This window comes from Coriobacteriia bacterium (assembly GCA_003149935.1).
Taxonomy (GTDB): Bacteria; Actinomycetota; Coriobacteriia; order Coriobacteriales; family QAMH01; genus QAMH01.
Genome location: QAMH01000005.1, coordinates 1 through 115,343 on the forward strand (window position 1 = coordinate 1; position 115,343 = coordinate 115,343).

Genomic DNA, 115,343 nt, shown 5'->3' on the forward strand with positions numbered 1-115,343 from the left:
CTTTGCATCTTTGTAAGCGTAGTTTGACTTGAATCCACTGGTATATGTATCTCCGCCGACCTTTACAGTTGCCTTTACCATGTAGTTGCGACTAATACCTGCTTTACGCCCAATTTCGGAATATACAATGGTGTCTGTTTGCCCTCCATTGTAGTACAAATCTCCACCCGCTACATCAATAGCCCACGCTGTAAGTGGAGCGCCGACAACCATAACTGCTGCTACAAGACCAACTACTTTCGTTCTCAACTTCTTTGCTCTCATTCGATAAACCTCCTTTCTCTTTTTTGCTTTTTGATAGTTTTATGTCACGTACTGTTTTTGCTAACCTCAACATAACATATATTTATGTTAAATATCAATTTGCCATAAGCATGTACCGAATTTGCCGTCGGCTTTAATAGGTGCATTTCCTATCTGGCGAGTGCTCGCTTTCCCCTGAACTGCATCATTAGCAAACGCTGGTATAAGGGGCAAAAAAAGAAGTGTTATAAAAAGGGCAGCGAATAAAATCAAGACGAAGGGCACGGTTGCTTTCCCGATAATAATGCCCGGTTTAGGTGATGCCTCCATGCTGGCGACCTCCATCAAATCAAATGGACGATGGATGCCGCTTGTGCTTCAGGTAATGAAAGGCATCCACCCGAATGTCGCCAAACATCTAAGCTGCGCAAGAAAACACAACTAGGGGCAGATGCCCTTCAGCACATGTTTTCTTGCGATGCGTTTGGTCGCACCTTAGATGTTTGGCGATGGGAATTTTATCATCTTGATGCAGGGTAATGTATGCACATCAGATATCCGTTATCCAGAAGGCGCTAGTATTAGAGTCACGTGTTTGACTGCTGCATATCCCCTTTGCTTTGCTGTGCTTCTCGACCCTGTGGCTACTACAAGTTGCTGCAATCCACGTGACTTTCTGCTTGTCCTCCGTCCGCAACTGCCGGGACACATTGCTTGGCGCAAAGTCTCTCTATTGCCTCGAAATGTGATGTGGTGGTTTCCTGCATGGCCATAGGGGCGCATTACTTGGCGTGGAGCCTCTCATCTTCTTTTCTTTAATTTTTTGTGAAGGGGCCCTTTGTTGGGGTATCGTTTCATTCGGAACGAAACGCATGCCAAACGCGTCCATTCCCATAGAGAGGGTAGGACCCCGTGTCTCAATTGGATTTCGTCCGGGTCGACAAGGATCCGGAGCGCATTGCCGAGCTCGCGATATTCGCGGAGGGCATCTTCAGGGAGTATTTCTCGACACTTCACGAACCTGCGAAGGTCGATTATCTGGTAAATCACACCTTGTCGCTCGAAACGCTTACCACCGCCATCGCCGATGAGGGCTATGAGTACTACTTCGTCGATGACGCGCAGACGGAGGAGCACCTCGGTTTCGTCGGCATCAGACCCGACGACGGCTTCCTTTACCTCAGCAAGCTCTATCTCATCAAGGGCGCGCGCGGCAAAGGTCTTGGCCGCGCCGAGTTCGAGTTCGTGAAGCAGCGCGCGCGAGAGCACGGTCTCGGACGCATCAGACTCACGTGCGCACGCGACAACATCGCGAGCCTCGATCGCTACGATCACATGGGGTTCAAGAGAATCGCCTGCGTCAACAATGACGTTGGCGGCGGCTTTGAGATGAACGACTACCTGATGGAGTACACGCTCGAGGACGCTTCCTAGTCCTCGTCAACCTCGATGGCGCCGAGCGGGCACTCTTCCATGCACTCGCCGCAACCGTCGCAGCTATCCTCGTTTACAACAGAAGCGACGCTTCCGACAATGTCGAGCACGCCATTGGGGCAGGTATCAACGCAGATACCACATCCTGAACATTCGTCGATGTCTATCGTGGGCTGGGGCATGTGCAAGCCTTTCGTCTCGGTAACATCACGTATGCAAAATAGCGGTAACCCCTCCATAAGGCAACATGTTTTTTCTTCGATTCCAAGAAGGTTGGTTGTTGACCGCTTGTTCACGAATGATGCCAAGAAACAAATAAGAAGCCCACGGTCAAACTGAGAATATCTAAGTGTTACATATTGGTAACAGGTGTTATAAATAGCTTATAAAACTTGACAATAGGACACTTAGATTTCATAATGCTCAATGTAAATATATACGTAATTCCACATGAAGGAAGGCATAGATATGAGCAAGATTATTGGTATTGACCTTGGCACGACTAACTCGGCCATGGCGGTTCTCGAGGGCGGCGAGCCCACGATTATCGTCAACGCGGAAGGTGACCGCACCACTCCGTCCGTTGTCGGTTTCCGCAAGGATGGCGAGCGCGTCGTCGGCAAGGCAGCAAAGAACCAGGCTGTTACCAACCCCGAGAACACCGTTGCGTCTATCAAGCGCTTCATCGGTCGCAATTATGATGAGACCGAGTCCGAGCGTGCGACTGTCGCCTACAACGTCGTCAAGGGTAAGGACGGCCGTAACATGGTGCAGATCGACGGGCATGACTACACGCCCGAGGAGATTTCGGCCATGGTGCTCCAGAAGCTCAAGGCTGACGCTGAGAAGTACCTGGGCGAGCCGGTGACCGAGGCTGTCATCACCGTTCCGGCTTACTTCAACGACGCACAGCGTCAGGCAACCAAGGATGCTGGCAAGATCGCCGGCCTCGAGGTCAAGCGTATCATCAACGAGCCTACCGCAGCAGCGCTGGCTTACGGCCTCGACAAGAAGGGCGTCGACGAGAAGATCCTCGTCTTCGACCTCGGCGGCGGCACCTTTGACGTTTCCATCCTCGAGATGGGCGATGGCGTCTTCGAGGTCCTCGCGACCGCAGGCGACAACCACCTGGGTGGCGATGACTGGGATCAGCGCATCATCGATTGGCTGGCCGACAAGTTCCAGGCAGATCATGGTATTGACCTGCGCAAGGACAAGATGGCTCTGCAGCGCCTCAAGGAAGCTGCCGAGAAGGCCAAGATGGAGCTCTCCAACACGCAGCAGGCGGCTATCAACCTGCCGTTCATCACGGCTGTCGATGGCAACCCGGTCCACCTGGACTACTCGCTGACACGTGCCGAGTTCGAGCGCATCACTGCAGACCTGCTCGAGCGTTGCAAGACGCCGGTCGAGACCGCGATGAAGGACGCTGGCCTTTCCAGCGGAGAGATCGACGAGGTTATCCTCGTTGGTGGCTCCACCCGTATGCCGGCTGTCCAAGAGGAAGTCAAGAAGATCACGGGCAAGGATCCGCACATGGGCGTCAACCCGGACGAGGTCGTTGCCATTGGCGCGGCTATCCAGGGCGGCGTGCTCGGCGGTGACGTCGAGGGCATCCTCTTGCTCGATGTGACCCCGCTTTCGCTGGGCGTCGAGACCATGGGTGGCGTCATGACCAAGATGATCGATCGCAACACGACGATCCCGACGCGCAAGACCGAGGTGTATTCCACGGCGGCCGATAACCAGACCTCCGTCGAGATTCACGTCCTGCAGGGCGAGCGCGAGTTCGCACGCGACAACAAGACGCTGGGTCGCTTCCAGCTGACGGGCATCCCCGCGGCACCGCGTGGCATCCCGCAGATCGAGGTCACGTTCGACATCGACGCCAACGGCATCGTCAACGTGTCCGCCAAGGATCTGGGCACGGGTCAGGAGCAGAAGATCACGATCTCCGGTTCCACGGCTCTGTCCGACGAGGAAGTCGACCGCATGGTGGCCGACGCCCAGGATCACGCGGCCGAGGACGAGGCCCGCAAGGCCGAGGTCGAGACCCGCAACCAGGCCGACTCGATCGTCTACGCGACCGAGAAGACCCTCAAGGATCTGGGCGACAAGGTTCCGCAGGCGTCCAAGGATGAGGTCGAGGCAGCCATCGCGGCCGTCAAGACGGCTCTCGAGGGCAGCGATGTCGACGACATCAAGGCCAAGACCGAGGCCCTGCAGCAGGCAAGCTACAAGCTCGCCGAGATCGCGTACGGCAATGGCCAGCAGGCTGACGGTCAGCCGGGCAACACCGCAAGCGGTTCGTACGACACCAACGCCGGTGGCGACGAGGTCGTCGATGCCGACTACGAGGTCGTTGATGACGAGAAGGACAACTAATCATGTCCGCCGCGCAGAAAGACGATACGCTCAAAGGGGCTGCCACTGGCAGCCCCGAGGGCGCTAGCCCCGTAGACGAGAACGTCGAAGAGGCCATCGAGGCCGAGGTCATCGAGGAGCAAGACGAGGTCCAGGAGGACACTCCCAATCTCTTCGAGGCCATCACTGCCGAGGTGACCGAGCTACGCGATCGCTACGCGAGGCTGCAAGCAGAGTGGGATAACTACCGCAAGCGCACGCAGGCAGAGCGTGAGTCCGAGCGTGTGCGTGCCTCGGAGAATCTCGTCATGGATTTGCTCCCCCTGCTCGATGACCTCGAGCGTGCCATCAAGCATGCGAGGGAGACGGGCGAAGGCGGCACCCTGACGGATGGCGTCGAGGCAATCCAGAACAAGTTCCTGCAGATTCTGGAGAAACACAAAGTCACGCAAATCGCCGCGCTGGGCGAGCCGTTTGATGCGATGCAGCATCAGGCAGTTGGCACCGAGGAGGACGCAAGCGTCCCCGAGGAGACGGTCGTCAATGTGTTCCAGCAAGGCTACAAGATGGGCGAGCGTGTCATACGCCCCGCAATGGTCGTGACGAGCACCGGAGGCCCCGCACGGGAGCCGCAAGGAGCTAACGAGTAATAGTCGGGGAAACGCGTTCGTAAGGGCGCGTTTCTTCTTGTAGATAGAAAGGTGGAAGACGCATGTCAAAGAACTACTACGACATACTCGGCGTGAAGAAGTCCGCTTCCGCCGATGAGATAAAGAAGGCATTTCGCAAGCTTGCCCAGAAGCATCATCCCGATGCGGGCGGCGATGAGGAGACCTTCAAGGAGATTAACGAGGCGTACGAAGTCCTCTCCGATCCCGAGAAGAAGGAGCAGTACGACACCTACGGAACCGTGGGCAACTTCGCCGACCAGGCTGGCGCCTGGGGCGGTGCGGGCCAGGGATGGCCCGGCGGTGGCGGTCGTACCTACACCTACACTTCTAGCGGTGATGGCGCGGGCTTTGACTGGGCCGATATCTTCAGCAACATTCGCGGTGGCGATGGGGCGTTCGGCAGCGATTGGGATTTCAACGTCAATCGGGCGCATAAGGGCCAGGACCTCCAGACCTCCATCGAGCTCACGTTTGACGAGGCGTTCAAGGGCACGACGAAGAAGGTCTCGATCAGGATTCCGAGCACGGGCGATACCGAGACGGTCACGGTCAAGGTGCCGGAGGGCGCCGTTGACGGCGGCAGGTTGCGGTTCCGTGGCAAGGGCGAGCACGGCACCAACGGCGGCGAGCGAGGTGACTTGCTCATCGTTACGAAGATTGCCGAGCACCCCGTGTACAAGCGCGAGAAGGCGGATGTCGTGATGGAGCTCCCCGTCAGCATCGACGAGGCGATACTCGGCGCGAGCATCGTCATTCCCGCCCCAGACGGCACGCGCGTCAAGCTGCGCGTCCCCGCAGGCACGCAAGACGGCAAGGTCCTGCGCGTCAAGGGCAAGGGCGCCAAGGACGTGAAGGGCAAGAAGGGCACGGGCGACCTGCGCATCAAGGTGAAGGTCGAGACACCCAAGAACCTCAACGCCGAGCAGAAGAAGGCTATCGAGGAGTTTCGTGCTGCATCTCCCTCGCCGGATACGCTGCGAAGCGCCTTGAACGATCAGATGAAGGCCGTCAAGGCATAGGACAAGGAGCGTGTTATGGCACAGACAGATAGGAACAAGCCGCTCTACATGATTAGCGTCGCAGCCGATCTTGCCGGGCTTCATCCGCAGACCCTGCGCATCTACGAGGCAAAGGGTCTCGTGTCGCCCCAGCGCACGAGCGGCAACACACGCATGTACTCGCAAGCCGACGTTGATCGTCTGGAGCTCATCGGCAGGCTTACGGACGAAGGCATCAATCTGGCCGGTGTCATGCGCATCCTCGACCAGAGGGAGCGCATGCGCGAGATCCAGGCGGAGGCCGATAAGCTGCGCGAGGAGGTCGAGCGCCTGCATGATGCCATGCACGAGCTCGAGATGCGCCAGACAATCGCGACGCTCATGAACAAGCCAGACCATTCCAGGCTCCTGAGCGAGGGATTCTCCGGCTTGTAATGCACATCGTTTGCATTACTGCATTACGTAAATTGAAAAGAAGTGGTCGCGTGGTTTCCTTCGAGGGACTTCGCGGCGTGCATATATAACTGAATAGTGGAGGAATAAAAATGAGAATAGACAAATTGGCGGTCACCGCGCAGGAGGCTTTGCAAAACGCAATCTCCATAGCGGCAGACATGGAGGCGGCGGCAGTCGAGCCAGAGCACTTGCTCAAGGCGCTGCTCGACTCCAACGAGGGAAACCTGACCGCAATCATCGAGAGGATCGGCGCAGACCCGCGTGCGATCGACATGGCGATAACTGAAGATTTGGAGAAACAGCCCAAGGTTTCGGGCACGATGCCCAATGTGAGCCAGCGTTTGGCAACCGTCGTCGATGACGCTGTCAAAATCGCAGGCAAGATGGGCGATGCCTTTGCGACTACCGAGCATTTGCTCATAGCCCTAACCGAGGACAAAGGCGAGGCAGGCAAGGAGCTTTCGCTTGCCGGTGTGACGCGCAGTCGCGTCGAGCAGGTCTATGAGGAGCTGCGCGGCGATACGCGCGTGACCGATCGCGACTCGAAGACGCAGTTCGAGGCACTTGAGCAATATGGCAAAAACCTTACGCAAGAGGCTCGTGACGGCAAGCTCGACCCTGTCATCGGTCGTAACGACGAGATTCGTCACACCATTCAGGTTCTGGCGCGTCGTACCAAGAACAATCCGTGCCTCATTGGCGAGCCGGGCGTCGGCAAGACGGCCATCGTCGAGGGTCTCGCCCAGCGCATCGTTGCGGGTGACGTCCCTTCGACGCTGCTCAACAAGGAGATCGTGGCGCTCGACCTGGGCTCCATGGTCGCGGGTGCCAAGTATCGCGGCGAGTTCGAGGATCGTCTTAAGGCGGTGCTGCGCGAGGTCGAGCAGTCCGATGGCAACATCATCCTGTTCATCGACGAGCTGCATACCATCGTGGGCGCTGGCGCGAGCGAGGGTTCGCTCGACGCGGGCAACATGCTCAAGCCTGCCCTGGCACGTGGCGAACTGCACGCCATCGGTGCGACCACGCTCAACGAGTACCGTAAGTACATCGAGAAGGACTCTGCACTCGAGCGTAGGTTCCAGCCCGTCATGGTAAGTGAGCCCTCCGTCGAGGAGACGGTCTCGATTCTGCGTGGCATCAAGGAGAAGTACGAGATCCATCACGGCGTGCGCATCCAGGACTCGGCCATCGTGGCCGCAGCCCAGCTGTCCAACCGCTACATCACGGATCGCTTCCTGCCAGACAAGGCCATCGACCTCGTAGATGAGGCTGGTAGTCGCCTGCGCATGGAGATCGACTCGTCCCCGATGGAGATTGACCTGCTCGATCGCATGCTCACGCAGATGCAGATTGAGGAGCAGGCGCTCATGAAGGAGGATGACGAGCTTTCCAAGCAGAGACTCGAGGAGCTCCGTGGCCAGATTGCCGAGCAGCAGCAAGAGCTCGACAAGCTGCGCGCCGAGTGGTCCAACCAGAAAGACGCCATCAACCGCGTGCGCGAGATCAAGGCGGAGATAGACCAGGCGCAAAATGACGAGGACCGTTGCACGCGCGAGGGCGACCTCGTGGCGGCATCCGAGATTCGTTTTGGCAGGATTCCGCAACTCAAGGCAGAGCTCGAGGAGGCAACGGCCGTGCTCGAGGCGTCTCAGGACGATGACGGCATCCTCAAGGAGGAGGTTACCGCCGAGGATATCGCCGATGTCGTGAGCAGCTGGACGGGCGTGCCCGTGAGCAAGATGATGGAAGGCGAGATGGCCAAGCTCGTTGGCCTCGAGGACACCCTGCATGGGCGCGTCATCGGCCAGGAGGAGGCCGTGCATGCGGTTGCCGGCGCCATCAGGCGCAGCCGCAGCGGTCTTTCCGATCCGGACAGGCCCATCGGCAGCTTCCTGTTCCTCGGCCCCACGGGCGTGGGCAAGACCGAGCTCACCAAGGCGCTTGCGGAGGCACTCTTCGATGACGAGCGTGCGATGGTGCGTATCGACATGTCCGAGTACATGGAGAAGTTCAGCGTGCAGCGTCTTATCGGCGCGCCCCCGGGATATGTCGGCTACGAGGAAGGTGGCCAACTCACCGAGGCCGTGCGCAGGCACCCGTATTCGGTCATCCTGCTCGACGAGATCGAGAAGGCGCATCCGGACGTGTTCAACGTGCTTCTGCAGGTGCTTGACGATGGTCGTCTGACCGATGGCCAGGGTCGTGTCGTGAGCTTCAAGAACTCGATCATCATCATGACGAGTAACCTTGGCTCGCAGTTCATCCAGGAGTTCATGGAGACGGGTGACAAGGACGCGATGGATGCCGCCATCCAGAACGCCCTGCGTCAGTCCTTCAGGCCCGAGTTCCTCAATCGTATCGACGAGATCATCACGTTCACCTCGCTCGATATGGAGCACCTCGAGAAGATCGTCGACCTGCAGCTCGAGAAGGTGCGCGAGCGTCTGGCCGAGCGTCGCATCACGCTCGAGCTCACGCCCGCCGTGCTGGAGCGCCTGTCGCTTGACGGTTTCGATCCGCTCTTCGGTGCGCGTCCGCTCAAGCGCCTCATCCAGCACGAGGTCGTCGATCGCGTCGCCAACGAGATGGTCTCCGGCCACCTGCAGGAGGGCGATACGATTACCATCGACCTCGACGAGGACGGCGACTACACCGTGACGATCGGGGAGTAACGACGGCTCGAAGATGTGAGCAAACTATGTAGAAAGGGAGTCAGTTTTTGAAGCTGGCTCCCTTTTTTCATGTGGGGACAATCTTTACTGTTATCATCGAGCGTATGGAAGAGACGCAGCAACACATGCAGCCTATACAGGGACTGAGCACGGCAGAAGTCAACGAGCGTATCGCCGCCGGCAAAGTCAACGAGAACGCCGATGTGCATACACGCAGCATCCCGCGCATCGTGCGTGACAACATCTGCACGCTCTTCAACCTCGTCAACATCATCCTTGCCATTGCCATCTTCTGGACGGGTTCGTATCGCAACCTCCTGTTCATGGCGATCATCATCTGCAACATCGTCATCGGCATCTACCAGGAGGTACGCTCCAAGCTCACCATCGACCGCCTCTCGGTCATCACCTCATCCAAGGCGCACGTCATTCGTGATGGCAAGCAGCTGAGCATCGGCCTTGACCAGATCGTGCTCGACGACGTCATCATGCTCGAACGTGGCGACCAGGTGCCCTCGGACTGCGAGGTCATCGAAGGCTCGTGCAGCGCCAACGAGAGCCTGCTCACGGGCGAGGCGGACCTCGTGCCAAAGAAGGTGGGCGACGAGCTGTACTCCGGGAGCTTTATCAGTTCTGGTTCCTGCATCGCGCGCGTCACCGCCGTGGGTGTGGACAACTACGCGACAAAGATCAACAACGAGGCCAAGGTCTATCGCAAGGTACGCTCCGACATCATGGAATCGCTGCGCAAGATCATCAAGTTTGTCACCGTGCTCATCGTGCCTCTCGGTGCCGCGCTCGTCATCAAGGAGTGCTGGCTCGGCGGCGGCACGATCGATTCCGCGATCCTGCACACCTCGGCTGCGCTCGTCGGAATGATTCCGCAGGGGCTAATCCTGTTGACCTCGGCCGTGCTCGCCGTGAGCGTCATTCGCCTCGCGCAGCATAAGGTGCTCGTCCAGGAGCTGTACTGCGTCGAGACGCTCGCCCGCGTTGACGTCGTCTGCCTCGACAAGACGGGCACCATCACCACGGGCGAGATGGACGTCGACGAGGTCATCCCCTTCGATGGCGTGCCCTATGACGAGGCCCTGCACGCGCTCGTCGCGCTTGATGCGCTCTCGAAGGACGATAACGAGACCGCCAAGGCCATCAAGGCCTACATCACCGGGCTCGAAGAGCGCCCCGATGCGCCCAAGGCCGTGCAGGGCGAGACGCGTTACGTGCCGTTTTCTTCCGAGCGCAAGTATTCGGGTGTTTGCTACGGCAGCGATGCTGGCAACTATGCCATGGGTGCGGCCGAATTCGTCTTGAAAGGGTCTGACGAGTTACCCGAGGTACTCGAGAAGATCGAACGGCTTGCGGGCGTGCGTCGCGTGCTCGTGCTCGCCAAGGTCGCCGACTTCGACAAGGAAGACGAGATCGTCGGGCCGGTCGAGCCGCTCGTGCTCATCTTCATCCGCGATCGCGTGCGTCCCACGGCAGCCCAGACGCTCGACTACTTCAAGCAGCAGGGCGTGCGTATCAACATCATCAGCGGTGATGCGGTCGAGACGGTATCGAACATCGCCGCCTCCGTGGGCGTGCCCGATGCCGACAAGTGCATCGACATGAGCACGGTGACCACCGAGGAGGAGCTGCGCGAGGCGGCGCGCACCTGCCGCGTCTTCGGGCGCGTGAGTCCCGCGCAGAAGAAGCAGCTCGTCGTGGCGCTGCAGGACCAGGGCCATACCGTCGCCATGACCGGCGATGGCGTGAACGACGTCCTCGCGCTGCATGCGGCGGATTGCTCGGTCGCCATGGGCACGGGATCGGATGCCGCGCGCAGCATCGCCCAGCTCATACTGCTCGACGATGACTTCGCCTCGATGCCGCCCGTCGTCGCCGAGGGTCGTCGCTCCATCAACAACCTGCAGCGGTCGGGCTCGCTGTTTCTCGTCAAGACGATCTTCTCCGTCGTCATGTCGCTCATGTTCATCTTTATCGTCGCGTACAACTATCCCTTCGTCACCATTCAGCTCACGCTCATCGATGCTTTCACTGTCGGTTTGCCGTCCTTCGTTCTTGCGCTCGAACCCAATCGAGATCTCATTCGCGGCGAGTTTCTGCGCAACGTCATCACGCGCGCCATTCCCGGCGCCATCTGCGTCATAACCTCGGTCGTCATTGCCGTCATATTCTGCTTCGTGACTGGTCATTCCCAGGATCAGTTCTCGACGATGTGCGTCGTCTTGACCTGCGTCTCGGGCGTCAACCTTGTCATACGCCTTTCGATTCCCTTCAATTACATACGTACAGCGTTGCTTGTCGTCATTCTCGCGGGACTGGTGCTCGGCATATTCGTCTTTGGCCCCGTCTTCATGCTCGTGCCGCTCACGGGCGAGATGGCCATTGCCACCCTCGTCGCTGCGCTGTTCATCACGGTTCTCTTCAACGTCCTCTTTAACGTTGCGCTCGATCGGGAACGCGCCTATCTCGATTCGCTTGCGGGCGAGTAGCAGCGTGACGGGGGTTCCGTGACAGGAGGAGACGGGGAGGTGACAAGGGGGACGGGGGTTCTGTCACGCAGCAGGTGACGCAGGACGGGGCGGATTCTAGCGGTCATTGCACGCATGGAAAGGATGTGGTGCAATGGCTAAATACTCTATCGATGATTGGACGGCGGTCAAAGAGAGGCTTCGCGCGGGTGATTCGATCAGGGAGTGCGCAAGGCGGACCGGAATCGGACGTGGTGCCGTTTTCAAGTGGAGCCGAATGGACCGCCCTCCGGATCGGATGGTGCTTACAATGGACGCCGCGAGCTGCCCGACCCCGAGCGCAAGAACATCGCCCAAGCAGCGCCTGACATACGAGGACCGCTGCTTTATCGCGGCCCTTCTCGATGTCGGGCGCACCAACCAAGAGATTGCCGATAAAATGAACATCAGCAGGACGACCGTCGCTCGCGAGCTTTCCCGGGTGCAAGGACCCTACGATCCGAGGCACGCCCAGCTTGATGCGAGGAAGAAGGCGAAAAGGCCAAAACCCCGCAAGCTCGATGCCCGAGGCCCCCTTAGGGCCTATGTGCTGCAGATGCTTGCCAGCAGATGGTCGCCCGAGCAGGTCTCCAAGCGGATCGAAGAAGACTTCCCGGATGACGAGGAGATGCGCATAAGCCACGAGACGATATACCAGTCCCTTTATGTGCAAGGCTACGGGACGCTGCGCCATGAGCTCGGCGTCGAGTACGCCTTGCGCACCAAGCGCCGCGGTCGCAAACCGGCATCCAAGCTCCCCGCAAAGAACAGGCCCTGGCTTAAGGATGCGCATATATCCAAGAGGCCCCCGGAGGCGGGTGACCGCTCCATCCCCGGGCATTGGGAAGGGGACCTGATCATTGGAAGCGACCTGTCGAGCTGCCTCATAACCCTCGTGGAGAGAAGGTCGCGCTTCCTTTTGATGTCGAGGCTGGCCTGCCATGACGCGGACACGGTCGCAGAGCGCATGGCGCAGATGGCCGAGGGGATCCCCGAGGAGCTCAGGCGCACGCTCACCTGGGATCAGGGGTCGGAGATGGCATGCGTGGACAGGTTCAAGCTCTCCTCTGGCTTCGAGGTGTATTTCTGCGATCCGCACTCTCCTTGGCAGCGGCCCACCAATGAGAATGTGAACGGGCTGATCAGGGAGTTCTTCCCCAAAGAGACTGACTTCACGGAGGTGTCGGACGAAGAGGTGGGCAAGGTGCGGTGGCTGCTCAACAACCGTCCGAGGAAGGTCCTGGGCTGGAAGTTCCCTTCCGAGGCTATGCAGGAAGTGTTGGCGGAAGGTGCAATGATCGCCTGAACCCGCCCGGGGATAATGTCACCGTTTACAGGTGACATTATCCCCGTCCTGCGTCACCTGCTCTGCGTCACCTGCTTGCGTCTCCCCGTCATGCCCCCATTCCCCCCGTCACGCTGCGTGCCATATGCCATCTGAACGGCTATAATCCGCGTATTATGTTGCCCCGATTTCACTGGTCCGATATCACGACCGTCGGTCACTACCTTGGCGTGCTCATCCTGATGACGGGCGCGGCTATGTGCGTGCCCGCCGTCATCGCCCTTGTTTTCGGGGAGTTTCGTCAACTTGGGGCTTTCATCGTCGGCATCGGCGTATGCCTGACCGTCGGATCAGCGCTGCGCTTCTTCAAGGCGCGTGGACTCGATCGACGTCGGGCGCTGCTTCTCGTGGGTTTTGGCTGGATTGTCATCGGCATCGTCTGCGCGGTGCCGCTGCTTTTGTCTGGCTCGTTCAGCTCGTGGTTCGATGCGCTCTTCGATTCCGTTTCGGCGCTTACCACGACGGGTGTGACGCTCGTGAACGACGTGGACTCCCTGAGCTACTCGCAGATTACCTGGCGTGTGATCATGTCGTTTGGTGGCGCGTTGACGGTTGTCGTCATTGCCATGTACTCCGGATTCTTTGGCGAAGGTTCGCGCGTCTTCATGATGAACGAGCGCCGCGATGGGGAGCGCACGCGGGCGCGCATCAGCGAGACCTGCCTTTCGGTCCTGCGCGTATACGGGAGCTTTGCCCTTGTCGGGGCACTTGCCGCGACGGTGATTTGCCTGTTTTTGGGGCTGCATCCCGTCGATGCGATCATGAACGGCTTCTGGCTTGCCCTGACCGCCATCGGCACGGGTGGTTTCGTGCCCCATACCTCCGACCTCATCTATTACCATTCGCTTCCCTTGCAGTTTGTGCTGAGCGCCCTCATGATTGCCGGGGCGATCAGCTTTGCCGTGTACGCATACGCACGCGCTGGACGTTTCAAGCACATCAAGCGCAACGCAGAGCTACGCGTATATGCCCTGTGGATCGTGGTGCTCGTCGCCTTCGTGACATGGATCATGACGCGCGAGGACATCTTCACGAGCTTGGGTGGCCTCATGCAAAACGGCCTCTCCACGGTTATCTCCGCTGCGACCACCTGCGGCATGCAAGCGGTCTATCCCGAGCAGATCGGCGGCACCATCACGGATGGCGTGGTCATTCTCGTCATCGTTGCGATCCTCTTTGGCGCCTGCGCGTATTCCTCGGGCGGCGGTATCAAGTTCGTGCGCATTCTGCAGGTGCTGCGCTGGATCAAGTACTCGATTCTCGTGCGCCTGGCTCCCGATAACGCACGCGTGCGTATCAAGTACGAGCACTTCGGATCGCAGACGTTGAGCTCCGAGGACGCGATGATCGCGATGACGGTCTTCATCCTGTATCTGGGTACGGCGGCACTTGGCTCCATGGCCTTCATCGCCTTTGGCAACGATGCTCTCAACTCGGTTTTCGAGGCCATCAGCTACGTGACCAACTGCGGTATGACGACCGAAATCACGCAGGCCGGCCTACCCTTTGGACTCAAGATCGTCGCCTTGCTCCTCATGTGGGCCGGGCGCGTCGAGTTCATTGCGCTCATCGGCGCCATTGTCGGTATCCTCATTTCGTTGCATCCCGACAACCTCTTCAGTAACGACAGGTCACGTGACCTGCGCATATTCAAGCGCAAGAATAGCGGTGGATTGGCCTGGCGTAGTCGCAAGCACCAGGAATCAAAACAGCGTGGAAAGACGCTTGTCGTGGCGGGGATGCTCGTCCTCAGTCTCGGCTGCCTTGGCGTGGGCGCACCGGCGGCAAGCGCCGTCTCGAACGGTGCGCAGGTTCCCGTGCACGAGGTGGAGTCGCTGAGCAACCCCTCGACCTACAGCTCGGTGGACATCCATGCGCTGCTTTCCGCGGGCACGCGCCAGAACGACAGGGAGGTCGTCTTCACGGGCGAGGCAACGGGATCTCCCATCATTGCCGATGCCAATCATGTGTGGGTAAACGTGAAGAATGGCGGCGCGATGGTCGGTGTCTACATGGACGCACAGCTTGCCGAGCAGATCACGCATTACGCACGCTACGAGCATACGGGTGACATGATTACCGTACAGGGCGTGTATCACCTGGCTTGCGCCGACCATAACGGCGAGCTCGAAGTGCATGCCGAGAACATCGAGGTTAATGCCCAAGGTGAGAGCTGGACTAGTACCGTCAGTCCCGCGATGTATGTCTTTGGCATCATTTTCATCGTGCTTGGATTTGCCCTGACGCTTTTGCGTCAGACCTTGCACGGAAGGATGCGGCTCAGGAATCTGTTCAAGTGGGAGAGAAACTGACGAAGCGCCGATAGGCGATTCGTTCATGGCTATAATAGGCACGGCAAGGAGGAGAGGCATGAAAGCGGTATTTCAGAGGCACGTGCAAAAAAAAGGCAGTCCGGTCATCGGCATGCTTGTCGTGCTCGCCTCGATATGCGCCTTCCTCGCCTTCCTCGCCGTTGTCACGGTTATCGTGCATCTTATCGTGATGTAGGCGGCCATCTTGATTACTCGGCTTCATCTGGAGGACTGGCGTATCATCGGCCATTACCTTGGCGTGCTGATCCTGCTTGTCGCGATTGCCATGATACCGCCCTTCATCATGTCCCTTTGCCTCTCCGAGTTCTCGACGGCAGTCGACTTCCTGCTCTCCATCGGCATCACGGGCATCGTGGGAAGCGTCTTGCTTTTCTCGAAGGTCGAGCTTGCCACGCTCGATTGGCGTCAGTCCCTCGTCATCACCGGCTTGTGCTGGGTGGTTCTTTCCGTGTTCGGCGCTTTGCCGCTTTGGATGTCGGGCCATTATGATGGGTATCTTGACGCGTTCTTCGAGTCGGTCTCGGCATTCACCACGACGGGCATGTCGCTTTGTGTCGATGTGGATCACATGGCCCTGTCGCTTTCCGTTTGGCGCTGCCTCATGCATCTCATCGGCGGCATTGGCGTTGTCGTCATCGCGCTTGCGCTCGGTGTCTTTGGCACGGGGTCGGCGGCTGCGTCGTTGTACCATGCCGAGGCGCGCATGGGGCAAGTCATGCCCGGCATCAAGCAAACCTCGCAGTTCATTTTGAAGCTAGCCGCGGTCGTCGTCGTGGCAGGTACTCTCGTCTGCATCATTCCGTTGCTCGCTGTTGGCACGGAGCCCCTGCGCGCGGTGATTAACGGCTTTCTCGTGACGGCGGCCGCCTTCTCGACGGGAGGCATGACGAGCAGCGCTTCGGGCATCATCGCGTTCCATAGCTGGCCGCTCGAGGTTTGCGCTCTCGTGCTTGCCGCCTTTGGGTGCATTAACTTCGTGCTCTACGGTGACATATGGAAGGGCATATTCCGCAACTTCTTCAAGGACATCGAGATTCGCACGATCTTCGTCTGGGTTACGCTGCTCGCGGTGCTCATGGCCTTTGCCCTGGCGGGCTCGTATTTCACCACGACGGGGGGAGTCGTGCGGCGTGGCTTGTTCGAGGTGCTCTCGGGCGGCTTCAACCTCGGCTTCTCGACGCTCCAGGGTGGCCAGATTCTCTTTGCCATGGGTTCGGGAGCGCTCTTCGTCATCATCTTGTCGATGACGATCTGCGGCTCCTCGTCCTCGGCATCGGGTGGCATCAAGGCGCTGCGCATCGGCATTATCGCGCGCTCCGTCGTGCAGGCCATCCGTGAGGCGCTCGCTCCCGACCGCGCGCGTCCCCGCACCTTCTACTTCCAGAAGGGCCGACATCGCCTCACGCCAGAGCTCGTGTCCTCGGCTATGATCATTTTCCTGCTCTACATGGTCACCTACGCCGTTGGCGCCATCGCCGGCATTGCCTATGGCTACGAAGCGCTGCCCGCGATTTTCGACTCCGTCTCGGCGGCATCGAACACGGGGCTTTCGTTGGGCGTCGCCGCACCCGGCATGCCCAATGGTCTCGAGATTATCTACATTTTCGAGATGTGGCTCGGTCGTCTCGAGTTCATCGCGATTCTGGCGATGGTCGTCGAGATGCTTGCCTTCCTCGTCCCGCGTCGACGCTCGAAGTGGGTACGGAGGAAAAAATGACAGGGCGCATGACATGCGGTTTCGTTCTTGCATGCGTCCTGGCGCTCGCGGGCATGATGCTGCCCGCGTATGCCGCGCCGTCGGATATCCAAAATGTCGGCGGTGGCAACCTCGAGATCGGCTCTCTCTCGGATCGCTTCGAGTCTCTCGACAAGCTCGGGAACTCCCTGACCGACGAGGAAAACGTCGTCATCGAGACGCGCGTAGGCGTCCTGGTCTCGACGAATCGCGCCCTCAACAACAGCGAGGTGAGCTTCACGGGCGAGGCCGTGGGAGGCGTCGTCAACGCGGGCGAAGGCTACAAGTGGGCCAACATCAGCGGTACCTCAAACGCTGTCATCAGCGTCTACCTGTCCGATGACCTTGCCAAGCTCATCCAAAACGTGGGCGACTACCATACGACGGGCACCACGCTCAAGATTACGGGCACCTATCACATCGCCTGTCCGGAGCACGAGGGCGAGCTCGACGTGCATGCATCTGCCGCCGAGGTCACAGACAACGGCGGCCCGGTGACGCACATGGTCGTGCCGGGGCGCCTTGAGGCGGCGCTGGCGCTCTGCGCGGTGGCGGGCCTGTTCCTCATGCTCTACTTGCTCGCACGGCGGTATTTCCAGAGAAAGGCGCAGACATGATGTCCTTTGACCGCCTCGCCTATCGCGAGTCAGCGCGCGAGGCATTCGAGGAGGCAAACGCCAAGCTCACGCGCGAGGGCAAGCCCTGCGAGCCAGGCTGCGTCATATCGCTTGACCGGGGATATCCGCTCGTGTGCACGCCGCGCATAACCGAACGTGCCGAGCTCACGACCTCCATCAAGAAGAGCGACGACAGCATCGTGGCGGTGGGGGATTGGGTGGCGCTGCATCGTCCGCACGGCCATGAGAAAGCCGTCATCGAGTGCGTGCTGCCCCGTCGCAACGAAATCGCGCGCGTCAAACGCATCGGACGTGAGCGACAGCCGCGTCGTCAGGTGCTGGCTGCCAATGTCGACATCGTGCTCATCTGCCAGTCCCTTACGGGCGAGGGAATCGACGAGGGGCTGCTCGTTCGGCAGATGGTGGCCGTCGCGGGGTGCAAGGCGACGCCTGTCTTCGTGCTTACGAAGGGGGACATGGCGAGTGATGCCAGCATCGCGGCGACCTGCGAGCGCATTCGCCTCATCGCCCCGGAGGTGCCGCTTTTTGTGGTGTCCGTTGATGATGAGGCGTCCATCGATGAGTTGCGCGGCGTGTTCTCGCCGTTTACCACGGGGCTGCTGTTGGGTGAGAGCGGCGTCGGCAAATCGTCGCTCGTCAACGCGCTTTTGGGCGAGGAGGCCTTGGCGACAGGCGATGTGCGCGCATCGGACGACAAGGGGCGCCACACCACGGTGGCGCGGCGCATGATACCGCTGCCGCAGGGCGGTCTCATCATCGATGCGCCCGGTCTGCGCACGTTGCAGATTCTCGACATGGAGACGAGTCTCAAGCTCGCCTTCGACGACATTGCGGAGGCGGCTCTGGGCTGTCGCTTTCGCGACTGCACCCATGGCGACGAGCCGGGCTGTGCCGTACGCGACGCCGTTGCACCGGAACGTCTTGAAGCGTATCGACGGCTTCTTTCGAGCGGGCGTTAGTGTTACATTATGCAAACACGTCTCGACGCGGCCTACGCGTGGCAAGTTGAGCGGAGGGCTCATGAGCAAAAGCGGTAACCTGACCATCGTCTTGCAGGCAGGCGGCGAATCACGGCGCATGGGCCGCAGCAAGGCCACTGTTCCCTTCTTGGGAGAGCCGCTCATCTGGCGCGGCATCAATCGTCTGCTTCCGCTGGCAGACGAATTCATCATCACCACCAACGAGCCCGAAAACCTCGATTTCCTCGACGATCTGGTCGAACTTGGAAAGATTCGCCTCGTCACCGATGAGTACGACCAGCGAGGTGCCCTGCGCGGCGTCTACACGGCTGTCAACGCGGCATCCAACGAGTACGTGGCGCTTGTCGCATGCGACATGATCTTCCCCTCGCGCAATCTCATAAGTGCCGAGCTCGAGGCCCTGATGGAGGAGGGTGCCGATGCGGCCGTCCCCAAGACGAAGCATGGCTACGAGCCCTTCCATGGCGTTTACCGGCGCTCGAGCTGCCTGCCCGTCATCCACGAGGCGACGGAGGCGGGCGAGGCCAAAGCAAATGCCTGGCTCGACAAGATCGACGTCGTGGAGTTCGACGGACAGCGCGTTGCTGAAGCCGAGCCGCGTGGCGGATGCTTCATCAACGTGAACACACCCGAGGAGCTTGCCGATGCCCAGGAGCGCATTCTCTCAGGCAAGATAGCCGAGCGCGAAGAGTTCGAGTAGGGACGAGACACATTGGACAGGTACATCTGTCTCACTGCATGCAGTGAGACAGATGTACCTGTCCAATGTGTCTCGTCCCTACAACTGTCATTTCGAGCGAAGCGCAGCGGAGTCGAGAAATCTCTCACTGTCCTATTGAGCAAATTTGCGCTACTATTGAGCAAAATTGCTCAATAGGAGGTCCAATGACTCTGCCATCCTATCAACGGCCCATCGTGAAGACGCTCGTCAAACGTATGGGGGAGCCACGTCGGTTCATCCAGATGCTCATCGGGCCCCGCCAGACGGGCAAGAGCACCGCGATTCGCCAGGCCCTCGCGCACATCGACATTCCGGTGCACACGGCGCTTGCAAGTGTTGACTTCTCGAGCCGCGATTGGCTCCGTGCGCAGTGGCAACAGGCTCGGGCCCTAATCAACGAGAGGAATCCGTCAGCCCTGCTCGTCATAGACGAGATCCAAATCGTCGACCAGTGGTCGTCCGTCGTCAAGGAGCTATGGGACGAGGATGCCTGGAGCGGGGTGGACCTGCGCGTGGTGCTGAGCGGGTCATCCTCGCTGTTGATCCAACATGGTCTCAAAGAGGGACTTACGGGACGTTTCGAGATCATCCGAAGCACGCACTGGAGCTTTTCCGAATGCGAGACCGCCTTTGGATATACCTTGGACGAGTTCCTGTTCTTTGGCGGTTACCCCGGCAGCGCTCCGTTAAAGGATGACAGGGAGCGCTGGCTTAATTACATGAACGATTCCGTCATAGAGCCGAGCATATCGAAGGACGTCGTGGCGCTGGAGGAGGTGCGCAAACCGGCCCTCATGCAGCGTCTGTTCAGGCTCGGGGCCGCAAGCTCGGCCCAGGAGCTATCCTACAGAAAGATCATGGGACAGCTCGACGATGCAGGAAACACCACCACGCTGGCCCGTTACCTGGACCTACTCAATGACGCAGGACTGCTCTGCGGTCTGAGCAAGTTCGATCCCAAGCTCATCCGCGAAAAGGCGAGCTCGCCTCGCTTCATGGTCTACGACACGTCCCTGATGACGGCATCCTATGGCATGTACCGGGACTTCCTCCTGAGCGATGCCGAGCGCCGCGGCCATCTGGTGGAAAGCGCCGTCGGGGCGTTTCTTCTCGCGCGCTCGAAGGCCGAGCATTTCGAGGTCCATTGGTGGAGGGATGGCGCAAACGAGGTGGACTTCGTGCTTTCGCAAGGCGGGTCGACGATGGCCATAGAGGTGAAGAGCGGACGTATTAAATCGCTCAAGGGACTGACGGCTTTCGTGAACAGGTTTCCCGAGGCACGTACGCTGGTCATCGGTTCTGCCGATTGCCCTGTCGAGTCGTTCCTTCGCGGTGAGGTGCCCCTCTTTGCCTAGCTGGGACGAGACACATTGGACAGGTACATCTGTCTCACTGCATGCAGTGAGACAGATGTACCTGTCCAATGTGTCTCGTCCCTACAACTGTCATTTCGAGCGAAGCGAAGCGGAGTCGAGAAATCTCTCCCGCGAGATTCCTCCGCTTCGGGGCTTGCGGCCCCTTCGGTCGGAATGACAGTTTCTCCCTTCAATCTTCGTTCAAGCTTCGGGTCGTATCATCGCGCGTGGAGACGACGCGCCCCTTTGTTACGGTTTCGTGTTAATGCACCACTGCGTGGGGCGATTCTTCTCCACAAAGGCTACTATGACAACACGCAGGTTTATTCGCTCGAAAGTGAGGGCTTGACATGAATCAAAGCGGCTCCGATAGGCCGGTTCCCCCCGAGGGCGCGCAAAGCGCACCTCCCGTCACACCGTCATCCACACCCCCTGTCACCAATCAGAGTGCTCCCAAGGCAAAGCAGGCCAAGCCCAAGGACTCCAAGGGCGGCCTCAGGTCGTTCCTCTACGGATTGCTCGGCGGCGTTGTCTCCTTCGCGCTCGTCCTGTGCCTAGGCAGTTTCACCCCCGTGCTCGACGCCTTCAAGGGCGCGACGGTGACCTCCAGCAATGGCAACGTCGTCATTAGCCCCGACGAGGACGATGTGACCCTTGCCGAGGCCGTGGCGGCCAAGTGCCTCGGTTCGGTCGCGACCATCTACGTGTACTCCGACAGCGGCACGTCCAACCCGTTCTTCGGGACGAGCAGTTCCTCGAGCCAGCCTTCTTCCCTTGGCAGCGGCGTCGTCATCTCGAACCAGGGCGACACCTACTACATCGTCACCAACAGTCACGTCGTCAACGGTGCCTCGCGCGTGACGGTCACGATCGGTGATGCCAGCTACGAAGCGCAGGTCATCGGCCAAGACGAGAAGAGCGATCTCGCGGTCGTCAGCATCAAGGCCACGGGCCTGGTTCCCATGGAGTGGGGCGATTCGGCCGACCTCAGCGTTGGCGAGTGGGTCATGGCCATCGGCGCGCCCTATGGCTACGAGCAGACGGTCACCACCGGCATCGTCTCGGCGATGTATCGCTCCGACGTGCTGCAAAGCGGCACGGGCTCGAGCTCCGTCTACACCGACATGATTCAGACCGATGCGGCCATCAACCCGGGTAATTCCGGTGGCGCCCTCGTCAACGACAGGGGCGAACTCATCGGCATCAACACCTACATCTCCTCGACCTCGCAGTCGAGCGCGGGCCTGGGCTTTGCCATCCCGTCCAACACCGTGAAGCGCGTCGCCGAGCAGATTATCGCCGGTCAGCCGGTCACCCATGCCTTCCTGGGCATCACCATGGCGGCCTCGACCGATCCCGCGGGCGTGGCTGTGACGAGTGTCTACAAGGATACGGCTGCCGCGGCTGCTGGCCTTCGTACCGGTGACGTGATTACGAAGATCGATGGCGAGGCCATGGCTAGCCCCAATGACGTGAGCATCGCGGTGAGCTCCAAGAACGCCGGTGACACGATCCAGATCACCTACGTGCGCAACGGCCAGGAGACGACCACCACGGCAACGCTGGGTGCCGACGACATGAACCCCAGCGAGTACGCCGATGGTGGCGCTCCGGTGCAGAACAACAGTGGCAACGGCGGGAATGGCGGCAACGGGTTCGGGTTCAACTTCAATCCGTTCGGACGCTAAGCGCCAACGAACAATCAAGCGGCATGCAAGGACCGGTCCTCAGGGGCCGGTCCTTTTTTTTGTGCGCGCGAATAGATTGTTGATTCTTCGCATATATCCCGCCCGGCATGCGTCCCATCGCGTTTGACGAAACGGTACCGCCCTGATGGGTGGCTTTCCCGCAGCCATCCTCGACCTTGCCGACGTCGACTCCATGTCCGGCGAGCAGCTCTGCAAGACGGCCGAGGACAACGGCATAAACCTGCACGACTTCGTCATCGAGTAACGCGCTGGTCTGCCAATGTCCTCGCTCTTTCCTCTCGTATCGGATACACTAAGCCCATCCGCCGACGATGGACTGCGAGGCTGTCATGCCGAGTTACGGACTAAGAGAAGACGTCCTGAGCTTCATAAGGGACAGTGCCCAGCAAAACGACATGGAAGAGGTCATCCTCTTTGGGTCTCGTGCGCGCGGAGACTTCTCCGAAAAGAGCGATATCGACCTTGCCGTCAGAGGCAATGGCGTTCATCGTTACGAAGAAGCCCTCGACGAGTGGTGCCCCACGCTTCTGCGCTTCGATTTCGTAAACCTGGCAAGCAATCCAAGCGAGGCTCTGACGACGCGCATACAAGAAGAGGGCGTGACGCTCTATGGCTAAATACGCGGAGCTTCTCCTTACGTTTTAAGACCATTCTCCCCACGCAAAAAGCGGGCAGGCGCATCGCGCCCACCCGCTCTCGCCGTAGCGTATCTTCCCGCACCGCTACTTGTTCTTGAAGTCCTTCACGAACCGGTAGCCATAGCCGCGCACGGTCTCGATGACGTTGGGATCCAGCCCGACGCTTGCCAGCTTGTCGCGCAGACGCTTGATATGCGTGTCCACCGTCTTGGTCTCGACGACGTACTGCCAATCCCACGCCTCGCGCAGCAGCTGCTCGCGGCCCAGCACGGTACCCGCGTGGCTCATGAGCGTGACCAGCAGCTCGAACTCGCGCGGCGTGAGCTCGATGTCCTTGCCCTCGAAGGTGGCATGATGCCCTGCCTCATCCAGATGGATGCCGCTAATGTCGAGGACGCGCACGCCGTCGGCGCTTGTGTCGGCCTCTTGCGGGGCACGGCGCAGCAACGCGTGCACGCGGGCAAGTAGCTCGCGGATGCCAAAGGGCTTGGCCAGGTAGTCATCGCCGCCGAGCTCGAGCCCCACGACCTTGTCGAGCTCCGTATCGCGTGCTGATAGAAACAGCACGGGCACGTTGCTCTTGGTGCGGATGCGGCGGCACACCTCGTAGCCGTCGATACCGGGCAACATGACGTCGAGAATCACGAGGTCATAATCGTTAGCGTTGGCCATATCGACGGCCTCGTTACCGTTATGGGCGACATCGACCTTGTAGTTCTCCTTCGAGAGGTTAAAGCTGACGAAATCGGTTATTGCCTGCTCGTCGTCAACGACGAGTATTCTCTGTTCGCTTTTTTCATCCATGGTAAGCTCCACTCAACCATTACCTGTTACGATTACGTTCTATTGTATGCGCTGAAGGAGAGCTCGCGCTACGCTGTAATGAAACTGTTTTGAGAGATGGAGAATGCATGCTTCTGACCGTGGACATCGGAAACACGCAAACCGCCATGGGCCTCTTCGAGGGCGAGGAGCTCGTAGCCCACTGGGTCTTCACGACGCGCGCGCAAGATACCGCCGATGAGGTGAGGCTTTCGCTCATCGGGCAATTCAAACTCAACGATATCGACATCTCATCTTGCGATGACGTGGTTATCGCCTCGGTCGTGCCGGCGCTTACCGAGTGCTGGGCGAGCGTCGCGCGAAGTATCACCGGGCGCGAGCCCATCATCGTGGGGCCCGGTATCAAGACGGGGCTCGCGATGCGCTACGACAACCCGGCCGAGATCGGCGCCGACCGCGTGGCTGACGCCATTGCCGCCATCAAGCTCGAGGGCGCGCCTGTCGTGGTCGTCGACCTGGGCACCACGACCAACATCGAGGTTATTGACGAGAAGGGTCGCTTCATGGGTGGCATCATCGCGCCTGGCATGGGCACGGGTGCAGACGCCATGTTCACCCATGCGGCTCGCCTGCCGCAGGTCGACATCGTCGAGCCCGCCCATGCGATTGGCACCAACACGATAGACGCCATGCGCTCGGGCATCATCTTCGGCGAGGTGGCGCGTATCGACGGCCTTGTCCGCGCCATCTTCGACGAGCTCGGTTACGAGGCGCCCGTCATTGCAACGGGCGGCTTCTCGGGCATGATCACCGAGCTTTCCCAGACCATCACCCGTCGTGAGCCGCGTCTGACCTTGCATGGCCTGCGGCTCGTTTACGAGAAGAACCGATAGAACCGAGGAGGCTGCCGTGGTTGCAGGCGATACGGGCAACAGGATCGATTCGCAGGACATGTTCGGTGGGGAGGTTCCGCCCGAGGTCCTGCGCTTCTTCGAGCAGGCGGATCCGCCGCCCGAGGTCCGCGCGTTCATACGCGAGACCATCAACGAGATGCGCAGCGAGGAGGCCCGCCAGGCGCAATTCGTGAGTGACGTAAGTCACGAGATCCGCACGCCGCTCACCGCCATTCGCGGCGCGGCCGAGACCTTGCTCGAGGGGGATGTTCCCGAGCAGATGCAGCAGCGCTTCCTCGACCAGATCATCAAGGAGTGCGACCGCCTCACGCGCCTGGCAAATGACCTGCTTACCTTGCAACGGGCCGAGGGTGAGAACATGGAGCTCACGCGCATCAACCTGCGTGCCATTGCCGATAACTGCGCCCTGCTCATGCAAGGCCTCGTCGAGGAACGCGGCGTGAACCTCACCGTGGTGGGCGAGGCTCCGGACGTCATGGGCAATGCAGACGCGCTCAACCAGATCCTCGTGAACCTCATCGAGAACGCGAGTCGCTTTGCGGGCGAGGGTGGCCACGTGCGCGTCGAGATTGCCTGCAACGAGGGCCATTCGGTCATCGCCGTCAAGGATGATGGACCAGGCTTCGGCGACGAGTCCCCCGAGCATCTCTTCGATCGCTTCTATCGTGCCGACCAGAGTCGTGCACGCTTCAAGGGTAGCGGCAACAGCGGCCTGGGGCTTGCCATCGTCAAGGCGCTTGCCGAGGCGATGGGCGGCACCGTGCAAGCGGCCAATCTGGCTGGTCACGGCGCGGTCTTCATCGTCGCCATCCCCAGCCTGCCTCCCGAGAACTGGAAGGACACCGCGCCTTGCGCGCATCTGAGCGAGTCGCTCCGGGAGTCGATTCTCAACGTCGGCGAGTAGCGCCTTCCGTGGGCGAAAACCCCTCTCCATATGCGAATGCGTGGGTGGCGCATACGAGCATTTGCGGTACCATGTGCGTTACGAAAATCTGAAGGGAACAAGATGACTCCAACGAGAACCGTCGTGACCGTCCTGGGCAAGGATCGCAGCCGCATTGTCGCGACCATTGCCACGACGCTTGCCGATTGCGGCGCCAACATCGACGACATCCAGCAAAATGTCCTCAACGACATCTTCTCGATGACCATGCTCGTCACGCTCGACGAGGACGTTGCAAGCTTCAACAAGGTGCAAGAGCTGCTCGCCCGCGATGGCGAGGCGCTCAACCTGCAGGTCGTCATCCAGCGCGAGGACGTCTTCGAGTTCATGTACAACGTCTAGCGTAGAAACTGGGCAGAGGCTGTTTCAGGTATGGCAACGAGCGTACAAAGCGATATGACGCGCAGCGAGTTCAAGAAGAACTGGGGCGTGCTCTCTGCCCTCGTCTCCAAGGACTTCAAGCGCAAGTACCGCCGCAGCGTCCTGGGCATCCTGTGGTCCGTGCTCAACCCGCTGCTCATGATGGTCATCATGACGGCGGTGTTCTCCTACATGTTCAAGTTCAACATCGAGCATTTCCCGCTGTACCTCATTCTGGGAAACATCCTGTTCGGCCTCATGAGCACGGCCACGTGCACGGCCATGACCTCCATCGTCGATTCCTCGTCGCTCATCAAGAAGATCCGCATCGAGAAGGCGATCTTCCCCATCGAGAAGGTCATCTTTGCCCTGGTCAATTTCGTCTTCTCGCTTATCGCGGCCGTCTGCGTCATGATCTACCTCCAGGTCTTTCCCTCCTGGCAGATCATCTTGCTGCCCGTCCTCCTGCTGTTCGTCGTGCTCTTCAGCATGGGATTGGGCCTCTTGCTCTCGGCCCTCGGTGTGTTCTTTCGCGATGTCTTCCATATCTGGGAGGTCTTCATCACGGCCTGGACCTACGCCACTCCGCTGTTTTACCCCATGGACCTGCTCGAGCCGTGGATGCAGCAGGTCATGCTCTTCAATCCCATGTACCATTACGTGACCTACTTCCGCGACATCATGATGTACGGCGTCCTCCCCAGCGGCACGGAGCATCTCATTTGCCTGGGTATGGCTGTCATCACCTTTGCCGTCGGCCTTCTCGTCTTCCGTAAGACCGAGAAGAAGTTCATCCTGTACGTGTAGGGGAGTCCATGGCCGAGGAATTGCAAAAGACCGAGACGTGGGTCGAGAAGGACCCAGACGCGAAGAGCGATGACCCGGTCATCGTTTTCGATCATGTCGACATGATCTTCAACATCGCGAGCGAGCAGCTCAACAACCTCAAGGAGTACTTCATCAAGCTCGTGCGCCGCGAGCTCTTCTTCGAGGAGTTCAAGGCTCTCAAGGACATCTCCTTCACCATCAACCGCGGCGAGGTCTACGGCGTCGTCGGCAGCAACGGTTCCGGCAAGTCCACGCTTCTCAAGCTCGTCGCCGGCGTGCTCGAGCCATCCAATGGCACGGTCACCGTCAACGGCACCATCGCGCCCATCATCGAGCTGGGTGCCGGTTTCGACTTCGAGCTCACGGCCCGCGAGAACGTCTACCTCAACGGCGCGCTGCTGGGCTATAGCAAGAAGTTCATGGACGAGAAATACGAGAGCATCATCGACTTCGCCGAGATTCGCGATTTCCAGGACATGCCCATCAAGAACTACTCGTCGGGTATGGTCGCGCGCATCGCCTTCGCCATCGCAACCGTTACCACGCCCGACATCCTCGTTGTCGACGAGGCGCTCTCCGTCGGTGACTTTCGCTTTCAGGAGAAGTGCGAGAACCGCATCAAGGAGCTCGTCTCGCATGGGACGACGCTGCTCTTCGTCTCGCATTCCATCGAGCAGGTCGAGCGCGTGTGCGAACGCGCCCTTTGGATCGAGAAGGGCGTTGGTCGCATGCAGGGTGACGTCATGGAAGTCTGCGAGGCCTACCGCCAGGGCATCTAGCGGCGGCTGGGGTGAGACACATTGGACAGGTACATCTGTCTCATTGCAGCTCTGCAATGAGACAGATGTACCTGTCCAATGTGTCTCACCCCAGCAGGTCGTTGACCAGCTCCACAATCGCGCGATAGGCGACGGGGCGATCGAACTGCGCCTCGGCAATCTTGCGGCCGCGCATGCCCATCTCGTCGCAGGCGTCTTCGTCTTGTGCGAGTGCGATGATGGCGCCTGCAAGCTCGGCTACATTCTCCGGCTCGACGTTTACGCCAAAGCCGTCCTGCGTGCACTTGTCCTTGAATTCCTGGCTTTCGCCCGTGTTGATGATGGGACGTCCCGCACATAGATAGTCGGCAATCTTGGAGACGATCGACTGGGGGGCGCCTTTGATGAGCGAGTTGACGAGGATGTCGCTTGCCTTGAGGTATGCGGCCATGATCTGGTAATCCACATAGCCCGTGAACACGGCGGGTGCATCGATGTCTTCGGCAAGCTTCTCGAGGCCTGGGCGGTTGGGGCCGTCACCGAGGATGTAGAGGCTGAGTCGCTTGCCGAGCTCCTCGGCAATGACGGGCTCTGCAAGCTCGCAGGCACGGATGAGCGTCGCCACGTCATAGCTGCGGGCAAGCGAACCGGCGTAGATGACCCAGAACTCGTCATCGCCTTTGGTAATGGAGGGGGTGTGGCGCTCAACGCCCTCGTCGAAATAGGCGATGTCGCCACCCACATATACGGTGAGGTGCGGGATATCCTGCAGGCAATGGTGCGTGTACTCGTGCGAGGTACCGACGGCAGCCGAGGCGGAGGCGTAGGCGATGGCCGCATCGCGCTGGAATCCGCTGAAGGCGAAGTCGCTCAACACCGGAATGTCCGCAACCATCTTCATGGCCTCGGGCCATAGGTCATTGATATCGACGACGAAGGGGATGTCGTGCTCGCGTGCAAAGCTGCCTGCATCGGCTGCGATGTTGTTGGGCGGAATCTGACACCAGACAAGGTCGTAATCCGTCCCGTAGCGCTCGAGATAACGGCGCAGGTTCTTGCTGAAGACGCCCTGGCTGTATATGCGTGCGGGATTGATGTTAGAGCTATAGCCGGGCTCCTCGATGAAGATGACCTCGTAGGGCAGCTCATGGTACTTGGGGTCAACGATGTTGCGGCGCTTCTTCTCCCAATGCTGGAAGGTCGAGGTGAGTAAGTCGACCTCATAGCCCTCCTTGGCGAGCAGCTCGGCGATATAGGAGGTGCGGTTGAGGCCGGCGGTCTCGTCGGCAAGCTTCACGGCTTGCGTCACGACGGCGATCTTTGCGTTGCTCACTCGTGTCTCCTTGGGGTCTACAGATATTCTCTAGTGCAGCGGATGGCGTAGTCGAGGCCGTTGGAGCGCACGCGGTAGGCGAACTCGCTCGCAAGGCCCATGCCAAAGCGCAGACGCGAGTTCTTGATTGGTATGCCGCGGTACTCGGCGAATTGCGCTTTGAGGGCAGGGTTGATCTTGGGCTCGCTTGCCACGAGCGCGGGGTCCATGCGGTCGAACATGGCATGTGCCGCTTCGAGGACTTGAGGGTCATCGCCATTGGAGCGGTATTGGCCGTTGAAGTAGGTGAAGCCCTTGCTGATATGGCTTTTGAGCACCCCCTCGTCGGTAATGCCGAGGTGCTCGATGATGTCGGCCATCAGTTGCCAACGATCGAAGGGCAGCGTCTTGTTCTTGCGCGCGAAGGCATCCTCCTCCTGACGCGTTTCCTCGCGGTACACGTAGAACGGCTCGTCTATGTAGACGATGTGCCCGCGCAAAAGCGTGTCGTAGAAGAACTCGTTATCGGCCCAGCCCGCTCCCGGATACTCGTGGAACTTGATGTCGTTTTCCTCGAGGAAGCCCTTGCGATAGATGGCAGACCAAATGGAGGGATGGTGACGCAGCATGTGAACCACGCCTGGGTCGGTGATGGTGAACACCTCGGTCCGGGGGTTGATGCGATGGCGATAGCTGCACTGCAGGTGCTCCTTGGGGGCATCTCCGCGTAGCGTACCGTGCTCGCGCACCTCGCGGATATAGGGTGTCTTCACGATATCGCAATCATGGTGCACGGCCGCATCCATGAGCTTGGTGGCCATGCCGGGCAGGATGTAATCGTCTGGTTCCAGGATGCCGATCCACTCCCCGCGGGCGGTGGCGATGCCGTCGTTCATGGCGGCTCCGTAGCCCGCGTTCTCGCGATGCGAGACGATCATGACGCGGGGATCGCGGGCAAAGCGCTCGACGATCTCGCGGCTGTCATCAGTCGAGCCATCGTCCACGCAGACGATCTCGACGTTGCCATCGCAGTTTTGCGCAAAGAGCGATCCGAGTGCCCACTCGAGGGTGTAGGCGGCGTTGTAGATGGGGACCACGAACGAAAGCTTCGCGTCGAAGTCCTGGTAGTACACATCGCATATGCGGCCGTTAAGCTCACGTGTCTCGTGTATTTGTTTGGTGGGTGAAGCCACGGAACCTCTCCTATGATTACCGTTCGCTTGTAGGCCTATTCTATGACACGCCGCCCTTTTATTGAAACTGGATACAATATATATCCATGAATACCTATCTAAGAGAGCTCACCGTCCAGTTTGCCAAGTTCGGCATTGTCGGTGTCATTGCCTTTTGCATCGACTACGGGCTATTCCTGCTCATGGACTATGTCTTCGGGGTCAATTATCTCGTTGCCTCTGCCATTTCGTTCACCATTTCGACCGTCTTCAACTACATGGCGAGCATGCGCTATGTGTTTGCAGGCAAGCAGGGCCAGACCCGCACGCAGCAGTTCGTGATCTTTTTCGTACTCAGCGTTGTCGGCCTCGGTCTCAATCAACTCATACTCTGGTTATGCTCGGGCGTCTTTGTCGTGCCTGCATGGGCTGGCAAGCTCGTGGCGACCGTCCTCGTCATGGTGTTCAACTTCGTGACGCGCAAGATATTCCTCGAGGATCGCGTTTCGCATCGGGGATAATCTGCGCTATGCTTGAACGCGTGCACTTTCGAGAAGGAGACTGTTCATGGCTCAATATGATTATCTGATCGTCGGCGCTGGCCTCACGGGTGCCGTGTTCGCGCATGAGGCGAAAAAGGCGGGCAAGAGCTGCCTCGTCATCGACAAGCGCGACCATATCGCCGGCAATGTGTACACGCGCAAGGTCAATGGTATCAACGTTCACGAGTACGGAGCGCATATTTTCCACACCTCCGACAAACGCGTCTGGGATTACGTGAACCAGTTCGCGGAGTTCAACAACTACATCAATGCGCCCGTAGCCAACTATCATGGCGAACTGTACAACCTGCCCTTCAACATGAACACCTTCTCCAAGATGTGGGGCGTGACCACGCCTGCCGAGGCGCGCGCCAAGATCGACGAGCAAGTCGCGGCCGAGCACATCACCGACCCCTCCAACCTCGAGGAGCAGGCGCTCTCGCTCGTGGGCCGCGATATCTTCGAGAAGCTCGTGAAGGAGTACACGGAGAAGCAGTGGGGGCGTGATTGCAAGGATTTGCCCGCCTTCATCATCAAGCGCCTGCCGGTGCGCCTCGTCTTCGATAACAACTACTTCAACGACCGCTACCAGGGCATTCCCATCGGCGGTTACACCAAGATGGTCGAGCGCATGCTCGAGGGCACCGACGTGCGCTTGAGCTGCGACTACAAGGATCTCATCGCGCAAGAGCCCGACGTAGCCGATCGCGTCATCTACTGCGGTCCCATCGACGAGTTCTACGACTACGAGCTCGGCACGCTCGAGTACCGCAGCCTGCGCTTCGAAAGCGAGCTGCTCGAGGGCGAGGAGAACTGGCAGGGCAATGCCGTCATCAACTACACGAGCCATGACGAGCCCTTTACGCGCATCATCGAGCACAAGCACTTCGAGTTCATGAAGGACGAGGAGGGCAATATCCTGCCCGACACGGTCATCACACGCGAGTATCCGGCCGACTGGAAGCCGGGCGACGAGCCGTACTATCCCATGAACGACGAGAAGAACAACGCCCTGTACGAGCAATATGCGGAGCTCGCGCGCAAGGAGGACCGCGTGGTCTTCGCAGGCCGTCTCGGCGCGTACAAGTACTACGACATGGCACCTTGCATTGCCGCGGCGCTTGACCTGTGCGAAGCGGAGCTTGGCTAACGCGCGCATGACGCAGCAGCAAGACGACACCCGCTTCATGCGCCTTGCCATCGAGCAGGCGCTCGAGGCCCAGGAGCTAGGAGAGGTGCCCATCGGTGCCGTTGTCACATACGAGGGCGAGGCCATCGCCCAAGCCCATAATCGGCGCGAGATCGACCATGACCCGGCAGGGCATGCGGAGTTTCTCGCCCTCAAGCAGGCTGCACGCGAACTTGATCGCTGGCGACTCTCCGGCTGCACCGTGTACGTGACGCTCGAGCCCTGCCTCATGTGCGCCGGCCTCATGCAACAGTCGCGTATTGATCGTTGTGTGTACGGCGCGTGTGATTCCAAAGGAGGCGCACTGGGCACTTTGTATCAAATACATGACGATACTCGCCTGAACCATCGCTTCGCGGTAGTATCAGGCGTCCTCGAAAACGAATGCGCCGCGCTGTTGAGCGATTTCTTCGCGCGGCTAAGGGAGAAGAAGTGAACCCAAAGGTCAGCGTCATACTGTCCTTCTATAACGCGCAGGCTACGCTCGAGCGCGCGATTCGTGGCATTCTCGAGCAGACCTACCGCAACATCGAGGTCATCCTCATCGACGATGGCAGCACCGACCGTTCCGCCGCTATCGCCGAAGAGCACGTTGCCGTCGATTCGCGCATCCATCTTATCTGCAAGCCCAATACGGGCGTCTCCGATTCACGCAACATCGGCCTCGACGTGGCCACGGGCGACTGGGTGTATTTCGTCGATGCCGACGATTGGATCGAGCCAGATGCCATCGAGGCCTTTATGCAAGCCGCGACGAGCCCCTCGTGTGACTTGGTCGTTTGCGATTTCTATCGCGTGCAGGGCGATGTGATGTCGTACAAGCACGGCCCGGCAGTCGGGTTGGTCTCACGCGAGAAGTATGCGACCTTCATGGCGCATCGTCCGTCAAATTTCTATTACACCTCGTTGTGGAACAAGGTCTTCAAGCGTGCCATCATCGAGGAGCATTCCATGCGCTTCGATACGCGTATGCAGTTTGGCGAGGACCACGTCTTCATCCTCGATTACGTGCGTCTGGTCGACCGCGTTTCCCTGCTCGATCGTGCGCTCTACTACTATGTGGACAATGCCGGGAGCCTCGTGCACCAGGGGCTCAATCCGGTTGGTGTCGTCAAGATGAAGTGGAACACCTACCTGCCGTATCTGCGTCTCTATCGTGATCTCGAGCTTTTCGAGCGCTTTTACCAGCGGCCATCGCTCTACAAATTCATCTTCATGCCGGCAACGGACGCCTTCGCCAAGAAGGACGCAGAACCCATCGATCCCACGACGCTTCCGCCTGGCATCACGCTTGACTAAAATGACGAGGAAATTGCTTCGGGCAAATTTCTCATTTCGCCGTTAGGGAGGCTCATAATGCCGCGCGAATCCAAAGCCAAGAAACGTGAGCGAGCCATCGAGTTCTGCGCACGCATGAACGAACTCTATCCGCAGCCCACGCCCGCGCTCAATTTTGCCAACCCCTTCCAGTGCGTGATAGCCGTCGCGCTTTCCGCTCAGACGACCGATGCCAACGTCAATAAGGTTACGCCCGAGCTTTTCGAACGCTGGCCAACACCCGAGGTGATGGCGCAGGCCGATGTCGACGAGCTCGAGAAGGTTATCTGGACCATCGGCTTTCATCACAACAAGGCGCGCAATTGCGTTAACTGTGCCCGCATGATCATGTCCGATTTCGACGGCGAGGTCCCGCAGGGAATGGACGAGCTCCAGAAGCTTCCCGGCGTGGGGCGCAAGACCGCCAACATCGTCATGAACGAATGCTTCGACAAGGTTGAGGGAATTGCCGTCGACACACATGTTTTTCGCATCGCGCATCGCCTCAAGTTCTCAAACAAGAAGACACCTGGCGATGTCGAGAAGGACTTGCTGTCTCTTTTGCCGAGCGAGCTGTGGAAGAACGTAAACAGCCAATGGATACGCTTCGGGAGGGAATATTGCATCGCGCGCAAGCCGCGTTGTGACGAGTGTCCCTGCGTTGACCTGTGCCCTACGCAAATCAGCCTGAAATAGCCAGAGAAACCGCTGGTACCGTGCAAACCTAATGCGTTTAGTATGGGGTCGTACCAGATTCATTATTATATTCTAAATAGGATAAAGATTCTCATCATTCACTCAGGCTTTTTATACGATTGCTGGTATTATTTTGGAGCGCTAGGTCATTTGCGTTTTCGATGCCCCAGACACCATCGCAAACAAGAGCGTCCTGGCACACATTACCCAATCACATTCGTGAAGGGAGGGTTGACTAGAGGCATTACCCTCTAAAATCCAACCCAAGGTTCGCCTGAGCTGTTTAAGCTCATCCGTGTTCTTGGAGGCAAGTAGTTGCCTTGCTGTTGTTGGTTATGCGGAGTGAATGTGAAGTGTGATTCTTTACAAATCACACCACATATATGTGCCAAGAGTTTAAATCTGGCTTCAGGCGCATAAGAGGGCTTCAAGTTTTCCCAAAAGGTAATTGAGGAAAAGGAGTAACACTATGGCTGGAACTTACAGCAAAGAGTGGCGAGTTACACGCGAGGATGGCACTGTAGCTACCCGCAGCAACACCTGGTCTCCCCCGGGATCTCACCCGGTAGGATATGGCGTTAAGGTTATCACCGATGGCGGCCGTCTCATCCGCATCGAGGGTGACGACGACAACCCCATTACGCAGGGTCGCGTTAACGCTCTGAACCTTGCTCTTCGTGAGTACACCTACAGCCCCGACCGCGTCATCTATCCCATGAAGCGCGCCTATGAGGACCGCGGCAAGATGAAGTGGGAGCGCACCACGTGGGACGAGGCTCTCGACACGATTTGCGAGAAGGTCCGCTACTACCAGACCACGTATGGTCCCGAGTCCATCGTCTGCTTTGGTGGCACCGGTCGTGAGGCTTGCATCTTCTACTATGCTCTGACGTTCTCCGTCCTGCAGTCGCCCAACTGCTGCTACACGCAGTCTGGCTGGTCCTGCTATGGCCCGCGCTGCTCGATCGCTGACTACGTCCTGGGTGCTGGCTATCCCGAGCTCGACTATGCAGGCCATCTGCCTGGTCGTTTCGAGGATCCCGCGTACAAGCTCTCCAAGTGGGTTGTCGTTTGGGGTAAGGAGCCGCTGCCCTCCAATGGTGACGGTTTCTTCGGTCACGTCCTCGTTGACATGATGAAGCTTGGCACGCACCTGATTTCCATTGACCCCCGCATCACCTGGCCGGGTTCGCGCAATGGCAACATCAACGTCCAGCTCCGTCCGCAGACCGACACCTGCATGGCTCTCGGCATCATGAACCTCATGTTCCAGAACGATGAGTACGATCATGAGTTCGCGGAGCAGTGGATCTACGGCCTCGACGAGCTCAAGGCTCGCGCCGCCGAGTATCCCGTCGAGAAGGTCGCCGAGATCACCACGGTCGATGTCGCCACGATTGAGCGCGTTGCTCACATCCTCGGCACCGAGCGTCCCATCGGCTGGGCTTGGGGTCTGGCATTCGACCAGAACAAGAACGGCGTTCAGCTGTCCCAGGCGATGATTCTTCTCGCTGCCATGACCGGTTCCATCGATACCCCGGGTGGTCTGACCCTCGGTCCCCCGTCCGCTCTCCTCGGCAAGTGGCGTATGGAGCAGCGCGGCGCTATGACCGACGAGGTCTGGTCGCTTCGTATCGGTGCTGCCGAGTGGCCTGGTCTGTCCACTGGTATGGCTACCACTCAGCCGGACGAGACCCTGAACACCATGGAGTCGCACAAGCCGTATCAGCTCCGCATGGCTTGGTTCAACAGCTCCAACTTCCTGGCGCCCACCTGCTCGGCTCAGCCGAAGCGTTGGCATGACGCTCTGTGCGAGAGCATCGAGTTCTGCGTCATCCAGGACCTCTTCCTGACCCCGACCGCTATGGCCGTGGGTGATTACTTCCTGCCGATGTCCACCTGGGCTGAGCATGATGGTATCTGCCTCACGCACTATGGCCGCAACACCGTCTTCATGGGCCCGATGAACAAGGCCCTGCAGGTTGGCGAGTGCATGTCCGACGTCGAGATCTGCCTCGTCTTCGGCCAGCGCCTCAACCCGACGTGGTGGCCGTGGTACAAGCCGGCCGGCGACACGCTCGACGTCTCCACGCTCGAGCACAGCGAGTACGCTCCTATGCTGCTTGGCAAGGATCGTGGCCTGCTCGATCGCGACGCTCTGGAGAAGGCAGTCGTCCAGTTCTACAGCGATCAGCTGGCAGAGCTCGGCATGACCTTCGACCAGTTCCGCGAGGAGGGCATCTATCAGCCGGGCGCCCATGGCTTCGAGTACGAGAAGTACGCCAAGGGTATGCTCCGCTTCGACGGCGAGCCTGGCTTCAACACCATTACCGGTCAGATCGAGGCCTACTCGATTCTGTACGAGTCCTGGGGCGAGGATCCGCTGCCGTACTACGAGGAGCCCAACTACTCGCAGGTCAGCAAGCCTGAGTTCGCTGGTCAGTATCCGCTGATCTCCACCTCTGGTTCGCGCCGCTACAGCTCCTTCCATTCGGAGCATCGTCAGGTTCCTTCCCTGCGCCAGATCGATCCGTGGCCGTGGGTCCAGATCAACCCCGAGACTGCTGCCGAGTATGGCATCACCAAGGGCGACTGGGTCGAGGTCTACAACATGTTCGGTGCTGCTCGCTTCAAGGCTGAGATCACCTTCTGCATGAAGCCCGGTATCATCAACTGCGCTCATGGCTGGTGGTTCCCCGAGCAGGACGGCGAGGAGCCCAACCTGTTTGGCGTCTGGAAGTCCAACTTCAACAGCCTCGTTCCGCATATGAACATCGGTAAGCTCGGCTTCGGTGCTCCGTACAAGGGCGTCATGTGCAACATGAGGCGTGTCCGCGGCCTGAACCAGGACTAATAAGAAAGGAAGTTACTTAAATGGCAGATCAGAAGTACGCACTGCTGGTTGACTACACCTTCTTCTCTGGCAACCACGCCGCTGAAATCGCCTGCAAGGAAGAGCTTGGTCTTCCCCTTGATCAGTTTGCCATCAAGGAAGTCGAAGTCGGCCCGTTCAAGGTCGGCGAGGGCAATGACGGTGACGACTGGGAGTGGATCTACCTTCCCATTCCGACCTGCATCTTCTCGCAGCATTGGGGCACCGGCGGCGACAAGGCCGGTCAGCGTCCCCTGGCGGTCCAGGTGGAAGAGTCTCACTCCATGTATTACGGCACTCTTGATGACATGATTGCCAAGATGAAGGAGTTTGACCGCCCGATGTGTCTGTTCCAGCTCTAATTAGAGCCTGGATAAGCTAGAATAGGCCTGGCCGGCCACCATGGTTGGTCAGGCCTAGAATGCAGACGATTAGGAGGAAACCAGTATGACACCTGAAGAGTTTTTGGCTCTCGATGCTCCCGAGGCCGCTGACATCCTCAACAAGCTCGTTGCCGAGGGCAAGAGCAAGGACGAGGCAATGGCGGAAGAGGGCGTTACCCAGGCTGACCTCATGAAGGCTCAGATCTTCTGGGTAAAGGATAAGTTCATCGCCCGTGCTTGGGGTGGCTACACCTCCACGAAGCGCACCGGCAATGAGGCTGGCGACAGCATCGAAGGCGTTGGCGGCAGCGATCCTTCCAAGGGTTACGCTGGCATCTAGCATTTCGCCATCAAACCTGTAAGGGCCCGATATCTAACCGTATCGGGCCCTTTCAGTATTTAATGGACGCATGCCACGCTATACTATCGGCATCGTGCCAATTCTAGGAGGATTTACATGTCAACTGAAGCAGAGATCATCGCAGAGATCGAGGAGCTTGGTCGCCTGACCGAGGAGCAGGAGGACATCCTGTATAACATCGCGCTGCGCCAAGAGGAGCTGGGTCGCCAGCCAACCATCATGCTACGCGAGAAAGTGGACGGCGATCCCATCTATCAGCCCATGATCGATCGTGAGGTTCTCACGTACCAGCTGTACAATCATGGCGGTGCTGGTTCTCACGAGGTCGTGAACCTCATTGTTACGCTCAAGGGCATGCGCTACGTCATTCTTCATTCCGATGAGCTTTCCCTGCGCAGGAAGGTCGATCCTGCGGGCAATTACCGCGACTAACTCGCGCTGTTCCATATACGTTTGGGGAGACAAGTTGGAAATCACAGATATCACACGCGAGTCCGATGATGCGGTGCAGGAGATGGTCGTGACCATGACCGCAAGTGCGGACGAGGTCAACACCTACATCGACAAGGCGTTCAAGGAGCTTGCCAAGAACGAAATCCCGGGATTTCGCAAGGGAAAGGCTCCGCGCGAGGTCATCGAGCGTGAAGCAGGCGGCCACGATATGGTATTCGCCCGCATTGCCGAGGACATCGTTAACGGCGAGGCGCCCGCCTTGCTCGATGACGCTGACGTGCTTTTCATCGGTGATCCGCAGTTCAATCTCGAGAAGATTCCCGCCGAGAATCAGCCCTTTACCTTCACGGTATCAGGTCCGGTTCCGCCAGAGGGCACGCTCTCGAGTTACGACGAGGTCTCGATCGAGATGCCGCCCAACGAGGCGACCGAAGAGGAGATCCAGACTCAGATCGACGAGCTGCTGAGCGTCTACTATAACTACGATGTCATCGATGACCCGGACTACGAGGTAGAAGACGGAGACTACGTCACAGTCAGAATGACCATCATGAACGATGGCGCTGTCATCCCGGGCCTCAACGATGTCGAGCGCATGCTCAGCATCGGCGGCGGCTCCATGCCCGAGAGCTTCGATGAGCACGTTATCGGTAGCAAGATTGGCTACACGCTCGACTTCGATTTTGATGCGAAGGGCCAAGAGGAGCGCCCAGAACTTGGCGATGGCAACTTGCATGCCAATGTTGAGGTCAAGCAGATTCGCAAACGCGTTCTGCCGGAGCTTGATGAGGAATTTCTCGCCAAGATTGGTGTCACGAGCCTTGATGACCTGCACGATCAGATGAAGATGACCATCAACATGCAGAAGGATCGTGAGCTGCCCAAGCTGCTCGAGCAGAAGGTCGTAGACGCCCTCATCGAACGCTTCGAGGGTGAGGTTCCCGAGTACTACGTCGATTTCATGCGCGACAACGTGAGTCGCGAACTCATGCAGCGGCTTCAGAAGGAGGGCACCGGTCTGCAGGACTGGATGCTCAAGAACAACGTCGAGGCAGAGAAGATGCAGGAAGAGGTCAACCAGGAGTCCATTGACCGCGCAAAGCGCGACATGGCACTCGAGGCCCTCTTCAAGGAGAAGGGCTGGGAGGTTACCGACGAGGACATCGCTCGGGAGCTTTCCGGGGTCGATGACGCAGAGGCGCAGATTGCCGAGCTCAAGGAGGCTCATCGCATGGCGGACCTGCGCAAGATGTGCCGCCAGTCTATGGCTGCCCGCTGGCTTGCCAAGACGGCCGACATTACGGTTGTCGAATAGCTTTTCGCCGCTTGCCATCTACGCAAAAAGGGGAGCCCGCATTTGCGGGCTCCCCTTTGCATTTCGAGTGAGGTGATGCACCCATTGTCATTTCGAGCGAAGAGACGTCCCCATTGTCATTTCGAGCGGAGCGAACGAAGTGAGCGTAGTCGAGAAATCTCACCGACTCTGGGAGATCTCTCCACTCCGGCGCTGCGCGCCTTCGGTCGAGATGACAATGAAAAGGTGCTGCACCTTCGGTCGAGATGGCAAGATGCTACAGCGAGATGAAGTTGTCGGGGAACTGCTTGTTGGCGTCGAGGACGTCCTTGCTCGTATCGCCGTAGCGCATCCATTCCTTATCATCCGGCGTGCGCTTGATCATGGCGTTTTCCATGACGTCACGTAGGGCCTTGGCCTTGAGCGCGTACTCTTCCATCTGGGGCATCCTGCCCTCGAGCTCGATCTGGCGGCGCTTGTAGGCCTTGTCCTGCACGGAGTCGCCAGGGATGATCTCGTAGAAGTCCTCGGCTGAGAGCGTGTAGTTCGCATGGTCTGCCCAAGCGGCGAGCGCCGAGTCCTCCTTGAGGCTTTCGATGGTGTTCTCGCGCACCTCGGCGTCGAGCTGCTCTTCGGAGATGCCACGCTGCTCGCAGTAATCCTTCTTCTGCAGGCCGTTCATGCGGAGCATTTCCTCGAGACGATATGCTGATGCGTAGAGCGCTTCCTCGACTAGATCCTCGGGAAGGTCCTCGACGAGGCGCGTGGCAAGCTCGCGGCAGATGACGTTTTGGTCGGCAAGCTGCTGGACTTCGACGTTGTCCTTGTACATGTTGTAGCGGATGAAGATGAGGAGTTCCTCAACGGTGTTGAGGTCCTCGACGTGTTTTGCAATCCACTGGTCGTTGAGTTTGGGCGTTTCGCCTTCTTTGCAGACGTTGAGCTCGAGCCAGCGAAGGGCTGTCTTGCGAACGGCTTCCTCCGGAATCCTGACCTCCTCGGCAACGACGTAGACGGGGTCGTACGAAGTCAGGGTGTAACGCTGATTAGCCATGATGGATCCTCTGTGATGTCGAAATGTATAACAGCCCATGATTATACTGTATTGGCCACGATGAAAGTAGGAGCACGCATGGGAATAACCGTCATAGCCGTAGGCAAGCTCAAGGAACGCTTCTGGAAGGATGCGGTTGCGGAATACGCGAAGCGTCTTGGTGGCTACACGAAGTTGCGCATCATCGAGATTCCCGATAGGGGCATCGACTTCGAGAGTGACGAGATTATTCGGGCGGCAGGCGATGCGCACCTCATACTGCTTGCGATCAAGGGCACGCAACGTCCGAGTGAGGGCATCGCACGGCGTCTCGATGAGCTGATGACGCATGGGACGAGCGATATTGCGTTTTGCATCGGTGGTTCTGATGGCGTGAATGAATCAGTCTGCGAGCGCGCAGACGAAACGCTCTCGTTCGGCCAGATCACTCTACCGCATAACCTCGCGCGTGTCGTGTTGCTCGAGCAGATATACCGCGCCTTCAAGATCATGCGCGGCGAGCCCTACCATAAGTGAAGTAAGCGACGCTTGGCATAAGTCTCGTCCCTATCGTCCCGTCAAGCTTTCTCAAGAGCGCGCAGGCCTCCCTCGATGAAGGCGTCTATGGCACGGCGAATACGTGGCCAGTCATTTCGCTGCGCGAATTCGGAGCTGGCGACCGCGTGACATCCGCTCATCTGGAAGAGCCTGACGGCACGCATGACCACAGGGTTGATGCCCCTCGTCGCCGCATCTGTCTTCGCGTCGGGATCCTCCCAGGCAAGCGCCATCACGGACGGAAAGAAGCGGGCTTCGCGCACCACACCCGCAAGCTTCTTTTCGGAGCGCACGCGTTCGCAGTAACGGGGCTTTTCATGCATGGCACACCCCGGGTTCTCACATGAAAAGCGCTCCTCAAAGGAAAGGACGTTGTCCATGACCTCGCCCACGAGCTCGTCGAAGACGTCGCCCACATTGTCGTAATGGACGTAAAAGGTTGCCCTGCTAACCTTTGCCTTGCGGGAAAGCTCGCTTACACTGATGTCCGTGAGGCTCTTGGTCTGCAGAAGGTCTGCCAGCGCGTCTCGTATGCGCCGCTCGCAGTTTCTGAATCTCGCATCTTCGGTGTTTGTCACGGTCTTTCTCCGATTTCCTGAAGTTATCGTACAACTTGTACGATATTGTAAAGCAAGCAGAGACCTTATCTTCCAAAATGGATACAACGGAATATCAGAGAGCGAGGTGCCCCGTGAAGGTAATGCAGAAGAACATGCTGGAGTTTATGGATGAGGGCGATATGCGCTTTGTCATCCCGGCCTACCAGCGCCTCTATTCATGGAACGAGACGCAATGCGAAGAGCTCTGGTTGGACATATTGCGAGCGGCTCGTGGCAAGCGCAATCACTTTCTGGGTACCGTTCTCTACAATGTTGTCTACGAGGGGGAAGTACCTGACCATATCGAGATTATCGATGGCCAGCAGCGCCTGACCAGTGTATCTCTCATCATCCTTGCCCTGGCAAGATACCTGGAATCTAATCCTCGGCTTTCTTCTGACGAAGCGATCGACGGGGAGACGCTCATCTCGCGTTATCTCTTCATAGGCAAGACTGATGATGGACTGCCGATTACCAAGCTCCTGCCCTCGCATCATGATGCGGGCTCCTATGATGCCGTGATTAGGGGAGAAGCTGGCAATCCCATGTCTTCCATCACCAATAATCTTTCGTTTTTTGAGGAGAAGATGGCGGAGGACGATTTCGACTACGAGTTATTGCTCGAAGGCCTGCATCGCCTCACGACCATCTTCGTCGAGGTGGACGACTACCGCGATGCGCAGCCCATATTCGAGAGCGTGAATTCCAAGGGCGTGCCGCTTAACGTAGCGGATATGGTGCGCAATTATCTTTTGCTGACGGAAAGCCACGACGAGCAGACGCGCCTTTTCGAGGAGTATTGGAAAGTGAGTCAGGAGATGTTCGCACCTGACCCTGGTTCTCTCAAGCTCAATACGGGGATCAAGAGCTGGCTTGCCATTCGCCTCAAGGGCGCCCGCATTCAAAGCGCAGAGCAAACCTACGCCTCATTCAAAAGATACGTCGAGGACGTTTACCAGGGTGACAAGGAACCCATCTTGCGCGAGCTCCGCGGCTTTTGCCTGATGTGGGCGGAGAACTATCGCTACCACGGTGTCAAGAAATACAGGTCCGGCTCCGACTGGGCAAAATTGGGGGCACCCGCGCTCACGTCAGGATACAAGCTCAAGAAGGCGGACAACGAGGAATATGCAAGAGAGTTTCGCGAGAAGCTACGCAATGCGGATTCCCGCTGGTAGCGTTGTCGATTCGTTAGGAGATACGACATGATTGCATCGCTCAAGTCGATTTCGGAGATACTCGGAAAGCCGGGAACACGATATCTCATACCCGTGTTCCAGCGCGTCTACTCATGGGACCGGATGCAGTGCGAGCAGCTGTGGAATGACATGATGAAGACAGATTCCGGTGCGGACGGGCATTTTACAGGTACGTTCATCTACCGTCCGGAAACTGAAAGAGCTCATGGTGGATCCGACGCTGTCATTGAATGCGCAGAAGTAAGCCTGATTGATGGCCAGCAACGGCTCACCACGCTCACGCTCATGCTCGTGGCGCTCAGGGATGCGATGCGCGATGCGGGCGATACGGCCCGGGCAAACCAGATCGACGAGACGTATCTGCATTGCGTTACCGATACGTCCAAGCTCGTGCTCTCGGACGCCGATGCTCCCACCATGGCGCACCTCGTCGATGGCGTTCCGGCTCCTGGGGAGGATGACCTCTCCCAGCTTCTCGTCGAAGGATACGAGCTTTTCAAGGAGAAGGTCGAGGAGTCTTCCGTCGACGCCGATGCCGTCATAAAGGGTCTCGACAGCTTGCGCGTGGTCGCGGTCGAGCTCGAAGAAGATGATGCGCCGCAGCAAGTGTTCGAGAGCCTCAATGCGAAGGGCAGGCCGCTTTCGACAATCGACCTGCTTCGTAATGTCATCATGGCGAAGTACGGCGCGACCGAGCAAAGAAGGTTGTTCGATATGTATTGGGCGCCCATTGACGAGGCGTTTCATCAATTTGGCGCCGAGCAGGACGTGTATCTTGATGCGGCACTCCATGCCTGGGCCGAGAAACACGCCCCGGGTATTCGAGCATCCAAGCGTAGCGAGCTCTACCAGGCGTTCAAAGCTTATCTTGGAGGGCACGATTCAATATCGCTCGAGGAATTGCTCAGGTCGATCAACGAGAGTTGTCTCGCCTTTGCTGCCGCTCCCGGTTCTCCGGAGGCAAAGAAGCATCTGGACTGGGCCGTGGAGAAGCCCCAGGGGCTCATCTCCCAGAGCAAGCTCTTTGGTGATTGATTGGCAGCGACAAGGACCGTCGCTGCCAATCGAACGTGGGCTAACGAAAAAGCCCGCTCATGCGGGCTGAAAGTTTGAGTGGTGGAGATGAAGGGATTCGAACCCTCGGCCCCCACGTTGCGAACGTGATGCTCTCCCAGCTGAGCTACATCCCCACTAGAATATGGCGCGCAACGGCGCGCGGGTAAGGATTATAGCGCATTTCCCGCGAGCGGGAAGGGGTATGCTCCGGCTTTATGCGATAATGACCCCCATGCAAACGAGCAATAACATATTCCGCATACTCATCATCGCGTGTGTCGTTCTCTTCATTGGAGCAATCGCCCAGCAGTTCTACATTTCGCACGTCGAGTCGAGTTATGCCAAGTCGGGCGAGGAGCTCGAGCAGGCAAAGGCGAGCGTTGCCACCGCGACCCAACAAAACGAACAGCTCAAGAAGCAAGAAGAGGACACGTACATCGCCTGGCGCAATGCCCAGGGACGCCTCTCGCTTTTCGGTGATAAGGGCGGAAAGGTCGCCTACCTTACCTTCGACGATGGCCCGTGCGATGCCCTCACTCCCAAGAATCTCGAGATTCTCAAGCAGAAAGGGGCCGTCGCAACCTGGTTCTGTCTGGCAAACGACGAGCTCTACACGTACCTCAACCTCGACTTGTGCAAGAAGATCGAGGAACAAGGATCGGTCGTGGGCATCCATGACTGGGACCAGGACGACTCGTACAGCTACTATAAGGGTGGCGTCGACAATTACTTCACGAGCGATTTCGACAAGGCCAAGGCCAAGCTCGAGGCTGCCGTTGGCCACGAAATCAAGATTACGCGTTTTGCCGGTGGCAGTCTCACCATCGGCTATTACAATCCCGAAATCGCCAAGGCGCTTCCTCGCGCGATGCTTGAGCGCGGCTATCAGTACTTCGATTGGAATGTCCTTGCCGGTGACAGTGAGCCCTCGCAGTTCGTGAACGGCTCGACGCCCAAAGATCGCATCGTGAGTAACGTACTCAACGAAGCGGAGTATTTCGCAAAGACGGATTCTCCCATCTGCGTGCTCATGCACGATAACCCCGGCAAGAACACCACCACAGAAGCGCTTCCCGAGATTATCGACGGCCTGCGCGCATTGGGTTACGAATTCAAGACGCTCGATTACGATGCCCCCGGTTTTTACCAGGTGGTGATTACCGAATGACGTATTCGCGTGGACAATACGATGACGATTACGAGCGCAGCAGACGCTCCCGTCGTGATGTCCCCGAGGGACGCTCCGAGCGTCGTACGGGCACTGGATCGAGCCGCTACTCGCGTACGTCCGAACGCTACGCGCGTCATGCCTCGGCACAACGAGACGAAAGATACTCCGAGGGCAGGCCGCAAAGCCGCCCGAAACGTCAGCGTCCCGAGGATTCCTCTCGCTCGCGTCAACGCAGCAGACAGGATGTCGATTACGATACCTCTCGCAGTGGCAATCGCCGCTCCAGCCGACGCCCGGCTGTGCACGAAGAGCAGCGCGGCGAAAGGCGCAACCGCAGTGGTGCTCGTGTCGATCGCGCATATGAGCCGCACGACAATCGCCAGCGGGATATGCGTCAGCGAGATGCGCGTCCCGCTCAGCATGCCGTTCCACGTGCCGGGCAGCGCAGCGTTAATCAGGCGACGCAATACAGCAGAGACCGTTATGTGAGCCAGCCCGGCCAGCAGCGGGGCAGCTCCGTGAGCCAGCAGAACTACGACAAGGCCCGGCGCATCAAGCCGGTTGATCCACGAGCTCTCCTCGCGGCCGCCGTCATCGCCGTCGTTCTGGCTGTCGTCATCATCGTTCGCTTCATCCTCTTTGGCGGAGTCGCGAGCGAGTACGGTGCTGCCAAGGCGGCAATTGACGAGCAGCAAGCACAGCTAACCGAGCTTCAAACATCGAACGGCGAGCTTCAGGCGGAGATGGACTCCATGCAGGGCCTGATCGACCGCTATAACAACTCCGGGAAGAAGTAGGGGCGATACACCCGACGCCTACTCCACGATTTCGGCCGCTTCCTCAGCTTCCAGGGGCGTGAGCTCGCCTTCCGGCGTCTTGCGTGCTGTCCAGATCATGTCGATGGCGACGAGCGCGAGCCCGCACCAGATGCACGCAAAGCAGATGCCGTGGGCAGTGGTAAAAGCCTCGCCGTTTACGAACACACCACACAGCAGGGCAATGGTGGGACTCACGTACTGCATGAAGCCCAGGGCGGTCAGGGGAATGGAGTTGGCCGCTGTCGCGAACAAGATGAGCGGAACCGCGGTAACCGCGCCGCCAAAGATGAGAAGCCCCGTCGTGCTCCAACCCGAGACGCTCGTCATGTCGCCGAGGAATCCGTGACTTCCCGTCACGAGCGCGAGCACGACGGCAAAGACGATGGCGATGGGCGTCATGACGGCGCTTTCCACGGCAATGGCCTCGACAGCCGGGTATCCGCCCTTCTTTTTGATGGCGCCGTAGACGCCAAAGGTCACGGCGAGCATGATTGCCAGCCACGGAAAGCTTCCGTAACTGATCGTGAAGTAGAGGATGCCGACGCAGCAAAGTGCGACAGCGACCCATTGCAGCGGTGAGAGGCGTTCCTTGAACACGATGAGCCCCAGCAAGATGGAGACGAGCGGGTTGATGTAGTAGCCAAGCGACGCCTCTACGATATGGTTCATGTGAACCGCCACGACATAGATGCCCCAGTTGGACGTGATGATGATGGCGGCTGGGATGAGGAAGCGCAGCGCGCGCTTGTTCTTGAGCAGCGAGGTGAAGTTCCATCGCGCGATGAGACAGATGACGGCGGTGAGCGCAAAGCACCAGATGACGCGCTGTGCCGTGACCTCGAGCGGATCGACATGGTCGAGCAGCTTCCAATACAGGGGAAACAGGCCCCAGAGTAGGTAGCAACCGATGCCAGCTGCTATGCCCTGGCGCGTTCGCTTTCTGATGTCGCTCACGTCGTGATTCATGGACGTGATTATAGCCAGCATGCCATGCGCGCGTAAGAACTTCCGTGGATGTAAGGAAGCGACTTGTCGAATGACGTTACGTGTTCGCGATCCAGTCGAATATCTCGCGCACGCGCGGCGCGGCGTCCTCGCGCACGAGCAGGTAGAACGTCTTGGTGGCGGCGGGATGGTCGATGGGGATGCGCACGCGGTCGGGTAGCAGGCCCCGTTGCATGGGGATGTCGGTCACGAAGACCGGCATTGTCCCGGCTTCGGCAAGGCGCGTGAAGACCTCGCGGTCCTTCTGAATCACGAAGTGCGAATGCGGCATGAGACGCCTGTGTATGTCATGCCAGATGCCAATGTCCTCGAGCAGGAGAAAGTCAACGCCGTCGATGTCGTCGAACGTGACGCACGGGCGTTCGGCGAGTGGATGGTCGGCTGGCACGGCAATGGAAAGTGTCTCGGTCATGAGCCGTGCGTTCGCTATCACGGGCAGCAGGAAGGGCTTCTGCGATATGCCGAAGTCGATGCTGCCATCCAGGACGCGGCGCTCGATTTCCTCCTCGCCCAGCATTTCCGAGTTGAACACGTCGGAGGGGAATCGCTCGACGATGCGTGCCGTCAGGTTCCACAGGGGAGCGGGTGCGCAGGTACCGACGCGCAGGGTGCGGGCACGGCGCTGCGTCTCGTCGACGGCATCTTGGAGCAGCTGCACCTCGCGCAGCACGCTCCTGGCGTGCGCGACGGCTGCCCGTCCCGTTTCGTTGAGGTGGACGCTGTTCTTCTGCCGGTCGAAAAGCTGGGCGCCGAGCTCTGTCTCGAGCCGCTGGATCGATCGGCTGAAGGCCGATTGCGAAAGGCCACATGCATTGGCGGCTGCCGACATGGTGCCATGATGTGCGAATGCCCCGAGTTGTCTGAGCTGGTCGATATCCATGAATGCCACCTTGCGTTTCATGCATAGCAATTTGCATGATGTGAATTGTACTTCGTGGGTACACCTACGGACAATCAAGATATGAAATAGAATTCTTTATCGCGCTATTGCATGTTGTGCATATTATGCTTAGGAAAAGCCCAGAGGTTGAAAGGAAGGATCATGACGGTAAAGCAGACGGCGGGAAGGGACCAGTTGGGGGATTTTGCCCCGCAGTTCGCCGAGCTCAACGACGACGTGCTCTTTGGCGAGGTCTGGTCGCGCGAGGACGAGCTCGACCTCAAGACGCGCTCCATCATCACCGTGACCTGTCTCGTGAGCAAGGGGCTCGTCGACACGTCGTTCCAGTATCACCTCGCCAGCGCCAAGGCAAACGGCGTCACGAAGGAGGAGATGGCGGCCATTCTGACGCAGCTTGCGTTCTATGCCGGCTGGCCCAACGCCTGGGCGGCGTTTCGCATGGCGAAGGAGGTCTACGATGACTAAGGCAGGCAATGCGGCCGATCCCCTGTTCGGCCTTGGCAATCCCAACGATGCGTTTGCCCAGTACTTCATCGGTGAGTCGTTTCTCAACCCGCTGACGGACCCCGAGCAGACGATCTTCCTCGCCAACGTGACCTTCGAGCCGGGCTGCCGCAACAATTGGCACATCCACCATGCGGATAAGGGTGGCGGTCAGATCCTGCTATGCACCGATGGCCGCGGCTGGTGCCAGTTCTGGGGCGAGGAAGCCCGGGAGCTGCATCCGGGCGATGTCGTGTTCATTCCCGCGGGCGTCAAGCATTGGCATGGCGCGGCCAAGGACAGCTGGTTTTCGCATGTGGCCTTCGAAGCACCGGGCGAGGGCTGCTCGAACGAATGGCTCGAACCGGTCGCTGATGCGGAGTACGATCTGCTGCCGTAACGGTCGGATCCGATAGCGCTTTGTTAGGACCGGAGGCAAAAGTGTCTCCGACCCTCTTCGAAAACCCCGGGCTTCTCCGCAACGTTGACCCATCTGAGGCGCTTCACAGGGATTAGCATCTCTCGTACGAGGCGGCTTCGTTGGGTTTCGTCCTATTGCTGCCATGCATGAACTTTGCCCTTGATTGGAGTAATATTTGCGCTGGGGAGGGTTCTCGCGTAGGGAAGACGCAAATCCATCAGTTTGCGTATAAGCCGCGAGGATTGACATTTGTCGGGGGAAACAAAAAAGACGGTCATATGCCTTGTGGGCCTGGCGGCCTTTTGCGCCATGTTCAGGCCGCCGTTTATCGGTACGCTCCTTGCGGGCACCTCGTCGAGTCTGCCGATATTTCGCATCACGCATGACGCCGCCATCATTTTGCTTGGCTGCGCGTTTGCACTCGTCGCCTTGTGGCGGGGCAGAAAGTATCGGGGACGTCTGCGCCCCAAGGTCAATCTCTCCGTTCTTGCAGGCGCGGGTATTCTTGCCGTGGCAGGTGTGCTTGCCATCAACGTGGGAAGCGCGTTGGGTATTGGCGAGGATGCATTCTACATCGCAAGCATCATCGCCCTCTGCATCGGGTTCGCTTCCCTTGCCGCCGGATGGTTCCATGTACTGATGGGACTGCCACGGCACACCATTGCCATCATGGTGATGGGGGCGTTCGTGGCAAGTCACGTATTCGGCGTCTTCGATTGCTTTCCACGTGAATGGGCGCCTGTGCTCTGCATCGTGTATCCCGTGCTCGCGGCGATAATGCTGTTCTTGCTCCGGACCGAATCATCAACGCTGCCGGAGCGCGAGACAGACGTATTGAGCAATCCATATCTGCGCAAAGTGCAGGTATGCACCATGGTGCTCATCCTTGCCGAGCTGGTCTGCAGTGCTTTTCTGCGTAGCAGTTGGGCACACGGGGGCGTGAATTACACGCCCTATCCCAACGTCATCTATACGTACCTAATCTCTGCTGGCATCGGTGCGGTGTTTCTGTGCATTGCCTGGCGCTCCAAGACGACGGCGGGCTGCACTTTGGCAGTGGGAAGCATTGGGCTTGTCTCGTTCATGATTGCCGTCGTCCTCTTCGCCTTCGTGCCAATGCGCGTTATCAATCCGTTCATAACAGGATTGTATTCGGCGCTGCTCGTGTACTTAGTGGCTCTCATTAGCCTCTGGGGTATGGACGGCAGGCACTCTGCTTTCTCGTGCGCGGCTGCATTTCTTGTCATATATGGCTTGGTATTCAGCATCGCGTATTCTATTGTGCCGGCGGTGCTCGCTTACTACAACATCATTTCCACGGACATTCTGTTCACCGTGAGCATTGCGGCCGGTTTTGTCATCTCGATAGGTATGTGTGTGGTGTTGTTCATCTTGATCGTCGTTCAGCGGAAGCCGTTTCATGAGGAAATCGCCCAGCAAATAGATGCGGCGGCGCAACCGCAATCCGCGCCTGCCCCCGAGCCTGACTTTTCGTCGGCCGAGCGGCATGAACGTGCCATGGACGTTATTGCCGAGAGGTATGGTCTGACGGAGCGCGAGCGTGAAACGGCTTCTCTCATGGCGCGCGGCTATACCGCCAAACACGTAGCAGAAGAGCTGACGGTAGCTGTTAGTACTGTCAAGGGATACAGCAAGAGCATCTACCGCAAGATGGGCATTCACCGAAAAGACGAGCTCATCGAGATAGTCAAAGAGACAAAGAACCAGGTCTAGCTCACCTTATCCAACCTTCCATCCCATTACCCACCTTTCGTGGGGAGACAATCATTCGCCCACTTCATACCGTGTCGTGAAAGTCGCGTGCGTCGTGCGCGCGGCCTGCCGTGAGCCTGCATGGACTTTCGGCTGTCACCTTGGGGAGGGAGAAATCGTGCGTACGTCAATACTTTTCATGGGAGGGAGACATAATGGGTAAACCAAAGCACTTTGGTTTCGCGAGAAAGACCATGGCCTGCGTCATGGCGGCGTCAATGCTCACGCTGGTCACCGTGCCGGCTAGCGTCGCCATCGCGGACAACGGTGCCGCCGACACCGAGACGCAGGCGATGTATCGTCTGTACAATCCCAACTCCGGCGAGCACTTCTACACCGCCAGCGATGTGGAGAAGGATGCCACCGTCGCCGCTGGCTGGAATTACGAGGGCATCGGCTGGCATGCGCCGGTCACTTCCGAGACACCCGTGTACAGGGTGTATTCGGGCACCGATCACCACTACACCAAGGATGCCGGCGAGCGCGACGCTCTCGTGCAGCTTGGATGGAAGGATGAGGGTACCAGCTTCTATTCCGACGACCAGGAGCGCGTGCCCCTCTACAGGCAGTTCAACCCCAACGTAGATCCCAACGCAGCAACGAACAATGCCGGATCCCACAACTACACCACGAGCCTCGATGAGCATTCCCGCCTTGTGAGCATTGGCTGGAACGACGAGGGCATCGGCTGGTATGGCGTGAGTGGTGCTGAAGCGCCCGTCGTGCCGGTGGATCCGTTCAATACGGGCGTGGTCGATCCTTCGAAGGCATGCGTTGGCCAAGACACTCCTGGTTTGGCAACGCTTGAGGAGGCTACAAGCCACAACGTGCTGAGCTTCACCGAAGCCGACAAATCGAAGGAAGTCACAGTCAGCCAGGAGACCATTCCGTATCTGCACACGAGTGATTACGGCAAGCCTGTCGACCTGCAGATTGAGCTGCTGACCCCATCTACGGCAGAGAATGGAAAAACTCCGCTCCTCGTATGGATTAACGGCGGCGGATTCACCAATTCCGATGCGGCGGGCAATCTCGAGACGCGCCTTTCCTTTGCGAAGGCGGGCTATACTGTTGCCTCCGTGCAGCATCGTACAAGTGCCGTATCGCAGTTCCCCGCCCCCTTGCAGGACATCAAGGCGGCCATCCGCTTCCTGAAGGCGGGCGCAGATAACGAGAAGGGCAAGTACAAGTTCGACAAGAATAAAGTTGCCGTTGCCGGAAACTCCTCCGGCGGCTATTACGCCACCATGGTGGGCGTCACGAGCAACGTGGATACCATCTCGTATCCCGACAGGTCGGGCAAAGCTGTTCCCACGAAGCTTGATGTGGGTGCAAATCTTGACCAGTCTTCTGCTGTCAATGCCGTTATCGATTACTACGGCGTATCTGACCTCACTATCATCGGTGCTGGCCTGAGCCAGGAGCTTCAGGATAGTCACAAGTCGGCTGCCACGACTGAGGCACTCCTGCTTAACGGTGCCGCTGCCGCCCAGAAGGGCGTTGGTGTCTTTGACGATTCCATGATCGCAAAGGTCTCCGCTGCAAGCCCGCTTAGCTACATCGATTCCAACACGGTGCCGTTCCTCATGTTCCATGGCACGGCCGACACGCTCGTGTCCCCGGTCGCTTCCAAGATGCTCCAGAATCGTCTGGATGCGGCTGGCGTGCATACTGAGCGCTACGTCATTGAAGGTGCCGGTCATGGTGGAAAGCAGTTCGAGCAGGGCAAGTCTGCCGAGCGAGCCATCAACTTCCTGAACACCTATGCGAATACGCCGGTTTCTAATGTGGCACCTACGGTTGATCTGAGCAAGGGCACGAAGGCCTATGCTGCCGAGGATCTTCCCACGCTTGAGCAGGCTACGGCTGGCGCCGAGCAGATTGCAACGGACCCCGATCACTGGACCATCGGTCAGACGCGCGACATCGCCTATAAGACGATTTCCGAGAAGGGCACCAGCAAGACTCTGAAGATGCATATCCTCACGCCTTCGAAGGGCAAGGATGACGGCCCGCGTCCGGTGCTTTACGTTGCCGCCTGCGGTGGCTTCAACAAGTCCAATCCCAACGCCATGTCGTATCTGCGCTACGCTGAGCGTGGCTATGTTGTGGCTGTTGCCGAGGTTCGCGTCATTCCTAACACGACCAACCCTGGCCCCCTCCAGGACGCCAAGGCTGGCATCAGGTGGCTGCGCGCTAATGCAAGCACGTTCAACATCGACCCGAATTGCATTATCGAAAGCGGTTCCTCTGCGGGCGGCTATTTGGCGGTCATGATGGGCGTTTTGAGCAATACCACCAAGTTCGATGACAGCATTCAGTTTGACGTTGGTGATAATCTCGAGTACAGCTCGGCCGTTCAGGGCGTCATCGATATGTTTGGCGTGTCCGATCTCACCATCATCGGTGCTGGTCTGTCCAATTACGATGTGCATGATTCGGAGTCCAATACCGAGGCGCTTCTCATCAATGGCACGGCCTTTGGTCAGAATCCGGGCGGCTCGGTCTACAGCAACCTCGACAAGACGGCCAAGTTCAGTCCCTTCACCTATCTGGACAAGGACGATCCGGCGTTCCTGTGCCTCCATGGCACCGAGGACATGTCCGTGTCGCCTGTCTCCACAATGGAGCTCTATGAGCGTTCCAAGGAACTTGGAACCGCCTCCGAGCGCTATTCAATCGAAGGTGCAGCTCACGGCGGCTGGCAGTTTAATACCGACAAGGTCAATAAGATTATTGATGACTTCATGGATGGTATTGTTGCTGCGAACAAGTAGCAGGTATTAGCTTCCTCCCCGAAGCGAGGGGCCGTGGCATAACGCCGCGGCCCCTTTTGTTTTGCCATTGTCATTTCGAGCGGAGGGGCGAAGCCCCGTAGTCGAGAAATCTCCTCTTCAGCACGTTCTTCTCACCGCTTCACGCCAGCCGCGGAGGAGCTCGTTGGCGTAGGCCGGCCGCATCTGCGGGTCGAAGACGCTGTCCGTCGTGCGCATGGCGCGCAGCTCTTCGGTGCCATTCCAGAATCCGTTGGTGAGTCCCGCCAGGTACGCCGCGCCGAGTGCCGTTGACTCGATGTTCATGGGTCGGTGAATCTGCGTTTGCAGGATGTCGCTCTGGAACTGCATGAGGAAGTCGTTTGCCGAGGCGCCGCCGTCAACGTTGAGCTGCCTGATCTTGAGGCCCGCATCTGCTTGCATGGCGACGGCGAGGTCGTATACCTGGTATGCGAGCGCCTCGAGTGCCGCGCGCGCGATGTGCGCACGTCCGGCTCCACGCGTGAGCCCATAGATGGCGCCACGTGCGTCGGGCTCCCAATGGGGAGCGCCGAGGCCCGTGAACGCGGGAACGATGTAGACGCCGCCCGTATCGGGGATACTCTCGGCGAGTTGCTGCGTTTCGGCGGGAGTCTGCGCGATGCCGAGCTCGTCGATGAGCCACTGGATGAGCGCGCCTGCCATGAAGACGCTGCCCTCAAGGGCGTATTCGGTGTGCGTCACGTTGGGGGCAGATGCCGCGATGGTCGTGACAAGGCCGTTTCTCGATGCGACGGGCGTGTTGCCCGTATGCAGCAACAGAAAACAGCCTGTGCCGTAGGTGTTCTTGGCCTGGCCCGCTTCGAAGCAGCATTGTCCGAAGAGTGCCGCTTGCTGGTCGCCCGCAACGCCGCATATGGGAATGCCGGCGGGGATGTTTGGGTAGTCTGTCTCGCCGAAGAAGCTCGCGCTTGGACGCACTTCGGGCATCATGTGCTCGGGAATGTCGAAAAGTTCGAGCAGGCTCTTATCCCAGCAGCCCTTGTGTATGTCGTAGAGCATGGTGCGACTTGCATTGGTGACGTCGGTTGCGTGTACCTTGCGACCCGTGAGGTTCCAGATGAGCCAGCAATCGACAGTGCCGAAGAGCAACTGGCCTTCTTCGGCAAGCTTGCGCACGCCCGGCACGTTGTCGAGAAGCCACTTGATCTTGCTCGCCGAGAAGTATGCATCTGGATGTAGGCCGGTGACGAGCTCGATTCTGTCGCATACGGCCAGGTCCGAGCAGAGGTCGGCGATGATGGGGGCGGTACGACGGCATTGCCACACGATTGCGTTTGCGATGGGACGGCCCGTCTCGCGATCCCATACGATCGTGGTCTCTCGCTGGTTGGTGATGCCGATGCTGTCGATGTCTCCTGCTTTCAGCGCATGACATGTGATCAGGTCGGTCATCGAACCCAATTGCGAGAAGATGATTTCCTGGGGGTTTTGCTCCACCCATCCCGGCTGTGGGTATATCTGGGGAAACTTGCGCTGGATGGAGTCGACCGAGCGGCCCTCATGGTCGATGAGGACGGAACGCGAGGAGGTCGTGCCCTGGTCGAGCGAGATGACGTATCTTCCGGTCATTTGCTGCCCCCATCCACATGCTTGTCAAGCCACGCGGCGACGTCATCATATACGCGCATGTGGTCGTCTTCGTTCAAGATCTCATGGCGCATGCCCGCGTATATCTCGACCTCGACGTCCTGCACGCCGGCCTCGTGAGCCATCTTTGCGACCTTGCGCACGCCTTCGCCCATGGAGCCCACGGGGTCGCCGGCTCCGGCGATGAAGAGGAGGGGCAGCTCGTGGGGGATGGCGCGGAAGGTGGTGGGGGAGCAAGCCTCCTTGGCAAGCGTCGTGAGCGTCGCGTAGCCACCGGCACCGAACGAGAAACCGGATTTCTCGTCAGCGAGATAGGTGGCAACGTTGTCCTTGCTTGCGGAAATCCAGTCCGCCTTCGTCTCGGCTCCTTCGACGGCCTTGTTGAAGCTATCCACGACCAGGTAATCCAACAGCTTGCTCTTGTAGTCCTTGCCGCGAAGTGCCGAGATGGCGCGAGCAAGGGCGTTGCCTGCTGTCGAGACGATGGGGGCGATATAGCCCGTGCCGCAGAGTATGGCGCCTGCGAGACCCTCGCCATGGCGCGCGATGTAGTCACGCATGACATAGCTGCCCATCGAATGCCCGAAGACGAAGTAGGGAAGGCCGGCTGGCGTGCGTGCGAGCATGAGCGAGCGCATGCGGTGCACGTCCTCGATGAGGTGGTTTGCGCCCTCGCACGGGTCGAGGCCGCCCCAGGAAACGGTATCCGAGATGCTGTCGCCATGGGCAAGGTGGTCATAGCCGCCGACGATGAAGCCCTTGCCTGCCAGGAAGCGCGCGAAGTCATCATAGCGTTCGATGTGCTCGGCCATACCATGGGCGATTTGCACGATGCCACGTGGTTTCGTGCAGCTTTCATCGCGCCAGATGTAGCCGCGTATGGTTGTTTCGGTATCGGTGCTTGCAAACGAGATGGGCTCTTGCATGATGCTGTCAGTCATGGTGCCTCCTCGGGTGACGTTCGATGTGTGCAATATTATAATCGCGCTATGGAACGAAGACCCAACAAAGCACGCAAGCAAGGCGCGATTGCGCGACTGGTAAACCACTGGATTGACCGCCTCGTCGGTGCGGTGACGCAACGCTCGCTTACGAACCAGGAAGAGCAGTACTCTCCCCATCAGACCACGCGCGACTTCATTTTCAATAGCGTGGGCATTGGCATGTGGGGTGTCGTGTTTCCGCTGCTCACCATCATCATCACGCAGCTCGTCGGCGCCGATCAGGCCGGCATTTTCTCGCTTGCCTTCGTGACCGGTACCCTGCTCATGATCATCGGCAATTACGGCGTGCGCACCTATCAAGTGTCGGATATCGATGAGGATCATTCCTTCGCGGATTATCAAATCAACCGCATACTCACCTGCATTCTCATGGTTATCGTGGGCTATGTGTATTGCTGCATTCGCGGCTATGAGTCCGATATGTTCGTCATCAGCATGGGCGTGTACCTGTACCGCATGGTCGACGCGCTGGCCGATGTCTACGAGGGGCGCCTGCAGCAGGTCGACAAGATGTATCTTGCGGGCATCTCGCAGGCCTTCCGAAGCGCCGTCGTGCTCATCGTGTTCAGCGTCGTGCTCTTCATCACGCGCAACCTTGGCTTCTCGTGCATCATCATGGCGATCGTTGCGGCGGCAAGTCTGCTTGTCCTGACGGTGCCCCTCGCGTACATGGAGACGCCCAAGTCGCGTCGCTGGAACATGAAGGGTGTCATCAACCTCTTCAAGCGCTGCTTTCCCGTCTTCGTCGCGCTGTTTCTCTACTGTCTCATCGACAACATGCCAAAGTTCATGATGGAGGGCCCGCTGTCCTACGATAATCAGCTGTACTTCAACGTGCTCTACTTTCCTGCGCAGGGCATCTTGCTTACGGCAAGTCTGCTCTATAAGCCGCTGCTGCTGCGTTTGGCCGCAGCCTGGGAGAATCCCGACGAGCGTCGTACGTTCAATATCATCATGATGGCGGTGTTCGGCGCGATTATTGCCATCACCGTCTTCAATCTCATCATCATGAATTGGATTGGCATTCCGATCATGAGCGTGCTGTACAACACGGATTTCGAGCAGTTCAGGGTCCTCATGAACCTCATGATCGTTGCCGGTGGCATTACAGCGGCCATCGATTTCATCTATCAGATCATTACCGTTCAACGCCGCCAGAACAGCGTCGTGAAGCTCTATCTCATCACGTTCGTGTTCTCGCTCATTGCCTCGTTTGCGCTCATCAACTCCATCGGTCTCATGGGCGCAGTCATCACCTATCTGGCCGAGATGTGCCTGCTGCTTATCCTGATCGTGCTGCAGTTCGCGAACATCAGCGTGCACACGCGCAGGCGTCCGGCTGCGAGGCTCGAGAACTCCAGCCGATTCTGGGGGTAGGCATGGCCCAAGTGCAGGCAAAGATCCCCGTGCTGCTCATGGTTTCGGGCGGCTCGGATTCCACGGCCTTGCTCGAGCTCGTCTGCACGTATGTTGCAGGCGAACGCTCCGATGAAGGGCTTTTCGCGATGCTCACGGATTCGTTGCCCGCTCCCGATCGCATCGTGCCCTTCGTCCTGCACGTGAACCATATGCTGCGGGGCGAGGATTCCGATGGTGACGAGCGCTTCGTGCGCGAGCTTTGCGAGAAGCTCGACGTACCCTGCGAGGTGCAGCGCGTGGATGTCGGCGCTCTCGCGCGCTCGCGCAGGGGAGGGATGGAGGCAATCGCACGTGAGGAACGCTATCGCCTGGCATCCTCGGCGCTGGATCGCGTTTGCGCTCGGGTGGGCGCCAAGGATGGGCTCATCTGCACCGCGCATACGATTGACGATCGCGTCGAGACCTTCTTCATGCGCGCCCTCGTGGGAACGGGGCCCGGGGGTCTTGCGTCCATTCCGCGCGTCCGCGGCAATCTGCGTCGTCCATTGCTCGACGCATCGCGCGAGCAATTGCGCGACTGGCTGAGGAAGCGCCATCCCGGCGTGCCCGACGAGGAACTTTGGCGTGAGGACGAGACGAATCTCACGGGCGATAACTTCCGCAGTCAGATACGTCGCGAGCTCATCCCCGTACTTCGCGAGTTTCGTCCGGGTTTCGAGGGTTCGCTTGCCCAGACCATGGACCTCATTGCCGACGAGGACGAGGCACTACGGTGTCAGGCGGATTCGATTGCCTACCGGACGCTCGTGTGGGATGGCGAGACCGCGTCTATGCCGGTTGAAGCGCTGCGCTCGCTCAGCCGGTCCATGGCACGCCGTGTGATGCGCGCCTGTCTCCTCGTGGTCAATCCCGACGCCCGTCTCGAGGCTGCTCAAATCGACCGTGTGCTTGACGGATTCGAGGATGAGGGCTTCACGACCGAGACCTCGGGTGGCCTGCGCGTGAGCGTGTCCGGTGATGCGCTCGTCATTCGCAAGGTGCAGTAGGCGCAAGGCGTCCGTTTGCGGGCTGGTTTTCGTGATGTTGACGCTCGAAACCGGTCTCACATAATCGAAATTTTTATGCATGCGGCTTGCAAACAATGGGAGGCGTCATCGCACAACGATGCTCGCGCATCCCGGAGCCGAGGCGGTCACCGCCTGGAAGGCCTTGGGGGAGGCGTAGGAGACGATGACGGCACCAGATGCGTCCATGACCTCAATGGTCGAGCCCGCGCTTCCGCTCGTGCGCTCCATAAGGTACGCCTGCGTGCCGCCGGTGAAGTCCTCGGCCATGGCGGCGCTACCCATGAGGATCACGTTGCCGCCGTTGACGGTCGCTCCGTACTCGTAGTCAAGGCCGCTGTCGTCGGAGTTCGAAGCACCGTTTACGAACACGGTTCCGCCGTTAATTTCGATGTAGCCGTTGGAATCCAGGCCATCTCCGTCGGCATTTACCACAAGTGTGCCGCCGTTGATCTGGATGAGGCATTCCTCGCTTGCGCTGGGCATCGTCATGGCGCCTCCCTGTCGACCGGGGCCAGCCCCGTCTTGCGAACCTCCCACGTCCTGAGATCTGTCACCTTGTCCGTCGGGCGGGGCCATTGCGCCCTGGGGGCGTCCGCCCGCATCGCCTTCGGGTCTTGCGGGAGGCGTGCCCTCGTCTCCCTGTGTCATGGCAGGAGGCTGGTCGCCTTGGGGCATGGCGGGCGGTTGGCTGTTCTGAGGCGTGGTCCCTTGCGACACGTCGTCCGTGCTCGTCGAGTCCTCGGCGGCCGATGCGTTCACGCCGTCATCGCTTGCCACGATGCTGGTCTCTCCGCCGTGTACGATAATCTTCTCGGCTTCGTAGCCCTCCACGCAGCTTTCCACGTTTACCGTGCCGTCCGCGATGTAGAACAGGTATTCCGAATGAAACGCGTCATCTCTCGCGTTCACGGTTACCTTGCCTCCGCCGATTTTGATAGCGTCATTGCCGCGCACGGCATCCTCGGCGCTCGTGACGCTGATGGCGCCGCCGGTGATGACCGTGTCGTCCTTGGAGGCGATGCCATGGCGATAGTTGCCGGTCACCTCAAGCGCGCCCGACCCATTGATGGTCAGGTCGTCCTTGGAGTACAGCGCGGCGTACGGCTCGTCCTCACCCTCGGCAAGGGCATAGTCTGCTCCGTCCGAAAGCACGTTGGTCGAGCCGTCGGCAAGCGTGAGGAAGACCTTGTCGGCTTGGTCGACCTGAATGGCCGGTCCGTCCTCGTTGTGGATGGTGACGCCGTCGAGCACGATCTGCGCCTTGTCGTTATCCCCTGGCAGGCTCACCACGATTTGACCGTCGGCTAGCGTGCCGGAGACGACATAGGTCCCGTCGGCTGATATGGTGACGGTTGATCCATCGGCCGTGGCACCCTCGCCCGTGACGGAGGCACCCGAGCCGTCAAGCACGATCTTGGTTGCGGTCGCCTCGTCGTAGCTGGGGTCGAGATCGCGGTCGGTGAAGCGGAGCTGTTCCTCGATCGTCTTGTCGCTCGAGCTTCCAGATTGCTGATCCTGGTCCGTTCCGGATGCCGAGCATCCGGCGAGGCCGGTGACGAGCGCCATGCTTGTCAGGGCGGCGATTATCCTTTTCATCTAGAGCACCTCCTGGGCCTTCGGCGCGTAGCCGAGGGAAATCTTCAGGTTGCCATTGAGGCAACGCAATTCGTCGATGAGCGCCTTCTCGAGCCCCTGCTCCTTGAGGTGCAGCATGTACTCGAGCTGGAATAGGCTTCCCATGTTTGTCGTCTGCACGTTCATGAGCTTGTACTCAGCCGCATAACGTCCGAGCGCCTCCTCGAAGACGCCGTCGTATTCGAGGTCCTCGGGTATGGTGATTCGCAGCATCTTGTCAGGTTCGTGTGGCTTGCCAAAGGGCGTCATCACGTAGATAACGTTCACGATTGCCACGATCACCGTGAACATGATGGCGAGGATGATGAATCCCATGCCGGTGGCAAGGCCGATGGCCATGGCGAGGAACACGCTTCCGATGTCCTTGGCACTGCCGGGGATCGAGCGGAAGCGCACGAGGTTGAACACGCCCATGACGGCGATGCCGACGCCCAGGTTTCCGTTTACCAGCGTGATGACCATCTGGACGATGAGCGGGAGTAGGGCAAGCGTCACCACGAAGTTCTTGCTGTGGTCGTGGCGAAACATGTAGACGAGCGCGCAGACGATACCGAGCACGATGGAGGCGAGGCAGCAGACGAGAAACTCGCCCGAGGTCACCTGCGACGCGAGTGACTGCGAGTTGGCGTAAATAGATGTGAGCGCGGAATCAAGCATGGGCGGCCTTCCTTTCTTCGTGACGTGCGGCGGACATGCAGGCGGCCACACCGTATTTCGAAAACGATTGGGGGTAGACGTGTAGCGAGCTCAGGGCATCGGTGATCCAGTGGGGAAGTGACGTGCTCGTCTTGAGTTCCATCACCGAGGTGGCGGGTTCGAGAATGGGGTGGGTGACCGGATCACCCGCCGCGAGATCGACGTAGCAAAGCTCGTCATCGAAGGTGATGCGCGGTTCGGCGGCTTCGTTTTGGGGAGCCCAGGCCACACGCCAGCACAGTATGGCCGCGGACGGCTCGAGGCCGTCGTAGCGCCCGAGTGCTGCCTCGATCTCGTGGGCGATCTGCACGTCAATCGTGAGGTGATGTGTCAGGGGGTCAGACCCCTTGACACACGCAAGCGGGTACGTCGTCATCGCCGCCTCGTAGGAGGCGCCGTGCGCAAGTGCCCATGCGCCCATGAGCGACATGCGCACGCGTCGCTTGTAGACGATGCCCTTGTACTTCTTCTTGAGTTCGAAGAAGGCGGGAATCGCAAGGAGCATGTCACCGTAGAAAGCCCGCGCGGCGACAAGACCGTGTTGGCACAGGAAGATAAGTGCGGTGCCATCTTCCCGCCCGTAGACTCGTATGCGCAGCTTCTCCTTGTACACGGGCTTTTCCAGTGATCGCGCGATGATCGAGCGGTCGGGCGTGTCGAGATACACGCTCGTGACAAGCGTTCGACCGTAGTCGTCAGGCGACATGAATTGTCGGGCCGCCGCCTCGATCGTCCGCCTCTGCGTTGCGTCTATCAGGTACTTCTTCTCACATCGTTTGAATACGCTCGTTATCATCGTCATTCCCTTCGTGTTTCCGGAAGGGATGATACGGAGCGAAGCTTGAATGAAGATTGAACCCTCGCGAACCGCGCGGTTTTGCTACTTCACGGGAATGTGCACCGTGAAGGTGATGGAGGGAGTTTGCTCGTCGAGGATGGCGTCAATTGTCCCACCGTGTGCATTGACGATGCTTTGCGCGATAGCGAGGCCGAGCCCGTAATGCGAGCTTGCGCCATCGGCCGCTTCGTTCGTGCGGGCCTCATCACCGCGCGCAAAGCGCTCGAAGAGCTTGGCGTCTTTCAGGCGCTCGGTGTCTTCGGGCTCTATCGCGTTGCTCACCGAGATCTGCGCGTTGGCGCCAACGCGGGCAAGCGATAGCTTCACTGTCGTGTTTGCCGCTCCATGGCTTATGGCATTGTCGAGCAGTATGGCGACAAGGCGCGAGAGCTCGGGCGCGTTGCCCTTGACCTCGACGCCGTCCGAAATCTTGCTTTCGAGCTGCATGTCACGCTCGAAGGCAACGGGCTCGTGAGAGAGGCATTCGGCCTCGACAAGGCGGCTCAGGTCTACCTTCTCGCGCGTCATCGCGTTGCTTTCGGTGCGAGCGAGCTCCAGAAGCTGTGTCACGAGCACGCCCATCTGCTCGTTTTCATGGCGGATGTTCGCAAGCCAGGGGTTATCGCCCACCTCGCGCTGGAGAAGCTCGGCGTTCGCCTCCATCACTGCGACGGGCGTCTTGAGCTCATGCCCCGCGTCCGAGATGAAGCGACGCTGCGCTTCGTAGGCCTGCTGCATGGGCCGCACGATGCGTCCGGCAAGCCAACGGGCCACGAAGAAGAGCAGCACGAGCATGACGAGCCCAACGATGAGCGTGTAGCGGAAAAGCGTCCCCATGCTCTCGGTCACGAGGGTGTTATCCATGAACGCGACGAGCGTGTATCCTGCGGTACGCTCCACGGCGAACATGAGCGAGCCCTCGAGCCCGCTGCGCTCGTTCTTGTCAAGCGCGTTATGGGCAAAGCCGACAAGGTCGCTGATCGTGTACCCATTCGCGTTGATGCTCTCCACGGACACTACCAATCCGTTGGCATCGAAGAGCACGGCGTAGAACGGTGCCGAGGGGGAGGGGTTTTCAAATTGGCGTTGTCGCAGATTATCAGGTCGCACGAATCCGGAGGGAAGGCGATTGGCCTGGTAGTTTGCCGCGTAGTTTTCGAGCATATGCGTGTTGCGATCATAGACCTCGGCATAGCTGAACGCGTAGATGGCGGCAAGCGTGGCGACGAAGAGCGTCACGAGTATGGCCATGATGGCAGCAATGATACGACGACGAGATTGCGCGAACAGCGAGGACGTCTTCATGATTGCACCTCGGGCGGAAGCTGAAGCTCGTAGCCCACGCCACGCACGGCCTTGATCTTCGAGGCCGACCCGATGAACGCGAGCTTCTTTCTCGTGAAGGTGAGGTAGACCTCGATCTTGTTGTACTCTGCGTCGTTGTCGTAACCCCAGACGCGTTGCGCGAGCTGGTCGCGCGTGAGTATGCGACCGCGGTTGCGCAGGAAGTACTCGAGGATGCGAAACTCCTTGTCGCCAAGTCGCACGCTCTCGCCGGTATGGACGTTGCGCAAGGTGAGCGTTGTTTCATCAAGTGCGATGTCACCGCCGGAGAGCTGCGCGTCGTCATTCATGCCGCTGCCGCGACGCACGAGGGCGCGCAGGCGCGCGAGCAGTTCCTCGGTGAGAAACGGCTTGGTGAGATAGTCGTCGGCTCCGCTATCAAGCCCCTGCACCTTGTCCTCGAGCTCTCCACGGGCGGTGAGCATGAGGATGGGGGTGGAGATGCCTTCGCGCCGCAGGGCACTCGTGATGGCAAAACCGTCGGAGCCGGGAAGCATTACGTCGAGGATGAGGGCATCATAGACGTTTGCCTGGGCCGCCAGCAGCGCCTCGGTGCCGTTGGCAAACCAGTCGACGTCATAGCCCTCTTGGCGCAACAGTTCCAGGAGTGCCTCTGCCATGCGTCGCTCGTCCTCGGCAAGCAAGAGCTTCATCGTACGCCATCCCATCATCTGGTCTCGTGATGCGTCGCATCCATGATAAACGACCGGACGGGGAAGTGGACTGGAACAAATGGGCGAGGGCGAGGACATTGGGGACGTAGCGTAGTGTCCGGGCATGAGACACATTGGACAGGTACATCTGTCTCATTGGACCCAATGAGACAGATGTACCTGTCCAATGTGTCTCACAAAAATGCCCCTTGCGCGGATGGCGAACTTGCCCCATAATCTCGCCGCTGTGTTTTTCTGCGAAGCTTCCGGAATCCCGCTCAGGCGCGAGACCGGGGGTGGAGAAAACTCTGGAGAATCTCTTAAATGAGTGCCGAAGGTGCAAGGTCCGTAAGGACCGAAACTCTCAGGCAAAAGGACAGAGGCACATTTTTGACCTTCTCTGGCAGCGCTGTTTTATTGTGCAAGGGAGGGTTTTTCTTATGGACGTCCTATACGACATCGTCGTAACCATCAACACCTATCTGTCTAACTACGTGCTCATCATCTTGCTCGTGGCTATGGGTCTGGTCTTCACCATCCGCACGAAGTTCGTGCAGATACGCTTCTTCGGCGAGGGTATGCGCCGCGTCTTCGGAGAGTTCAATCTCTTCGGTGGCAAGAAGAGGAGCGGCATCAGCTCGTTTCAGGCGCTCGCCACAGCCGTTGCCGCGCAGGTCGGCACGGGCAACATCGTCGGTGCTTGCGGCGCCATCTTGATTGGCGGTCCGGGTGCCATCTTCTGGATGTGGCTCATCGCCTTCCTCGGCATGGCAACCAACTACGCCGAGGCCGTGCTCGCCCAGAAGACGCGCGAGGTCGATGAGGATGGCACCGTTCACGGTGGTCCGGTCTATTACATCACCAAGGCCTTCACGGGCGCGGGTGGCAAGTTCCTCGCGGGCTTCTTTGCCGTGTCCATCATCCTGGCCCTCGGCTTCATGGGCTGTATGGTCCAGTCCAACTCGATTGCCGCTACCTGCAACACTGCCTTTGGCATCCCCACCTGGGTCATGGGCCTGCTCATCGTCTTCTTCGCGGGTCTCGTCTTCCTCGGCGGCGTGCAGCGCCTGGCATCCGTTACCGAGAAGCTCGTCCCCATCATGGCCATCATTTACCTTATCGGTGGCCTCGTCGTCCTCATTCTCAACATCCAGCACCTGCCGGGCGCTTTCGCGCTCATCTTCCAATGTGCGTTTAACCCGCAGGCCGAGGTTGGTGGCGTGACCTTTGGCATCATCGCCGCAATAAGCCAGGGAGCCAAACGCGGTCTGTTCTCCAACGAGGCCGGTATGGGCTCCACGCCGCACGCGCATGCGCTTGCCGACGTCAAGGACCCGCATCATCAGGGTACGGTTGCCATGATCGGCGTCTTCATCGACACCTTCGTGGTCGTCACCATGACGGCACTCGTCGTTATCTCCGTCCTCTATGTGGGCGGCCCGCTCTCCGTTGACGCGACGGGATTGGCCGAGGGCATCGATAAGACCAACATGGCGCAGCTCGCATTTGGCACGTTCTTCGGGTCGACCTTCGGCAACTCGTTCGTCGCCATCTGCCTGCTCATGTTCGCGTTCTCGACGATTCTCAGCTGGAACCTCTTTGCCAAGCTCAACGTCGAGTATCTCTTCGCCCGCTTCGGCAAGATGCCGGTCAAGATCTTCTCGGTCATCGCGCTCATCTTCATCTTCCTGGGCTCGCTGCTCTCGAATGATCTGGTGTGGGAGCTTGCCGACATGTTCAACCAGCTCATGGTCATTCCCAATGCCATCGCGCTGTTTGCCATGTCGGGCGTGGTCGCGGCCGTCGTCAAGGAACACCACCATGGCGAGAAGGTCGAGCTCGACAAGTAGCTGCGTAGCAACATGAAAAAAGAAGCGGGGCTCGCGCATGTGCGGGCCCCGTTTGTTTGCGGTTTCGTGACGAAGTCGATATAGTCTAAACTTTTTATATGCACATGACATAATGGTGCAAGCCATTGTCTCGAGACGGAAAGGCGTTTTGTGTACGAGGACATACAGGAAGTGCTCTTCAGGCAGGAGCAGATCCAAGCCCGCGTCGCGCAGATGGGTGCGCAAATCACCATCGACTATGCCGATAGGCAACCCCTCGTCGTCATCTCGGTGCTCAAGGGTGCCGCCATCTTCATGGCAGACCTCGTCCGCGCCATCGACCTTCCGCTCGAGATGGACTTCATGGCCGTGAGTTCCTACGGGCTGGATGCCACGTCATCCGGGACCGTGACAATTGTCAAGGACTTGAACACGTCAATTGAGGGCAAGCACGTCCTCATTGCCGAGGACATCCTTGACTCGGGCTTGACCCTGGACTTCCTCATGAAGGAGCTTTCCAGTCGCAAGCCTGCAACGCTCGAAATCGCCACGCTGCTGCGCAAGCAGGGCGCGCAGAAGATCGATCTTGCGTGTGCGTATGTCGGGTTCGATTGCCCTGACGAGTTCATTGTCGGATATGGGCTCGATTATGCCGAGCGCTACCGCAACCTGCCTTGCGTTGCCGCGTTAAAACCAGAGGTCTATCAGTAGGCCTGATGATTGCTAGATAAGGAGAAGTTGAGTGGAAGAGCCCAACACCACCAAGAAAAAGGGTCCGAATCCCCGCAATATCGTCCTGTACGTGCTCCTGGGGCTCGTGCTCGTTGCTCTTGTGGGAAGCCAGCTTTTGAACTTTGGCCCGCAGCAGGAGATCGACGAGCTCATCACGAGCGACTTCGTCACGGCGGTCAACGAGGATCGCGTGGCCGAGGTTACCTATCATGCCGCATCCGCGACGCTCGATGGCACCTACTACAAGGACGCCGCAGCCAAGGAAGCCGGTGAGCTTTCGAGCTTCAAGTCGACTTATACCGGCGATGACATGTTGCAGGAGCTCATGGCAGCTCATCCGGAAACCAAGTACAACGAGGATGTCACCACCTCGGGTTGGATCACGACGCTCCTCACGACGCTTCTGCCGCTGCTCCTCATCTTTGGCGTGCTCATTTTCTTCATGTCGCAAGTGAGCGGCGCGAATAGCAAGCAGATGCAATTTGGCAAGACCAAGGCCAAGAAGGTCTCGGAGGAGACGCCCAAGGTGCGCTTCTCGGACGTTGCCGGTATCGATGAGGCCGTCGAGGAGCTCGAGGAGATCAAGGACTTCCTTTCGAACCCGGCCAAATACCAGGCGATGGGCGCGAAGATCCCGCGCGGCGTGCTGCTTGTCGGCCCTCCGGGCACGGGCAAGACGCTTCTCGCACGTGCCGTCGCCGGTGAGGCCGGCGTGCCCTTCTTCAGCATCTCCGGCTCCGACTTCGTCGAGATGTTCGTCGGTGTCGGTGCCTCGCGCGTGCGCGACCTCTTCGCGCAGGCCAAGGAGAGCGCCCCCGCCATCATCTTCATCGACGAGATCGATGCCGTCGGTCGCCAGCGCGGCGCTGGCCTCGGTGGTGGCCATGACGAGCGCGAGCAGACGCTCAACCAGCTCCTCGTCGAAATGGACGGCTTCGAGAGCAACGATTCCGTCATCATGATTGCCGCGACCAACCGCGTCGACATCCTCGATCCCGCCCTGCTCAGGCCTGGCCGCTTCGACCGTCAGATCGTCGTCGATCGCCCCGATCTCAAGGGCCGCGAGCAAATCCTCAAGGTACACTGCGAGGGCAAGCCGATGGCAAGCGACGTTGACCTGGCTGCCCTGGCCTCGCTCACGAGTGGCTTTACGGGTGCCGACCTCGCCAACCTGCTTAACGAGGCGGCGCTGCTGGCCGCCCGTCGCGGCAAGAGCATCATCACCAACGATGAGGTCACCGAGTCCATGGAGCGCGTCGTTGCCGGTCCCGAGCGCAAGGGTCGCATCATGACCGAGAAGGAGAAGACGACGATTGCCTACCATGAGTCCGGTCATGCGCTCGTGGGTCATCTGCTCAACCACACCGATCCCATCCACAAGATTTCGATCATCGCGCGTGGTCAGGCTCTTGGCTACACGCTTTCCATCCCGAGCGAGGATCGATTCCTGCAGTCCAAGAGCGAGATGATCGATAACCTCGCCATGTTCCTGGGTGGCCGCGTCGCCGAGGAGATCATGAACGATGGCGACGTCACGACCGGTGCCTCCAACGACCTCGAGCGTGCGACGAAGATGGCCAAAGCCATGGTCACGCGCTATGGCATGAGCGATATTCTGGGTCACCAGGTTTACGGCGAACCCAACCAGGAGGTCTTCCTCGGCCGTGACTTTGGCTCGACGCCGGATTACAGCCAGGAGACCGCCAACACAATCGACGAGGAAGTCGCGCGTCTCATGACGACGGCGCATGACACGGCATTCCGCATCCTCTCCGAGAATCGCACGCAGCTCGAGCTCATGGCCAGCGTCTTGCTCGAGCGCGAGACCGTCGAGGGCAAGGCTGTCGAGGCCCTGCTCGACAATAGCTGGGACGAGTACATCGAGTGGGAGAAGACGCATCCCAAGGAGGCCGAGGAGGACCGCAAGGACATCCTTACGGCCGCCGAGAACGCCGGAGCTCCGCACGAGCTCATGGGGCCGGAAGATGTGGCCGACATGCCAGCTCCCGTGTCACCCCCTCCGCCCGATTCCGATGAGGAGGAGCGCTAGGTGGATACCGCCAAGATAGAAGAGGGTGTCAGGCTCATTCTCGAGGGCGTGGGCGAAGACCCGGACCGCGAGGGCCTGCGCGAGACACCCGCGCGCGTGGCTCGCATGTACGAGGAAATCCTTGCGGGTTTGCATGAGGACCCCACCGAGCTTTTCGTCAAGAAGTTCAACGAGGGGCATCAGGAAATGGTGCTCGTCCATGACATTCCCATCTATTCCATTTGCGAGCATCACCTCGTGCCGTTCTATGGCGTGGCTCACGTGGCTTATGTGCCCAATCCGTCAGGTCAGATTTGCGGCATCTCCAAGCTTGCTCGCCTGGTCGATCTCTTTGCCCGACGTCCGCAGGTGCAGGAGCGCCTGACTTCCCAGGTTGCCGATACGCTCGTCAGAGAACTCGAGCCGCAGGGCGTGCTCGTCGTGCTTGAGTGCGAGCACTTGTGCATGTCCATGCGTGGCATCAAGAAACCTGGGTCCAAGACGACGACGTCTGCCGTGCGCGGCAGTTTCATCACCTCGGCCGAGACGCGCGCCGAGGCTCTCAGCCTTATCCGACAGGGGAGGTAGGCGCCCATGCGGGCACGTACATGGCATTGCGGTCCCTTTGATTTCGATCTCTCGGCACCCGTCGTCATGGGCATATGCAATGTCACGCCCGACTCGTTCAGCGACGGTGGCATGCACGCCACCGTGCCCGAGGCCCTCGAACATGCCCGTGGCCTGCTTGCTGCCGGTGCAGACATCATCGACGTGGGAGGCGAATCGACACGACCCGGTGCCGAGGAAGTGCCCCCCGATGTCGAGCTTGAGCGTGTGCTGCCCGTGGTGCGCGAGCTTGCCGCGCAGGGCGTGGCAGTGAGCGTGGATACGCGCCATGCGAGCGTGGCCGCTGCGTGCATCGATGCGGGTGCGTGCATCATCAACGACGTCTCCGGCTTCAGGAGCCTCGAGATGCGCGAGCTCGCGGCACGAAGCGACGTAGGGCTCGTGGTCATGCATATGCGCGGTACGCCCAAGACCATGCAGGAGGCCCCTGTCTACGATGATGTTGTCCTCGATGTCGAGCAGGAGCTCTCGCGCATGGCTGCGCGCTTGAGTGCCGAGGGTGTCGCACCCGAGCGCATCTGTCTCGACTTTGGAATCGGCTTTGGCAAGAACATCGCGCATAATCTCGCCCTCGTGCAGGCGACGGCATTCTTTGCCGATTTGGGCTATCCGCTCATGGCCGCAGTGAGTCGCAAGTCCTTCATCGGTGCGATGAGTGCCGAAAGCGCACCTGCCATGCGCGATCGTGCATCGGCCCTGTGCGCGGCGTTCATGGCCGGACAGGGTGCGCGCATCCTACGCGTCCACAACGTGGCTGCCACACGCGAGATGCTACGTGATTCGCATCGTGCAATCATTGCGCTTGGCTCCAACATGGGCAATTGCTGCGGGCACCTTGACGATGCGCTTGCGAGCTTGCGGCTCAATCCCGATGTCTGGGTCGGTGCCGTTTCCGAATACGTCACGAGCGAGCCGGCCTATCTTGAGGCACAAGCTCCCTTCGTTAATGCCGTTGCGCTTATCCAGACCACGCTCACGCCACATGAGCTGCTGCACATGCTTCAAGGCCTCGAGGCCGAGCATGGACGTGTGCGTAGCGAGGAGAACGGACCGCGTCCGCTCGACCTCGACATCATCGATTACGAGGGTGTCGTCTGCGCAGACGAGGAGCTTGATTTGCCGCATCCGCTTGCACTCGAGCGTGATTTCGTCGTGACGCCGCTGCTCGATATCATGCCCTTCTGCGAGCTTGCGAATGGCATTGCGGTCACACGCGACAAGGTAACGGTGGGTCAGGTTATGGGGCCCGCGCGGGACATGCTGGCCTGACGGGTGAGACACATTGGACAGGTACATCTGTCTCATTGCGAAATCGCAATGAGACAGATGTACCTGTCCAATGTGTCTCACCCGTCCCCGTTTGCAGCCAATCGGGACAAACGCTTGCATTATGTGTTACCATGTGCAATTAGCATATCTGGTGCCACAATCAGAAGTGCAGCTCAAATGTAGAAACTGATAGGTAAAGGAGTCCCAACATGGACGACGCAGGTATCGAGGAGCTCCTCGACGAGCTTGCCGAGCGCATCGAGCAGTCCAAGCCTGTCTTGGGCAATAGCCAGAAGCGCCAGGTCGAAATTGGCCCCATTTTTGAGATTCTTGATGAGATTCGCGATATCTTCCCGGAGGAGTTACGCCAGGCTCGCATCATCGTTCGTGACCGTCAGGGCATGATCGAGGCCGCAGAGATCGACGCCAATCGCATCCTCGAGGATGCAGAGCGCCAGGCCGAGCATCTTGCCGGCGAGCAGGAGGTCGTGCGCCTCGCCGAGCAGCGCGCCCAGGAGGTCATCGACGATGCCATGGCCCGCGAGCGCGAGATGCGCGTCGGTGCCGAGGACTACGCCGATCAGATCTTCGCCAATCTCGAGACGAATCTCGATAACCTTCTCAAGAACGTCACGCGTTGCCGTCAGCGCTTGAACAGCGGTATGACCGACTAATCTGTTCATTGCTCGACGGCTCGATAGCTGGGAGGTCGAGCAATGCAGCAGCTCGTTGTTTCCATTCATCCGGATCTCGTCGAACCGGCATCGACGCGCTTTCTCGAGGGAACGCTCGACGAGACATCCTACCGCGTGGGCGGCATGGATCTCGAAACGCCGGATGGCATTCAGTATCAACTTCAATTGACAAACACCGGAGAGGGCATCGTGCTCTCCGGTGAGGCAAGTTGCACGGCAATCACGCCGTGCACGCGTTGCCTTGTACCCACTCGCATCGAGGTTTCGGGCGCTGTCGAGGGTTACTATCTGCTCGAAGCGTCTGAAGATGTCGATGGCTACGAAGACGACGAGTTCGAGGTCATCGGTGCCGATGGCAGCTTCGATATTGCGCCGGCCATCATCGCCGCCCTCGTCTATGCGACGCCGTACGTGGTCCTCTGCAAGGAAGATTGCGCGGGCTTGTGCCCGCACTGCGGAGCAGATCTCAACGAGGGGCCTTGCGCCTGCAACCAAGAAGATGAGATCGACCCCACCAATCCCTTCGCGGTCCTCAAGGACCTCAAGCTCGAAGACGAGTGACGTAAACCCCGTGGGCTACAAGACATACACCTGTCCTCACGCTGCACGTTGCGGTGGCTGCGAGTGGCTTTCCGTCCCCTATCCCATTCAGCTTTCGCGCAAGCGCGCGATGCTCGAGGAGCTCTTCGAGCCACTTGGCTGTGGTGTTGATGCCGTGATCGGCATGGACGAGCCGATTGCCTATCGTCACAAGATCATGACGCCGTATGCGCCCGGCAGGGAGGGCAAGCCGCGTCTTGGCATGTACGAGCGCGGTACGCACAAGCTCATCGAGGTACGCGAGTGTCTGGTCGAACACAAGGCGGGGCGCCCCATACTCAATAGCATCGCCGAGCTCGCGCAGGGCTTTCACATTCCCGCCTACGACGAAAGCACCGGCAAGGGCCTGCTGCGCCATGCGATCGTGCGCGTGGGCAAGGGCACGGGGCAGATCATGGTGACGTTCGTCGTCAATCGCAAGGAGTTCCCGCGCAAGAAGGCGTTCGTCACCGCGTTGCGCAAACGACATCCCGCCATCGAGAGCGTGAGCTTCAACGTGAACACACGGCGCACCAATGCCGTGCTCGGTCCACTTACGATGACGGCGTATGGGCAGGGATGGATCGAGGACGAAGTCTGTGGCTGCACGTTCCGCATTCCGGCGACCGCGTTCTATCAGACCAATCCCGCGCAAACGGAAGTGCTCTATCAGACGGCGATTGACATGGCCAAGCTCCGCGAGGGCGACCGTGTGCTTGACGCGTACTGCGGCATCGGCACCATCGGCATCATCGCCGTCAAGCAGGCGCGTGTCGAGCTTGTCGGCGTGGAGAGTGTCGAGGCTGCGGTAGAAATTGCCGCAGAAAACGCGCGCGTCAATCGCGTGAAGAACGCGAGTTTCGTATGTGCAGATGCAGGGGAGTACCTGACGAAATCCCAGGAGGCATTCGATGTCGTCATCCTCGATCCGCCACGCGCCGGCGCTTCCGAGGAGTTTCTGGCAAGCGTCCTGGTTGCCGCGCCTCGTCGCATCGTATACGTTAGCTGCAATCCCACCACGCAGCTGCGCGATATCGAGCGTCTTATGCCTGCCTACCATGTGAGCAGGCTCGTGGGTGTCGACATGTTTCCTCACACCAAGCACCTCGAGAGCATCGCATTGCTCGAAAGAAACTAAGCTGCCCCTTTGTCATCCGACCGCGCAGCCTCCATATTGTCATTTCGAGCGAAGCGAAGTCGAGAAATCTCACCATCCTATACGGCGAGAGAGATTCCTCGACTTCGGCGCTATGCGCCTGCGCTCGAAATGACAAGGGGCCATTCATCACTCAAAGTAGTGGAGACGAACTTTTCTCTTCACTCTCATGCGAAAGCGTGATATATTACTTTTTCGCGTGCTCTAAGAGATTCTGCGTGTCCAGGCGACGCGCTTGCTAGAAAGGTTTGAGACGATGGCAGTACCTAAGCGTAAAACAGGCAGGATGAGGACCCATTCTCGTCGTTCTTCCAACGACGTATGCAAGACGGCTGCGCGTTCCGTTTGCCCGCAGTGCGGCGAGGTCAAGCTTCCGCATACCGTTTGCCCGAGCTGCGGCTATTACAAGGGCCGAGAGGTTCTCGTCGTCGAGGACTAACGGCAATATACACATTGCATGTAATCCTGCAGATGGTCATCCGTTTGCAGGATTATTTCTTTATTCTGAGAAAAACTGGTTGTGAGGCGGGTTGATGAGCATGGATGAAATCAAGGTCGTCGTAGATGCGCAGGGTGGTGACAATGCCCCCGGCGTTGTTCTCGAGGGCGTTGCTCAGGCGGTAGCGCAAGATCCCTCGATCACCGTCATCCTTACGGGTGCCGAGGACGTCATCGTCCCCTTCGCAGCCGAGCACGCCAACGTCGTGGCCCATCCCACCACCGAGGTCATCGAGATGGGCGAGCACCCGGCAGAGGCCGTGCGCCGCAAGAAGGACTCCTCGATTGTCGTGGGATGTCGCCTGGTCAAGGAGGGCGAGGCGGGTGGCTTCTTCTCCGCGGGTTCCACGGGCGCGTGCATGTCTGCGGCTACGCTCGTCATCGGCCGCATCAAGGGCGTCAAGCGTCCGGCCATCGCGACGGTGCTGCCATCGCCCGTGGCCAAGGTCGTCTTCACCGACATGGGCGCCAATGCCGATTGCAAGCCCGAATACCTCGTCCAGTTTGCGCGCATGGCGCGCGTATACGCGCAGGTTGCGCTCGGCGTCGAGAATCCGAGTGTTGGTTTGCTCAACATTGGCGAGGAGGAGACAAAGGGCTCCGAGTTCGCGCAGGAATGCCACAAGCTCATGAAGGAGCACGTTCCCAACTTCAAGGGCAATGCCGAAGGCGGCAATCTTGCGTTAGGCGGCTTCGATGTCATCGTAACCGATGGCTTTACCGGCAACGTCGCCCTCAAGGTCTACGAGGGCGTCGGCAAGGCGCTGCTCGTCGGTCTCAAGGAGACCATCTACTCGACGACCAAGTCGAAGATTGGCGGCTTGCTCATCAAGGACGCACTGTCCGCATTCAAGGAAGACCTCTCGGCCGATAAGTACGGCGGTGCCCAATTGCTTGGATGCAAGGGCGTATGTCTCATCGGGCATGGTTCGAGCAATGCGAAGGCGATTTGCAGTGGCGTGCTCGCAACGGCAGATGCGATTCGGCAGGATATGCCCAAGCGTCTTGCGCAAGCGCTGGCCGGCGACGGCGTGACAGAGGAAGTGCTCTAATATGGCCAATGAGGAAGTGCTCGCATCGCATGCGAGCGAGATAGCCAAGGCCGAGGAAATCCTTGGCTATCAGTTCAAGGACAAGCCTCTGCTCGGAGCTGCCATCACGCATCCGTCTGCGCGTGACAGGGAGAAGGCTCTCTACGATTACGAGCGCCTCGAGTTTTTGGGTGACTCCATCCTGGGTGCCATCACGGCGATATTTCTTTTCAAGCAATATCCCGATCTTGATGAGGGTGGTCTCACGCGCATCAAAGTTTCGCTCGTCTCGGGCAAGAGCCTCTCGCGCGTCGCCCGTGACGAGGGCATCGCCGACTGCATCATCTTCGGAGAAAGCGAGGCGGGTACTGACAAGCGCGGTCTCTCCTCGGCGCTCGAGAACGTCTACGAGTCGCTTGTCGCGGCACTCTATCTCGATGGTGGCATGGACGCGGCATATGCATGGGTGTCGCGCTCGCTGTTCATACATGCGGATCGCAAGCTCGCCTCGGTGCCAGAAAGCCCCAAATCCTCGTTGCAGGAGCTGCTGCAAATCGATGGCAGGCAACCGCATTACGAGATTACCGGCTTCGATGGTCCACCGCATGACCGTACCTTCTTCGCGCAGGCATTCGTCGACGACGAGATGATTGGCGAGGGAAGCGGCAAATCCAAGAAGCAAGCCGAGTCCGCTGCGGCTCAAGCTGCGCTCGACATGTTTGCGGAAAAGAAGGCGTGAATCGCTCCGCATGCGGGGCATTCGTGCGTCCATGGCGGTGCGTGTCTGCGGCCCTGTGGTAAACTCTACAGGTTTATCCGTTTGCCACGCGTACAAGGGAAATCGTGTACCTCAAGTCACTCGTTCTCAAGGGTTTCAAGTCGTTTGCCGACCGAGCCGTTCTCTCGCTCGAGCCGGGGATGACGGTTGTCGTCGGCCCTAACGGATCGGGTAAATCGAACATCTCCGATGCCGTCTTATGGGTCCTGGGCGAGCAAAGCGCCAAGCAGCTGCGCGGCCAGGCCATGGAGGACGTCATCTTCGCCGGATCGTCTGCCCGCCAGGCAGTCGGCCTGGCCGAGGTCGACCTCGTGCTCGACAACTCCGATGGCACGCTACCCCTCGATTTCAACGAGGTCGTCGTCACGCGCCGCATGTATCGCAGCGGCGAGAGCGAGTACCTCATCAATGGTTCGCCATCGCGTCTCATGGACGTGCTCGACATCCTCAACGATTCCGGTCTCGGCCGCGATACGCACTCGATCATCTCGCAGGGCTCGCTGCAAAACGTGCTACGTGCTCGTCCCGAGGATCGCCGCCTGCTCATCGAGGAGGCCGCGGGCATCCTCAAGCACAAGAAACGCAAGGAGCGTTCCGCACGCAAGCTCAAGAACATGGACGCCGAGCTCCAGCGCGTGCACGACATCGCGGGAGAGATCGACCGTCAGCTCAAGCCGCTCGAGCGTCAGGCGAGCCGTGCCCGTCAACACGAGCAGCTCTCCGAGGAGCTCAAGTCCGTCGAGCTTTCGCTTGCCGTCGATGACCTGCGCAGGCTCCAGGAGAGTTGGCGCGAGACCGAGCGCCTGGAGAAGGAAGCCGATTCGCTCGTGGAGCTCGCGCGCTTCCGCGTCGACGAGAAGAACCGCGAGCTCGAGAAATACCAGCATCTGCTTGAGGAGAAGGGTCTGTTCGCAGGCGACATAGCCGAGCAACGTCGCCGCTGCCAGACGGCCCTCGACCGTCTCGACTCGGGCATGCTCCTGCTCGAGGAGAAGGGCCGCAACATGGTGACGCGCCTTTCCGAGCTGCGCCAGGCGGTGCATCGTTCGGAGTCGAGCCGCGTCGACGTGCTTGCCCGCCTCGAGACCTACGAATCCGATCACCGCGATACGGCCGCGCAACTCGACGAGCTCACTGCGCAGCTCGAGCGTCAGCAAGCTGCTGCCAATGAGGTGCATGAGCTGCACGAACAGGCCGAACGCGAACTCACGGAGGCCAACGCACAGGTCCGTGCCTGCGAGAAGGAGTTTGACGAGTGCACGCTCGCCGAGCTCAAGGCGACCGAGAGCCTTTCGACTGCCGATGTCGAGGACGGGCTTCTCGTCAACCGCATCTCGCAAATCGAGGATGCGCATGTCTCCACGCAGACGACGCTTGCCGCCCGACGCAGCCATCTGGAGGATCTCGAGGTGCAGCTCACGCAGCTGCAGGCAGATTCGCTGGCCGCCAAATCCGATATCGACAGCCGCGTGCGCATCCATGACGACTGCCGTGCACGTCTCGAGGAAAAGCGCGAGCAGTTGAGCTCCCTGCGTGCCGAGATCAAGGGCCTCGAGCACGTTGACAAGGCGCTCGATGGCTCGCGCCCGTTGCTTGCCTGGGCGCTCGATCGCAAGGACGAGGTGGGTATCGTCTCGCCCGTCAGCGAGCTTTTCTCTGCGCCGCCGGCACTTGAGGGCCTGGTCGAGCATCTGCTCGGGGCGGATATGTTCGCCCTCATGACCAGGGACTCGCATGCCTCGGCCGAGCTCGTCGATCAGCTTCTGAAGGCCGAGCTTTCCGGTGGTGAACTTTCGCTCGTCAACATGACCGGTGCAAGCATCGAGCACGGTCGTGCCAAAGTCGGGACGCGCCTTCTCGACGAGCTCACGTATGCTCCCGAGCACATACGCGTGGCCGAGCTGCTCCTGGGCGATGTGTACGTGCTCGACTCGGCCATCGACGCCATCGAGGCAGCCGCAGATGATACGACTGGTTCGCGTTTCGTTACGCGTGATGGCGTCGTCGCGTGGCCCAACGGCAAGGTCACCATCGGCACGCAAGTCACCGATACCGAGGGCGTCTTGAGCCGCAAGCGTCGCTTGCGCGAGCTGCAGGCCGAGGAACCCGTGGCGGCCAAGGCCGTCGTAGACGGCGAGCGCGATGTCGACAAGGCACTCAACAACCTGCATATCGCGCAGGCGGATGACTTCGAGCTTTCGCAGTCCATCGCGCAGGTTTCCGGCGAGGCCGACAGCTTGCGCGAGGAGGTCGGTCGTCTCGAGCAGGCCATCACCGACCAGCTACAGGAGAAGAACCAGATCGAGCAGCGTCGCACGCGCATTGCCGAGGACACGGCCGCGAGTCGCGCCAAGGTCAAGGAGCTCAGTGACCACAAGAACGAGCTGGCGGCGCGCAAGGGCGAGCTTGACGAGAAGGCAGCTGCCGCACGCGAGAAGAGCGCTGCGCTGGCGAGCCGCGAGGATAGCTCCAAACGGGAGATCTCGGCCATCCAAGTCGATCTTGCCACGGTGCGTGAGCGTGAGCGGCACTTGAGCAAGCAGATCGAATCGCTCAAGAAGGAAGCCGATCAGCTTGAGGAGACCTTGCTGGTTTCGCACGAGACCGAGAGCAAGCTCGAGATTCTGCGCCTGCGTGTCGAGCCGCTCTACGACGTGTTCACGAGCCTGCGCGAAGGTGTGCAGGAAAAGGCGGAGATCCTGAGCGATCGCGCCAAGATCGAGCAAGCCGGGCAGGGCGACTTGCGTGACACCATCGATGGTGCTCGCAAGGCGGTCGCCGACGAGCAGGTCAAGCTTGACGAGGCTAACGAGAAGCTCACGCAGGTGCGCATCGAGAAGAGCAAGCTCGAGGTCAAAGTCGAATCTGCGGTGAGTGTCATCACCGAAACGCATGGCGTGCTGCTCGAGATTGCGCTTGCGCTCGATCCGCCGGAAAATCGCGAGGAAGAGGAGAAGCGTGCCGAAAGCCTGCGGCGCAAGCTCAATAACCTCGGCTCGGTCAATCCCGTTGCCGTCGAGGAGTATCTCAAGCTCCGCGAGCGCCGCGACTTCATCGCCGTGCAGCTCGAGGATCTCGAGGCGGCCGCCAAGGCACTGCAGCGCATCGTCGCGGCGATCGACCGCAAGATGCGCAACCGTTTTATCGACACCTTCAAGCAGGTCAACGAGAACTTCGAGGAGGTCTTCGCGCAGCTCTTCCCGGGTGGAAACGGCCATCTCGAACTGACCGATCCGGATAATCCCGAGGAGACGGGCGTGGAGGTCTATGCCCAACCGCGTGGCAAGAAGGTGCGTAAGCAGACGCTGCTTTCGGGTGGTGAGCAATCGCTTGTTGCGCTGACGTTGCTGTTTGCCGTGTATCGTGTGCGCAAGACGCCGTTCTACATTCTCGATGAGGTCGAGGCGGCTCTCGACGATACCAACCTACGCCGCCTGCTCTCGTATCTCGACAGCATCCGCTCTTCCACGCAGTTCATCATCATCAGCCACCAGAGGCGCACGATGGAAATGGCCGACTTGCTCTATGGCGTCTCGATGCGCAGCGATGGCGTATCCAAGCTCGTGTCACAGAAGCTTGACCAGCAAATTCGCCTGTCATCCGAAGACTCGGGTCAGACGCGTGACGTCGAGGAGTTCAGCGGCGCGCAGTAGCGCTTGCTTTCAAGGGAGATTCACATGGCCTTCAAGGACAAAATCAATCGGAGCAGGACGAAGTTCAACGAACGGATGAACGTGCTGTTCCGCCGTGGTCCCAAGCTCGACGAGGATTTTTGGGACGACCTGGAGGAGACGCTCATCTTGAGTGATTTGGGCGCCCAGGCGACGATGGAGGTCATCGACCGTCTGCGCGACCAAGCCACGCGCAAGGCACTACCCGATGCGTACGCCGTGCTCGACATGCTCGCTGACGAGATCAGCGGTCTCTTTGCCGAGCCCGACCCTGACCCGCTGCGTATGAACCCCGTCTGTGTGCTCTTCGTGGGCATCAATGGTGCGGGCAAGACCACGACGGTTGGCAAGCTCGCCAATCAGGCTTCGCTCGGCGGTCGCAAGGTGCTCATAGGCTCAGGCGACACCTTCCGCGCCGCAGCCATCGAGCAGCTCGACATCTGGGGCGAGCGCAGCGGCGTCGAGGTCGTGAAGCGCGAGCGCGGAAGCGACCCGGCAAGCGTCTGCTATGACGTCGTCGAGCGTGCCGAGCAGTTGGGAAGCGACCTCGTGCTCATCGACACTTCCGGGCGCCTGCATACGTCCGATGAGCTCATGCGCGAGCTGCAGAAGGTTGTCAACGTCACGCGCAAACGTGCTGACGTGGACGTGAAGACCGTCCTCGTTATCGATGCCACGACGGGTCAGAATGGCTTGCAGCAGGCACGCGAGTTCGACAAGGCGCTCGACCTGGACGGCGTCATCATGACCAAGCTCGACGGCACGGCCAAGGGCGGCATTGCCGTGGCGGTAAGTCACGAGCTGGGACTGCCCATCCTGCGCGTGGGCGTGGGTGAGGGCATCGAGGACCTGCAGCCCTTCGATGCGCGCGAGTATGCCGAGGCGCTCTTCGGCGAGATGCGCGCGGAGCTCGAGGGCGAAGTAGGAGGCGGAGATCTCTCCACTCCGGTGCCTGACGGCACCTCCGGTCGAGATGACATGTTCGTGAGCGAAGAGCCCTACCATTGTCATTTCGAGCGAAGCGAAGCGGAGTCGAGAAATCTCGCTACATCTCCCTCTGTCATTTCGAGCGAAGAGAGCGAAGAGGCCCCCTCTGTCATTTCGAGCGAAGAGAGCGAAGCGAACGGAGTCGAGAAATCCCAGCCGCTCAGTAGTCCTGACGATGGAGATCTCTCCGCTCCGGTGTCTGACGATACCTCCGGTCGAGATGACATGCTTGAAACCGAAAAGACCTCGATGACTGCGGATGAGTGGTTTGCCGAGACCGAATCCGAGACCGAGTCCGAGCCCGAGGAGCAGGAATCTTTCCGCGACAAGATGCGTCGCTGGTTTTCATAAGGAGCAATGATGTTCGAGAGTCTGTCCGATAAGCTGCAAAAGGCGTTCTCTGGATTCAGGTCCAAGGGGCACCTGACCGAGGATGACATCAACGAAGGTATCCGCGAGATACGCATGGCGCTGCTCGAGGCAGACGTCAATTACAAGGTCGTCAAGAACTTCACGCGCCGCGTCAAGGAGCGCTGCCTGACCGCCGAGGTCATGGACTCGCTCACACCGGGCCAAAACGTCATCAAGATCGTACTCGACGAGCTTACCGAGCTGCTTGGTGGTACGACCGCCGAGCTCACCTTTGGCAGCCGCATCCCCGGCGTGGTTATGCTCGTCGGTCTGCAAGGTTCGGGTAAGACGACCGCTGCGGCCAAGCTTGCCTATCGTCTGATGAAGCAGGGGCACAATCCCCTGCTCGTGGCATGCGATGTGTATCGTCCCGCCGCCGCCGATCAGCTGCAGGCACTCGGTGACGAAATGGGCGTGCGTGTCTATCGCGGCGATGGCAAGGATCCTGTCAAGATTGCCACGGAAGGCGTGCGCGACGCTGTCGATAACCTGCGTGACGTGGTAATTGTCGATACGGCCGGCCGCTTGCATGTGGACGATGAGATGATGGACGAGGCCGTTGCCATACGCGATGCGGTCGAACCTGATCAAATCCTTATGGTCGTCGATGCCATGACCGGTCAGGATGTTGTCAACGTCGCCGCGGCGTTTGCCGAGAAGGTCGACTTCGACGGTGTCATCATGTCGAAGATGGATGGCGATGCTCGTGGTGGTGGCGCGCTCTCCATCCTCGAGGTCACGGGCAAGCCCATCGAGTTCATTTCCGCAGGCGAGCGCCCCGACTCCCTCGAGATCTTCCACCCCGATCGTATGGCCAAGCGCATCCTCGGCATGGGTGATGTCGTCTCGGTCATCGAGCGCGCCATCGAGATCCAGGACCGCGAGATGGAGGCCGCCGAGGCCGAGCGCCTCGCCCGCGCCGATTTCGACTTCAATGACTTCCTCCAAGTCATCGGCCAGACGCGCAAGATGGGCGGTCTCGGAAAACTCGTGAGCGCGCTTCCCGGTGGCGACAAGGCGCTCAACGCTGGACAGGTCGACGAGCACGAGCTCGATCGCACCGAGGCGATCATCAACTCGATGACAAAGGAGGAGCGGGCCAAGCCGACGCTGCTCAACGGCTCGCGCCGCAAGCGCATCGCCGATGGTTGCGGCATGTCGATCCAGCAGGTCAATCAGCTCATCAAGCGCTATAACGAGACGCGCAAGCAGGTCAAGAAGATGATGACCGCCATGAACCAGGGTGGCAAGAAGGGCAAGCGCGGCAGGAAGCGTATGGGCATCCCCGGCCTGGGTGACATTGACCTGAGCCAACTCAAGAACATGATGTAGACGAGAGAATTGCGTGGAAGGCGAATAATGCCAATGGAGATGTGGGACATCTACGACGAGCATATGAACAAGACCGGCAAGACCATGGAGCGCGACAACTGGAGCATGCAGCCCGGCGAATACCACGTATCCGTGCTGGGCGTTGTGCAGAGGCCTGACAAAAAGTACCTCATCACGCAGCGCAAGATGGACAAGCCATGGGGTGCCGGCTGGTGGGAGTTCCCCGGTGGCGCCGTGCGTGCGGGCGAGGAGCCCGAAGCGGCGGTGCGTCGCGAGGTCGCCGAGGAGACGGGACTGGACGTCTCTGACGTTGCGGCGGAGAAGGTGCTCACCTACAAGCGCGAGGATCCGAACGACGACAACAACTACTTCATGGTCGTCTACAAGTTCGAACTCGATGCCGACGAGTCCATGGTCGCGGTCCAGGAAGAGGAAGTCGAGGACTTCGCGTTTGCCGATGTGGCCAAAATCAAGTCCTTGGCAGACGAGGGCATTTTTCTCCATTACAGCAGCGTTAGCTCCATTTTCGAATAGGACGATTACATCATGCAGAAAACCGATACGGTCTTAATGGCACACGGCAGTGGCGGAACGATGATGCGCGATATCATCGAGCAGCTGTTCTTCGAGGCATATGCAGGCGACACGCTGCGGCGCGGCGATGACGCGGCTACGCTCGACATCGCGGGCGGGCGCGTTGCGTTCTCGACTGACACCTTCGTGGTGACGCCGCACTTCTTTCCCGGTGGCGATATCGGACATCTGGCCGTATGCGGTACGGTAAACGACGTGGCGACTAGCGGAGCCACGCCACGCTACCTTTCCTGCGGCTTCGTGCTCGAGGAGGGCTATCCGCTCGATGACTTGCGACGTGTGTGCGCGTCGATGGCGGCGACGGCCAAGGAAGCTGGTGTCGAGATCGTGACGGGGGATACCAAGGTCGTGAACCGTGGCCATGGCGATGGCATCTACATCAATACGGCCGGCATCGGCGAGCTACGCGATGGGGTTGACCTCTCCGCATCGCACATCAAGCCGGGCGACAAGGTCCTCGTCAGCGGCAGCATCGGCGACCACGGCATCGCAATCATCTCGACGCGCGAGGAGCTCAGCTTCTCGACGCAGATCGAGTCGGATGCCGCCCCGCTCAACCACATGATCGCTGCGGTGCTCGACGCATGTCCGGCAGGGAGCGTTCGCGCGTTTCGAGACCCCACGCGTGGCGGTCTCGCCTCCACGCTCAACGAGTTTGCGAGCACGGCGCATGTCGACATTCGCGTCGATGAGGATGAGGTACCCGTGCATGATCAGGTACGTGGCGCCTGCGAGATGCTTGGCTACGACGTCTTCCAGGTTGCCAACGAGGGCAAGATGGTCTGCGTGTGCGCACCCGAGGCGGCCGATGCCGCGCTTGCGGCCATGCGTGCGGATAAGTATGGCGCCGAGGCGGCGATTATCGGCGAGGTACTCGAGGGCGACGGCCGCGTATATCTGCGCACGTCCTTTGGCAGCGAGCGCATCCTTGACATGCTCGTTGGCGAGCAACTCCCTCGCATCTGCTAGCCCCCTGTCATTTCGAGCGTCTCCCTCTGTCATTTCGAGCGGAGCTGCCGAAGGCAGCGGAGTCGAGAAATCTCCCCGCGAGATCTCTCCACTCCGGCGCCTCCGGTCGAGATGACAATTCAGGGCACCACCATGCGGCGCCTCCGGTCGAGATGACATCACAGAGAAAGCGTCGCGCTTCGCTCTCACGTGCTCTTCACATCTCCATGCGATAATACGTTGCCAAGAACAATGACAACTCATGACGGTGAGGAGCAAGCCATGAGCACTGAAGAAACCGCGCAAACCTACGTTCCGTTCGACCTCATGCACGACTTCATGGTCGATGTCTTCGAGGCATACGGTGTTCCCCGCGAAGACGCCGAGATATGCACCGACGTTCTCATCGAATCCGACCGCCGTGGTATCGCAAGTCACGGCATCAATCGCTTCAAACCCATATACCTCGATCGCATCAAGAACGGCACGCTGCTGCCCAAGACTAACATCGAGATCCTGAAGGAGACGCCCACCACGCTCGTCATGGACGCGCATGACGGCATGGGCATGGTGGCGAGCTACGAGATGATGAAGCGCCTGATCGAGAAGGCCAAGACGCTCGGCATGGCAGGTGGTGCGATCCGCAACTCCACGCACTACGGCATCGCGGGGTACTGGGCGACGATGGCAAGTGACGAGGGGCTCATCGGCATCACCGGTACCAACGCCCGTCCCTCCATCGCCCCGACCTTTGGCGTCGAGAACATGCTCGGTACCAATCCGCTGACTTTCGCCCTGCCCACCGACGAGGACTTCCCCTTCTGCCTTGACTGCGCCACGTCCATCTCGCAACGCGGCAAGATCGAGCGCTACGCCCGCGAGGGCAGTCCCACGCCGGCCGGCATGGTCATCGGTCGCGACGGCAGTGCCATGACGGATAGCGACGAGATCCTCAAGGCTCTCGTCGAAGGCAACGCGGCATTGGCCCCGCTTGGCGGCATCGGCGAGGATCTCGGCGGTTACAAGGGCTACGGTTATGCCACCGTGGTCGAGATTCTCTCGGCGGCGCTCGCCGGCGGCGAGTTCATGAAGGCGCTTACGGGTGTCTCTTCCGACGGCAATCCGCAGATGTACGGTCTCGGGCACTTCTTCTTCGTGGTCGACCCCGATGCGTTTATGGGACAAGACACCTTTAGGAAGATCGCGGGCGATATCTCGCGCGAGCTACGCGCGTCCGAGAAAGCTCCCGGCGAAGAGCGCATCTACACGGCAGGCGAGAAGGAGCACCTGGCCTGGCTCGACCGCAAGGACAAGGGCATCCCGGTCAATGCTGCCGTCGAGCAGGAGATGACGCAGATTCGCGACGAACTCGGCTTGGATTACCGCTTCCCCTTCGAGGGCTAACAACATCTCGTCTCATACGCAGGCAAGCTGCGAAGCGAAGTAGCCTGCCTGCGCATGTGACTACAATGAAAAGGGCTCGGAGCATACACTCCGAGCCCTTGCGTTTCATGGTGGACCGGCAGGGGTTCGAACCCTGGACCTTGGGATTAAGAGTCCCCTGCTCTGCCAGCTGAGCTACCGGTCCGTCACAGCGAAAAAGGATTATACACGAAATCGCCGTACGCCCAAGCAGGAAAATGGGGTGGGTAAAGGGATTCGAACCCTCGACCTCCAGAGCCACAATCTGGCGCGCTAACCAACTGCGCTATACCCACCGTGAGCTTCCTGCGTCGATGCGCAAGGCGAGAGTATAGCGGATTTTCCCAGCGCCTACAAACGCTAATAGGAGTAAGATGGAAAACTTGTGAGAGGGGAGGGGTAACTGGCGTTACCCAAGGTTCCTGAAGGAGGACACATGGAATTATTTGGCGACGTGGTCTTTCTGTCGCGCCTTCAGTTCGCGCTGACCGTCATATTCCACTTCCTGTTCGTGCCGCTGTCCATTGGATTGGGTCTGTTCGTTGCACTTACCCAGACGCGTGCCTACAAGACGCGTGATCCCAAGGACGAGGCGGATGCCCGCTTCTGGGTCAAGATCTTTACGCTCACCTTCACGGTTGGCGTTGCGACGGGCATCACGATGGAGTTTAGCTTCGGTACCAACTGGGCTAACTACTCCCGCTTCGTGGGTGACATCTTTGGCTCGCCGCTCGCGGCTGAGGCCTTGCTCGCGTTCTTCCTCGAGTCGTGCTTCCTCGGCGTGCTCCTCTTTGGGCGTAAGCGCGTATCTCCCAAGTTTTACGTGGTCTCCGCCTGGCTTGTGTGGGTAGGTTCCATGCTCTCGGCCCTGTGGATTCTCATCGCGAACTCCTGGATGCAGACCCCGGCCGGCTTCGAGGTTGTCGAGACGGCTCATGGCAAGAAGGCCATCATTACCGACTTTTTTGCCGCGGCCTTCAACCCGCAGACCATTCCAACCTATCTGCACACGATTCTCGCGCTGCTTATCTTCGGCGCCTTCATCGCCATGGCGATTGCCGCGTACTACCACATCAAAGGTCGCAATCCTGAGTTCGTCACGAAGATGATGCGTTGGGGTGCCATCGTCACGCTTGTGTGCATGGTGCTCATGATGCCTGTCGCGCACATGCAGGCTCAGGTCGTCGCCGACGAGCAGCCTACCAAGCTCGCCGCGATGGAAGGTCAGTACGAGACCGAGCCTGTTCCCATGTACTTGTTTGGCATCGTCGATACCGAGAACGGCACGGTCATTGGCCCTTCGATTCCGGGCCTGACCTCATTCCTCGCCGCAGGTGACTTCAATGCCGAGTATCCTGGCCTCAATGACATAGAGGCCGCCGATCCTGGCAGCACTCCCACGGCAACCGAGGTACAGATTACCTTCCAGTCCTATCACATCATGATCGTCATGATGGGCGTCATTGCGTTGGCTGTCCTGCTTGCCCTTGTCATGGCCTTTGGCAAGAAGCTCAAGACTAAACGCTGGCCCTATGTCTTGATGCTCTTTCTCTGGATCGCGCCATTCCTCGCCATTCAGTTTGGCTGGGCAACGGCCGAGGTTGGCAGGCAGCCGTGGATCGTCACGGGCGAACTCAAGACGCTTGATGCCATCAGTCCGTCAGTGCCAGCCGATCAGCTTCTTCTCACCATTGGCCTCTTTATCATCATCTATCTGGTGATTTTCATCGCATGGGCGCGCATCTTCTCCAAGATCGTCAAGAGCGGTCCCGAAAAGTGCTTGCCCGAGGCCAAAGATGCACCCGTCGTCGATGCGCAGGAAGGTGATGTGGCATGACGCTCCCCATTCTCTGGTTCATCATCATCGCAGTGCTGATCTGCGCATATTACGTTCTCGATGGCTTCGACCTTGGCGCAGGTGTGCTCTCGCCGTTCATCGCCAAGACTCCGGGCGAGAAACGCGCTCTCATGACCTCCATCGGTCCCGTTTGGGATGGCAACGAGGTTTGGCTGCTTACCGCAGGTGGCGCACTCTTTGCTGCATTCGCTCCTGCGTATGCGACCGTGTTTTCCGGCTTCTACCTGGCCATCATGCTCGTGCTCTTTGGCCTTATCATCCGCGCGGTGAGCCTCGAGTTCCGCGCGCATGATCCCAAGTGGCAGAAGCTTTGGGATGCGCTCTTCTTTGTGGGATCGCTCGTTCCCGCGCTGCTCTTCGGTGTCGCGCTGGGCAATTGCCTGCAGGGCGTCCCGCTTGATGCTGCCGGTAACTACATCGGCTCCTTCTTCGGCCTGCTCACGCCGTTCCCGCTCGTCTGCGGTCTGCTCGGTTTGGCGACGATCGTCACGCAGGGCGCCTGCTGGCTTGCGGCAAAGATCGAGACGGGCACGGAGCTGCATAAGCGTGCCGTCACGGCGCGCGTTGCCGGCCAGATTGTCACGGCCATTCTCGTCGTGGCCGTCTCCGTCATGTTCTTCACCTTTATCGGCTTTCCTCAGGGCGAAGGTCCCGCCTTCCCGTTCCTCGTGTTCGTTGCTTGCATACTGGTCGCTGCTATTGTCGTTGGCTTCCTGGCGGCTGGTCGTGGCAAGAACTGGCTTGCCTTTGGTGCGAACTCGGCTGTCTGCGTGGCGCTCGTCTTCGCTCTCGTGCTCGCCATGTTCCCCAATCTCGTCGTCTCCACGGGCCCCGGTCCATCCATTGACCTGTTCACCGCAGCTGCGAGCACTTATGGACTTACGGTGATGACCATCATCGCCTGCATTGGCGTTCCGCTGGTCGCCATATATCATGTCATTATTTACCGTACCTTCCGCGGCACCATCAAGGTGGAGGAAGGCTAGAAGAAAGTATTTGCATGATCGAGCTCAAGCACCTGCGCAAGTCCTACAGGGTCGGCGATTTCGAGCAAAAGGCGCTCGATGATGTCTCGATATCGTTCCGAGACAACGAGTTTGTCGCCGTCCTCGGGCCGTCGGGTTCTGGCAAGACCACCCTGCTCAACATACTGGGTGGTCTTGATCATGCCGATACCGGCGAGCTCATCATCAACGGTACGTCCACCAAGGACTACTCAAGCGCCGATTGGGATACCTACCGCAACCATCACATCGGCTTCATTTTCCAGAGCTACAACCTCATTCCGCATCAGACGGTGCTTTCGAATGTCGAGCTCGCGCTTACGCTCACGGGCGTGTCGCGCGAGGAGCGCCGAGCACGGGCCATGGCCGAGCTCGAGCGTGTCGGCTTGGCGGAACATGCCAACAAAAAGCCCAGCCAGCTTTCCGGTGGCCAGATGCAACGCGTCGCCATCGCCCGAGCCCTGGTGAACGACCCCGACATCGTGTTGGCAGACGAGCCCACGGGCGCACTCGATACCGAGACGGGCATCCAGGTCATGGACCTGCTGTCAGAGATCGCGAGTGACCGCCTCGTCATCATGGTCACGCATAACCCCGAGCTGGCCTACGATTATGCGAATCGCATTGTCAAGCTGCACGACGGACGCATTTCCGATGATAGCAACCCCTTCGAGCCGAGCAAGGCAGACGAACAAACTGCCAAGCTTGCCGCAAGCCAGCGCAACAAGGTGACTGATGGCCATAAGAAGCATGCGTCCATGTCGTTTCTCACGGCGCTCGCGCTTTCCTTCAACAACCTGATGACCAAGAAAGGCCGCACCTTTCTCACGGCGTTTGCGGGTTCCATCGGCATCATCGGCATTGCGGCCATCCTTGCGCTTTCCAATGGCGTCAACAACTACATCGCCAAGGTGGAGGAGGATACGCTGTCGTCCACGCCGCTCACTATCACGCAATCGAGTTTTGACGTGACTTCCATCATGATGCAGGCGGGTGACTACGTGCATGGCGATGGTGAAGCCGACGTCGCCGAGGGAGTCATTCCGGAGTCCACCATCATGGCCGACGTCTTGACGGACGTGAAGACGAACGACCTCAAGTCCCTGCGCTCCTTCTTCGAAGCGGACGGTGGGGATGTGAACCGCTACGTGAACGCCATCGTCTACGGCTACGGCATCACTCCCCAAATCTACAAGTCCGACACCTCCGCTGGTATCAAGCAGCTCAATCCCGGCGCTCTGTCCTCGATTATGTCCAATGACATCAATTCCGCCGGCATGTTCTCGACCATGATGGGCTCCGCGAGCTCGTTCCAGGAGATGCTCGACGATCAGAAGCTTCTCGAGGAGCAATACGACATCGTCGCCGGTGCGTGGCCCGCAAACTACGATGAGTGCGTGCTGGTGCTCAACAAGAACGGCGGCATCAGCGATTACACGCTCTACTCGCTGGGTATCCTCGATCCTGACGAGCTCAACGACCTCCTCATGGATGCCCTTGCCTCCGAGGAGCTCGATGTTCCCGACACTAACGTCGAGTTCACGCAGGAAGAGGCGCTGGCACTCACGTTCAAGGTCGTGAACGAGTGCGACATGTACACCAGGGCATCCTCTGGCTCGACGTGGGTCGACCGAAGTGACGACGATGGCTACATGAAGGCGCAAATCGCCGATGGCCTCGACCTCAAGGTCGTGGGAATCATAAAGCCAAGCGCGACTGCATCGTCGACGTCCATGGACGAGGGCATCGGGTATCGCCATGAGCTCGTTCTGCATCTCATCGAGCAGGCGGCCTCATCGCCCGTGGTCGAGGCTCAGATGGCCGAGCCCGATGTCGATATCTTCACGGGTAAGACCTTCGAGTCGCTCAAGGACGACGCGGAGTCATCCTTCGACATGGGCTCGCTGTTCAGCATCGACCAGAACATGATGGCACGCGCCTTCAACGTTGACAGCGCAGCCATCGAAGCGGCGATGGCAAGCGCGATGAGCGGCGCGGCCGCAAGCCTCGACACGAGCAATATGTTCGCGGATATCCCCGCACCGGATTTCAGCGACCTTGACATCGACGCCTCGGCGGGCATGCCCTCCGCAAGCCAGGTGGCGGCTCTCGAGCAGAGCCTGGGTCAAATGAGCAGCGGAGTCGTCATGGGCTTCATGCAGTACGTGAGCAGCAATCCTGGCAGCATGGCGGATTTGCCTGGGGCATGGAGTGCCTATCAGCAATCTGATGCCTACAGGACCATCATCAATCAGACGGCAACGGGCATCGTATCGGGCATGTCCGGCTCCAGCGAGCAACTCCAGAAGGTCTTTACCGATGCCATCCAGAAGAAGATGAACGAGTATATGACCGGGCAGCTCGTGCCGTACCTGCAGACGAAGATGGGAACCATGTTGCAGAGCTACACTACGAGCCTGGCAAGCTCCATGGCCAGCGCTCTCTCGAGCGCCATGGGCTCGGCAGTCTCGGTCGACCCGAGCATGTTCGCGCGCTCCATCACCGTCAACATGGACCAGGACGAACTCACTTCCATGTTCATGAACCTCGCGCGTAGCAATGACCTGAGCTACGAGAACAACCTGCAGACCCTGGGCTATGCCGACATCGCAGACCCGATCACCATAAGCATCTACGCCAAGAGTTTCGATGACAAGCAGGTCGTCGAGGACATCATCGACCAGTACAACACGGATATGGAGGCTTCGGGCGAGGAGAACAAGACCATTTCCTACTCCGATATCATGGGCGCGCTCATGAGCTCGGTCACCAACATCATCGATATGATCTCCATGGTGCTCATCGCCTTCGTCTCCATCTCGCTCGTCGTGAGCTCCATCATGATTGGCATCATCACCTACATCAGCGTCCTCGAGCGCAAGAAGGAGATTGGCATCCTGCGCGCCATGGGCGCGAGCAAGGGCAACGTCGCCAACATCTTCAACGCCGAGACGGTCATCGAGGGCCTCATGTCCGGCGTCTTCGCCGTCCTCCTCGTGACGCTGGTATCGCTGCCCGTGAATGCCATCGTGCTCGCAATGATGAACATCTCGGGTATCCTTGCGCTGCCCATCACTGCCGCACTCATCCTCATCCTCATCAGCGTCTTCTTGACCTTCATCGCCGGCCTCGTGCCCGCCATGAATGCCGCCCGCCGCGATCCCGTCGAGGCGTTGCGCAGCGAATAGCGTCCAGGGCCTGTCCCGGCATGCGGGGCGGGCCCGTGCGCGAGCTGCGTTTGGAATGACGCATACGGTATGTCAACCGCCATTAGCCACAGAAGAGGACTTGCGTACGTTCTGATATCCGCCGTGTGCTTCTCGCTCGCTGGCGTGCTCATCAAGGTCATTCCGTGGAATCCCATCAGCATCAATGGCGCCCGCTGCATCTTCGCGATCATCCCGATGTATCTCTACCTGCGTGCGACGGGCAGGCGTTTCCACGTCAACAAGCAGATCATCGGCGGTGCCGTGCTCGACTTCGCCATGCTCGAGACCTTCGTCATCGCCAACAAGCTCACGACGGCCGCAAACGCGATCGTCTTGCAGTTTACCGAACCCATCTGGGTCATCTTGCTGGCTTGGATCATCTTTCGCTCGCGGCCGCGCCGGAGCGCCGTTGTGGCGAGTTTCGTCGTAATCGCCGGTATTGCCTGCTTCTTCTATGACAGTCTTAATGCTGGCGGTATGTTGGGAAACATTCTTGCGATTGTCTCCGGCGTTGCCTATGCGGGCGTGTTCCTTCTCAAGGAGTCACCCGAGTGCGATTTCGAGTGCGCGGCGATACTAGGCTTTGCGGCGTGCTTTGTCGCCGGCATCCCCTTCTATCCGCAAGAGACGCTCTTCACGCCCGAGATCTTGGTGACAATCGTCGTGCTCGGTGTCGTCCAGCTCGGCTTCGCATACTTTTTCCTCTCCAAGGGCCTTGATGTGGTTTCTCCCGTGACGGCTTCGCTCACCTCGACTATCGAACCGTTGCTCAATCCGATTCTGGTCGCAATCGTGGTGGGGGAGACCATAGGCCCCATCTCCATTTTTGGTGCGGTGTTGGTGGTTGGCGCGGCAACTGCCTATAACGTCTATGCGGCGCGCACTGGGTAGTGTCTGCTCGAAACTGCTAGAAGAGCATGAAGATCTGCGCGAGTGCCCAGCCGATGAATCCGCAGCAGGGGAAGGTGAGCAGCCATGCCGCGACCATGCTCTTGGCAACGTCCCACTTGACGCGCTTGGGGTTCTTCGAGGCACCGACGCCCATGATGGCCGCCGTACTGCAATGCGAGGTCGAGACCGGCATGCCGGTGATGGATGCAATGAAGAGCGTGATGACCGTCGTCGCCGATGCCGCCACGCCCTGGTACTTCTCGAGCTTGACCATGTCCATTGCGACCGACTTGATGATGCGCTTACCGCCGACGAGCGTACCGAGCGATATGGCAAGCGAGCACAAGATCATGAGCCACAACGGAAACTCCGTCGCACCGCTCGTCTGCATGTCGAATGCGAGTGCGATACCCAAAAGACCGATTGACATGAACTTCTGGCCATCTTGTGCACCGTGCAAGAACGAGAGCGCGCATGCGCAAATGTCCTGAAGGACCACGCAGACCTTGTTGGCCTTGCCGCGGTTTGCGTGGGCGAAGAAGAACTCGATGATCCTGGTATTGACCCAGCCCAACGCAAACCCTGCGATGAGCGAGAAGAGCATGCCGTAGATGACGAGCATCCATTCGCTGACGACGACGCCGGCCAGCCCGTTCATGGCGATGGCGCCACCGGTGACACCGGCGATAAGCGAATGGGACTTTGACGCGGGAATGCCCCGATACCAGCAGAAAAAGCCCCAACCTATGGATCCTATCATCGCGGCTATAAGGGCCATAAGTGCTTGGTGCGTGTTACCCGAGAAGTTGACCATGTTAAACATGGTATGGGCTACGGCCGTGGAGATATATGTCATGCCCACGAGGCCGACAAAGTTGAAGATGGCCGCCAGAATCAGGGCCGTGCCCGGCTTGAGGCAGCGCGTCGAAACGGCTGAAGCGATGGCATTGGGAGCATCGGTCGCACCCGAGATAACAGTGACGCCGATAACGAGGACGAGAATGACGATAAGCGCGGGATGAGCGCCCGCTTGCGCAATGAACACCGGAAGCGTCAGGTCCATCTACTCGTCCATTCTGTCGGGAAGGGGCACCGAAATGTGCCCAAGGTATTCTACCGTAGATTCGCCTGACGAGAATCGGTATTCCGGGGCGAATGTGGCGACCTGGGCCTGACCGAGTCCTTCTCTGCCTCTGTCATTTCGAGCGGAGGCGCGAAGCGTCCCCCTCTGTCATTTCGAGCGAAGCTGCCGCCAGGCAGCGGAGTCGAGAAATCTCCCCTCTACGAAAGCCAGTCCAATCTTATCCTTTGTATTACCCTTTGAATAACCCGTGAAAAGTACCCCATTCGGATGATTTCTATTATGCTTCTCCTTGATAACTTAAGTTAGTTACCATGCGTGCTCCTGAGCCTTGGGGGAAGGGGTAATCGATGGACCAGATTATTCATGCAAGACTCATAGAGCCTATGCTACCTTCGAATCTCGTGATGAATCGCCCTTTGATTGAAGAGCTAAGACGCGCAGTCTGCGATCAGCGCATTACCTTTCTTCACGCTCCAAGCGGATATGGAAAGACCGTAGCCATGTGCGAATTGAGCGAGATACTGAGGCAGGAGGGACACAGTGCAAGTTGGCTGAGCATCGATCCGGCCTTGTCAGACCCGACGCAATTCTGGGCTCACGTTCATGCTTCGTTTGGAGAGAGCGCGTTTTGTCCCGGAGCAGAGCATAACGAACTTGCCGGTGACGGAGAGTCGCTGGCGGATATCCTGTTTCAGCATCGCGGAGAAGTCAAAGACGAGCGCTTTGTTTTCTTCGATGCCTTTAACCGAATAAGCTCGCTTTCTCTCATCGACGATTTCCTGCGTTTCTGTTTCGAGGCTCCTCCCGAATATCATTTTGTTGTAGGCACGCGGGAGTTTCTCGAGAGCTTTAAAACGGCAGCCTTCAAATATGGCGAACACGTATTCGAGGCCAGGGATCTCACCATCACGCAAGCCGAGGCTGAAGAACTGGTTCGGGATTCGTGTGGGAGCGCCTTTTCCGATGAGCTCATCGTCGAAGCGTATCGTGATACCGAAGGTTGGATTCAGGGCATCAAACTGCGTGCCCAGGCAATCGCGCGAAACGAGACAATGGGAATCAAAGGGGTGATAAACGGGAAAAACAACCTAGTGCGTGACTACTTTACATGCAACATTCTTTCCGATCTGCCTCCAGACGACGTTGATTTCCTCATTCGGGTGTCCTTGTTCGAGAAAATCAATCGCTCCCTCCTCGCGTTTGTCTTCGGTTCAGCCGTGGCAATCGAGAGATTCGATAGACTGCTGGCAGCCAACGTATTCATCATGAACTGCGATTACGAAAACGAGTGGTATCGGCTTCATCCCATGTTCCTGGACATGCTCCGATATGAGCTGAAGCGTTTCAACATGAGTGAGTTACGAGGCCTTTGCCTCAATGCGGCGGAATGGTTTCATGACAATGGTTATCCCGATGAGGCTGTAAAGTACCTCAGCATGTCGGGAGATTTGGACTATATAGAGGGGCTCGTGGAGGCGACAAGCGGGCTCGTGCGTCCGGATATGTCCATGGACTCCTTTGCGTGGATGTGTCGGGCCCCTGCCGCATCTGTCCCCACTTCACCGTTTCTTTGTCTGATGGCCGTCTGGTCTTGCGTGACCTACGCGCGTCTTGAGGACGCGGACTTGTGGATGGGGGTCTTCGAGAAGCTCATCGAAAGCGGAGTCGTGACGCAGGAGACCTCACCCGAAATGGCCGCTTTCGCCATGAAATGCCTTTCCATGAAATATCTGGCGATGGAGGGTGACGGTGAGGGGGCGTTGCTTCTTTGCGAGGAGCTGCAAGATGGAAGCTGGCCCATAACTCCGTCGTTGCTCAGCATGATCAATCAGTCTCAGGGAGAGGCCTATTCGTATATCGGAGACTATGTTCAGGCGATGGACTACTATCTAAAGGCGCAGGCGAGTGCGAGCGTCGATCAGACCATCCATCAGCTTGTCTTCAACGAATACACCAATGCAGTCAATCTCTATTATTGCGGAGAGCATGGCAAGGCGGAGCGCTGCTGCGAGAGCCTTCTCAAGAAATGTCCGCCGGATTTCGCAATATACGGAGCGGCCTGTGCGCTTCTCGCGCGTATCCTCATAGAGCGAGATGACGTGAACCGGGTACCGGAATTGCTTCGCATATCCGAAGACGGCCTCTCTTGCTATCGTCACATTGATCTGTATCTCGACATAATGACGAGCCACGCCTCCTGGCATTTGACATCAGGCAGTTCCTCCACGGCTTTCGAGGTAATTACCGAGGCAATATTGCAAGGGGAGAAGTATCGAAACGTTCCTCGTGCGGCTCTGCTCTCGGCTTACTTTCTCCAGGCGCAGATTGCCCTGCACCGGGGCGATCTTAACGAGCTGCAACTCATAGAAAACAAGTTCGCGCTCCATCTAAGAGAGAGCGACATCTTTGGCACCTTGCTGTTCGACGCTATTCGCGCATTTGCCTTAAGGCTGCAAGGGGGTGACGCTGAAGTAGTCGAGCTACTCGATGCCATGATAGGTCGGGCGCTTGAGCGAGATTTCAATCGCATGGTCGTTATCGCGCTTGTTGAGAGGACCTTGATTCTCAATGATATGGGTGAGAGCGCCTTGGCCATCACCTCCCTCAACGAACTTCTCCGGATTGCCCGCTTGCATGGTTACATGCGCACCGTATTGAACGGCGGAGCCCCCATGAAGCAGCTGCTCCGTGAGTATTCGACGACACGTAAGCTAGGTGGCGTTCTGCGAACCTATGTCAAAGACGTGCTGCTGCACTTCGAGGCGGAGAGTTCCGACAAGAGGGAGACTGCAGACGAGAGCACGGCATTTTTGGAGAGCGAATACATGCTCACCGCTCGCGAGATTGAGGTCCTGCGCCTGCTCAACATGGGGCTTTCGCGCAACGAGATTGCCGAAACGCTTTCCATCAGCATCAACACGGCAAAGAAGCACCTTTCCAACATATATGCCAAGATGGGAGTCCGCAACAAGACAGAGGCGCTCGAAGGGCTGACCCATGGCATTAGTCAGCGGGAAGCTGATTAGTTCGACTTGTAGGATGGCTAGGCTTTCCAGCGAGAGGTAATGGTTTTCCTTACCCTTTTGGCGCGATTGGGCCCTGATGAGCACCCCGGAAGGTACCCACGCTCTTATCCCGTTGATTGGTACGTTTAGGGCGTTCTTGTTTCATTTTGCCCTCGATATCCTCGTCAACGTAAACGCGTCGAAAGGAATGGACAAGTTCGTCTCGACGCATGTTTCGGAACGTGAGACATCCCACGGAGAGGGGAGGAAGCGTCAGGTGCCGTCAATCGTCCATGGGGACTACTCCGCTTTCATGTGTGCTACGTGATGATAGAGGCAGCTGACTAGGGATGCTCATCTTGAGTCCATCTATTTCAATTCAAATTGGAGGGCAAAATGAGGGAAAAACTACCTTTTAAGGTGGGGATAACTGCGATTTCGATACTCATTGTAATCGTGACGTACCTTCTCCCAACTCCGGAAGGGCTTGTTTTCGAAGGCAAGATGCTGCTCGGCATTCTGGTAGCCTGTGTCATCATGTGGATTTGCGAGCCTATCCCCATTGTCGTAACGGCATGGGCATTTGCCGCGGCTGTTCCCCTGATGGGTATTCTGGCTTCGGGAGAGACGTGGGCAAGCGGTGTAAGCGTTGCCATGATTGTCTGCTTGCCGTGCTTCGCATTTGCACTATTCGTGCAATACTCAAGCATTTCGTTACGCATCATCGCCTTCATCTTGAAGTGGGCAAAGCATGATTCCAAGAAGGTGCTCGCGGGCCTGATGCTCGCGACGGCACTTCTTTCGTTGATTATCGATGACCTCGTTCTCGTCATCGTCATGCTTCCGTTTGCGTACAGAATTCTGGATGAGAATAAGACCCCGTGGGGCAACAAGTCCAATTTGGCCAAGGCCCTCGTGCTCGGCATCGCGTTTGCATCCTACATTGGTGGCTGGATTACCCCCGTGGGTAGCGTTGTGAATATTCTTGCCATGGGCTTTGCCGAGCAGGCGTTCGGCATCACCGTGACGTTTGCAAACTGGATGGTGCTTGGCATCATCATGAACATCGTTCTTCTACCCATCGCCTGGTTCACTATCGTCAAGATCTTCAAGCCCGAGCCCATCAGCGACGAGGCCATCGAGCGCATCCAGAAGGAGCGCTCCGAGATCTCCGGTTTTGGCAAGGACGAAATCTGGGGCATGCTCGTTATCGTCGTCACCTTGGCCCTGTGGATTGCCGGTTCGTGGTTCCCGCAGCTCGACATGACGGTCATCGGCCTGTTTGCCCTGTTCCTCATGTTCCTGCCGCCGTTCAAGTGCGTCTCGTTCAAGAAGTGGTGCGAAGAGAGCCCCTGGTCGGTTGTCATGCTCAACTGGGCCGTCGGTTGCTTTGTTGCTGGCTTCATCGCGACGGGCGCTATGGTCTGGCTCGTCAATACGGCGTTTGCGCCCCTTATGGGTCTGCCTGTGGTCATCGTCATGATTCTCGTCGCGGTTTTTGCCTGCGTCGTCCACAACATCCTTCCCGCCGGCGCTGCTGTTGCCGGCCTCATCACGATTCCCGTCTGCGGCCTAGTTATCAGCTTGGGCGGCAATGTCACCGCGGCGATTTTCATGTGCGCCGTGTTCTCATCCGCGGCGTTCCTCCTGCCACTTGATCTATGCGTGTATGTCGCTTATTCGAACGAGCGCAAGTACTTCTCGCCATTCGACGAGCTCAAGGTTGGCTGGATTCCCAGCGTTGCGGCCATTCTGATGGTCTCCATCGTGCTGCCGCTCATCTGCACTGCCATGGGCTTGGCATAAGACGGGAAGTCGGATTCCGTCATTTATCGTAATCGCTGCGAGGCAGCGAAAGGGTCCCGGCCCCGAACATGTTCCGAACTGGTCATGCGAGGGGTCGGATCAATTTAGGGAAAAGAGCACAACATGATTACCGACGAATACCTGAGCGCCGTTGACCTTGCCTCGGATATCAGGGACAAGAAGCTCGCACCTTCGGAAGTGGTCGAGGAGACCATCAGGGCGATTGACGAACGTAACCCATCTATTAACGCTTTCGTCTACACCAACTATGACGAGGCGCGCGAGAAGGCCAAGGCCGAAGATGACAAACTTGCCCGTGGCGAGGCGAGTGGAGCTTTCTTTGGCGTTCCGACCGCCGCGAAGGACTTCATCCCCGGCATTCCGGGCTGGCCCGGCACGTTTGGCGGCATCAAGGCCCTCTCTCACATGATTGACGATCATTGGGGCAGCTACACGGGCGCCATGAACGACGAAGGTGCGATCATGATTGGCAAGACGAACTCGCCTTCTCTCGCATTCCGTGGTACCTGTGACAACAAGATGTTCGGTCCTACGAGCACACCCTTCAAGCCCGGATACAATTCCGGCGGATCATCGGGTGGTTCGGCAGCTGCCGTCGGAGACGGCATCCTGCTCATAGCCGAGGGCACCGATGGTGGTGGTTCCATCCGAATCCCGGCTGCCTGGTGTGGCTGCTATGGCTTCAAAGCGGGCAATGGCATCATTGGCGGCGCCCCGCGTCCGAACGCCTATGGCACCTGTCATCCGTACTGTTGGGATGGAACGATATCCCGCACGGTCAAGGACGCGGCCTATGCACTACAGGCGATGGCGGGCTACGATCCCTTCGATCCCAACAGCATCGACTTCGGCAATCGCGACTATATTGCCGCGCTCGATAAATCCATCAAAGGTATGCGCATCGGTTTCACGCCCGACTTCGGTATCTTTCCGGTCGAGCCCGAGATCGCACGCATGTGCGAGGCAGCCGCGAAGAGATTCGAGGACGCAGGCGCCATCGTCGAGCAAGCCACCTTCGATTTCAAACGTTCCGCCTTCGAACTTGCCGAGGCATGGGACCGCATGATCACCATTTCGGGTGGCCTGGGAACGATCGAGGAGTTCAAGGCCGGCGGTATCGACCTTCTGCGTGACCACGCAGATGATCTGCCCGATGAGCTCATCTACTGGGTCGAGGATGCCTACAAGCGTGGGTATGTCGACTTCCACGATGACGAGGTCATCCGTACTGAGGTCTTCGACCAAATCCAGGGGGCATTCCAGGACTACGACCTCCTCCTCTCGCCAACCCTCGCATGCCATCCGGTCAAGAACGATGCCAATCGCAATACCGTTGGCCCTTCGACAATTAACGGTGTGAAGACCGAGCCGCTCATCGGCTTTTGCCTTACGTTCTTCTGCAACTTCACCGGCAACCCGGCAGCTTCCATTCCAGCCGGCCTTTCCGAGGACGGCTTCCCAGTTGGCCTGCAGCTTATCGGCAACCGTTACGGCGAGCGCGACCTGCTCTCGGCTAGTGCGGCTTACGAGCGCGTTAACCCGTGGGCAGTGGATTACGAGGTTACGAAGAACCGCACACTTTAGAGAAAGACCAGACGCGCCCGCCCTTGCCGACGGGCGCGCTTTGTTTGAATGAAAGGACAAGCGATGTCTGAGAAGACTACAGACAAGTCAGTGATCAAGTGCATCGGATTCTGCGGGTTTGGAATGGGCGCGAACATCACTGAGGTCGATGTGAAGGACGGAAAGGTCGCTCGCATCAGACCGCTACACTATGATCAGCTCTACAAGCCCGAAGATCTGAACTACTGGAAGATCGAGAAGAACGGGCACGTGCTCGAGCCAGGTATGGCAAGTTGTCCGCCGCCGCTGGCAACAGCATACAAGATGCGTGCCTATTCCAAGAACCGCATCCCGTATCCACTGAAACGCATCGATTGGGATCCTAACGGCGAGCGCAATCCGCAGAACCGTGGCATCTCCAAGTACGAGCGCATCTCCTGGGACGATGCTTGTGACATCATCGCGGCCGAGATCAAGAGGATTCAGGATGAGTGCGGACCGTTCTCCATCTATGCGCAGTCAGACGGCCACGGCGAGACCAAGACCATTCACGCGGCGCATGGTTGCCAGACCAACTTGCTGGCGCTCACGGGTGGCTTTCTGAAGCAGGCTCGTCAGCCAGACTCCTGGGAGGGCTGGTATTGGGGCGCCAAACATGTCTGGGGCATGGATCCCGTCGGCATGCAGACCATCACCAACAACGTCATCAAGGATATCGCCGAGCATACCGACGCCGTCTTTGTCTGGGGTGGCGATCCCGAGACCACGCCGTGGGGCTGGGGCGGTCAGATGTCGAGCCTCATCTCGTATTGGTTCACCGACATCGGCGTCAAGCAGGTCTACGTGTGCCCTGACCTCAACTATGGTGCTGCGATTCATGCCGACAAGTGGATTCCGGTCCTGCCGAATACCGATGTCGCCTTACAGCTCGCCATCGCCCATGTGTGGCTGACTGAGGGCACGTACGAAAAGGACTACATCGTCACGCACTCCGTCGGCTTTGAGAAGTTCGAGGACTACGTCATGGGCCGCGGCGAGGACGGCATCGAGAAGACGCCGGCCTGGGCGGCCGAGAAGTGCGGTGTACCCGACTACCGCATCAAGGCGTTGGCTCGCTATTGGGCGAGCAGGAAGGTTTCCGTTGCCCACTGCAACGGCGGCGGCTACATCCGCGCGGCCTTCTCGCATGAGCCCGCACGCATGGAGATTTACCTGCTGGGCATGCGCGGCGTGGGCCAGCCGGGTGTCAACCAGTTCCAGATGATCGAGTGGCAGCTCATGGACATGCCTACGTGGAACCCCCTGCCCAGTTGCTCGGTGCTTCCGAGCGTCGAGGGTGCCTACCGTGGCGCGACTATGGACCTGTCCGAGCCGTTCATCCCCAAAACGCTCATCCCCAAAGCCATTACCGAAAAGAAGCTCGAGTGGCATGGTCATGTCATCGCCGGCATTGCCACCGTCGACCAGTTCATCCCGTTCGAGTGGGAGCCGGAAGAGGGCAAGGGCGTGCGCATGATCTGGTCGGACGCGCCATGCTGGTCGAATTGCTGGCAGGGCGGCAACGTCTTCCAGGAGGCCATGCGCGACCCCGAGCTCGACTTCATCTTGGTGCAGCACCCCTGGTTCGAGAACGACACCAAGTTCGCCGACATCATCCTGCCCACCAACACGCTGTTCGAGACCGAGGACTTCAACGTTGACGTGCGCAGTGGCCAGTGGAACGCCATCGCGTACGAGGGCCGGGCAATCGACCCCATCGGCGACACGCGCAGCGACTACGAAGCCGTGTGTTCCGTCGCAAAAGCACTCGAGAAGCTTGGCGGCAACTACGAGAACCTGTACGAGCGCTACACCCAAGGTCGCGATGTCATGGGTTGGATCGAGAAGGGTTTTCGCGAGTCCGGCATCGAGGACGGCGAGAATGCCGACTTCGAGCAATTCAAGAAGGATCGTTTCAAGCTGTTTCCGACGCGCGAGGACTGGGAGGATATGCCGCATGGCCTCATTGGGTTCTACGAGGATCCCGTGGCAAATCCGCTTTCCACGCCATCTGGTCTGATCGAGTACTATTCCGAGTCGCTTGCGCAGGTCTTCCCCGACGACACGGCGCGTGGCCCCATTGCACGCTGGATCGAGGAGCCGCTCGACGGGCACGACGATCGTCTTTCAAGCCCGCGTGCGAAGGACTATCCGTTCCTGCTCGTCACCAACCATCCGCGCTGGCGCGTGCATGCCAACCACGATGACATTCCCTGGTTCCACGAGCTTTCGACGGGCAAGGTCACGGGTCCTGATGGCTACCTGTACGAGCCGTTGTACGTGAATCCGGTCGATGCCGCCAAGCTCGGCCTCGAGGATGGCGATATCGCCGCTTTGTATAACGAGCGCGGCACGGTGCTCGGTGGCGTCATCATTTCCGAGCGCATCATGCCCGGCTGCGTTTCCCAGGATCACGGCGCACGCGAGGACGAGATCGAGACCGGTGTTGGCGGCCTTGACCGCGGTGGTGCGAACAACTTGATTTGCCCGTCTGCGACGACGTCCAAGAACTGCGCTGGTGAGGTGACCAACAGCTACCTCGTTGGCGTGAAGAAAGTCGATGTCATCGAGATGGCCAAGGAGCGTCCGGAGGAGTGGGGTCGTGCCTATGATCCCGAATTCGGTCAGATTCCCGACAGCTGGATTGTGGAGGGCTAGTAATGAAAGCATTTGTCATTGACGTTGCCAGATGCAACGGTTGCATGAACTGCCAGATTGCCTGCAAGGACGAGCATTGCGGCACCGATTGGCTGCCCTATGCCGCTGAACAGCCCTTGACCGGACAATTCTGGTGCAAAGTCGAGGAGAAGGTGCGCGGCACGGTTCCCAAGACGCGCATCACGTACGTTCCGCACATCGGTGGCCAGAGCGATGCCCTCGCCTCTGCGGCTGGCGATGCCATCGTGGAGCGTGCCGACGGGCTCATGTACATCAATCCCGAAAAAGCGAAGGGTCGCAAGGACCTCTGCGAGTTCGAGGGCGTGTATTGGAACGAGAAGCTCCAGATTCCGCAGACCTGCACGGGCTGCGCTCATCTGCTCGATGATGGCTGGGAGGTTCCGCGCTGCGTGGACTCCTGCCCCACCAAGGCTTTGAGCTTTGGCGATGTCGCGGACCTCGATCTTGAGGGTGCCGAGCAGCTCGTCGAAGGCTCGCGCGTCTGGTATCGCAACTTGCCCAAGCGCTTCGTGACCGGTTGTGTCGTCGATTTTGACGAGCGCGAGGTCGTCATCGGCGCTGACGTGAAACTCGTGAGCGCGAGCGGCAACACGGTTGCCGAGCAGAAGACCGACGAGTTTGGCGATTTCATGTTCGACCAGGTCGAGCCTGCTGCCTATCAGGTCATTTATCAGGTCCCCGGCAAGGATGCCAAGACCTATGACGCCGATGCGACAGAGCTCGACGTGAACATCGGTGACGTGCCCGCAGCGTAAGGTTCGCTGCTATGTTCCATGGAGGGGGCACGGAGCACAATGCTTTGTGCCCCCCCCTCTTGTCGTAACTAGACAAATGCGCAGGGTATCTGCTTGGTTTTGAGGAGCGAAGGAGATTTCCATGATAAGCGACGAGTACGTAAGCGCGGTCGATCTGGCCGCTGACATCAAGGACATGAAGGTGTCGCCCTCTGAGGTAATCGAGGAGACGATCAAGGCGATTGACGAGCGCAATCCGTCCATCAACGCCTTCGTCTACACCAACTACGACGAGGCACGCGCTAAGGCAAGGGAGGAGGACGAAAAGCTCACCCGCGGCGAGGCAAGTGGCGCCTTCTTCGGCATTCCGACCGCTGCGAAGGATTTCATTCCCGGTATACCGGGATGGCCGGGAACGACCGGCGGTGTCAGGGCACTTTCGCACCTCATCGATGATCACTGGGGCAGCTATACGGGCGCGATGAACGACGAGGGCGCCATCATGATTGGCAAGACCAACGCTCCGTCATTCGCGTTTCGCGGAACGACCGACAACAAAATGTTTGGCCCCACGAGCACCCCGTTCAAGCCCGGATATAACTCGGGCGGTTCCTCTGGCGGCTCGGCAGCCGCGGTCGGTGACGGCATCCTGCTCATCGCCGAAGGATCTGACGGAGGCGGATCCATACGTATCCCATCTGCCTGGTGCGGATGCTATGGTTTCAAGCCTGGAAATGGCACGGTGGGTGGAGCACCGAGGCCGAACGCCTACGGCACCTGTCATCCATATTGCTTTCCGGGCAGCATATCGCGTGGCGTGAAGGACGCCGCCTACGCCTTACAGGCGATGGCGGGCTACGATTCCTTCGATCCCAACAGCATCGACTTCGGTGACCGCGACTATATTGCCGCTCTTGATGCATCTATCAAGGGCATGCGAATCGGCTTCACGCCCGACTTTGGCATCTTCCCGGTCGAGCCGGAAATCGCCGCCATATGCGAGAGCGCGGCGGCGAAGTTCGAAGACGCCGGCGCCATCGTCGAGCCTGTGAGCTTCGACTTCAAGCGCTCCGCTTTCGAGCTCGCCGAGTCGTGGTGTCGCATGATCACCATTTCGGGTGGTCTCGGTTCTGTCGAGGAGATCAAGGCAATGGGGATAGATCTTTTGCGTGATCATGCAGACGACCTGCCCGACGAGTTCATCTGGTGGGTCGAAGACTCGTACAAGCGTGGGTATGTCGACTTCCATGACGATGAGGTGATCCGCACCGAGGTCTTCGACCAGATTCAGGGGGCGTTCCAGGACTATGACCTCATCGTCTCGCCGACGTGCGCATGCCATCCGGTCAAGAACGATGCCAATCGCAACACCTTGGGCCCTGCAAAGATCTGCGGTGTGAAGAGCGATCCGCTCTGCGGCTTCGGGCTCACGTTCTTCTGCAACTTTACGGGTAACCCCGCAGCATCCATTCCGGCTGGCCTCTCGAAGGATGGCTTCCCGGTTGGCCTGCAGTTGATTTCCAGGCGTTTCGGGGAACTCGACCTCATCGCGGCAAGTGCGGCTTATGAGCGAGTCAATCCGTGGAGGGGCATGTACGACATTACGGCTAGGAGGAATCTGAAAACATCCTAGGCACATGAAACACTTGGGGAGGTCGCCATATCGGCGATTTTCCCGAGTGTCTCGTCATTACCCTCGTGCATTACCCATCGAGTTACCCGTTTACATACATCAGATAAGGCGTTTTCGCCCTCAAGCGTCGCCTGTAGTCTTTCGATGAAGTGAATCCCAGGCGATAGACGCGAGGGGAAGAAGAGAAGGGAAGTATGCTATGTCCGAAACACCATCAATGGCTGGTGTGCCCAATAACACCGTGGACGATAATGGTGTGCGATGGCGTCGTACTCGTTGCCACTTCTGCCACATGAATTGCAGCATTTATGCCGGTGTCGACACGAAGACCGGTAGGCTCGTGGAGCTCAGGGGCGATGACGCCGAGGGCTCCGTGCTCTGCAACCGACTGGGTGAGAAAGGCGAGCGCGCAATCAAGTTCCACTACCATCCCAAGCGCATCAACCATCCGCTCAAGCGCATCGGCGAGCGCGGCGAGGACAAATGGGAGCAGATTTCCTACGACCAGGCAATTAAGGAGATCGCCGAGAAGCTCCAGGCGCTCATCGACGAGTACGGCCCCGAGACGCTCGTCGCCTCCGAAGGCACCTACCGCTCGGATCATCTGTGGGCGCGTAGTCGCTTCACCAATCTTTTAGGCAACCCGGGTAACGTCATCGATCCAGGTACCATCTGCTGGTGCTGGAACTACACGCTGAACATGGCCATGGTCGGATGGCCCGTCGAGTCCATGATGCCGGCATCCCCACAGCAGTCGCACACGATCGTCAACTGGGGCAAGCGCTGCCAGGAGTCCTACGCGCCCCAGGCGCCCCTCTGGCGTGTCATTTCGGGACGCACGACGGTCAACGAGCCCGATCCCGCGCAGCTCATCGTCGTCGATCCCGTCTGCATCACTGAGTCCGGGCAGGCCGACGAGTGGCTGCAGCCCTATCCCAACACCGATTGTCTGGTGTGCCTTGCCTGGGTGCACTACGTCATTCGCGAGAAGCTCTATGACGAGGACTTCCTGAAGTACTGGTCCAACGCCGTATTCCTCTTCCGTACCGATACGAACAAGCTGCTGCGTGCGAGCGATGTCGAGGAGGGTGGCAAGCACGAGGACTTCGTCGTGTGGGATGGCGAGACGGGCGCACCCCTATGCTGGTGCTCCGACGAGAATCGCTACTACACTCCCACCGAGGACACCGTCGTGGACGCTCAGCTCTACGGAACCTATACCGTCACGCTCAAGGACGGTTCCACGGTCGAGTGCAAGACCGTCTTCGACGCCATTGCCGATCGCATGCAGGAGTACACGCCCGAGCGTGCCTCCAAGGTTTCCGGCGTGCCCGTCCGCAAGATCGAGGCGGCTGCCCATCTCTACGCTACCAATGGTCCGGCTTGCATCATCTGGGGTCTCGGTGGCGGCGACCAGCATGGCAATAACGCCTCGAGTTTCGGCATTGCCAAGACCATCCTGCGCATTCTGTGCGGCAACATCGATAACCCTGGCGGCGAGTTCGTCGGCATGCCCTGCGATCCCAACGCCGTGGGTAAGGAGAAGACCTATCCGGTGCGCAACGCCGAGTTCGAGCTCTCCGAACTGCAGGACCCCGCGAACCAGGACAAGTTCATCGGTAACGACCGCTTCCGCGTCATGTCGTGGAAGGGCTTCAAGATGATCGACAAGAACTATCGCAAGATGTTCGGCGTGCCGCGTCCGATGCTGCACCAGATGCTCTGCTCGCCGTCGCTTGTCATGGATGCCATGATTGATGGCGACCCGTATCCCATCAAGGCTATGATCTGCTGGGAATCCAATCCGCTTGCCTGGGCACCCAACACCAAGAAGATGTACAAGGCCCTCAAGAACCTCGACCTGCTCGTCTCCGTTGAGTACTGGAAGACGCCGACCGCGGCACTGGCCGACTACATCATGCCCGCCTGCGACTGGATGGAGCGTCCGCTGTGCACCACGTCCGAGGACTCCATGGACTTCATCACCGTGGGCGATCGCGGCGTCGAGCCTTACGAGGAGCGCCGCGTCGACTATGACTTCTTCCGTGCGTTGGGCTGCGCCATGGGTCAGGAGAAGGACTGGCCATGGGAGACCTACGAGCAGGCCATCGAATATACGGTCGATCGCGTCCCCGGCCTGGATTACGAGAAGGCCGTCAACATGGGCACCTACTTCCCGTATCCCACGGAGTACTACAAGTACGCCAAGCGCCTCGATAACGGGCAGATCATGGGCTTTGCCACCAACTCGCGCAAGGCCGAGATTTACGCCTCGGTGCTCGAGGACCTCGACTACGATCCCATCCCCGTCTATCGCGAGCCGGAGTCTCCGCTCGGTAATCCCGAGATGGCCAAGGAGTATCCGTTCCGCCTCACGATTTCCGGTCGCGTGAGCCCGCTGTATCATTCGGAGTTCCGAACGCCGGGGCATGGCACGCGTACGGTCGAGCCGTATCCCTACACGTGGATGCACTTCAATGACGGCCGCAAGTTGCACGTTAAGGAAGGCGACTGGATCTGGATCGAGACGCCGATGGGCCGTATTCGCCAGAAGGCGCATCTGGGATGGGATATCCCCGAAGGTGTCGTCCAGGTGCCGCCGAGCTGGTGGTATCCGGAGCTTCCCGCCGAGGAGCCGTGGAGCCAGGGCGTCTTCGACGCGGCTGGCAACGTGCTCGTCGATGACGATCCGGACAAGGCCGACCAAATGACCGCCACCTGGTGCACGCGTGGTCTGCTCTGCAAGATCTATCCTTGCATCGATCCATCTGATGGCACGGATGATGCGATTCCCATCGACCAATACGATGGCAAGCATGACACCGTGTGGGACAAGGCCTATGCGAACCTTTCCAACTGGGAACTCAAGAAGTAACTATCGTTCATGGTGGGTGACGCACCCCTTCGCGTCGCCCACCTGGTCTAGAGAAGGAGCCCGGAATGGGAGCATATGGACCGCCTCCGGGTTTCTATAAGAACGATTCCCGTGTCAGAATTTCCGAAGACTACTGCATCGGATGCATGAACTGCATTTCCAAATGTCCGAGAAATGACGTTCTGCGTGCGAGAAGGGTCGATGGAAAGCTCAAGGCATGGTCCCCAACCCCCGAAAACTGCGTCGGGTGCGGTCGATGCGTGAACTCCTGCCCGACTCACTCTATAAGCATCTATCTGGTTTGATTTCGCAGGCAGTGCAAGCCCTTGACAATCCCCCAAAAGGGCGCCTGCGAAAACCGGCCAGGTTATGCGTTACTCCCTCCTTTAGCGCGGCGTCCGGAATGTTTCGGGCGCTGTGCGCCTTTTTGGCGATGTCATAGATGCTTGTTCGCGAGTTTGCACGAACCGTTCCGTTTTCCAGCTGGAAATGCTCCTTGTGATGCGGGAAAATACATAGATACGCGCAAAGTCCGTGCGCTGTAGGCCATAAGGAGGTTCCCTTGTCTGATTATGTCTTGAGCTGCGAGTCGACGGTTGACCTGACGCCCGAGAAGATCCAGGAGCTTGGTCTCGAGTGCATCTTCTTCCACTTCTACATCGATGACGTTGAATATGCAGATGACCTGGGACAGACGATTCCCTTCGACAAGTTTTACCAGGCGATGAAAGATGGTGCCGAGACCAAGACGGCGGCCATCGGCACGGGCGAGTACGAGAAGTTCTTCCGCGGCTTCTTCGAGCAGGGCAAAGACGTGCTGCATGCTTCGCTCTCCTCGGGTATCTCGGGTACGGTTGAGTCCGCTCGCATCGCTGCTGAGTCGCTTGCGGACGAGTTTCCCGATCGCAAGATTTACATCATCGACTCCCTTGCCGCGTCGAGTGGTTATGGCCTACTTATGCAGGCGCTTTCCGAGAAACGAGCCGAAGGCATGAGCCTCGACGAGCTGAGCGAGTGGGCCGAGGCTCACAAGCTCCATGATTGGCACTGGTTCTTCTCCACGGATCTCACCTTCTATATCAAGGGCGGTCGCGTGAAGCCGTTGAGCGGCTTTGTGGGCTCGATGCTCGGCATTTGTCCGCTCCTTAACATGGATTCGCTCGGACGTCTCATTCCGCGCGAAAAGATCCGCTCGAAGAAGAAGGTCATCAAGCGCATCGTCGAGAAGATGGAGCAGACCGCCGACAAGGGGCTCGATTATGACGGCCCCGTCTTCATCAGCGAAAGCGATTGCTTGGAGGACGCGCGTGCGGTGGCTGATCTCGTCGAGGAGCGCTTCCCCAAGATGCGTGGCAAGGTCGAGATTTACAGCATTGGCACGACCATCGGTAGCCATACGGGCCCGGGCACGGTCGCCCTCTTCTTCTGGGGCCGCGAGTGGGGCCTATAGCGTATGGCATACCTCCTCGGCTGCGAGAACGTCCAGCTCGAATACCCTACGGCGCGGCTCTTCGACTCCCTGACGCTTGGCGTCAACTCGGGCGATCGCATCGGCATCGTCGGGCGCAACGGCGATGGCAAGTCCACGTTGCTCAAGCTTCTGGCAGGCGAAGCCTCGCCCGATGACGGCCGTGTCGTGCGCACGGGCAACGTCACGGTTGGCATGCTCGCACAAAAGGACGCGCTCGATGACGACGACACGGTGAGCCATGCCATCGTTGGCGACCGTCCCGAATACGAATGGGCGGGAGACGCACGTGTTCGCGCGATTCTCGAGCATCTCGTGAGCGACCTCGATTGGAATGCGAAGATCGGTCTGCTGTCGGGTGGACAGCGCCGTCGCGTCGACCTGGCCCGCGTTCTCATCGGGGATTACGACGTGCTCATGATGGACGAGCCCACCAACCACCTGGATATCGAGGGCATTCACTGGCTGGCCGAGCATCTCAAGACACGCTGGCGCGATAACGAGGGAGCGTTGCTTCTCGTCACGCACGATCGCTGGTTTCTCGATGGGGTCTGCCTCAACATGTGGGAGGTGCACGATTGCGTCGTCACGCCCTTCGAGGGTGGCTACTCCGCATACATCATGCAGCGCGTGGAGCGACAGCGTCAGGCGCGCGTCGCCGAGGCCAAGCGCAAGAACATCCTGAGACGCGAACTTGCCTGGCTCGCTCGTGGCGCACCGGCACGCTCGACCAAGCCACGCTTTCGCGTCGAGGCGGCCGAAGCGCTTATCGCCGATGAGCCGCCGCTGCGCAAAAAGGTGGAGCTGCGTCGCACGGCCATGTCGCGCCTGGGCAAGAAGGTCATCCATGTGCGTGACGCAGGCGTCGAGCTTGGCGGCAAGGAGATTATCAAACCGCTCGAGTGGAATATCGGGGCAGGGGAGCGCATTGCGATTCTCGGCGCCAACGGCGCAGGAAAGACGACTCTGCTCAAGTTGATCGAGGGCAAGATTCACCCCAATCGTGGCCGTGTCGAGATTGGCCAGACGGTGAAGTTCGCCGTGCTTACTCAGCAGCTGAGCGAGCTTGACAAGCTTGGCGATGATCGCGTACGTGAAGTATGCAACCGCCATAAGATTTACGTCGAGATGGCCGATGGCAAGACCATGTCCCCCATGCAGCTGCTCGAGGAGCTGGGCTTCGAGGCAGAGCAGCTCAGCTGCCCGGTGCGCGACCTATCCGGCGGGCAGAAGCGCCGCCTGCAGCTCATGCTCATCCTGCTTGACCGTCCCAACGTGCTCATACTCGACGAGCCGGGTAACGACCTCGACACCGACATGCTCGCCCAGCTCGAGACCTTGCTCGACTCGTGGCCCGGTACGCTGCTCATCGTGAGCCACGACCGCTATCTGGTCGAGCGCGTCACCGATGACCAGTACGCCCTCATCGACGGCGAGCTCATCCACATGCCCCGCGGCGTTGACGGGTATTTGGAGGAACTCGAGCGCAGGGAGCAAGCGAGCCAGACACCTGCACCGCCTGCTTCTGCCGGAGACGGCAAAGCGGTGCCCGTGCAACGCGAGTTGCGCGAGCTGCGCAAGAAGCGCACCTCGACCGAGCGCAAGATGGGTAGCGTGCGCAGCAAGCTCGAGCGTGCCCGCGAGGAGCTGCTCGAGATGGACGGGACGGATTACATCGCCCTCGGCGAGCAGCAGGCCAAGATTTCGCATCTTGAATCCGAGCTCTCAACGCTTGAGGACGCATGGCTCGACTACTCCGAGCAGCTGGGTGAATAGTCCTTCCATCAGCCGCTTCTGTGGACATTTTGCAACTTTAATAGGTTCCGTTTGGGATAAGTGCTAGGATACGGAGCCAAACATGCCCGGCATGGCTTTTTGCATGCGGGCTCGAACGTGTTCCCGATCAAACGAGGGGTTTATGGGAGAGGACCGCCGATCCAACCGGAACCGCGCCAACGGCAATAGAAACAGGTATGGCGCACGTGACAATCGTCGCCCCGGGACAGGCAGAAGACCTCAACCTGGCGCTCAGCGAAGCGCTCGATACAGCGCCCAGCCGGGCAGTTCTCGCCATGCATCGCAAGAGCCCGTCCACGGTGACCCCCGCGAGGGGTCTCGCTCGAGGGCACAGCATTCCAGCGCGCGTTCCGGCAATCGCCAGGGCTCGCAGGCAGGCGCGCGCCGTTCACGGCATGCCTCCGCATCTGCGTACTCAAACGCGCATCGGCACATGAGCGCACAGAGCCAAGCGAATCAGGCGCGCGTGCAAGGTCATGCTGATGCGAAGCGGCGTGGTCGCACGCAGGCGGCAGGCGCCACTGCGGATTATGCTCCCACCAAGTACGTGGGACGCAAGCGCGGCATGTCGCGGGGCAAGAAGATCGCCCTCGGCATTGTCATCGCGCTCGCCGTCATCCTCGCGTGTGGAGGCATTGCCGTCGGCCTGTGGTACAACAACATCGCCAACAACATCAAGGGCAACCAGGACATCACCAACCTCGCCGCTCCTGCGGCGGATGAGCCATATTACGTCCTCCTCATGGGCAGCGACGCCCGCGAGGGGTGGGAGCCTGTAGATGAGTACAACGATGGCGAGCGTTCGGATTCAATCATGGTTGCTCGTGTCGACGAGAAGGCGCAGAAGGTCAGCATCCTCTCCATACCTCGAGACCTACGCGTCAAGATCGATGGCCATGGTTACGGCAAAATCAATTCCGTCATCGAGTACGGTGGCTATAACCTGCTTGTGAGCACGCTCAACAAGATGCTCGACATCAAAATCAACTATTACGCAATCGTCTATTTCCAGGGCTTCCTCGACTTGGTCGATACACTCGGGGGTGTCACCGTCGAAGTTCCCGAGGGAACGGCTGACTACAACATGGACGAGAGCGAACCGGACATCATCCTTCCCGCAGGCGATGCGGTCCGTCTCAACGGCGAGCAGGCGCTCGTGCTCGCACGCTGTCGTCACGGATGGCCCATCGACCAAGGCGCCTACGCGATGGGCGATTATCAGCGCACACTCAACCAGCGCAATCTCATCAAGGCCATTGCCAAGGAGGTGCTCGCCCAGGACATCACCAGGATGCCCGCCCTCATCGAGAGCCTCTCCAAGTGCGTCGAGACGAACATGAGCGTTGACAGGATCATCTCGCTTGCCATGAACATGAAGGGCATGGATGTCGAATCGATGGAATCCGCTCAGCTGCCCATTGGCGCCTCTACCATCAATGGCGATTGGCAGGCGGTCATGTACCAGGATGTCTTCGCGGTGATGGACCAGAACTACAAGGAGGGCAAGTCCCTGTTCGAGAATCTCGACAACTTCAATTCCGAGTTCAACGACGATAACGTGAACAGCAATTACGTCGATGGTCCCGTGTATGCGTACACCTCGTATTCGGCGCTTCACGGAAGTCCCTATACCGAGGGCTACACACCACCTGCTTCGGCAAAGGTCGCGCTTCAGGACAGCTCAAGCGGTGGATCAAAGTCATCCTCGTCTTCGAGCTCGTCATCCAAGAAATCGTCGAATAGCTAGGGACGGGCGTGTGGTTGCCCCTCTCGCACGCCGAAGCTCCTCGGGCAACCCATCGGTAACGATTCATTGTCCATCTTGGTAGTCGCAGGATAAATGGGGCAATATAGTCGCCATGTTTTCAATTGCGGGTGCACGCAAGCCGCACGATGAAGGGACCATTTCATGTCCGATACCACGACCGGCAACTCCAACAGGCGCTGCAGCTTCTGCGGCAAGACCGAAGAGGAAGCCGGCGGCGCGCTTGTGACGCTGCCTCCCAATACGCCCGTATGCCCCGCTTGCCTCGAGCGCGAGGTCAACAAGATGTCGCAGCTCTTCGGGTTCACCACGCCAGGGCAGGGCGGCAGCGGCAATGGCGGCGACAAGCCCACGCGCACGACGACCGACGAGCAGGGTAACCAGATCGAGGAAGTCGACGGTGAGCCCGTCGATGGCGAGAATTCCAACGACAATGCCAACAACGGCCCGTTTGGCGGTTGGAGTCCCATTGGCTTTTTCACGGGCAGCGGCAGCGGCAGCCCCTTTGGCATGGGCGCGCCCGTGCAGCAGCCCAAGCGCAAGGAGGGCGAGCCTATCATGGCGCCCGTTCCCAAGCCGCACGAGCTCAAGGCCCAGATCGACGAATACGTCGTCGGACAGGAACTCGCGAAGAAGATCGTGGCTGTGTCGACCTACAACCACTATAAGCGCTATGACGCCACGCAAAAGAGCGACGTGCAGATTGACAAAAGCAACATCCTCATGCTTGGCCCCACGGGCACGGGCAAGACCTACATCATCAAGACGCTCGCCAATCTGCTCGATGTGCCGCTGGCCATCGCGGATGCGACCACGCTTACCCAGGCCGGCTACGTCGGCGATGACATCGAGAGCATCATCACCAAGCTCATCACCGCGGCCGAGGGCGATATTGAACGAGCCGAGCATGGCATCGTCTACATTGACGAGATCGACAAGATCGCCAAGCGCAATGGCGGTCCCGAGGGTACGGGCGGCGGCCGTGATATCGGCGGCGAATCCGTCCAGCAGGGTCTGCTCAAGGTGCTCGAGGGCACGACTATGGAGGTGCCGCTTTCGGGTGGCATGAAGACGCCCTTCTCGCAGAACGCCACCATCGACACGAGCAACATCCTCTTCATCTGCGGTGGCGCCTTCCCCGGTCTGGACGACATCATCAAGAAGCGCCTCAACAAGAGCGCAGGCGTGGGCTTTGGCTCTGCCGTGCGCGAGAACTATGACGAGGACCGCGACATTCTCAAGAGCGTCAAGGTCGAAGACCTCAAGGAGTACGGTCTCATTCCGGAGTTCCTCGGTCGTCTGCCCATCCTGTGCACGATGGAGGCTCTCGACGAGCAGATGCTCTTCGATATCCTCGTCAAGCCACATGACGCCATCATCAAGCAATATCAGGCCCTCATGGCCTTCGATGATGTCGAGCTCGAGTTCGACGATTCCGCCTTGCGCGAAATCGCTCGCCTGGCCCTCGAGCAGGATACGGGTGCACGAGCCCTGCGTGCCATCATCGAGCGCTTCATGCTTGACATCATGTACGAGGTTCCCAAGGACGACACGATTGGCTCGGTGGTGATCACCGGCGATTATATCAGGGGTGAGGGCGCTCCGATCATCCGTCCGCGCGGCCAGCAGGCGCTGCCTGACACGTCGGACAGCCTGCTCCCCGAGGGCGAAACGGTGGCTTAATCACGATAACTGGCGCGTGCTGGCTATTCTTCGATGAGCCCTAGCTTCACGCAGGCGTTCCAGATGCCGTCCTCGTCCACGCTGCTCGTCACGAGGTCGGCACGCTCCTTGAGCTCGGGTACGGCGTTGCCCATGGCGACGCTTGTCCATTCGGGACGAAACATGTCGACGTCGTTCGTACCGTCTCCAAAGACAATGACGTCCTCGATGGGTGCATCGAGCAGCTTCATCATCTTTCGTATGCCGCGCGATTTGTCCGTTGGTTCGATGTAGATAAGCTCATCGGAATAGCGTGCCCAGGTCACACCCGTAAAGTCGATGGCCTGCTCATCGCCTTTCTTGCACGGGACGAAGATTTTGTAGATGGGATCAAGCGTATCGATATCGAGCGCGGGATCGACGACGGGCGTGTAGTAAAGATGCGTGACGAGGCTCGCGTAGCGCTCGTCACGGGTCAGGCAGGTGCGTGCGTTTTCGCAGTTGACAGCCCAGGCCCAACCTTCGTCATCGAGACGATGCGCGAAAGCGCGTGAGGGCTCGAGTGGCATGCCCTCGATGGAGATGAGCTTGCCATCGACGGTGACGGAGTTGCCGCCATCGGCGACCATGGTATCGATGCCGCAAGGGGCAAGCACTTCAAGCGCATCCGATTGCAGGCGTCCTGTCGCGAGCGCGACGAAATGGCCGTTTTCGCGCAGCTTGTCGAGTGCGGCGCGTGCGGAAGCGGGGACGGCGTCAAGCGAGCGCGAGCGCAGAGTTCCATCGTAATCGAAAAAGCAGTATCTGCGTCGCATGGCGCTCCTCCTCGTGGGGTCATTCGTATTTTCCGAAGACGTCACGCTCGTGTCAATCTGCTAGAATGTCATGCGCTGCGCTGTGGGCCGTTAGCTCAGTTGGTAGAGCAGGGGACTTTTAATCCCAAGGTCTAGGGTTCGAACCCCTAACGGCCCACCACCTCGCAGCAAACCATTCCCTGTTTAGTGCTATCGTAGGTCGCGCATAAAAGGGGATGATTATTCGCATGGGTCTTACCAAAAAACAATGGATGATGCTTGTCGTCATCGTAATCGGCACGTTCGTTACCATTCTCAACCAGACGCTTGTCACGCCAGCGCTTCCCGCCATCATGGCCGAGATGTCCATCGATGCGGCGACGGGCCAATGGCTTACCACGGGCTTCACGCTCGTGAACGCGATCATGATTCCCATTACCGCCTACCTTCAGGACCGCTTCTCGGTACGCCGCCTCTTCCTCTTCTCCATGAGTGTCTTTGCCGTCGGATCCCTGCTTTGCGGATGGGGACCCACCTTCGATGTTCTCCTGGCCGGACGTCTCGTCCAAGCTGTGGGTGCGGGCATACTCATGCCCATGTCGATGACCGTCTTACTCGTCATGTTTCCCGTCGACCGCAGGGGTTCGGCCATGGGTGTCTTCGGCCTCATCATCGCCTTTGCCCCGGCCATCGGCCCCACGATTTCGGGCATCATGGTCGATACGGTCAACTGGCACGTCATGTTCTACGTCATCACGGGGCTTGTCGCCGTGGTCGTCATCGCCGCCGCCTTTCTCATCGAGCAGCGCAGTCCCAAGACCAAAGGCGACGCGGCGCTTGACCCGCTTTCCGTCGTGCTCTCCACGCTGGGCTTTGGCGGCTTGCTCTATGGGTTCAGCGTCTTTGGTTCCAACGGCATCGATCTCGTGAGTGGTATTACCATTCTCGTTGGTTGTGCATGCATCGTCTGGTTCTTCTTCAGGCAGTTGCATCTCGAGACGCCCATGCTGCGCGTGCGCATTCTCTTCAATCGCAACTTCCTCATCGCGACCATCATCGGCATGCTCGTTCAGGCATCCCTGCTCGTGGCACCTGTGCTCATGCCCATCTACATCCAGGACCTCATGGGTCTTTCGGCTACGATGTCCGGCCTTGTCATCATGCCCGGTGCCATCATTATGGGCATCATGAACCCCATTGCAGGGCGCATTTTCGATAAGCACGGTGCACGCGCTATGGGCATCATCGGCATGCTCCTGCTCGCGGCAACCACGCTGGGTTTCGTCTTTGTCGGAACGAACACGTCAATCGCCGTCATCACGGTTCTGTTTGCCGTGCGCATGTTCTCGATGGCGCTCGTGAACATGCCCATCACCACCTGGGGCATGAACGCGCTCGACACCAAGTTCATGAATCACGGCACGTCCATCAACAATACGTTGCGTCAGGTTGCCGGCTCGCTTGGCACGGCGCTCATCGTCTCGATCTACACGGCGGCACAGGTGCAGATCGGTGGTCCCAACCCTCCGATCGAGGCATCCATGACCGCGTTCAACATCGCCTTCATGATCTGCACGGCGCTCGTGCTTATCGGCGCGATCCTCACGATCATCTTCGTGAAGGGAAAGCCCGGCACGATCGAGGCGACGGGTGCCGAGGGCGAAACCGTGCACGAGCGTGGTGTTGCTGGCGAGAACAAGACCCTGCTCGAGCGCATCATGAAGCGCGACGTATACGTGCTGCGTAGCGATGACACGGTGCAAGCGGCCATGCAGCTCTTCATCAACGAGGGCATCAGCGCCTGTCCTATCGTCGACCATGACGATAGGCCCGTTGGCTTCATTTCCGATGGCGACATACTCAA

Annotated in this window: 97 protein-coding genes, 4 tRNA genes and 1 riboswitch (1 of these 102 running past the window's edge); of the genes, 79 read left to right on the forward strand and 22 right to left on the reverse strand. The window is 59.0% G+C overall.

Features of this window, described 5'->3' with window-relative positions; genetic code table 11:
• Both DBY20_01900 and DBY20_01905 read right to left on the reverse strand, forming a co-directional pair.
• Positions 1–264, reverse strand: a 264-nt coding sequence (locus DBY20_01900; protein PWL79519.1) for a hypothetical protein, incomplete at its 3' end; no start/stop codon positions are given.
• 87 nt (positions 265–351) lie between these two features.
• On the reverse strand, positions 352–573 hold the full coding sequence (locus tag DBY20_01905; protein PWL79520.1) for a hypothetical protein: 222 nt from the start codon (positions 571–573) through the stop codon (positions 352–354).
• A gap of 582 nt (positions 574–1,155) precedes the next feature.
• On the opposite strand from DBY20_01905, the gene DBY20_01910 reads away from it, so the two are divergent.
• On the forward strand, positions 1,156–1,677 hold the full coding sequence (locus tag DBY20_01910) for a GNAT family N-acetyltransferase (GenBank protein PWL79521.1): 522 nt from the start codon (positions 1,156–1,158) through the stop codon (positions 1,675–1,677).
• On the opposite strand, the gene DBY20_01915 is transcribed toward DBY20_01910, so the two are convergent.
• Positions 1,674–1,859 carry a 4Fe-4S ferredoxin gene (locus DBY20_01915; GenBank protein ID PWL79522.1) on the reverse strand — a complete coding sequence of 62 codons (186 nt, stop codon included), beginning with the start codon at positions 1,857–1,859 and terminating at the stop codon, positions 1,674–1,676. The genes DBY20_01910 and DBY20_01915 overlap by 4 nt on opposite strands.
• 286 nt (positions 1,860–2,145) lie before the next feature.
• Here DBY20_01915 and DBY20_01920 point away from each other — a divergent pair, with 286 nt between their 5' ends.
• From DBY20_01920 to DBY20_01990, 15 genes are all read left to right on the forward strand, one after another.
• A complete protein-coding gene (locus tag DBY20_01920) occupies positions 2,146–4,062 on the forward strand; it encodes a molecular chaperone DnaK (GenBank protein ID PWL79523.1) in 1,917 nt (638 codons plus the stop codon).
• 2 nt (positions 4,063–4,064) lie between these two features.
• Entirely contained in the window at positions 4,065–4,691 is a 627-nt protein-coding gene (grpE, locus tag DBY20_01925) for a nucleotide exchange factor GrpE (GenBank protein ID PWL79524.1), read from the forward strand.
• A 62-nt stretch (positions 4,692–4,753) separates the two neighbouring features.
• Positions 4,754–5,731, forward strand: a complete 978-nt coding sequence (locus DBY20_01930; GenBank protein ID PWL79525.1) for a molecular chaperone DnaJ — start codon at positions 4,754–4,756, stop codon at positions 5,729–5,731.
• Between the two features lie 15 nt (positions 5,732–5,746).
• Complete coding sequence (locus DBY20_01935) at positions 5,747–6,145, forward strand: MerR family transcriptional regulator (protein PWL79526.1); 399 nt, start codon at positions 5,747–5,749, stop codon at positions 6,143–6,145.
• Between the two features lie 110 nt (positions 6,146–6,255).
• Entirely contained in the window at positions 6,256–8,841 is a 2,586-nt protein-coding gene (gene clpB / locus DBY20_01940; protein ID PWL79527.1) for an ATP-dependent chaperone ClpB, read from the forward strand.
• Positions 8,842–8,945: 104 nt separating this feature from the next.
• Entirely contained in the window at positions 8,946–11,339 is a 2,394-nt protein-coding gene (locus tag DBY20_01945) for a haloacid dehalogenase (protein ID PWL79528.1), read from the forward strand.
• 133 nt (positions 11,340–11,472) lie between these two features.
• Positions 11,473–12,663: an IS30 family transposase gene (locus DBY20_01950; protein ID PWL79529.1), complete on the forward strand. Its 1,191-nt coding sequence runs from the start codon at positions 11,473–11,475 to the stop codon at positions 12,661–12,663.
• Positions 12,664–12,818: 155 nt separating this feature from the next.
• Positions 12,819–15,014, forward strand: coding sequence for a hypothetical protein (locus tag DBY20_01955; protein ID PWL79530.1), 2,196 nt, complete (start codon positions 12,819–12,821; stop codon positions 15,012–15,014).
• A 205-nt stretch (positions 15,015–15,219) separates the two neighbouring features.
• On the forward strand, positions 15,220–16,752 hold the full coding sequence (locus tag DBY20_01960) for a cation transporter (protein PWL79531.1): 1,533 nt from the start codon (positions 15,220–15,222) through the stop codon (positions 16,750–16,752).
• Entirely contained in the window at positions 16,749–17,387 is a 639-nt protein-coding gene (locus DBY20_01965; protein ID PWL79532.1) for a hypothetical protein, read from the forward strand. Before DBY20_01960 ends, DBY20_01965 begins: the two co-directional genes overlap by 4 nt.
• The gene (gene rsgA, locus DBY20_01970) at positions 17,384–18,367 is read left to right on the forward strand and encodes a ribosome small subunit-dependent GTPase A (GenBank protein ID PWL79533.1); all 984 of its coding nucleotides are present in this window, start codon (positions 17,384–17,386) and stop codon (positions 18,365–18,367) included. Before DBY20_01965 ends, rsgA begins: the two co-directional genes overlap by 4 nt.
• The gene (locus DBY20_01975; protein PWL79534.1) at positions 18,279–19,088 is read left to right on the forward strand and encodes a hypothetical protein; all 810 of its coding nucleotides are present in this window, start codon (positions 18,279–18,281) and stop codon (positions 19,086–19,088) included. The genes rsgA and DBY20_01975 overlap by 89 nt, the downstream gene beginning before the upstream one ends.
• Positions 19,089–19,279: 191 nt before the next feature.
• Positions 19,280–20,464, forward strand: coding sequence for an ATPase (locus DBY20_01980; protein PWL79648.1), 1,185 nt, complete (start codon positions 19,280–19,282; stop codon positions 20,462–20,464).
• A gap of 350 nt (positions 20,465–20,814) precedes the next feature.
• On the forward strand, positions 20,815–22,152 hold the full coding sequence (locus DBY20_01985) for a hypothetical protein (GenBank protein ID PWL79535.1): 1,338 nt from the start codon (positions 20,815–20,817) through the stop codon (positions 22,150–22,152).
• 350 nt (positions 22,153–22,502) lie between these two features.
• The gene (locus tag DBY20_01990) at positions 22,503–22,790 is read left to right on the forward strand and encodes a nucleotidyltransferase domain-containing protein (GenBank protein PWL79649.1); all 288 of its coding nucleotides are present in this window, start codon (positions 22,503–22,505) and stop codon (positions 22,788–22,790) included.
• Positions 22,791–22,895: 105 nt separating this feature from the next.
• On the opposite strand, the gene DBY20_01995 is transcribed toward DBY20_01990, so the two are convergent.
• Positions 22,896–23,615: a DNA-binding response regulator gene (locus DBY20_01995; protein ID PWL79536.1), complete on the reverse strand. Its 720-nt coding sequence runs from the start codon at positions 23,613–23,615 to the stop codon at positions 22,896–22,898.
• A gap of 107 nt (positions 23,616–23,722) precedes the next feature.
• Between DBY20_01995 and DBY20_02000 the strand changes: the two genes are divergently transcribed.
• The 5 genes from DBY20_02000 (at position 23,723) to DBY20_02020 (ending at position 27,418) form a co-directional block, all read left to right on the forward strand.
• Positions 23,723–24,487, forward strand: a complete 765-nt coding sequence (locus DBY20_02000; protein ID PWL79537.1) for a type III pantothenate kinase — start codon at positions 23,723–23,725, stop codon at positions 24,485–24,487.
• A complete protein-coding gene (locus DBY20_02005; protein PWL79538.1) occupies positions 24,453–25,412 on the forward strand; it encodes a two-component sensor histidine kinase in 960 nt (319 codons plus the stop codon). The genes DBY20_02000 and DBY20_02005 overlap by 35 nt, the downstream gene beginning before the upstream one ends.
• 102 nt (positions 25,413–25,514) lie before the next feature.
• Positions 25,515–25,793, forward strand: a complete 279-nt coding sequence (locus DBY20_02010) for an ACT domain-containing protein (protein ID PWL79539.1) — start codon at positions 25,515–25,517, stop codon at positions 25,791–25,793.
• A gap of 54 nt (positions 25,794–25,847) precedes the next feature.
• A complete protein-coding gene (locus tag DBY20_02015) occupies positions 25,848–26,618 on the forward strand; it encodes an ABC transporter (protein PWL79540.1) in 771 nt (256 codons plus the stop codon).
• Positions 26,619–26,626: 8 nt separating this feature from the next.
• The gene (locus DBY20_02020; GenBank protein ID PWL79541.1) at positions 26,627–27,418 is read left to right on the forward strand and encodes a teichoic acid ABC transporter ATP-binding protein; all 792 of its coding nucleotides are present in this window, start codon (positions 26,627–26,629) and stop codon (positions 27,416–27,418) included.
• 85 nt (positions 27,419–27,503) lie between these two features.
• On the opposite strand, the gene DBY20_02025 is transcribed toward DBY20_02020, so the two are convergent.
• Both DBY20_02025 and DBY20_02030 read right to left on the reverse strand, forming a co-directional pair.
• A complete protein-coding gene (locus tag DBY20_02025) occupies positions 27,504–28,730 on the reverse strand; it encodes a glycosyltransferase WbuB (GenBank protein ID PWL79542.1) in 1,227 nt (408 codons plus the stop codon).
• 17 nt (positions 28,731–28,747) lie between these two features.
• Complete coding sequence (locus DBY20_02030) at positions 28,748–29,986, reverse strand: glycosyl transferase family 2 (GenBank protein PWL79543.1); 1,239 nt, start codon at positions 29,984–29,986, stop codon at positions 28,748–28,750.
• Between the two features lie 2 nt (positions 29,987–29,988).
• On the opposite strand from DBY20_02030, the gene DBY20_02035 reads away from it, so the two are divergent.
• The 10 genes from DBY20_02035 (at position 29,989) to tig (ending at position 39,009) form a co-directional block, all read left to right on the forward strand.
• Complete coding sequence (locus DBY20_02035) at positions 29,989–30,402, forward strand: GtrA family protein (protein ID PWL79544.1); 414 nt, start codon at positions 29,989–29,991, stop codon at positions 30,400–30,402.
• A 46-nt stretch (positions 30,403–30,448) separates the two neighbouring features.
• Complete coding sequence (gene glf / locus DBY20_02040; protein ID PWL79545.1) at positions 30,449–31,573, forward strand: UDP-galactopyranose mutase; 1,125 nt, start codon at positions 30,449–30,451, stop codon at positions 31,571–31,573.
• Between the two features lie 7 nt (positions 31,574–31,580).
• The gene (locus tag DBY20_02045; protein PWL79546.1) at positions 31,581–32,048 is read left to right on the forward strand and encodes a tRNA adenosine(34) deaminase TadA; all 468 of its coding nucleotides are present in this window, start codon (positions 31,581–31,583) and stop codon (positions 32,046–32,048) included.
• Positions 31,997–32,911 carry a hypothetical protein gene (locus DBY20_02050; GenBank protein ID PWL79547.1) on the forward strand — a complete coding sequence of 305 codons (915 nt, stop codon included), beginning with the start codon at positions 31,997–31,999 and terminating at the stop codon, positions 32,909–32,911. Before DBY20_02045 ends, DBY20_02050 begins: the two co-directional genes overlap by 52 nt.
• A gap of 57 nt (positions 32,912–32,968) precedes the next feature.
• Positions 32,969–33,625, forward strand: coding sequence for an endonuclease III (gene nth / locus DBY20_02055; GenBank protein ID PWL79548.1), 657 nt, complete (start codon positions 32,969–32,971; stop codon positions 33,623–33,625).
• 469 nt (positions 33,626–34,094) lie between these two features.
• Entirely contained in the window at positions 34,095–36,479 is a 2,385-nt protein-coding gene (locus tag DBY20_02060; GenBank protein ID PWL79549.1) for a dehydrogenase, read from the forward strand.
• A 20-nt stretch (positions 36,480–36,499) separates the two neighbouring features.
• Positions 36,500–36,859 (forward strand): oxidoreductase, encoded by a 360-nt coding sequence (locus DBY20_02065; GenBank protein ID PWL79550.1) that lies wholly within the window; start codon positions 36,500–36,502, stop codon positions 36,857–36,859.
• Positions 36,860–36,944: 85 nt separating this feature from the next.
• Positions 36,945–37,220, forward strand: a complete 276-nt coding sequence (locus DBY20_02070; protein PWL79551.1) for a hypothetical protein — start codon at positions 36,945–36,947, stop codon at positions 37,218–37,220.
• 117 nt (positions 37,221–37,337) lie between these two features.
• Positions 37,338–37,673, forward strand: coding sequence for a hypothetical protein (locus tag DBY20_02075; GenBank protein ID PWL79552.1), 336 nt, complete (start codon positions 37,338–37,340; stop codon positions 37,671–37,673).
• Positions 37,621–39,009 carry a trigger factor gene (gene tig, locus DBY20_02080; GenBank protein ID PWL79553.1) on the forward strand — a complete coding sequence of 463 codons (1,389 nt, stop codon included), beginning with the start codon at positions 37,621–37,623 and terminating at the stop codon, positions 39,007–39,009. The genes DBY20_02075 and tig overlap by 53 nt, the downstream gene beginning before the upstream one ends.
• 256 nt (positions 39,010–39,265) lie before the next feature.
• Here the strand turns inward: tig and DBY20_02085 are convergent, their stop codons facing one another.
• Entirely contained in the window at positions 39,266–40,081 is an 816-nt protein-coding gene (locus DBY20_02085) for a hypothetical protein (protein ID PWL79554.1), read from the reverse strand.
• Between the two features lie 39 nt (positions 40,082–40,120).
• Between DBY20_02085 and DBY20_02090 the strand changes: the two genes are divergently transcribed.
• Entirely contained in the window at positions 40,121–40,558 is a 438-nt protein-coding gene (locus tag DBY20_02090; protein PWL79555.1) for a 23S rRNA (pseudouridine(1915)-N(3))-methyltransferase RlmH, read from the forward strand.
• A 41-nt stretch (positions 40,559–40,599) separates the two neighbouring features.
• Here the strand turns inward: DBY20_02090 and DBY20_02095 are convergent, their stop codons facing one another.
• A complete protein-coding gene (locus tag DBY20_02095; protein PWL79650.1) occupies positions 40,600–41,250 on the reverse strand; it encodes a hypothetical protein in 651 nt (216 codons plus the stop codon).
• Here DBY20_02095 and DBY20_02100 point away from each other — a divergent pair.
• Together DBY20_02100 and DBY20_02105 are read left to right on the forward strand one after the other, a co-directional pair.
• Positions 41,235–42,356 carry a hypothetical protein gene (locus DBY20_02100; GenBank protein PWL79556.1) on the forward strand — a complete coding sequence of 374 codons (1,122 nt, stop codon included), beginning with the start codon at positions 41,235–41,237 and terminating at the stop codon, positions 42,354–42,356. The genes DBY20_02095 and DBY20_02100 overlap by 16 nt on opposite strands.
• Positions 42,357–42,383: 27 nt before the next feature.
• The gene (locus tag DBY20_02105) at positions 42,384–43,412 is read left to right on the forward strand and encodes a hypothetical protein (protein ID PWL79557.1); all 1,029 of its coding nucleotides are present in this window, start codon (positions 42,384–42,386) and stop codon (positions 43,410–43,412) included.
• Positions 43,413–43,491: 79 nt separating this feature from the next.
• Here DBY20_02105 and DBY20_02110 read toward each other — a convergent pair.
• Positions 43,492–43,567 (reverse strand) — tRNA-Ala (locus tag DBY20_02110).
• 8 nt (positions 43,568–43,575) lie between these two features.
• Here DBY20_02110 and DBY20_02115 point away from each other — a divergent pair.
• From DBY20_02115 to DBY20_02125, 3 genes are read left to right on the forward strand one after another with little or no spacing between them, the layout of a single operon-like run.
• Positions 43,576–44,601, forward strand: coding sequence for a hypothetical protein (locus tag DBY20_02115; GenBank protein PWL79558.1), 1,026 nt, complete (start codon positions 43,576–43,578; stop codon positions 44,599–44,601).
• 21 nt (positions 44,602–44,622) lie between these two features.
• On the forward strand, positions 44,623–45,093 hold the full coding sequence (locus DBY20_02120; GenBank protein PWL79559.1) for a hypothetical protein: 471 nt from the start codon (positions 44,623–44,625) through the stop codon (positions 45,091–45,093).
• Complete coding sequence (locus tag DBY20_02125; GenBank protein ID PWL79560.1) at positions 45,090–45,401, forward strand: hypothetical protein; 312 nt, start codon at positions 45,090–45,092, stop codon at positions 45,399–45,401. Before DBY20_02120 ends, DBY20_02125 begins: the two co-directional genes overlap by 4 nt.
• Before the next feature lie 18 nt (positions 45,402–45,419).
• Here DBY20_02125 and rarD read toward each other — a convergent pair whose 3' ends face one another.
• Together rarD and DBY20_02135 are read right to left on the reverse strand one after the other, a co-directional pair.
• The gene (gene rarD, locus DBY20_02130) at positions 45,420–46,409 is read right to left on the reverse strand and encodes an EamA family transporter RarD (GenBank protein PWL79561.1); all 990 of its coding nucleotides are present in this window, start codon (positions 46,407–46,409) and stop codon (positions 45,420–45,422) included.
• A gap of 55 nt (positions 46,410–46,464) precedes the next feature.
• The gene (locus DBY20_02135; protein ID PWL79562.1) at positions 46,465–47,328 is read right to left on the reverse strand and encodes a LysR family transcriptional regulator; all 864 of its coding nucleotides are present in this window, start codon (positions 47,326–47,328) and stop codon (positions 46,465–46,467) included.
• 141 nt (positions 47,329–47,469) lie between these two features.
• Here DBY20_02135 and DBY20_02140 point away from each other — a divergent pair, with 141 nt between their 5' ends.
• The 4 genes from DBY20_02140 (at position 47,470) to DBY20_02155 (ending at position 52,782) form a co-directional block, all read left to right on the forward strand.
• On the forward strand, positions 47,470–47,793 hold the full coding sequence (locus DBY20_02140; GenBank protein ID PWL79563.1) for a 4-carboxymuconolactone decarboxylase: 324 nt from the start codon (positions 47,470–47,472) through the stop codon (positions 47,791–47,793).
• Complete coding sequence (locus DBY20_02145; GenBank protein PWL79564.1) at positions 47,786–48,211, forward strand: cupin domain-containing protein; 426 nt, start codon at positions 47,786–47,788, stop codon at positions 48,209–48,211. The genes DBY20_02140 and DBY20_02145 overlap by 8 nt, the downstream gene beginning before the upstream one ends.
• A 270-nt stretch (positions 48,212–48,481) precedes the next feature.
• Positions 48,482–49,966: a hypothetical protein gene (locus DBY20_02150; GenBank protein PWL79565.1), complete on the forward strand. Its 1,485-nt coding sequence runs from the start codon at positions 48,482–48,484 to the stop codon at positions 49,964–49,966.
• Positions 49,967–50,160: 194 nt separating this feature from the next.
• On the forward strand, positions 50,161–52,782 hold the full coding sequence (locus DBY20_02155; GenBank protein ID PWL79566.1) for a hypothetical protein: 2,622 nt from the start codon (positions 50,161–50,163) through the stop codon (positions 52,780–52,782).
• 117 nt (positions 52,783–52,899) lie between these two features.
• Here the strand turns inward: DBY20_02155 and glpK are convergent, their stop codons facing one another.
• Together glpK and DBY20_02165 are read right to left on the reverse strand one after the other, a co-directional pair.
• On the reverse strand, positions 52,900–54,390 hold the full coding sequence (glpK, locus tag DBY20_02160; GenBank protein ID PWL79567.1) for a glycerol kinase: 1,491 nt from the start codon (positions 54,388–54,390) through the stop codon (positions 52,900–52,902).
• The gene (locus DBY20_02165) at positions 54,387–55,349 is read right to left on the reverse strand and encodes an alpha/beta hydrolase (protein ID PWL79568.1); all 963 of its coding nucleotides are present in this window, start codon (positions 55,347–55,349) and stop codon (positions 54,387–54,389) included. The genes glpK and DBY20_02165 overlap by 4 nt, the downstream gene beginning before the upstream one ends.
• Positions 55,350–55,397: 48 nt before the next feature.
• Here DBY20_02165 and DBY20_02170 point away from each other — a divergent pair, with 48 nt between their 5' ends.
• Together DBY20_02170 and tilS are read left to right on the forward strand one after the other, a co-directional pair.
• Positions 55,398–56,789: a polysaccharide biosynthesis protein gene (locus DBY20_02170; protein PWL79569.1), complete on the forward strand. Its 1,392-nt coding sequence runs from the start codon at positions 55,398–55,400 to the stop codon at positions 56,787–56,789.
• A gap of 2 nt (positions 56,790–56,791) precedes the next feature.
• A complete protein-coding gene (tilS, locus tag DBY20_02175; GenBank protein ID PWL79570.1) occupies positions 56,792–57,817 on the forward strand; it encodes a tRNA lysidine(34) synthetase TilS in 1,026 nt (341 codons plus the stop codon).
• Positions 57,818–57,922: 105 nt separating this feature from the next.
• Here tilS and DBY20_02180 read toward each other — a convergent pair whose 3' ends face one another.
• From DBY20_02180 to DBY20_02200, 5 genes are all read right to left on the reverse strand, one after another.
• Complete coding sequence (locus tag DBY20_02180; protein ID PWL79571.1) at positions 57,923–59,434, reverse strand: hypothetical protein; 1,512 nt, start codon at positions 59,432–59,434, stop codon at positions 57,923–57,925.
• On the reverse strand, positions 59,435–60,130 hold the full coding sequence (locus DBY20_02185; GenBank protein PWL79572.1) for a DUF4956 domain-containing protein: 696 nt from the start codon (positions 60,128–60,130) through the stop codon (positions 59,435–59,437).
• Positions 60,123–60,971 carry a vacuolar transporter gene (locus DBY20_02190; protein ID PWL79573.1) on the reverse strand — a complete coding sequence of 283 codons (849 nt, stop codon included), beginning with the start codon at positions 60,969–60,971 and terminating at the stop codon, positions 60,123–60,125. The genes DBY20_02185 and DBY20_02190 overlap by 8 nt, the downstream gene beginning before the upstream one ends.
• 78 nt (positions 60,972–61,049) lie before the next feature.
• The gene (locus tag DBY20_02195) at positions 61,050–62,312 is read right to left on the reverse strand and encodes a sensor histidine kinase (GenBank protein PWL79574.1); all 1,263 of its coding nucleotides are present in this window, start codon (positions 62,310–62,312) and stop codon (positions 61,050–61,052) included.
• Positions 62,309–63,004, reverse strand: a complete 696-nt coding sequence (locus tag DBY20_02200; GenBank protein ID PWL79651.1) for a DNA-binding response regulator — start codon at positions 63,002–63,004, stop codon at positions 62,309–62,311. The genes DBY20_02195 and DBY20_02200 overlap by 4 nt, the downstream gene beginning before the upstream one ends.
• Before the next feature lie 298 nt (positions 63,005–63,302).
• Positions 63,303–63,394: riboswitch (glycine riboswitch) on the forward strand.
• Between the two features lie 50 nt (positions 63,395–63,444).
• Here DBY20_02200 and DBY20_02205 point away from each other — a divergent pair.
• The 17 genes from DBY20_02205 (at position 63,445) to DBY20_02285 (ending at position 83,574) form a co-directional block, all read left to right on the forward strand.
• Positions 63,445–64,854, forward strand: a complete 1,410-nt coding sequence (locus tag DBY20_02205; protein PWL79575.1) for an alanine glycine permease — start codon at positions 63,445–63,447, stop codon at positions 64,852–64,854.
• A gap of 150 nt (positions 64,855–65,004) precedes the next feature.
• On the forward strand, positions 65,005–65,544 hold the full coding sequence (gene hpt, locus DBY20_02210; protein ID PWL79576.1) for a hypoxanthine phosphoribosyltransferase: 540 nt from the start codon (positions 65,005–65,007) through the stop codon (positions 65,542–65,544).
• Between the two features lie 31 nt (positions 65,545–65,575).
• Positions 65,576–67,615 carry a cell division protein FtsH gene (locus tag DBY20_02215; protein ID PWL79577.1) on the forward strand — a complete coding sequence of 680 codons (2,040 nt, stop codon included), beginning with the start codon at positions 65,576–65,578 and terminating at the stop codon, positions 67,613–67,615.
• Complete coding sequence (gene folE / locus DBY20_02220) at positions 67,616–68,182, forward strand: GTP cyclohydrolase I FolE (GenBank protein ID PWL79578.1); 567 nt, start codon at positions 67,616–67,618, stop codon at positions 68,180–68,182. It begins immediately after the preceding gene.
• Between the two features lie 6 nt (positions 68,183–68,188).
• Positions 68,189–69,490 (forward strand): dihydropteroate synthase, encoded by a 1,302-nt coding sequence (locus tag DBY20_02225; protein PWL79579.1) that lies wholly within the window; start codon positions 68,189–68,191, stop codon positions 69,488–69,490.
• A gap of 209 nt (positions 69,491–69,699) precedes the next feature.
• The gene (locus tag DBY20_02230) at positions 69,700–70,164 is read left to right on the forward strand and encodes an ATPase (GenBank protein PWL79580.1); all 465 of its coding nucleotides are present in this window, start codon (positions 69,700–69,702) and stop codon (positions 70,162–70,164) included.
• Positions 70,165–70,206: 42 nt separating this feature from the next.
• Positions 70,207–70,746: a DUF177 domain-containing protein gene (locus DBY20_02235; GenBank protein ID PWL79581.1), complete on the forward strand. Its 540-nt coding sequence runs from the start codon at positions 70,207–70,209 to the stop codon at positions 70,744–70,746.
• 10 nt (positions 70,747–70,756) lie between these two features.
• Entirely contained in the window at positions 70,757–71,902 is a 1,146-nt protein-coding gene (locus tag DBY20_02240) for a 23S rRNA (uracil(1939)-C(5))-methyltransferase RlmD (protein PWL79582.1), read from the forward strand.
• A gap of 274 nt (positions 71,903–72,176) precedes the next feature.
• A complete protein-coding gene (locus DBY20_02245) occupies positions 72,177–72,359 on the forward strand; it encodes a 50S ribosomal protein L32 (GenBank protein ID PWL79583.1) in 183 nt (60 codons plus the stop codon).
• 94 nt (positions 72,360–72,453) lie between these two features.
• Positions 72,454–73,470, forward strand: coding sequence for a phosphate acyltransferase PlsX (locus DBY20_02250; protein PWL79584.1), 1,017 nt, complete (start codon positions 72,454–72,456; stop codon positions 73,468–73,470).
• 1 nt (position 73,471) lies between these two features.
• Positions 73,472–74,188: a ribonuclease III gene (gene rnc, locus DBY20_02255; GenBank protein PWL79585.1), complete on the forward strand. Its 717-nt coding sequence runs from the start codon at positions 73,472–73,474 to the stop codon at positions 74,186–74,188.
• Between the two features lie 101 nt (positions 74,189–74,289).
• Positions 74,290–77,880: a chromosome segregation protein SMC gene (smc, locus tag DBY20_02260; GenBank protein PWL79586.1), complete on the forward strand. Its 3,591-nt coding sequence runs from the start codon at positions 74,290–74,292 to the stop codon at positions 77,878–77,880.
• A 24-nt stretch (positions 77,881–77,904) separates the two neighbouring features.
• On the forward strand, positions 77,905–79,236 hold the full coding sequence (locus DBY20_02265) for a signal recognition particle-docking protein FtsY (GenBank protein PWL79587.1): 1,332 nt from the start codon (positions 77,905–77,907) through the stop codon (positions 79,234–79,236).
• Between the two features lie 9 nt (positions 79,237–79,245).
• Positions 79,246–80,628 carry a signal recognition particle protein gene (locus DBY20_02270; protein PWL79588.1) on the forward strand — a complete coding sequence of 461 codons (1,383 nt, stop codon included), beginning with the start codon at positions 79,246–79,248 and terminating at the stop codon, positions 80,626–80,628.
• 33 nt (positions 80,629–80,661) lie between these two features.
• The gene (locus tag DBY20_02275) at positions 80,662–81,162 is read left to right on the forward strand and encodes a DNA mismatch repair protein MutT (GenBank protein PWL79589.1); all 501 of its coding nucleotides are present in this window, start codon (positions 80,662–80,664) and stop codon (positions 81,160–81,162) included.
• A 12-nt stretch (positions 81,163–81,174) separates the two neighbouring features.
• Positions 81,175–82,191, forward strand: a complete 1,017-nt coding sequence (gene hypE / locus DBY20_02280; protein PWL79590.1) for a hydrogenase expression/formation protein HypE — start codon at positions 81,175–81,177, stop codon at positions 82,189–82,191.
• A 261-nt stretch (positions 82,192–82,452) separates the two neighbouring features.
• Positions 82,453–83,574, forward strand: a complete 1,122-nt coding sequence (locus tag DBY20_02285) for a lactate dehydrogenase (protein PWL79591.1) — start codon at positions 82,453–82,455, stop codon at positions 83,572–83,574.
• A 108-nt stretch (positions 83,575–83,682) separates the two neighbouring features.
• On the opposite strand, the gene DBY20_02290 is transcribed toward DBY20_02285, so the two are convergent.
• Together DBY20_02290 and DBY20_02295 are read right to left on the reverse strand one after the other, a co-directional pair.
• Positions 83,683–83,758 (reverse strand) — tRNA-Lys (locus tag DBY20_02290).
• A 53-nt stretch (positions 83,759–83,811) separates the two neighbouring features.
• Positions 83,812–83,888, reverse strand: a tRNA-His gene (locus DBY20_02295).
• Between the two features lie 140 nt (positions 83,889–84,028).
• On the opposite strand from DBY20_02295, the gene DBY20_02300 reads away from it, so the two are divergent.
• From DBY20_02300 to DBY20_02315, 4 genes are all read left to right on the forward strand, one after another.
• Positions 84,029–85,429: a cytochrome ubiquinol oxidase subunit I gene (locus DBY20_02300; GenBank protein ID PWL79592.1), complete on the forward strand. Its 1,401-nt coding sequence runs from the start codon at positions 84,029–84,031 to the stop codon at positions 85,427–85,429.
• Positions 85,426–86,436: a cytochrome d ubiquinol oxidase subunit II gene (cydB, locus tag DBY20_02305; protein ID PWL79593.1), complete on the forward strand. Its 1,011-nt coding sequence runs from the start codon at positions 85,426–85,428 to the stop codon at positions 86,434–86,436. Before DBY20_02300 ends, cydB begins: the two co-directional genes overlap by 4 nt.
• 14 nt (positions 86,437–86,450) lie before the next feature.
• Positions 86,451–89,642, forward strand: coding sequence for a hypothetical protein (locus DBY20_02310; GenBank protein PWL79594.1), 3,192 nt, complete (start codon positions 86,451–86,453; stop codon positions 89,640–89,642).
• 69 nt (positions 89,643–89,711) lie between these two features.
• Positions 89,712–90,554 (forward strand): EamA family transporter, encoded by an 843-nt coding sequence (locus tag DBY20_02315; protein ID PWL79595.1) that lies wholly within the window; start codon positions 89,712–89,714, stop codon positions 90,552–90,554.
• Between the two features lie 16 nt (positions 90,555–90,570).
• On the opposite strand, the gene DBY20_02320 is transcribed toward DBY20_02315, so the two are convergent.
• Positions 90,571–91,617, reverse strand: a complete 1,047-nt coding sequence (locus DBY20_02320) for an inorganic phosphate transporter (protein ID PWL79596.1) — start codon at positions 91,615–91,617, stop codon at positions 90,571–90,573.
• A 368-nt stretch (positions 91,618–91,985) separates the two neighbouring features.
• Between DBY20_02320 and DBY20_02325 the strand changes: the two genes are divergently transcribed.
• The 13 genes from DBY20_02325 to DBY20_02385 all read left to right on the forward strand — a co-directional run bounded on the left by DBY20_02325 (position 91,986) and on the right by DBY20_02385 (position 112,706).
• A complete protein-coding gene (locus DBY20_02325; protein PWL79597.1) occupies positions 91,986–94,664 on the forward strand; it encodes a hypothetical protein in 2,679 nt (892 codons plus the stop codon).
• A gap of 76 nt (positions 94,665–94,740) precedes the next feature.
• Positions 94,741–94,971 carry a hypothetical protein gene (locus tag DBY20_02330; protein PWL79598.1) on the forward strand — a complete coding sequence of 77 codons (231 nt, stop codon included), beginning with the start codon at positions 94,741–94,743 and terminating at the stop codon, positions 94,969–94,971.
• 68 nt (positions 94,972–95,039) lie between these two features.
• On the forward strand, positions 95,040–96,449 hold the full coding sequence (locus DBY20_02335; protein PWL79599.1) for a hypothetical protein: 1,410 nt from the start codon (positions 95,040–95,042) through the stop codon (positions 96,447–96,449).
• Positions 96,450–96,572: 123 nt separating this feature from the next.
• Positions 96,573–98,054 carry an amidase gene (locus DBY20_02340; GenBank protein PWL79600.1) on the forward strand — a complete coding sequence of 494 codons (1,482 nt, stop codon included), beginning with the start codon at positions 96,573–96,575 and terminating at the stop codon, positions 98,052–98,054.
• 63 nt (positions 98,055–98,117) lie between these two features.
• The gene (locus DBY20_02345) at positions 98,118–100,730 is read left to right on the forward strand and encodes a dehydrogenase (protein ID PWL79601.1); all 2,613 of its coding nucleotides are present in this window, start codon (positions 98,118–98,120) and stop codon (positions 100,728–100,730) included.
• A 2-nt stretch (positions 100,731–100,732) separates the two neighbouring features.
• Positions 100,733–101,506 carry an oxidoreductase gene (locus tag DBY20_02350; GenBank protein ID PWL79602.1) on the forward strand — a complete coding sequence of 258 codons (774 nt, stop codon included), beginning with the start codon at positions 100,733–100,735 and terminating at the stop codon, positions 101,504–101,506.
• A 199-nt stretch (positions 101,507–101,705) separates the two neighbouring features.
• Complete coding sequence (locus tag DBY20_02355; GenBank protein PWL79652.1) at positions 101,706–103,118, forward strand: amidase; 1,413 nt, start codon at positions 101,706–101,708, stop codon at positions 103,116–103,118.
• Positions 103,119–103,317: 199 nt separating this feature from the next.
• Positions 103,318–105,993: a hypothetical protein gene (locus tag DBY20_02360; GenBank protein PWL79603.1), complete on the forward strand. Its 2,676-nt coding sequence runs from the start codon at positions 103,318–103,320 to the stop codon at positions 105,991–105,993.
• A gap of 65 nt (positions 105,994–106,058) precedes the next feature.
• A complete protein-coding gene (locus DBY20_02365; protein PWL79604.1) occupies positions 106,059–106,298 on the forward strand; it encodes a hypothetical protein in 240 nt (79 codons plus the stop codon).
• Between the two features lie 257 nt (positions 106,299–106,555).
• Entirely contained in the window at positions 106,556–107,443 is an 888-nt protein-coding gene (locus DBY20_02370) for a DegV family protein (GenBank protein PWL79605.1), read from the forward strand.
• Between the two features lie 3 nt (positions 107,444–107,446).
• Positions 107,447–109,237 (forward strand): ABC transporter ATP-binding protein, encoded by a 1,791-nt coding sequence (locus tag DBY20_02375; protein PWL79606.1) that lies wholly within the window; start codon positions 107,447–107,449, stop codon positions 109,235–109,237.
• Positions 109,238–109,319: 82 nt separating this feature from the next.
• On the forward strand, positions 109,320–111,005 hold the full coding sequence (locus DBY20_02380) for a hypothetical protein (protein ID PWL79607.1): 1,686 nt from the start codon (positions 109,320–109,322) through the stop codon (positions 111,003–111,005).
• 162 nt (positions 111,006–111,167) lie between these two features.
• Entirely contained in the window at positions 111,168–112,706 is a 1,539-nt protein-coding gene (locus tag DBY20_02385) for an ATP-dependent Clp protease ATP-binding subunit ClpX (GenBank protein PWL79608.1), read from the forward strand.
• A gap of 23 nt (positions 112,707–112,729) precedes the next feature.
• Here the strand turns inward: DBY20_02385 and DBY20_02390 are convergent, their stop codons facing one another.
• Entirely contained in the window at positions 112,730–113,500 is a 771-nt protein-coding gene (locus DBY20_02390) for a hypothetical protein (GenBank protein ID PWL79609.1), read from the reverse strand.
• A gap of 84 nt (positions 113,501–113,584) precedes the next feature.
• On the opposite strand from DBY20_02390, the gene DBY20_02395 reads away from it, so the two are divergent.
• A tRNA-Lys gene (locus tag DBY20_02395) sits at positions 113,585–113,660 on the forward strand.
• Positions 113,661–113,727: 67 nt separating this feature from the next.
• Positions 113,728–115,343: the 5' portion of a multidrug MFS transporter gene (locus DBY20_02400; protein PWL79610.1), read on the forward strand. It continues 373 nt past the right edge of the window; 1,616 of the gene's 1,989 nt are visible here — the first part of the coding sequence; it begins with the start codon at positions 113,728–113,730; its stop codon lies beyond the right edge, outside the window.

Excerpts from the sequence above, each read along its gene's own strand:
- DBY20_01905 (PWL79520.1), bottom strand. The coding sequence starts at position 573 with ATGGAGGCATCACCTAAACCGGGCATTATTATCGGGAAAGCAACCGTG.
- DBY20_01915 (PWL79522.1), bottom strand. The coding sequence starts at position 1,859 with ATGCCCCAGCCCACGATAGACATCGACGAATGTTCAGGATGTGGTATC.
- DBY20_01920 (PWL79523.1), top strand. The coding sequence starts at position 2,146 with ATGAGCAAGATTATTGGTATTGACCTTGGCACGACTAACTCGGCCATG.
- grpE (PWL79524.1), top strand. The coding sequence starts at position 4,065 with ATGTCCGCCGCGCAGAAAGACGATACGCTCAAAGGGGCTGCCACTGGC.
- DBY20_01930 (PWL79525.1), top strand. The coding sequence starts at position 4,754 with ATGTCAAAGAACTACTACGACATACTCGGCGTGAAGAAGTCCGCTTCC.
- DBY20_01935 (PWL79526.1), top strand. The coding sequence starts at position 5,747 with ATGGCACAGACAGATAGGAACAAGCCGCTCTACATGATTAGCGTCGCA.
- clpB (PWL79527.1), top strand. The coding sequence starts at position 6,256 with ATGAGAATAGACAAATTGGCGGTCACCGCGCAGGAGGCTTTGCAAAAC.
- DBY20_01945 (PWL79528.1), top strand. The coding sequence starts at position 8,946 with ATGGAAGAGACGCAGCAACACATGCAGCCTATACAGGGACTGAGCACG.
- DBY20_01950 (PWL79529.1), top strand. The coding sequence starts at position 11,473 with ATGGCTAAATACTCTATCGATGATTGGACGGCGGTCAAAGAGAGGCTT.
- DBY20_01955 (PWL79530.1), top strand. The coding sequence starts at position 12,819 with ATGTTGCCCCGATTTCACTGGTCCGATATCACGACCGTCGGTCACTAC.
- DBY20_01965 (PWL79532.1), top strand. The coding sequence starts at position 16,749 with ATGACAGGGCGCATGACATGCGGTTTCGTTCTTGCATGCGTCCTGGCG.
- rsgA (PWL79533.1), top strand. The coding sequence starts at position 17,384 with ATGATGTCCTTTGACCGCCTCGCCTATCGCGAGTCAGCGCGCGAGGCA.
- DBY20_01975 (PWL79534.1), top strand. The coding sequence starts at position 18,279 with ATGGCGACGAGCCGGGCTGTGCCGTACGCGACGCCGTTGCACCGGAAC.
- DBY20_01985 (PWL79535.1), top strand. The coding sequence starts at position 20,815 with ATGAATCAAAGCGGCTCCGATAGGCCGGTTCCCCCCGAGGGCGCGCAA.
- DBY20_01990 (PWL79649.1), top strand. The coding sequence starts at position 22,503 with ATGCCGAGTTACGGACTAAGAGAAGACGTCCTGAGCTTCATAAGGGAC.
- DBY20_01995 (PWL79536.1), bottom strand. The coding sequence starts at position 23,615 with ATGGATGAAAAAAGCGAACAGAGAATACTCGTCGTTGACGACGAGCAG.
- DBY20_02000 (PWL79537.1), top strand. The coding sequence starts at position 23,723 with ATGCTTCTGACCGTGGACATCGGAAACACGCAAACCGCCATGGGCCTC.
- DBY20_02005 (PWL79538.1), top strand. The coding sequence starts at position 24,453 with ATGGCCTGCGGCTCGTTTACGAGAAGAACCGATAGAACCGAGGAGGCT.
- DBY20_02010 (PWL79539.1), top strand. The coding sequence starts at position 25,515 with ATGACTCCAACGAGAACCGTCGTGACCGTCCTGGGCAAGGATCGCAGC.
- DBY20_02015 (PWL79540.1), top strand. The coding sequence starts at position 25,848 with ATGACGCGCAGCGAGTTCAAGAAGAACTGGGGCGTGCTCTCTGCCCTC.
- DBY20_02020 (PWL79541.1), top strand. The coding sequence starts at position 26,627 with ATGGCCGAGGAATTGCAAAAGACCGAGACGTGGGTCGAGAAGGACCCA.
- DBY20_02035 (PWL79544.1), top strand. The coding sequence starts at position 29,989 with ATGAATACCTATCTAAGAGAGCTCACCGTCCAGTTTGCCAAGTTCGGC.
- glf (PWL79545.1), top strand. The coding sequence starts at position 30,449 with ATGGCTCAATATGATTATCTGATCGTCGGCGCTGGCCTCACGGGTGCC.
- DBY20_02045 (PWL79546.1), top strand. The coding sequence starts at position 31,581 with ATGACGCAGCAGCAAGACGACACCCGCTTCATGCGCCTTGCCATCGAG.
- DBY20_02050 (PWL79547.1), top strand. The coding sequence starts at position 31,997 with ATGCGCCGCGCTGTTGAGCGATTTCTTCGCGCGGCTAAGGGAGAAGAA.
- nth (PWL79548.1), top strand. The coding sequence starts at position 32,969 with ATGCCGCGCGAATCCAAAGCCAAGAAACGTGAGCGAGCCATCGAGTTC.
- DBY20_02060 (PWL79549.1), top strand. The coding sequence starts at position 34,095 with ATGGCTGGAACTTACAGCAAAGAGTGGCGAGTTACACGCGAGGATGGC.
- DBY20_02065 (PWL79550.1), top strand. The coding sequence starts at position 36,500 with ATGGCAGATCAGAAGTACGCACTGCTGGTTGACTACACCTTCTTCTCT.
- DBY20_02070 (PWL79551.1), top strand. The coding sequence starts at position 36,945 with ATGACACCTGAAGAGTTTTTGGCTCTCGATGCTCCCGAGGCCGCTGAC.
- DBY20_02075 (PWL79552.1), top strand. The coding sequence starts at position 37,338 with ATGTCAACTGAAGCAGAGATCATCGCAGAGATCGAGGAGCTTGGTCGC.
- tig (PWL79553.1), top strand. The coding sequence starts at position 37,621 with ATGAGCTTTCCCTGCGCAGGAAGGTCGATCCTGCGGGCAATTACCGCG.
- DBY20_02085 (PWL79554.1), bottom strand. The coding sequence starts at position 40,081 with ATGGGCTGTTATACATTTCGACATCACAGAGGATCCATCATGGCTAAT.
- DBY20_02090 (PWL79555.1), top strand. The coding sequence starts at position 40,121 with ATGGGAATAACCGTCATAGCCGTAGGCAAGCTCAAGGAACGCTTCTGG.
- DBY20_02100 (PWL79556.1), top strand. The coding sequence starts at position 41,235 with ATGGATACAACGGAATATCAGAGAGCGAGGTGCCCCGTGAAGGTAATG.
- DBY20_02105 (PWL79557.1), top strand. The coding sequence starts at position 42,384 with ATGATTGCATCGCTCAAGTCGATTTCGGAGATACTCGGAAAGCCGGGA.
- DBY20_02115 (PWL79558.1), top strand. The coding sequence starts at position 43,576 with ATGGCGCGCAACGGCGCGCGGGTAAGGATTATAGCGCATTTCCCGCGA.
- DBY20_02120 (PWL79559.1), top strand. The coding sequence starts at position 44,623 with ATGACGATTACGAGCGCAGCAGACGCTCCCGTCGTGATGTCCCCGAGG.
- rarD (PWL79561.1), bottom strand. The coding sequence starts at position 46,409 with ATGCTGGCTATAATCACGTCCATGAATCACGACGTGAGCGACATCAGA.
- DBY20_02135 (PWL79562.1), bottom strand. The coding sequence starts at position 47,328 with ATGAAACGCAAGGTGGCATTCATGGATATCGACCAGCTCAGACAACTC.
- DBY20_02140 (PWL79563.1), top strand. The coding sequence starts at position 47,470 with ATGACGGTAAAGCAGACGGCGGGAAGGGACCAGTTGGGGGATTTTGCC.
- DBY20_02145 (PWL79564.1), top strand. The coding sequence starts at position 47,786 with ATGACTAAGGCAGGCAATGCGGCCGATCCCCTGTTCGGCCTTGGCAAT.
- DBY20_02155 (PWL79566.1), top strand. The coding sequence starts at position 50,161 with ATGGGTAAACCAAAGCACTTTGGTTTCGCGAGAAAGACCATGGCCTGC.
- glpK (PWL79567.1), bottom strand. The coding sequence starts at position 54,390 with ATGACCGGAAGATACGTCATCTCGCTCGACCAGGGCACGACCTCCTCG.
- DBY20_02165 (PWL79568.1), bottom strand. The coding sequence starts at position 55,349 with ATGACTGACAGCATCATGCAAGAGCCCATCTCGTTTGCAAGCACCGAT.
- DBY20_02170 (PWL79569.1), top strand. The coding sequence starts at position 55,398 with ATGGAACGAAGACCCAACAAAGCACGCAAGCAAGGCGCGATTGCGCGA.
- tilS (PWL79570.1), top strand. The coding sequence starts at position 56,792 with ATGGCCCAAGTGCAGGCAAAGATCCCCGTGCTGCTCATGGTTTCGGGC.
- DBY20_02180 (PWL79571.1), bottom strand. The coding sequence starts at position 59,434 with ATGAAAAGGATAATCGCCGCCCTGACAAGCATGGCGCTCGTCACCGGC.
- DBY20_02185 (PWL79572.1), bottom strand. The coding sequence starts at position 60,130 with ATGCTTGATTCCGCGCTCACATCTATTTACGCCAACTCGCAGTCACTC.
- DBY20_02190 (PWL79573.1), bottom strand. The coding sequence starts at position 60,971 with ATGACGATGATAACGAGCGTATTCAAACGATGTGAGAAGAAGTACCTG.
- DBY20_02195 (PWL79574.1), bottom strand. The coding sequence starts at position 62,312 with ATGAAGACGTCCTCGCTGTTCGCGCAATCTCGTCGTCGTATCATTGCT.
- DBY20_02200 (PWL79651.1), bottom strand. The coding sequence starts at position 63,004 with ATGAAGCTCTTGCTTGCCGAGGACGAGCGACGCATGGCAGAGGCACTC.
- DBY20_02205 (PWL79575.1), top strand. The coding sequence starts at position 63,445 with ATGGACGTCCTATACGACATCGTCGTAACCATCAACACCTATCTGTCT.
- DBY20_02225 (PWL79579.1), top strand. The coding sequence starts at position 68,189 with ATGCGGGCACGTACATGGCATTGCGGTCCCTTTGATTTCGATCTCTCG.
- DBY20_02230 (PWL79580.1), top strand. The coding sequence starts at position 69,700 with ATGGACGACGCAGGTATCGAGGAGCTCCTCGACGAGCTTGCCGAGCGC.
- DBY20_02235 (PWL79581.1), top strand. The coding sequence starts at position 70,207 with ATGCAGCAGCTCGTTGTTTCCATTCATCCGGATCTCGTCGAACCGGCA.
- DBY20_02245 (PWL79583.1), top strand. The coding sequence starts at position 72,177 with ATGGCAGTACCTAAGCGTAAAACAGGCAGGATGAGGACCCATTCTCGT.
- DBY20_02250 (PWL79584.1), top strand. The coding sequence starts at position 72,454 with ATGAGCATGGATGAAATCAAGGTCGTCGTAGATGCGCAGGGTGGTGAC.
- rnc (PWL79585.1), top strand. The coding sequence starts at position 73,472 with ATGGCCAATGAGGAAGTGCTCGCATCGCATGCGAGCGAGATAGCCAAG.
- DBY20_02265 (PWL79587.1), top strand. The coding sequence starts at position 77,905 with ATGGCCTTCAAGGACAAAATCAATCGGAGCAGGACGAAGTTCAACGAA.
- DBY20_02270 (PWL79588.1), top strand. The coding sequence starts at position 79,246 with ATGTTCGAGAGTCTGTCCGATAAGCTGCAAAAGGCGTTCTCTGGATTC.
- DBY20_02275 (PWL79589.1), top strand. The coding sequence starts at position 80,662 with ATGGAGATGTGGGACATCTACGACGAGCATATGAACAAGACCGGCAAG.
- hypE (PWL79590.1), top strand. The coding sequence starts at position 81,175 with ATGCAGAAAACCGATACGGTCTTAATGGCACACGGCAGTGGCGGAACG.
- DBY20_02285 (PWL79591.1), top strand. The coding sequence starts at position 82,453 with ATGAGCACTGAAGAAACCGCGCAAACCTACGTTCCGTTCGACCTCATG.
- DBY20_02300 (PWL79592.1), top strand. The coding sequence starts at position 84,029 with ATGGAATTATTTGGCGACGTGGTCTTTCTGTCGCGCCTTCAGTTCGCG.
- cydB (PWL79593.1), top strand. The coding sequence starts at position 85,426 with ATGACGCTCCCCATTCTCTGGTTCATCATCATCGCAGTGCTGATCTGC.
- DBY20_02310 (PWL79594.1), top strand. The coding sequence starts at position 86,451 with ATGATCGAGCTCAAGCACCTGCGCAAGTCCTACAGGGTCGGCGATTTC.
- DBY20_02315 (PWL79595.1), top strand. The coding sequence starts at position 89,712 with ATGTCAACCGCCATTAGCCACAGAAGAGGACTTGCGTACGTTCTGATA.
- DBY20_02320 (PWL79596.1), bottom strand. The coding sequence starts at position 91,617 with ATGGACCTGACGCTTCCGGTGTTCATTGCGCAAGCGGGCGCTCATCCC.
- DBY20_02325 (PWL79597.1), top strand. The coding sequence starts at position 91,986 with ATGGACCAGATTATTCATGCAAGACTCATAGAGCCTATGCTACCTTCG.
- DBY20_02330 (PWL79598.1), top strand. The coding sequence starts at position 94,741 with ATGAGCACCCCGGAAGGTACCCACGCTCTTATCCCGTTGATTGGTACG.
- DBY20_02335 (PWL79599.1), top strand. The coding sequence starts at position 95,040 with ATGAGGGAAAAACTACCTTTTAAGGTGGGGATAACTGCGATTTCGATA.
- DBY20_02340 (PWL79600.1), top strand. The coding sequence starts at position 96,573 with ATGATTACCGACGAATACCTGAGCGCCGTTGACCTTGCCTCGGATATC.
- DBY20_02345 (PWL79601.1), top strand. The coding sequence starts at position 98,118 with ATGTCTGAGAAGACTACAGACAAGTCAGTGATCAAGTGCATCGGATTC.
- DBY20_02350 (PWL79602.1), top strand. The coding sequence starts at position 100,733 with ATGAAAGCATTTGTCATTGACGTTGCCAGATGCAACGGTTGCATGAAC.
- DBY20_02360 (PWL79603.1), top strand. The coding sequence starts at position 103,318 with ATGTCCGAAACACCATCAATGGCTGGTGTGCCCAATAACACCGTGGAC.
- DBY20_02365 (PWL79604.1), top strand. The coding sequence starts at position 106,059 with ATGGGAGCATATGGACCGCCTCCGGGTTTCTATAAGAACGATTCCCGT.
- DBY20_02375 (PWL79606.1), top strand. The coding sequence starts at position 107,447 with ATGGCATACCTCCTCGGCTGCGAGAACGTCCAGCTCGAATACCCTACG.
- DBY20_02380 (PWL79607.1), top strand. The coding sequence starts at position 109,320 with ATGCCCGGCATGGCTTTTTGCATGCGGGCTCGAACGTGTTCCCGATCA.
- DBY20_02385 (PWL79608.1), top strand. The coding sequence starts at position 111,168 with ATGTCCGATACCACGACCGGCAACTCCAACAGGCGCTGCAGCTTCTGC.
- DBY20_02390 (PWL79609.1), bottom strand. The coding sequence starts at position 113,500 with ATGCGACGCAGATACTGCTTTTTCGATTACGATGGAACTCTGCGCTCG.